The organism is Bradyrhizobium sp. WYCCWR 13022 (assembly GCF_030435535.1).
GTDB lineage: Bacteria > Pseudomonadota > Alphaproteobacteria > Rhizobiales > Xanthobacteraceae > Bradyrhizobium.
Genome location: NZ_JAUIZJ010000012.1, coordinates 1 through 115,343, shown reverse-complemented (window position 1 = coordinate 115,343; position 115,343 = coordinate 1). Strand labels below are relative to the sequence as shown.

Annotated in this window: 96 protein-coding genes and 27 pseudogenes (1 of these 123 running past the window's edge); 80 read left to right on the top strand and 43 right to left on the bottom strand. The window is 58.8% G+C overall.

Translation table 11 applies throughout. The features are described from left to right. From QY049_RS39090 to QY049_RS39080, 3 genes and pseudogenes are all read left to right on the top strand, one after another. A protein-coding gene (locus QY049_RS39090; RefSeq protein WP_237867298.1) for a transposase crosses the window boundary here: on the top strand, positions 1-85 show its 3' portion. It extends 29 nt beyond the left edge of the window; 85 of the gene's 114 nt are visible here — the last part of the coding sequence; the start codon falls outside the window, past its left edge; the stop codon is at positions 83-85. Beyond that, positions 82-342, top strand: a pseudogene (locus QY049_RS39085) (transposase); the annotation flags it as partial. The gene QY049_RS39090 and the pseudogene QY049_RS39085, both read left to right, overlap by 4 nt. A gap of 68 nt (positions 343-410) precedes the next feature. Further along, positions 411-791 (top strand): hypothetical protein, encoded by a 381-nt coding sequence (locus tag QY049_RS39080; RefSeq protein WP_367401019.1) that lies wholly within the window; start codon positions 411-413, stop codon positions 789-791. A gap of 593 nt (positions 792-1,384) precedes the next feature. On the opposite strand, the gene QY049_RS19980 is transcribed toward QY049_RS39080, so the two are convergent. Continuing rightward, a complete protein-coding gene (locus QY049_RS19980; RefSeq protein WP_232995617.1) occupies positions 1,385-1,546 on the bottom strand; it encodes a hypothetical protein in 162 nt (53 codons plus the stop codon). Positions 1,547-1,999: 453 nt separating this feature from the next. Between QY049_RS19980 and QY049_RS39075 the strand changes: the two are divergent. The 4 genes and pseudogenes from QY049_RS39075 to QY049_RS19960 form a co-directional block, all read left to right on the top strand. Then, a pseudogene (locus QY049_RS39075) lies at positions 2,000-2,191 on the top strand (transposase); the annotation flags it as partial. A 254-nt stretch (positions 2,192-2,445) separates the two neighbouring features. Next, positions 2,446-2,799 (top strand): IS66 family insertion sequence element accessory protein TnpB, encoded by a 354-nt coding sequence (tnpB, locus tag QY049_RS19970; protein WP_128929788.1) that lies wholly within the window; start codon positions 2,446-2,448, stop codon positions 2,797-2,799. Between the two features lie 39 nt (positions 2,800-2,838). Next, a pseudogene (locus QY049_RS19965) lies at positions 2,839-4,402 on the top strand (IS66 family transposase). Between the two features lie 29 nt (positions 4,403-4,431). Continuing rightward, on the top strand, positions 4,432-5,022 hold the full coding sequence (locus tag QY049_RS19960) for a YecA family protein (RefSeq protein ID WP_128955102.1): 591 nt from the start codon (positions 4,432-4,434) through the stop codon (positions 5,020-5,022). 123 nt (positions 5,023-5,145) lie between these two features. Here QY049_RS19960 and QY049_RS19955 read toward each other — a convergent pair. After that, a pseudogene (locus QY049_RS19955) lies at positions 5,146-5,522 on the bottom strand (response regulator transcription factor). Here QY049_RS19955 and QY049_RS19950 point away from each other — a divergent pair. Together QY049_RS19950 and QY049_RS19945 are read left to right on the top strand one after the other, a co-directional pair. After that, positions 5,494-5,850, top strand: a complete 357-nt coding sequence (locus tag QY049_RS19950; RefSeq protein ID WP_128955101.1) for a hypothetical protein — start codon at positions 5,494-5,496, stop codon at positions 5,848-5,850. The pseudogene QY049_RS19955 and the gene QY049_RS19950 overlap by 29 nt on opposite strands. Positions 5,851-5,987: 137 nt before the next feature. Further along, positions 5,988-7,122 (top strand): annotated as a pseudogene (locus tag QY049_RS19945) (IS3 family transposase). A 273-nt stretch (positions 7,123-7,395) separates the two neighbouring features. On the opposite strand, the pseudogene QY049_RS19940 reads toward QY049_RS19945, so the two are convergent. Both QY049_RS19940 and QY049_RS19935 read right to left on the bottom strand, forming a co-directional pair. Next, positions 7,396-8,250 (bottom strand): annotated as a pseudogene (locus tag QY049_RS19940) (nucleotidyl transferase AbiEii/AbiGii toxin family protein). 7 nt (positions 8,251-8,257) lie between these two features. Further along, positions 8,258-8,785: a type IV toxin-antitoxin system AbiEi family antitoxin domain-containing protein gene (locus QY049_RS19935; RefSeq protein WP_232995616.1), complete on the bottom strand. Its 528-nt coding sequence runs from the start codon at positions 8,783-8,785 to the stop codon at positions 8,258-8,260. 24 nt (positions 8,786-8,809) lie between these two features. Between QY049_RS19935 and QY049_RS19930 the strand changes: the two genes are divergently transcribed. Genes QY049_RS19930 through QY049_RS19920 form a run of 3 tightly spaced genes read left to right on the top strand, consistent with a single transcriptional unit; the run spans position 8,810 to position 10,696 of the window. Beyond that, a complete protein-coding gene (locus QY049_RS19930) occupies positions 8,810-9,337 on the top strand; it encodes a metallophosphoesterase (RefSeq protein ID WP_167506287.1) in 528 nt (175 codons plus the stop codon). After that, positions 9,334-9,939, top strand: coding sequence for a hypothetical protein (locus QY049_RS19925; protein WP_167506286.1), 606 nt, complete (start codon positions 9,334-9,336; stop codon positions 9,937-9,939). The genes QY049_RS19930 and QY049_RS19925 overlap by 4 nt, the downstream gene beginning before the upstream one ends. After that, positions 9,920-10,696, top strand: coding sequence for an AAA family ATPase (locus QY049_RS19920; protein WP_128929785.1), 777 nt, complete (start codon positions 9,920-9,922; stop codon positions 10,694-10,696). The genes QY049_RS19925 and QY049_RS19920 overlap by 20 nt, the downstream gene beginning before the upstream one ends. Before the next feature lie 589 nt (positions 10,697-11,285). On the opposite strand, the gene QY049_RS19915 is transcribed toward QY049_RS19920, so the two are convergent. Next, the gene (locus QY049_RS19915; RefSeq protein ID WP_128958632.1) at positions 11,286-11,756 is read right to left on the bottom strand and encodes a hypothetical protein; all 471 of its coding nucleotides are present in this window, start codon (positions 11,754-11,756) and stop codon (positions 11,286-11,288) included. Positions 11,757-11,860: 104 nt separating this feature from the next. Between QY049_RS19915 and QY049_RS19910 the strand changes: the two genes are divergently transcribed. Together QY049_RS19910 and QY049_RS19905 are read left to right on the top strand one after the other, a co-directional pair. Then, positions 11,861-12,709: a hypothetical protein gene (locus QY049_RS19910; RefSeq protein WP_128958633.1), complete on the top strand. Its 849-nt coding sequence runs from the start codon at positions 11,861-11,863 to the stop codon at positions 12,707-12,709. Then, positions 12,669-13,400: an ATP-binding protein gene (locus QY049_RS19905; RefSeq protein ID WP_128929783.1), complete on the top strand. Its 732-nt coding sequence runs from the start codon at positions 12,669-12,671 to the stop codon at positions 13,398-13,400. Before QY049_RS19910 ends, QY049_RS19905 begins: the two co-directional genes overlap by 41 nt. Positions 13,401-13,752: 352 nt before the next feature. Here QY049_RS19905 and QY049_RS19900 read toward each other — a convergent pair whose 3' ends face one another. From QY049_RS19900 to QY049_RS19885, 4 genes are all read right to left on the bottom strand, one after another. Beyond that, entirely contained in the window at positions 13,753-14,844 is a 1,092-nt protein-coding gene (locus QY049_RS19900; RefSeq protein WP_206733199.1) for a hypothetical protein, read from the bottom strand. Between the two features lie 14 nt (positions 14,845-14,858). Next, the gene (locus tag QY049_RS19895; protein ID WP_206733200.1) at positions 14,859-15,221 is read right to left on the bottom strand and encodes an ABC transporter ATP-binding protein; all 363 of its coding nucleotides are present in this window, start codon (positions 15,219-15,221) and stop codon (positions 14,859-14,861) included. Positions 15,222-15,614: 393 nt separating this feature from the next. After that, on the bottom strand, positions 15,615-15,995 hold the full coding sequence (locus tag QY049_RS19890) for a hypothetical protein (RefSeq protein ID WP_206733201.1): 381 nt from the start codon (positions 15,993-15,995) through the stop codon (positions 15,615-15,617). 8 nt (positions 15,996-16,003) lie between these two features. Next, positions 16,004-16,522, bottom strand: a complete 519-nt coding sequence (locus QY049_RS19885; protein ID WP_206733202.1) for a hypothetical protein — start codon at positions 16,520-16,522, stop codon at positions 16,004-16,006. 45 nt (positions 16,523-16,567) lie between these two features. Between QY049_RS19885 and QY049_RS19880 the strand changes: the two genes are divergently transcribed. Continuing rightward, positions 16,568-16,708, top strand: coding sequence for a hypothetical protein (locus QY049_RS19880; RefSeq protein ID WP_206733203.1), 141 nt, complete (start codon positions 16,568-16,570; stop codon positions 16,706-16,708). Positions 16,709-16,712: 4 nt separating this feature from the next. After that, a complete protein-coding gene (locus QY049_RS19875) occupies positions 16,713-17,018 on the top strand; it encodes a hypothetical protein (RefSeq protein WP_206733204.1) in 306 nt (101 codons plus the stop codon). 237 nt (positions 17,019-17,255) lie between these two features. Here the strand turns inward: QY049_RS19875 and QY049_RS19870 are convergent, their stop codons facing one another. From QY049_RS19870 to QY049_RS19860, 3 genes and pseudogenes are all read right to left on the bottom strand, one after another. Continuing rightward, positions 17,256-17,651 (bottom strand): hypothetical protein, encoded by a 396-nt coding sequence (locus tag QY049_RS19870; RefSeq protein ID WP_206733205.1) that lies wholly within the window; start codon positions 17,649-17,651, stop codon positions 17,256-17,258. A 121-nt stretch (positions 17,652-17,772) separates the two neighbouring features. After that, a pseudogene (locus tag QY049_RS19865) lies at positions 17,773-17,913 on the bottom strand (aminodeoxychorismate/anthranilate synthase component II); the annotation flags it as partial. Further along, positions 17,910-18,190 (bottom strand): annotated as a pseudogene (locus tag QY049_RS19860) (chorismate-binding protein); the annotation flags it as partial. The pseudogenes QY049_RS19860 and QY049_RS19865, both read right to left, overlap by 4 nt. Positions 18,191-18,353: 163 nt before the next feature. Between QY049_RS19860 and QY049_RS19855 the strand changes: the two are divergent. The 4 genes and pseudogenes from QY049_RS19855 to QY049_RS19835 all read left to right on the top strand — a co-directional run. Continuing rightward, on the top strand, positions 18,354-18,695 hold the full coding sequence (locus QY049_RS19855) for a hypothetical protein (RefSeq protein WP_128929782.1): 342 nt from the start codon (positions 18,354-18,356) through the stop codon (positions 18,693-18,695). Further along, a pseudogene (locus QY049_RS19850) lies at positions 18,692-19,195 on the top strand (helix-turn-helix domain-containing protein); the annotation flags it as partial. The gene QY049_RS19855 and the pseudogene QY049_RS19850, both read left to right, overlap by 4 nt. 526 nt (positions 19,196-19,721) lie before the next feature. Beyond that, positions 19,722-20,530 (top strand): annotated as a pseudogene (gene ltrA / locus QY049_RS19845) (group II intron reverse transcriptase/maturase); the annotation flags it as partial. Continuing rightward, positions 20,527-20,901 (top strand): annotated as a pseudogene (locus QY049_RS19835) (IS630 family transposase); the annotation flags it as partial. The pseudogenes ltrA (QY049_RS19845) and QY049_RS19835, both read left to right, overlap by 4 nt. Before the next feature lie 100 nt (positions 20,902-21,001). On the opposite strand, the pseudogene QY049_RS19830 reads toward QY049_RS19835, so the two are convergent. Both QY049_RS19830 and QY049_RS19825 read right to left on the bottom strand, forming a co-directional pair. Next, positions 21,002-22,068 (bottom strand): annotated as a pseudogene (locus QY049_RS19830) (hypothetical protein). 245 nt (positions 22,069-22,313) lie between these two features. Next, positions 22,314-22,904 (bottom strand): DUF6088 family protein, encoded by a 591-nt coding sequence (locus QY049_RS19825; RefSeq protein ID WP_232995615.1) that lies wholly within the window; start codon positions 22,902-22,904, stop codon positions 22,314-22,316. 246 nt (positions 22,905-23,150) lie between these two features. Between QY049_RS19825 and QY049_RS19820 the strand changes: the two genes are divergently transcribed. The 4 genes and pseudogenes from QY049_RS19820 to QY049_RS19805 form a co-directional block, all read left to right on the top strand. Next, positions 23,151-23,708 carry a hypothetical protein gene (locus QY049_RS19820; protein WP_128930177.1) on the top strand — a complete coding sequence of 186 codons (558 nt, stop codon included), beginning with the start codon at positions 23,151-23,153 and terminating at the stop codon, positions 23,706-23,708. Beyond that, on the top strand, positions 23,705-24,385 hold the full coding sequence (locus tag QY049_RS19815; RefSeq protein WP_308421722.1) for a hypothetical protein: 681 nt from the start codon (positions 23,705-23,707) through the stop codon (positions 24,383-24,385). The genes QY049_RS19820 and QY049_RS19815 overlap by 4 nt, the downstream gene beginning before the upstream one ends. Before the next feature lie 917 nt (positions 24,386-25,302). Next, a complete protein-coding gene (locus tag QY049_RS19810) occupies positions 25,303-25,632 on the top strand; it encodes a hypothetical protein (protein ID WP_128929781.1) in 330 nt (109 codons plus the stop codon). Continuing rightward, positions 25,623-26,086 (top strand): annotated as a pseudogene (locus tag QY049_RS19805) (transposase); the annotation flags it as partial. The gene QY049_RS19810 and the pseudogene QY049_RS19805, both read left to right, overlap by 10 nt. 84 nt (positions 26,087-26,170) lie before the next feature. Here QY049_RS19805 and QY049_RS19800 read toward each other — a convergent pair. Beyond that, positions 26,171-27,072, bottom strand: a pseudogene (locus tag QY049_RS19800) (IS3 family transposase); the annotation flags it as partial. A gap of 835 nt (positions 27,073-27,907) precedes the next feature. Between QY049_RS19800 and QY049_RS19795 the strand changes: the two are divergent. From QY049_RS19795 to QY049_RS19775, 5 genes are all read left to right on the top strand, one after another. Continuing rightward, positions 27,908-29,497 carry a hypothetical protein gene (locus tag QY049_RS19795; protein WP_232995614.1) on the top strand — a complete coding sequence of 530 codons (1,590 nt, stop codon included), beginning with the start codon at positions 27,908-27,910 and terminating at the stop codon, positions 29,495-29,497. Between the two features lie 9 nt (positions 29,498-29,506). Continuing rightward, positions 29,507-30,187, top strand: a complete 681-nt coding sequence (locus QY049_RS19790; protein ID WP_128929780.1) for an HAD family hydrolase — start codon at positions 29,507-29,509, stop codon at positions 30,185-30,187. A gap of 3 nt (positions 30,188-30,190) precedes the next feature. After that, a complete protein-coding gene (locus QY049_RS19785) occupies positions 30,191-31,096 on the top strand; it encodes an NAD(P)-dependent oxidoreductase (protein ID WP_128929779.1) in 906 nt (301 codons plus the stop codon). Positions 31,097-31,341: 245 nt separating this feature from the next. Further along, positions 31,342-31,575 (top strand): transposase, encoded by a 234-nt coding sequence (locus QY049_RS19780; RefSeq protein ID WP_246767936.1) that lies wholly within the window; start codon positions 31,342-31,344, stop codon positions 31,573-31,575. A 743-nt stretch (positions 31,576-32,318) separates the two neighbouring features. Further along, on the top strand, positions 32,319-32,546 hold the full coding sequence (locus QY049_RS19775) for a hypothetical protein (protein ID WP_188637434.1): 228 nt from the start codon (positions 32,319-32,321) through the stop codon (positions 32,544-32,546). Here the strand turns inward: QY049_RS19775 and QY049_RS19770 are convergent. Continuing rightward, positions 32,510-32,706: pseudogene (locus QY049_RS19770) on the bottom strand (transposase); the annotation flags it as partial. The gene QY049_RS19775 and the pseudogene QY049_RS19770 overlap by 37 nt on opposite strands. A 256-nt stretch (positions 32,707-32,962) precedes the next feature. Between QY049_RS19770 and QY049_RS19765 the strand changes: the two are divergent. Beyond that, a complete protein-coding gene (locus tag QY049_RS19765) occupies positions 32,963-33,922 on the top strand; it encodes an IS110 family transposase (protein ID WP_232995613.1) in 960 nt (319 codons plus the stop codon). Between the two features lie 244 nt (positions 33,923-34,166). On the opposite strand, the pseudogene QY049_RS39070 reads toward QY049_RS19765, so the two are convergent. Together QY049_RS39070 and QY049_RS19750 are read right to left on the bottom strand one after the other, a co-directional pair. Then, positions 34,167-34,836, bottom strand: a pseudogene (locus QY049_RS39070) (transposase). Beyond that, positions 34,791-35,093, bottom strand: a complete 303-nt coding sequence (locus tag QY049_RS19750) for a transposase (protein WP_237866556.1) — start codon at positions 35,091-35,093, stop codon at positions 34,791-34,793. The pseudogene QY049_RS39070 and the gene QY049_RS19750 overlap by 46 nt, the downstream one beginning before the upstream one ends. Between QY049_RS19750 and QY049_RS19745 the strand changes: the two genes are divergently transcribed. Together QY049_RS19745 and QY049_RS19740 are read left to right on the top strand one after the other, a co-directional pair. Further along, a complete protein-coding gene (locus tag QY049_RS19745; protein ID WP_128929778.1) occupies positions 35,092-35,427 on the top strand; it encodes a DUF4365 domain-containing protein in 336 nt (111 codons plus the stop codon). The two genes, QY049_RS19750 and QY049_RS19745, sit on opposite strands and share 2 nt — an antisense overlap. Positions 35,428-35,514: 87 nt before the next feature. Continuing rightward, positions 35,515-36,225, top strand: coding sequence for a hypothetical protein (locus QY049_RS19740; protein WP_128929777.1), 711 nt, complete (start codon positions 35,515-35,517; stop codon positions 36,223-36,225). Between the two features lie 4 nt (positions 36,226-36,229). Here QY049_RS19740 and QY049_RS39065 read toward each other — a convergent pair. Beyond that, a pseudogene (locus QY049_RS39065) lies at positions 36,230-36,331 on the bottom strand (transposase); the annotation flags it as partial. Positions 36,332-36,383: 52 nt separating this feature from the next. Between QY049_RS39065 and QY049_RS19735 the strand changes: the two are divergent. From QY049_RS19735 to QY049_RS19720, 4 genes and pseudogenes are all read left to right on the top strand, one after another. Further along, positions 36,384-36,675, top strand: a pseudogene (locus QY049_RS19735) (transposase); the annotation flags it as partial. Positions 36,676-37,299: 624 nt separating this feature from the next. After that, on the top strand, positions 37,300-37,617 hold the full coding sequence (locus QY049_RS19730) for a transposase DNA-binding-containing protein (RefSeq protein ID WP_232995611.1): 318 nt from the start codon (positions 37,300-37,302) through the stop codon (positions 37,615-37,617). Between the two features lie 150 nt (positions 37,618-37,767). Next, on the top strand, positions 37,768-38,277 hold the full coding sequence (locus QY049_RS19725; protein ID WP_232995610.1) for a hypothetical protein: 510 nt from the start codon (positions 37,768-37,770) through the stop codon (positions 38,275-38,277). Positions 38,278-38,409: 132 nt separating this feature from the next. Then, positions 38,410-38,622, top strand: coding sequence for a hypothetical protein (locus QY049_RS19720; protein WP_232995609.1), 213 nt, complete (start codon positions 38,410-38,412; stop codon positions 38,620-38,622). A 196-nt stretch (positions 38,623-38,818) separates the two neighbouring features. On the opposite strand, the gene QY049_RS19715 is transcribed toward QY049_RS19720, so the two are convergent. Together QY049_RS19715 and QY049_RS39060 are read right to left on the bottom strand one after the other, a co-directional pair. Beyond that, entirely contained in the window at positions 38,819-39,511 is a 693-nt protein-coding gene (locus QY049_RS19715; RefSeq protein WP_232995608.1) for a substrate-binding domain-containing protein, read from the bottom strand. 147 nt (positions 39,512-39,658) lie between these two features. Next, positions 39,659-39,781 (bottom strand): annotated as a pseudogene (locus tag QY049_RS39060) (LacI family DNA-binding transcriptional regulator); the annotation flags it as partial. 103 nt (positions 39,782-39,884) lie between these two features. Between QY049_RS39060 and QY049_RS19710 the strand changes: the two are divergent. After that, positions 39,885-41,120: an NAD(P)/FAD-dependent oxidoreductase gene (locus QY049_RS19710; RefSeq protein ID WP_232995607.1), complete on the top strand. Its 1,236-nt coding sequence runs from the start codon at positions 39,885-39,887 to the stop codon at positions 41,118-41,120. On the opposite strand, the gene QY049_RS19705 is transcribed toward QY049_RS19710, so the two are convergent. The 3 genes from QY049_RS19705 to QY049_RS19695 form a co-directional block, all read right to left on the bottom strand. After that, positions 41,117-41,455 (bottom strand): MocE family 2Fe-2S type ferredoxin, encoded by a 339-nt coding sequence (locus QY049_RS19705; RefSeq protein WP_128930174.1) that lies wholly within the window; start codon positions 41,453-41,455, stop codon positions 41,117-41,119. The genes QY049_RS19710 and QY049_RS19705 overlap by 4 nt on opposite strands. Before the next feature lie 443 nt (positions 41,456-41,898). Next, a complete protein-coding gene (locus QY049_RS19700; protein WP_128955100.1) occupies positions 41,899-42,750 on the bottom strand; it encodes a sugar phosphate isomerase/epimerase in 852 nt (283 codons plus the stop codon). A 7-nt stretch (positions 42,751-42,757) separates the two neighbouring features. Beyond that, a complete protein-coding gene (locus QY049_RS19695; protein WP_128929774.1) occupies positions 42,758-44,044 on the bottom strand; it encodes an NAD(P)/FAD-dependent oxidoreductase in 1,287 nt (428 codons plus the stop codon). Positions 44,045-44,291: 247 nt separating this feature from the next. Between QY049_RS19695 and QY049_RS19690 the strand changes: the two are divergent. The 16 genes and pseudogenes from QY049_RS19690 (at position 44,292) to QY049_RS19610 (ending at position 60,316) form a co-directional block, all read left to right on the top strand. After that, positions 44,292-45,469, top strand: a pseudogene (locus QY049_RS19690) (DDE-type integrase/transposase/recombinase). A 42-nt stretch (positions 45,470-45,511) separates the two neighbouring features. After that, positions 45,512-45,877 (top strand): hypothetical protein, encoded by a 366-nt coding sequence (locus QY049_RS19685; protein WP_128929773.1) that lies wholly within the window; start codon positions 45,512-45,514, stop codon positions 45,875-45,877. 176 nt (positions 45,878-46,053) lie between these two features. Next, a complete protein-coding gene (locus QY049_RS19680; protein WP_128955099.1) occupies positions 46,054-47,067 on the top strand; it encodes a sterol desaturase family protein in 1,014 nt (337 codons plus the stop codon). Between the two features lie 94 nt (positions 47,068-47,161). Next, positions 47,162-48,253 carry a substrate-binding domain-containing protein gene (locus QY049_RS19675; protein ID WP_128929771.1) on the top strand — a complete coding sequence of 364 codons (1,092 nt, stop codon included), beginning with the start codon at positions 47,162-47,164 and terminating at the stop codon, positions 48,251-48,253. Positions 48,254-48,291: 38 nt separating this feature from the next. Continuing rightward, complete coding sequence (locus QY049_RS19670) at positions 48,292-49,830, top strand: sugar ABC transporter ATP-binding protein (protein ID WP_164934141.1); 1,539 nt, start codon at positions 48,292-48,294, stop codon at positions 49,828-49,830. After that, entirely contained in the window at positions 49,827-50,861 is a 1,035-nt protein-coding gene (locus QY049_RS19665; RefSeq protein WP_128929769.1) for an ABC transporter permease, read from the top strand. Before QY049_RS19670 ends, QY049_RS19665 begins: the two co-directional genes overlap by 4 nt. Beyond that, positions 50,860-51,116 (top strand): annotated as a pseudogene (locus QY049_RS19660) (hypothetical protein); the annotation flags it as partial. The gene QY049_RS19665 and the pseudogene QY049_RS19660, both read left to right, overlap by 2 nt. Positions 51,117-51,586: 470 nt before the next feature. Next, positions 51,587-52,975 (top strand): annotated as a pseudogene (locus QY049_RS19655) (extracellular solute-binding protein). 85 nt (positions 52,976-53,060) lie between these two features. Beyond that, positions 53,061-53,996, top strand: coding sequence for a carbohydrate ABC transporter permease (locus QY049_RS19650; protein ID WP_232995606.1), 936 nt, complete (start codon positions 53,061-53,063; stop codon positions 53,994-53,996). A gap of 107 nt (positions 53,997-54,103) precedes the next feature. Beyond that, on the top strand, positions 54,104-54,868 hold the full coding sequence (locus tag QY049_RS19645) for a carbohydrate ABC transporter permease (RefSeq protein ID WP_245470880.1): 765 nt from the start codon (positions 54,104-54,106) through the stop codon (positions 54,866-54,868). Beyond that, positions 54,865-55,806 (top strand): ribokinase, encoded by a 942-nt coding sequence (locus tag QY049_RS19640; RefSeq protein ID WP_128929766.1) that lies wholly within the window; start codon positions 54,865-54,867, stop codon positions 55,804-55,806. Before QY049_RS19645 ends, QY049_RS19640 begins: the two co-directional genes overlap by 4 nt. 136 nt (positions 55,807-55,942) lie before the next feature. Then, positions 55,943-56,575: pseudogene (locus QY049_RS19635) on the top strand (SDR family NAD(P)-dependent oxidoreductase); the annotation flags it as partial. Then, positions 56,568-56,854, top strand: a pseudogene (locus QY049_RS39055) (phosphotransferase); the annotation flags it as partial. The pseudogenes QY049_RS19635 and QY049_RS39055, both read left to right, overlap by 8 nt. Positions 56,855-57,151: 297 nt before the next feature. Next, a complete protein-coding gene (locus QY049_RS19620) occupies positions 57,152-57,394 on the top strand; it encodes an HAD hydrolase-like protein (protein ID WP_232995604.1) in 243 nt (80 codons plus the stop codon). After that, positions 57,391-58,506 (top strand): ABC transporter ATP-binding protein, encoded by a 1,116-nt coding sequence (locus tag QY049_RS19615; RefSeq protein ID WP_206733207.1) that lies wholly within the window; start codon positions 57,391-57,393, stop codon positions 58,504-58,506. The genes QY049_RS19620 and QY049_RS19615 overlap by 4 nt, the downstream gene beginning before the upstream one ends. 34 nt (positions 58,507-58,540) lie before the next feature. Then, entirely contained in the window at positions 58,541-60,316 is a 1,776-nt protein-coding gene (locus QY049_RS19610) for a phosphoenolpyruvate hydrolase family protein (protein WP_188637435.1), read from the top strand. Positions 60,317-60,323: 7 nt separating this feature from the next. On the opposite strand, the gene QY049_RS19605 is transcribed toward QY049_RS19610, so the two are convergent. The 4 genes from QY049_RS19605 to QY049_RS19590 all read right to left on the bottom strand — a co-directional run bounded on the left by QY049_RS19605 (position 60,324) and on the right by QY049_RS19590 (position 64,902). Then, positions 60,324-60,875 carry a hypothetical protein gene (locus QY049_RS19605; protein WP_232995603.1) on the bottom strand — a complete coding sequence of 184 codons (552 nt, stop codon included), beginning with the start codon at positions 60,873-60,875 and terminating at the stop codon, positions 60,324-60,326. A gap of 839 nt (positions 60,876-61,714) precedes the next feature. Continuing rightward, entirely contained in the window at positions 61,715-62,620 is a 906-nt protein-coding gene (locus QY049_RS19600; RefSeq protein ID WP_128929762.1) for an NAD(P)-dependent oxidoreductase, read from the bottom strand. 12 nt (positions 62,621-62,632) lie between these two features. Then, positions 62,633-63,304 (bottom strand): HAD family hydrolase, encoded by a 672-nt coding sequence (locus QY049_RS19595; RefSeq protein ID WP_128929761.1) that lies wholly within the window; start codon positions 63,302-63,304, stop codon positions 62,633-62,635. An 8-nt stretch (positions 63,305-63,312) separates the two neighbouring features. After that, positions 63,313-64,902, bottom strand: coding sequence for a hypothetical protein (locus tag QY049_RS19590; RefSeq protein ID WP_232995602.1), 1,590 nt, complete (start codon positions 64,900-64,902; stop codon positions 63,313-63,315). A gap of 1,002 nt (positions 64,903-65,904) precedes the next feature. Here QY049_RS19590 and QY049_RS19585 point away from each other — a divergent pair. Further along, a complete protein-coding gene (locus QY049_RS19585; protein ID WP_237866559.1) occupies positions 65,905-67,110 on the top strand; it encodes a pyridoxal phosphate-dependent aminotransferase in 1,206 nt (401 codons plus the stop codon). A 1,228-nt stretch (positions 67,111-68,338) separates the two neighbouring features. On the opposite strand, the gene nodU is transcribed toward QY049_RS19585, so the two are convergent. The 4 genes from nodU to QY049_RS19565 all read right to left on the bottom strand — a co-directional run bounded on the left by nodU (position 68,339) and on the right by QY049_RS19565 (position 74,862). Beyond that, positions 68,339-70,051: a nodulation protein NodU gene (gene nodU, locus QY049_RS19580; RefSeq protein WP_128955098.1), complete on the bottom strand. Its 1,713-nt coding sequence runs from the start codon at positions 70,049-70,051 to the stop codon at positions 68,339-68,341. 946 nt (positions 70,052-70,997) lie between these two features. Beyond that, a complete protein-coding gene (locus QY049_RS19575; protein WP_128929758.1) occupies positions 70,998-71,696 on the bottom strand; it encodes a hypothetical protein in 699 nt (232 codons plus the stop codon). An 893-nt stretch (positions 71,697-72,589) separates the two neighbouring features. Continuing rightward, positions 72,590-73,372 carry an enoyl-CoA hydratase-related protein gene (locus QY049_RS19570; protein WP_232995601.1) on the bottom strand — a complete coding sequence of 261 codons (783 nt, stop codon included), beginning with the start codon at positions 73,370-73,372 and terminating at the stop codon, positions 72,590-72,592. A 227-nt stretch (positions 73,373-73,599) separates the two neighbouring features. Then, entirely contained in the window at positions 73,600-74,862 is a 1,263-nt protein-coding gene (locus QY049_RS19565) for a CaiB/BaiF CoA-transferase family protein (RefSeq protein WP_128929757.1), read from the bottom strand. 202 nt (positions 74,863-75,064) lie between these two features. Between QY049_RS19565 and QY049_RS19560 the strand changes: the two are divergent. Continuing rightward, positions 75,065-76,501 (top strand): annotated as a pseudogene (locus QY049_RS19560) (aldehyde dehydrogenase family protein). Between the two features lie 49 nt (positions 76,502-76,550). Here QY049_RS19560 and QY049_RS19555 read toward each other — a convergent pair. Next, positions 76,551-77,906 (bottom strand): PLP-dependent aminotransferase family protein, encoded by a 1,356-nt coding sequence (locus QY049_RS19555; protein WP_128929756.1) that lies wholly within the window; start codon positions 77,904-77,906, stop codon positions 76,551-76,553. Positions 77,907-77,970: 64 nt separating this feature from the next. After that, a complete protein-coding gene (araD1, locus tag QY049_RS19550) occupies positions 77,971-78,972 on the bottom strand; it encodes an AraD1 family protein (RefSeq protein WP_249798521.1) in 1,002 nt (333 codons plus the stop codon). Positions 78,973-79,836: 864 nt separating this feature from the next. Here araD1 and QY049_RS19545 point away from each other — a divergent pair. Then, positions 79,837-81,159: an MFS transporter gene (locus tag QY049_RS19545; RefSeq protein ID WP_164934143.1), complete on the top strand. Its 1,323-nt coding sequence runs from the start codon at positions 79,837-79,839 to the stop codon at positions 81,157-81,159. 228 nt (positions 81,160-81,387) lie between these two features. Here QY049_RS19545 and QY049_RS19540 read toward each other — a convergent pair whose 3' ends face one another. From QY049_RS19540 to QY049_RS19510, 7 genes are all read right to left on the bottom strand, one after another. Then, a complete protein-coding gene (locus QY049_RS19540; RefSeq protein WP_128929754.1) occupies positions 81,388-82,539 on the bottom strand; it encodes a glycoside hydrolase family 88 protein in 1,152 nt (383 codons plus the stop codon). A 454-nt stretch (positions 82,540-82,993) separates the two neighbouring features. Continuing rightward, the gene (locus tag QY049_RS19535) at positions 82,994-84,226 is read right to left on the bottom strand and encodes an NAD(P)/FAD-dependent oxidoreductase (RefSeq protein ID WP_128929753.1); all 1,233 of its coding nucleotides are present in this window, start codon (positions 84,224-84,226) and stop codon (positions 82,994-82,996) included. After that, complete coding sequence (locus tag QY049_RS19530; protein ID WP_128955097.1) at positions 84,223-85,098, bottom strand: sugar phosphate isomerase/epimerase; 876 nt, start codon at positions 85,096-85,098, stop codon at positions 84,223-84,225. Before QY049_RS19530 ends, QY049_RS19535 begins: the two co-directional genes overlap by 4 nt. Before the next feature lie 17 nt (positions 85,099-85,115). Further along, positions 85,116-85,436 carry a Rieske 2Fe-2S domain-containing protein gene (locus tag QY049_RS19525; RefSeq protein WP_128929751.1) on the bottom strand — a complete coding sequence of 107 codons (321 nt, stop codon included), beginning with the start codon at positions 85,434-85,436 and terminating at the stop codon, positions 85,116-85,118. Positions 85,437-85,565: 129 nt separating this feature from the next. Continuing rightward, complete coding sequence (locus QY049_RS19520; RefSeq protein ID WP_128929750.1) at positions 85,566-86,561, bottom strand: sterol desaturase family protein; 996 nt, start codon at positions 86,559-86,561, stop codon at positions 85,566-85,568. Positions 86,562-86,659: 98 nt separating this feature from the next. After that, positions 86,660-87,526, bottom strand: coding sequence for a 3-methyl-2-oxobutanoate hydroxymethyltransferase (locus tag QY049_RS19515; RefSeq protein ID WP_232995600.1), 867 nt, complete (start codon positions 87,524-87,526; stop codon positions 86,660-86,662). Positions 87,527-87,551: 25 nt separating this feature from the next. Continuing rightward, entirely contained in the window at positions 87,552-88,493 is a 942-nt protein-coding gene (locus QY049_RS19510; RefSeq protein WP_128929749.1) for a ribokinase, read from the bottom strand. Between the two features lie 215 nt (positions 88,494-88,708). Between QY049_RS19510 and QY049_RS19505 the strand changes: the two genes are divergently transcribed. From QY049_RS19505 to QY049_RS19390, 24 genes and pseudogenes are all read left to right on the top strand, one after another. Continuing rightward, the gene (locus tag QY049_RS19505; RefSeq protein WP_232995599.1) at positions 88,709-89,617 is read left to right on the top strand and encodes an AraC family transcriptional regulator; all 909 of its coding nucleotides are present in this window, start codon (positions 88,709-88,711) and stop codon (positions 89,615-89,617) included. A gap of 428 nt (positions 89,618-90,045) precedes the next feature. Continuing rightward, a complete protein-coding gene (locus QY049_RS19500; protein ID WP_128929748.1) occupies positions 90,046-90,423 on the top strand; it encodes a nuclear transport factor 2 family protein in 378 nt (125 codons plus the stop codon). A gap of 442 nt (positions 90,424-90,865) precedes the next feature. Further along, complete coding sequence (locus QY049_RS19495; RefSeq protein WP_128929747.1) at positions 90,866-92,380, top strand: amidase; 1,515 nt, start codon at positions 90,866-90,868, stop codon at positions 92,378-92,380. 33 nt (positions 92,381-92,413) lie between these two features. Beyond that, complete coding sequence (locus tag QY049_RS19490) at positions 92,414-93,271, top strand: branched-chain amino acid ABC transporter permease (RefSeq protein ID WP_128929746.1); 858 nt, start codon at positions 92,414-92,416, stop codon at positions 93,269-93,271. Positions 93,272-93,275: 4 nt separating this feature from the next. Beyond that, positions 93,276-94,496: a substrate-binding protein gene (locus QY049_RS19485; protein WP_128929745.1), complete on the top strand. Its 1,221-nt coding sequence runs from the start codon at positions 93,276-93,278 to the stop codon at positions 94,494-94,496. A 78-nt stretch (positions 94,497-94,574) separates the two neighbouring features. Further along, positions 94,575-95,612 carry a branched-chain amino acid ABC transporter permease gene (locus QY049_RS19480; protein ID WP_128929744.1) on the top strand — a complete coding sequence of 346 codons (1,038 nt, stop codon included), beginning with the start codon at positions 94,575-94,577 and terminating at the stop codon, positions 95,610-95,612. Then, complete coding sequence (locus QY049_RS19475) at positions 95,599-96,333, top strand: ABC transporter ATP-binding protein (RefSeq protein WP_128929743.1); 735 nt, start codon at positions 95,599-95,601, stop codon at positions 96,331-96,333. Before QY049_RS19480 ends, QY049_RS19475 begins: the two co-directional genes overlap by 14 nt. Continuing rightward, positions 96,326-97,027 carry an ABC transporter ATP-binding protein gene (locus QY049_RS19470; protein ID WP_128929742.1) on the top strand — a complete coding sequence of 234 codons (702 nt, stop codon included), beginning with the start codon at positions 96,326-96,328 and terminating at the stop codon, positions 97,025-97,027. The genes QY049_RS19475 and QY049_RS19470 overlap by 8 nt, the downstream gene beginning before the upstream one ends. A 296-nt stretch (positions 97,028-97,323) precedes the next feature. Next, entirely contained in the window at positions 97,324-97,725 is a 402-nt protein-coding gene (locus QY049_RS19465) for a transposase (RefSeq protein ID WP_128929741.1), read from the top strand. A gap of 23 nt (positions 97,726-97,748) precedes the next feature. Further along, the gene (gene tnpB / locus QY049_RS19460; RefSeq protein ID WP_206733208.1) at positions 97,749-97,940 is read left to right on the top strand and encodes an IS66 family insertion sequence element accessory protein TnpB; all 192 of its coding nucleotides are present in this window, start codon (positions 97,749-97,751) and stop codon (positions 97,938-97,940) included. Positions 97,941-98,501: 561 nt separating this feature from the next. Continuing rightward, a complete protein-coding gene (gene ltrA, locus QY049_RS19455; RefSeq protein WP_128929739.1) occupies positions 98,502-99,728 on the top strand; it encodes a group II intron reverse transcriptase/maturase in 1,227 nt (408 codons plus the stop codon). Between the two features lie 33 nt (positions 99,729-99,761). After that, positions 99,762-99,956: an IS66 family insertion sequence element accessory protein TnpB gene (gene tnpB, locus QY049_RS19450; protein ID WP_128929738.1), complete on the top strand. Its 195-nt coding sequence runs from the start codon at positions 99,762-99,764 to the stop codon at positions 99,954-99,956. A gap of 45 nt (positions 99,957-100,001) precedes the next feature. Continuing rightward, a pseudogene (locus tag QY049_RS19445) lies at positions 100,002-100,811 on the top strand (IS66 family transposase zinc-finger binding domain-containing protein); the annotation flags it as partial. Between the two features lie 202 nt (positions 100,812-101,013). Then, positions 101,014-101,148: a hypothetical protein gene (locus QY049_RS19440; RefSeq protein ID WP_256436599.1), complete on the top strand. Its 135-nt coding sequence runs from the start codon at positions 101,014-101,016 to the stop codon at positions 101,146-101,148. Between the two features lie 214 nt (positions 101,149-101,362). Then, the gene (gene ltrA / locus QY049_RS19435; RefSeq protein ID WP_128955096.1) at positions 101,363-102,616 is read left to right on the top strand and encodes a group II intron reverse transcriptase/maturase; all 1,254 of its coding nucleotides are present in this window, start codon (positions 101,363-101,365) and stop codon (positions 102,614-102,616) included. A gap of 79 nt (positions 102,617-102,695) precedes the next feature. Beyond that, positions 102,696-103,553: pseudogene (locus QY049_RS19430) on the top strand (IS66 family transposase); the annotation flags it as partial. Between the two features lie 218 nt (positions 103,554-103,771). Further along, a complete protein-coding gene (locus QY049_RS19425) occupies positions 103,772-105,025 on the top strand; it encodes a Tm-1-like ATP-binding domain-containing protein (RefSeq protein WP_232995598.1) in 1,254 nt (417 codons plus the stop codon). Continuing rightward, positions 105,018-105,842: a phosphoenolpyruvate hydrolase family protein gene (locus QY049_RS19420; RefSeq protein WP_237867295.1), complete on the top strand. Its 825-nt coding sequence runs from the start codon at positions 105,018-105,020 to the stop codon at positions 105,840-105,842. Before QY049_RS19425 ends, QY049_RS19420 begins: the two co-directional genes overlap by 8 nt. Positions 105,843-105,878: 36 nt before the next feature. Further along, positions 105,879-107,657 (top strand): FAD-dependent oxidoreductase, encoded by a 1,779-nt coding sequence (locus QY049_RS19415; RefSeq protein ID WP_128929737.1) that lies wholly within the window; start codon positions 105,879-105,881, stop codon positions 107,655-107,657. A gap of 105 nt (positions 107,658-107,762) precedes the next feature. Beyond that, complete coding sequence (gene pyk / locus QY049_RS19410; RefSeq protein ID WP_128929736.1) at positions 107,763-109,175, top strand: pyruvate kinase; 1,413 nt, start codon at positions 107,763-107,765, stop codon at positions 109,173-109,175. Positions 109,176-109,307: 132 nt separating this feature from the next. Beyond that, complete coding sequence (locus QY049_RS19405) at positions 109,308-110,315, top strand: PAS domain-containing protein (RefSeq protein ID WP_128929735.1); 1,008 nt, start codon at positions 109,308-109,310, stop codon at positions 110,313-110,315. Between the two features lie 160 nt (positions 110,316-110,475). After that, positions 110,476-110,865 carry an aldehyde dehydrogenase family protein gene (locus QY049_RS19400; RefSeq protein ID WP_128929734.1) on the top strand — a complete coding sequence of 130 codons (390 nt, stop codon included), beginning with the start codon at positions 110,476-110,478 and terminating at the stop codon, positions 110,863-110,865. Positions 110,866-111,138: 273 nt separating this feature from the next. Beyond that, positions 111,139-111,516, top strand: a complete 378-nt coding sequence (locus QY049_RS19395; protein WP_128929733.1) for a CidA/LrgA family protein — start codon at positions 111,139-111,141, stop codon at positions 111,514-111,516. Further along, positions 111,513-112,235 (top strand): LrgB family protein, encoded by a 723-nt coding sequence (locus tag QY049_RS19390; protein WP_128929732.1) that lies wholly within the window; start codon positions 111,513-111,515, stop codon positions 112,233-112,235. Before QY049_RS19395 ends, QY049_RS19390 begins: the two co-directional genes overlap by 4 nt. Before the next feature lie 706 nt (positions 112,236-112,941). Here QY049_RS19390 and istB read toward each other — a convergent pair. Both istB and istA read right to left on the bottom strand, forming a co-directional pair. Beyond that, positions 112,942-113,784 carry an IS21-like element helper ATPase IstB gene (gene istB / locus QY049_RS19385; RefSeq protein WP_128955095.1) on the bottom strand — a complete coding sequence of 281 codons (843 nt, stop codon included), beginning with the start codon at positions 113,782-113,784 and terminating at the stop codon, positions 112,942-112,944. Beyond that, positions 113,781-115,271: an IS21 family transposase gene (gene istA, locus QY049_RS19380; RefSeq protein ID WP_128929730.1), complete on the bottom strand. Its 1,491-nt coding sequence runs from the start codon at positions 115,269-115,271 to the stop codon at positions 113,781-113,783. The genes istB and istA overlap by 4 nt, the downstream gene beginning before the upstream one ends. Positions 115,272-115,343 lie beyond the last annotated feature (72 nt).

The window sequence follows — 115,343 nt, the reverse complement described above, 5'->3', positions numbered from 1 at the left end:
TCATCTCGTGCAGGCCATGGGCATGACCGGGATCTCCAAAAGCCGGGTCAGCCGGCTCTGCGGTGACATCGAAGACAAGGTGTGAAGGCTTTCCTCGCCTGCCCGATCGAAGGCGACTGGCCGTATTTGCGGACCGACGCCACCCACCTGAAGGTGCACCAGAATAGCCGCATCGTCTCGCTCGCGGTGTTCCTCGCGGCCGGTGTCAACGGCGACGGCCGGCGCGAGATCCTCGGCATGGACATGGGCCCGTCCGAAGCCGAGGCGTTCTGAACGACTTTTCTGCGCAAGCTCGCCCACCGCGGCCTACGTGGCGTAAAGCTGGTTGTGTCCGATGCCCATGAGGGCATCAAGGCCGCCGTCAGCAAGGCGCTCAACGCGACCCGGCAGCGCTGCCGCGCGTCCCCTTCATGCGCAACGTCTTCGCGCATGCGGCAAGAGCCGGCCGGCGCGTCGTGTCCGCCTTCATCGCCACCGCGTTCGCCCAACACAATGTTGAAGCGGCCAGGGCGCAGTGGCGCAAGGTCGCCGATCAGCTCCGGCCTCAAACTGTCCAAGCTCGCGACCCTCATGGACGAAGCCGAGCTCGGCGTGCGAGCCTATATGAGCTTCCCGGCTCCGCACCACGCCAAGCTCCACTCGACCGATCCGATCAAGGGCCTCAACGGCGGAATAAGCGGTGGACCGAAGTCGTCGGCATCTTCCCAATGAAGACGCCATCGGTCGCCTCGTTGGTGCGTTTTTGCTCGAGCAAAACGACCAATGGGTCCTCCAGCGCGCCCGCTACATGACACTGGAAACCATCGCGTCATTGAGCGATCATCGTCGTTCTGCCCGCTGTGGCAGGCTGATGCCTTCCGACCCGCCGGAACATCGGCGGTGACCTGCCGCCAGCTACACCACGCCACGGAACACGATCCGCCCAAAACGCCGTGATCGACGGGCTGAGCCGTCGCCTACAGAACTGCCGCGCGCTCAGATATGCTCCACCAGCGAACTCTCCTTTTCCATGGAAGCTCACGATGCGCTCTCCAGCGTGATCCCAAGAACGCAGGGTTCGAAGCCCGTGGGCGGCGGGCCTACCAATTCTGCCTGCTCTTTCGGCTCGCGAGACGCCAATAAGGATCATGGAGCCAACTCATCGACATGGTCGAGCGGATCGTCGACTCGACCGCACGGCCTGTGCGCGTTCACGGTGATGGCTCCTTCGGCAATTTCAATAATGCGCGCCTGCTAGCACGAGAACTTCGTCAGCGCGGGCGTCCCGGGTGTCGCGTATGAAGGCCCCGGTGAGAGCCGACGCGAACTAGTTGCCAAGGCTCGCATGATGCCATCCACGCAGCATTCCCGGGACTTGAGGCCGTCGCGAAAGCTCGACGTCGCGCTAGTCCTTATCCTCGTCGCGCTCCTGCGACGGATCTGAGATCAGCTTGAGGCGTATCGCCTTGATGATACCCAGGACGCGGGTCCTCGTATCAAGCTCTTGCCGGGCGTTCTTAACATGATAATTGACCGTATTCTCGGTGATCTTCAGTTCCTTCCCCATGACGATCTCCCTTCTGCCCCCAACTGGAGGCATTGTTTTTCGCGCTCGGATAGCTTCACTGACGTATCGTGGTTCATGTTTTAGGCGCTCCGTATTACGACCAGATCGCAATCTCTAACCAGCAAGCCGCATGCCAGTTGGGGGCTTGAGAAAATCAGGCGACAAATGCTTGAGAAAGGGCGGACGATCGATTTGCGTCGCCTTAGCGGTCGAAGCATCGCGACATAAGTCGGAAACTCAACGTCCCCTTTGCAGCACCGGCGACATCAGTCGATATCGATCAAGAAGAGCGCGGCCTAGAATGGGACCGTTTTGCTCTCTTCATCTGCGGCGACGGCGCGGTGTGTAACTGAACAGTAACCGGCATGTGGCCCCCACCGAGCCGCCGCTCGGTTTGCGCTCGATAAAGCCTGGCATGAGCTGATCGGTGGAGGTGGAACGATGGCAAATGCCATGCTTGATGCCAGGCAGGAAGATGACGCCTATCGTCGCGTCGAGGTGATCACCGGGGAGCGCCGACGGCGTCGGTGGACTAGCGAGGAGAAGGCCCGGATCGTGGCAGAGAGCTTTGAGGAGGGTGCGAACATCTCCGAGGTTGCGCGGCGCAATGGCGTTTCGCGCGGGCTGCTTACGGTGTGGCGCCGCCAAGTTGCGGCGGCGGTGGGGGGCAAGGCACCGAACTTCGAGCCAATCGAAATTGGTCCCGGGATCGATAGCGGGACAGCGGGCGAGCATGAACGTATTTCCGGGCTACAGACGAGGCCTTTGGAGATCGCCGCGCCGCCGGCCAAGGTTTGCGGAGTTGTCGAGATCGAGGTGAACGGGGCGCGCATCCGGGTCGAGCCGGGCGTTGAGCTGGCGACGCTGTCGACCGTGCTGGCGGCGCTTCGGGGTATCCGGTGATTGCGCTACGCTCTGACCTCAAGGTGGTGCTGGCGACACAGCCGGTCGATTTCCGCAAGTCGGTGCATACACTGTCGGCACTGGTGAGCGAAGCGCTGCGTGCGAATCCGTATTGTGGTGACGTCTTCGTGTTCCGCAGCAAACGCACGGACAGAGTGAAGCTTCTGGCGTGGGACGGCAGCGGCATGGTGCTGGTGACGAAGTGGTTGCACCAGGGGCACTTCACCTGGTCGCTGATCCGCGAAGGCGTGGTGCATCTCAGTGCGACACAGCTCGCAATGCTGCTCGACGGACTCGAGTGGACGCGCGTCTCGGCCAAGCTCGTGAAGCAGCCGGCAATTGTCGGCTGAGAGGAGAGGATTTCGCTGGAGCCTGCGGCGCGCGGAGGTATGGTCCATTTATGGCGATACGCCCCGGGACGTTTCCCGACTGATCCAGCCGCTCTAACGGAGATGGTGCTCGCGCTCGACGCCCAGAACGAGAAGCTGCGTGTTGCGGTGCAGACGCTCAAGGAGATGATCTTCGGGAAGCGCTCGGAACGCCTTGCCACGCTCGTGGCCGAACAGCTTGCGCTTGAGCTTGACGATCTTGAGACCAGTGTCACGCCGCCTGCAGCTGCCAACGACGATGCACCTGCGGTGAAGCCGTCCGATAAGCTACGTAAGAAGGCGCGCCGCAACATCGGCGCGTTGCCCAAGCATCTGCCGCGCTGTGAGCAGGTCCTGGAGCCGGAGGTGACGGCCTGCCCGTGCTGCCAGGGCCAGCCTCACAAGATCGGCGAGGACGTCAGCGAGGTGTTGAACGTGATCCCGGCGCTCCTGCGCGTGCTGCGCACGATCCGTCCCAAATACGGCTGCCGCGGCTGCACCGATGGCGCGGTCCAGCCAAAGTGCTGCCGCGCCTGATTGAGGGCGGTATGGCCTCGACGGCCCTCGTGAGCCATATGGTGGTCTCGAAGTTCGCCTGGTATTTGCCGCTGTACCGGTAAGTTCAGATCCTGGCCGGCCACGGCATCCATCTTGACCGCGCGACACTCGCCGGTTGGGTCAAACGTACCGCCTGGTGGCTCAGGAGCCTTTATGAGCTGTAGCTGCGGATCATTCAGGCTGCGCCGCGCGTGTTCTGCGACGAGACGCCGATGCCGGTGCTTGATCCAGGACGACATCGTCCCCGCATCTGCCAGTTCTGGGCGCATGCTATGGATCACCGGCCATGGGGTGGCCCCTCGCCGCCGGCGGTTACCTACGTATTCGCCGACGGCCGCGGCACCGAGGAGATCGCCGGACAGTTGACGGGCTTTTGCGGCGTTCTGCAGGTGGACGGTTATGCCGCCTACAAGGCCGTGGCCCGCCGTCATGGCGGCGCGATCCAGCTCGCCTTTTGTCTCGTCCATGCTCGACGCAAATTCGTCCAGGTGTACAAGTCCACGCAGTCGCCATTCGCGCGCGACGTGATTGAACGGCTGCAGGCGGTCTATGCGATCGAGGCAGAGATCCGCGGCAGCAGTGCGGAGCAGCGGCTGGCCGCCCGCCGCACCAGGAGCGCCCCGTTGATGGTGGCGCTCAATGCGCTACTGATTGAGATGAGCTGTTTTCCCAATCGAAGCTGACAGAGGCGATCAACTATGCGCTCAATCACTGGGACGGACTGACGCTGCTTCTCAGCGATGGCCGCGTCGAGGTCGATTCCAACACGGTCGAGCGTTCCATGCGCCCGATTGCCATGGGAAGACGCAACTCCTTGTTCAGCGGGAGCGAAGGCGGTGCCGAGAGCTGGGCCATCCTCGCGTCGCTCATGAACACCGCAAAGCTCCATGAGCTCGATCCGCAAGCCTATCTGACCGACGTGCTGGAGCGCATTGTCTCCGGTGGAACCAAGAGCCATCAACTGCGCGAACTGCTCGCCTGGCACTGGAAGGCGGCGCGCCAGCGCACCGCACAGGCCGCGGCATGAGCCCGGGTCGTCATAAAGCAGCGTCGTCAATGACGGCAGCCGCGATGCCACTCGAGGAGCTCGAGCGATGGCTGCAGGCTAGGGTCGATCAGCATCCTGACGCCACCAATCTCCCCATGCTCGACGGCTACGTCGCCGCAATCGTGGCCGGACCGGTGTCGATGAGCCCACTCGACTGGATCTGCCCGCTGCTCGCCATCGATGCCGATGCCTTCAACCACGGCGGCACCCCGGAGTTTGCAGCCATATCGGCTGTCGTCCTGCGTCACAACGACATCAGCAACACCCTCTCGACCGCACCCGACAGGTTCGCGCCGATGCACCGGCGTAAACCCAGTGGAGACGTCGATCCGCGACCATGGTGCCAAGGCTTCTACGCCGCGATGCGGCTCAAGCTATTGGCGTGGGCACCGTTGCTGGACATCGGCAACGTCAATCACGGCCTACTTCTACCTATCCTGCTGCACTGTCGCGACGATCAGGGCCGACCGCTGCTTGGACCGCCACGAAGCGGCCGCGAGACCAAGAAACTTCTGCGTAACGCCCACGCCGATATTCCCACGGCGGTCGAAGCCTTGCGGCAATACTGGATGCCGATCCGCTACGCCCGCGCTCACTGATCACTGCGGACGTGGGAGCTCATGCCGGTTACCTTCAAAATAACCGCGGCAGCGCAACCTACGGGAATCTCGCAATGCATCCCCGCTTTGGGACTGAAGGCCGTGGGGAGGGGGCCAAGGTCCTCACGCGTGTGTGTCGCCTGACCCCGGCAGTACAATGGTCAAACACTTGATCAACGCAGCCGTGGAAAACGGTTTGGCAAGAAAGCAGATCCCGCCAGCCTTGATCGCTCGTGCGCGCACCCCATCGCCGTGATGAAGATGAACGGCATACGATGACCGGGGCTTCGCATATGCATCAGCAGGTCAATTCCGCTCATCATGGACATTTGGACGTCGGTAATCACGCAGGTCGTCTCGGCCAATGCCGCAGCGCGCAGGAACTCCTCGGCGGAGGCAAAGGCAAGGACCGCGTATCCGTACGATGCCAGAAGATTGCTCGTTGCACTGCGAACGGATGGATCATTGTCGATGACCGAAATGATAGAAGGCTTTGACAAACTGATTGCTCGTGATCCGGGCTGCTCCGCCTGCGGAATGTTCACAGTAGAGGGGCTACGAGCCACATCAGAGGTTTGGGAGCAGCTTGAGTGTCGGGAGAAGGAGACGCTGCAAGACGCGGAACGTCTAACCGAGCAACTTCTGGACCGGCTGATTTCCGAAAGTTTGCCGGACGAATCCGTAACCCAGGATCATGTCAATGTACTGTATCGGCATTGGCCATTGCCGATGTACAATCTCGACCTCCATCCGATCCCGGTATCTCTCGAAGAGCTGAAGGCCGAGCAGGAGCGCCTCCTCTGGGCAGAGGTCGGCGACCCTCGATGACACTGACGATTTGAGTGATCAATCCGATATCAGCATGAGTTTGCGAGGTTTGAGCTGGTCCCGCAAATCTGAACAGCGCGATAAGTGGAGTTTCTGCCTGACGGCGGGCAAGATTGACCCGCGAATCAGGAGCGACGATGAGCAGACGAGCACGGCGGAACGACACTGCGGCTTTCACGGCGAAGGTGGCGCTTGCCGCCCTCAAGGGTGACGGCACGCTGGCACAACTGGCGGAGCAGTTCGACGTTCACCCCAATCAGATCACATCGTGGAAGGCGCAGCTCGAAGGCGGCGCTGCCGATGTGTTCGGTCCGGACGGCGGGAGTCGGATCGCCGAACCCACCATCGACGTGAAGTCGCTGCACACCAAGATCGGCGAGTTGACGCTGGAGAACGAGTTTTTAGAAGGAGCGCTCACCAAGGCGGGATTGCTGAGCGCAAAGCGATGATCGACCGTGAACACGATCTGCCGATCAGCAAGCAGGCGGAAGCCCTGAGCATCAGCCGCGGCAGCGTCGATTACCTGCCGCGTCCGGTGTCGCCCAAAGACCTCGCGCTGATGCAGCGGCTCGACCGGCTGCACCTGGAGTTTCCATTCGCCGGTTCGCGTATGTTGCGACGCCTACTGGCTGCAGAGGGGTGCAAGATCGGCCGCCGGCATTTCAAACCGCTGATGCGGCGGATGGGGATAAAGGCGCTGTACCGCCGTCCGCGCACCACCCAACCCGAGCCCGGGCACAAGATCTATCCATAGCTGCTGCGCGGTATGGAGATCACGCGTCCGAACCAGGTTTGGGCGATGGACATCACCTACATCCCGATGGCACGAGGCGTCGTTTATCTGGCCGTGGTGCTGGACTGGGCGACCCGCCGGGCGCTGTCGTGGCGGCTGTCGATCACCATGGAGGCCGCATTCTGCGTCGCGCCACTGGAAGATGCCATGGCCCGTCACGGCAAGCCGGAGATCTTCAACACCGACCAGGGCTCGCAGTTCACCGGCGCGGCGTTCACCGGAGTGCTCGCTGACAATGACATCGCCATCAGCATGGAGGCCGCGGCGCCTGGCGGGACAACGTGTTCGTCGAGCGGCTGTGGCGCAGCGTCAAATACGAGGAGGTGTATCTGCGGGCCTACGACAGCGTCAGCGAAGCTCGCGCCTCGATCGGCCGTTATTTGGACTTCTACAATTGCCGCCGTCCACATTCGAGCCTTGACGGCGGCACACCGGATCAAGCCTACTTCACCTCGCTGCCGCTTCGCACGGCAGCCTAAACCCGGCAGAGGCTCCACTTATCGACGCGCAGTTGCTGTTCAGACAACCGGGACCAGGTCAGTTACGCGGCCAAGGTCATTCGAATGGGACGCCTTCTTTGGTGTACCCAAGTTTGTCGGCGGCGACCACTAGTTCGTCTCAGGGTGGGTCGCGCATTTATATGGCTTGGTCACGCCTTGGTCGAAATGCATCTCGCCGAGGCACGAAGAGACACCCGCTATAGGGGCTATGACCGCAGCTTTTCGATCTCCGAACGCAACTGCGCATGTTTTTCAGGATTTTGCGTTTTCAATTTTGCGATATTGAGCAGCTTCCGCCGAACCGCCGGTAATTGCGCGGCCTGCGGTAAGCCGATAGGCCTCGAAGTCCGGCTCGCCGTCATGGAGCGTTAGCAGAAAGCGCATCGCCGCGTCGTCGAGCCGTGCAAGCATATCGGACAATAACCGCGACCGCGCTGCCTTGAGCTCGTTGAGGCCGACGGGCGGCACCGTCACTCCCTCGAACTCCTTGGCAAAGATGTCATCAAGTTCTGACAATGACGGACGGACGAGTTCATGCGGAGGACGCCCCGAACTTGCGACGTAGACGAGGAACGTGCGGTAGAGCGCGTCGGTCAGTTCTTCATTGTCATACAGAAACTTCACCTCGAAGAGGTCGCGCGGATGCTGTCGGTCGACAGCAGCATTGAGCTTGCCGCCGAAGAGATCCTCGAATGCCACCACTTGCATCTCCGCAAATCCGAAGGCTTCGGCGGCCGGATCGCTGACGACGCGAAGCTCGGGAGCGTGAACCTTGCCGCATGCGACAGGTGACGTCTCGACTTTGATTTCGGCGCCAGCCTGCCGGACGAGGAGCCGCGTGTCGTTATTGTCGCTGCCGGCGATGCGCTGAACGCTGACGCCGCGGAGATCACGCTGAATATCCTCGCGAATGCGATCAAGAGCGGCGTCGATCCCTGCGAGGGTTGCGTCGCGGTCGCCGATCGGCAAGTAGACGAGGTCAATATCGACCTACAGTCGTGGCATGTCGCGATAAACGAGATTGATCGCGGTGCCGCCTTTCAGAGCGAAGCTGTCCTGACTCGCGATGTAGGGCAATGTCCGGACCAGCAGCTCCACCTGGCGCATGTATCGTTCACGCGCCATCGACCGTTTCCTGTGGCACGAGCTCGGCCGGAACTGTCATGCGACAGGTCGGGTGAAGCCGCCCGCCTTGCACAAGGCTGCGGTCACCGCGGCCCAATTCTATATGGGCGGTGTCGATGTGCTTTCGCCACGGATGTACATGCTTGTCCGCATAAATGAAAAACAAGCGCTTGACTTTGATGCTGCGGCACTCCTCGAGCAGTTGGTTCAGCAGTTTTGGTCGCAGGCTCACCAAGCCCTCGAACAGCGTATCGACCTTTTGGAAGCTTTCATCCGCAGGGAGCTCATCCAGCATTTCGAGAATCGCTCTCTCAGGCGAAGACATCCTGATCGGCCATCTCCAGGGGCTGAGCGCAAGTTCGCTGTTATCGTTGTCCGACAGGCTGAATGCGGCATCCTCGACGCCGACCGGCTGAGATCCAAACGGTGCGTCGGATGTCTGAGCGGTCAGGAAGGTCCCGCGGCTGAAAGAATCCGAACGGCGACCCGAGCAGCCTTCGAGGACCTTGTCACCCAAGCGATCAACGGACAGGTTGCTTTCATGATCATCGCCGGCGATCTCTATGATGGCGACTGGCGCGATTTTCAGACCGGGCTCCTTTTCGTCCGGCAGATGGGGCGCCTGCGCGCGGCGAACATCCCGGCTTTCGTTCTTCACGGCAATCACGACGTTGAAAGTCAGATCACTAAACGGTTGCCACTCCAGGACAACGTGCAGGTGTTCAGCTATCGCAAATCCCAGACCTTCAAACTCGACGATCCTCGCGTTGCGATCCACAGTCAGAGCTTCCGTATGCAGGCGACGACGGATAACGCGGCGGCGGCTTATCCACCGCCCGTGAAGGGGTATTTCAACATCGGTGTTCTACACACCGCCCGTGGAGGACCGAAAGGCCCCCATGAGAATTACGCACCGGGTACGCTCGATGAACTGGTAAACAAGGGCTACGACTACTGGGCTCTTGCACACGTGCATCAGGGCGGCGTGCTGCACGAGCAGCCGCACGTCTCTGCGGCAACCTGCAAGGCCGCCATATCCGCGAAGCCGGCGCAAAGTCGGCGCAGTTGATCACGGTGAGGGACGGCGCGCTGCAAGGCATTGAGCCATTGCATACCGACGTCGTGCGATGGATATATCTCGACGTGCCGGTTGGCGAACGCGCACGATTTGGGGACGTCATCGATCAAATCAAGAGCATCATCGGCGAGGCCACCAGAAACGCAGAGGGCCGGTTGCTGGCCTGCCGCATCCAGCTGAGCGGCGCGACCGCTCTCCATGGCGAGTTGCTGGCCTCCGGGCTGCAATTGCTGGCGGAAGCGCGCGCCGCAGCCCTCGCGCTCGGTGAAGAGGTCGCCTGGATCGAACGCGTTATCAATGTGACCAGATCGGCATCGGCGGTCTGCATTCTGTCGGATGGGAGCGCGATCAACGATCTCCCTGTCCTGCTGGCTCATGCTGCGGACGACGCTGACTTGCAGGCGGAGATCGCGAGCGATCTGGGCGATCTCGTCCGCAGGCTTCCGCATGATGCCGCGCTGGATATCGACGATCCGCTTCTGGAGGCGGCGATCAACAAAGACTTTGGCGCGGTGATTGAGCAGGCAGGCGCATATCTGAGCGCGCGCTTGGCTGCGAGAGAGGCGGTGATCCATGCGTGTCCGTTCCCTTGACCTGATCCGGTACGGACACTTCACCGAAGCCTCGCTTCATATTCCGTCTGAAGGGCCCGATTTTCATATCGTGTATGGCGAGAACGAGGCCGGCAAGTCGACGACGATGTCGGCGATTGAAGAGCTGCTGTTCGGGATTCCGGGTCAGTCTGCAAGAAACGTTCTTCATGAGAACGCGGCGTTGCGCATCGGCGCGACGTTGGAACGTGAGGGAACGGAGCTATCGATCCGGCGGCGCAAGGGCAACAAGGACACGCTGCTCGGCCTTGACGAGCTGCCTCTTCCTGCGGGCGACGGGCTGCTTGGACCGTTGGTCGGCGGGATAGATCGCGCATTCTTCTGCCGGATGTTCTGTCTCGCCCATGAGCGCCTGCGCGATGGCGGCCGGGACATCATCCAGGCCAAGGACGATGTCGGCGCGACCTTGTTCGCCGCGGGGGCGGGCGTCTCCGGTCTTCGCGATCGACTGGCGGCGATGCAGGAAGAAGCGGACGGGCTGTGGGGCAGCCGCAGGGCGGGGCACCGGAAATATTACCAGGCGGAGGAACGTCTCAAAGAGGCCGAAGCGACGTTGCGCCAACACACGGTCACCGCGACCAAATGGCAGGAGCTGAAATCCGCCTATGAAGAGGCGCGCGACGCTGTGTCCAGATCGAGAAAGAGATCGAAGAGCAAGTCGCCGAGCTCGCCAAAATCGTGCGCGTCCGGCGCGTTTATCGCAACGTACGGCGTCTCGGCGAAATCGAATACGAGATAACGGCCCTCGGCGTCGTTGCCGATCTGCCCGCTGATGCCGCGAAGCAATTCGACAAGGCGTCGGCCGATAACGCCGCCGCGGAGGCGCGCATCACAGCCTTTCAGAAACAGATAGCAACGTTCAGCGCTGAGCGCGCCGCGATCGCGATAGACGATAACGTTCTGCTCCATGAGGCGGAGATCGAACGCCTGTCCAAGCTCAGAATCCAGCTCGCTTCGGGAAGAGCTGATTGCCAAAGCGGCGGGCGGAGCTCGCAGCGGCGGAAGACGCTCTCAAGTGGGCCGCGTCCGAACTGGCTTGGACGGGTGAGACCGCCGAGCTGGTTGATAGAATCCCGCCGCGTGCCAAAGCTTCGGCCGTGCAAGGCTTGCTGACCTCTCGCGGCGGCCGCTTTGCGGCCGTCGAGAATGCCCAGAAGACCCTTGAAGACGCGGGCGAAAAGCTGGCCAATCTCCAGGCTCGCATTGAGGCGATCGGGACCCCCCAGGATCTGTCGGGCTTGGCGGGCGTGGTCAAATCCACTTCCGCCTTGGGCGATCTTGACGCTCCTCTCCTGGCTACCCAGCGAGAGTATCGGGACGCGGATGAACTATGTCGGCAGCAAATGGCGATGATGAATCCCGCGGTCGTTGACGAGACGAGTTTGCGCGCCATGAAAATCCTGGTCGAAGCCGCAGTGAAGGCACATCGCGACGCGGTGCGCGATCTTGAAGGCCGTACTCAAAGCCAGCAAGCGGCTATCCGCGATCCGACTCGGGCTGTCGAGAACAATCGAAAGTCCTACGCGCGGTTGGTATCCGATGAAAAGATCGTGTCGGCCGAGGATTTGACGAAGCTGCGGGAACGCCGGGACGCAGGATGGCCTATCATCAGGCGTCGGCATGTCGACAATATCGCAGTGCCGGAATCGGAAGAGCGCGCCTTCGCAGATGGCGACGCGCTGCTCCACGCCTATGAAACGGCTGTCGGCCATGCCGATGCGGCGGCGGATCAGCGGTTTCAGAACGCAGAGTCGACGGCTGCGGCCATGGTGCTGGCTCGGCAGATCGCCGACCAGCAAGACGCTCTCGACTCCAACAAGCAAGAACTTGCCTCGTTAGCTGCAGAGCGGAGCGCCTTGGCCATGCCTGGGCCGGCATGTGGAACGGTGTCACGGATGGCCCGTTGCCCCCTGACGAGATGCTCGACTGGCTCGACGCGAGGGCCGATCTGCTGGATCAGATCGCCAAGCGCGACGGCGCAGCTCGCTCGGCAACGTCGCTGCAACACGAAATCGCAGAAGCCAAGCGACAGCTAGTGGGCTTGCTGCAGGATACGGCGATTGCGGCCTCGGCAGGCAGCCTGCCCCTGAACGGCATTTTGGCGACGGCGGAAGTGCGCATCCGCACGGAAGAGGCGAATGCGCAAAAGCGGACCGAGCTTGCGCTCGATGAGCGGAAGCTCAAGGCCGACGTCGAGCGCAAGCGCGGTGTGGTCGAGGGCGCCGAGAAAGAACGCGCCGCCTGGAATGCGCAGTGGAAGGACGCCTTGGCGGCGCTCAGTCTTTCGGCTGAAGGTCCCATTGAGACCATTCAGGAGCAAATCGACGCGATCGACCAGATGCGCGAGACGTCAGTTAAGATTGCGGACTTGCAGCACGAGCGAATCGGAAAGATCGAGCGCGACATCAAGGCGTTTGCAACGGAGGTCGAAAGGCTCGTTGCATCGGTGTCGGTGCAGCTGGCGGGTGAGGACGCAGACGAGGCCGCCCTCAAGCTTCATGCACGATTGAATGCGTCGAAGCAGGCGCGTGACTCACTTAACGAGAAGAGTGAAGCGGTTGAAAATCTTCAGAAGAAGCTGGACGACTGCGACAGGTCGAGAAATGACGCGCGGGTCATTATGACAGGGCTCCAACGGGCGGCCGGCGCTGGAACGATCGACGCGTTGCGCGAAGCTATTCAGCGGTCTGACCAACAACGCGCGCTCAAGGATGAACGGGCGCGGTTGCGCGACGCTCGAAGCCGATGGTGACGGTCTTGGCCTAGTGGTTCTCGCCGAGGAGTGCCACAGCAACGATCCCGACCAGGCTGCGGCGCGGGAACAGACTTTGAAGAAATCGCTCGAAGAGGTCCGGGAGCGGCAACTGACCAATATCCAGCACAGTAAAGATACCGAGCGCGTATTCGAGGCCGTCGGCGGCGACGCTGCCGCGCAATATGCGCGCGTTCGTTCGGCGTCGGTGATCCTCAGATGGGCGATCGAGCGGTTCCGGCGTGAAAAGCAGGCGCCGCTGCTCAAGCGAGCCGGGGAATTGTTCTCGATCCTGACCGCCGGTTCCTTCGAACGGCTTACGCTCGCATACGATGAGAAGGATGTTCCGCACCTAGCGGGTCTGCGCGGGGATGGAGGCGCCGTCCCAGTATCAGGACTGAGCGAAGGCGCGGCCGATCAGTTGTTGATGGCCTTACGCATCGCTGCCGTAGAAGAGTATCTTACGCATTCCGCGCCAGCGCCATTTATCGCCGATGATCTTTTCATCAATTATGACGATGCGCGGGCTGCGGCTGGTTTCAAAGTCCTGCAACAGCTGGCGGAAAAGACGCAAGTGCTCTTCTTCACTCATCATCAGCATCTGGTCGGCGTTGCCCGCACAGCTTTCGACGGGCATGTGGCGACCGCGGTTCTCGAACCCCGCGGGGTTCCGATAAAGAACGTGGCCTGACGGGTAGACGGCATCAGCGCGAGGGATCGAAGCCGGACGGCGGGTGGGCTCGTTCACGAGCCCGGCCGGTGAGCCAGCACGCGGAGCGCGCTGCCGAGGCTATTCCTCAAGCCGCCATCGGCTATGCAGGGGCCTTGCCGATGGTAATCGCATCGCCGACAAAGCACCGCAGCGGCGTTGATCTTCTTTAGGATCTCGATGGGCGAGGTTGAAATTGGATGAGATTGCGGGCGACTTCAATTTCGGGAACTGCAAAGACTGGCCGATAGCAGTGAGGCGACTATCTGCACTCTCTGTTAGAAAACGGGCGTTCGGTGTACCTGCGAACGATCCGAACGACTCCGTCGCCTGATCACGCGCAATCATACAGCACGCCAACGACTCCTCGCGCAGTGACCAAGGTCGGTATCACGCCGAAGATATCGGTCGCCTCGGTCGCGAGGACAATCGACGAACCGAGGCCGCCGATCGTCTCGAATTGGCGGAGGTGAGCCAACTTACCGGGCAGACGGGCACCGACCCGCTTGAGAATGCTCGTACCATCATCGAGCGTTACTGCGACAAGTGTGTTCTCCCATCGATCGAGATAGCCAATTGTTAGCTCGGCGCCGCCCAAAATGATCTGACCGGGAAGCGCGAGTGGAACGGCGCTGTCCTCTCTGACGCGGTAAGCGACGACGACGTGCGCAAGCTCCGGCACCATATCGACAGGCGTTGCCTCGCCACTTCCAGGCGGCGGCGGCATATCGGTGAAGATTGCGCCGACAATGCGGTGCACGCGCAGCTTGCTCTCGTCGAACGTCAGTGTCGGGCGCGAGGTCCGCGGGTCGGGCATCTGCGCAGCTAGCGAGACACCGATTGCGCCACGTGACGTCACCAGCCGTCGTGCCAGCACTCGATTGCGATACTGAGCAATCACAAGATGTTGGTCGCGGCCAGGATAAGGTTCAACCTCGACGATCGCGACCGCGCCGCCGGGGATAGCAAAGCCCAACGTGTCGCCGCGGACGTAGAAGAGCGCTTTGCCCTCGAACCATTCGCCACTAAGCCGTTCGACAGCAACATCTTGCGTCCCGCCCACGGGCAATTCGCCGACGAACGCGGCGATTTCTGGGCAGAGCGGAACGGAAAAGGTGGGGCGGATGATCGGCCGCAAGGGCGCGACGTCCGTTCTGCTCTCGGAAGGCGCGAGTGGCTCGCGCCACCGGTACAAGCGAAATTGTTCGTGGACCTTTTCGATGCTGGTCCGCAGCCGCGCGAAGTCGGCTTCGACAGCCTTTACGTCCATGTAGCTGATCGACGCCTTGTCGTGGTGCGACGTGTTGAGGACACGCCGCGGCTCCGCCCCTTCGGCGAGGGCGGTATCCTCCGCGAACCGCTTGACGACCGGATTGGCAAACAGTTCGCCTGTCCCGATCGAGACGAGCCCGCGCAGCTTGTCCATCAGAGGGATGAGCGTCAGCGGCTTCGTCGATGTGGCATACGCGGGATGAGCAACATCATCGAATAGATCACCGAGCCGCGATTCGAGGAAGACGCGCAGGCCGCATAGTTCTGTGCGTCAGAAGCGGAATCGGAGTTCATATGAAACGCGTGGCGCCCGCGATCGATCTCCTCGATCGCTGGCGAGACGATGAGAGTCGGCCGCACCGCGTTCACCGGGTGGACAGATAGATGCTCAACGCGGTCGGCGGCACGATTCTCGGCAACGAGCGAGCGGGCGAACTTGCGATCGTGGGTGGTCACTAGAAGCTGAGCGCCCGCCTCGGCGAGCCCAGCCAAACCTCGCGCGAGGCGCTCGCGATTGTCGTTGTCGAGCATTCTGCGGGTCGTCGAGCACCAGCAATGACAGACCGCCGCGGGTTGTGAGGACGTGCTCGCGGAAGGCGAGAAAGAAGCCGAGCAGCGCGCCGCGCAGCGCAGAAGCGTTGGAGACATGCTGGGCAGGTGCGGTCACGCCCTCGCGGCCGACCTTGAGCTCAAGTACGCCCCGTGCGTCCATACCAGTTCCGGTAAGGTCGGGAGCAAAGCCGGTCGCGTTGCGGTAGATCGCGCGCCGCCAGTGCTCCGACCGGTTGTGCAGCTTCGCCCGTAGCGCCTCAACCTGAGACTGGGCGAGCTCGGCGAGTGGCACAAGCAGATCAAGCGCGGATACGGCCCTGCAGCAGGCGTCCATACGCGCCTGCTTCGATGCATGTTCCACGCGGGCGGCTTCTATCCGGCGAACATATTCGATCGCGGTATTAAGCGGCGCGACGCCCTCAACGATCGCGAGCAGCGATGACAATCGGCGGCCGATCGCCCGGCTCGCGTCGGCGGCACCGTCCTGGCCGCGCCGAACGGCTGGAGGAAACTCTTCAGTGCTGCGGCGTTGGCTCCGCGCCATTCGGCGAACGCCAACGCACGCACAGTGCGGTCGACTATCCGCTGCAACGCCGTCGTTCCAGTCACCAATACGGCAGGCAGCACACGAGTGTCCGGTTCTTCGAAGGCAGGCAAAGTCGCGAGGCGCTCATCCACGAGCGCCGAAGCATCGGCGCGAAGCGCCGATAGCGCACCGCGGAACGATTCCGTCCCGAACAGTTCGTCAATCAATCCAGCTCTCAATAAGTCGATGGGTGACCCTGGCAAGTCGCCGCGGGTTTCCTTCGCGAGGGTAGGCGGAAGATCTTGGAGGAGGCGACTGCACCAGTGCGACGACATTCGGCGACGGTGCGCGCGATAACCTCGCGGTCTCGCGTGGCTTCCGCTAGGTGGTCGCTGACCGTATTACCAGTAACCGGATCGCATTCCCCGTGGAGCGGGCCGACGCAAACCGGGCACATGCCGTCATCGGCATGGCCATGCTCGTGCATCCAGGCGGAAAGCCTAGCGTACAGCTGCGCCCGCCGCGCGCGGTCGGGGCTCGCAGCAAGCGCGGCCAGCGTCGCCGCCTCGGCATCGATCTGCGCCAACAGTCTGGCGACCACCGCGATCTCGTCGGCGCTCGCCGACAGGGCCGAGAGCCGCGCGATGGAGGGCAACTCGCTGAGATGCTTCGATAGCTGTTCGATGGCTGGCCGAATGCTCGCCTCGAGGTCGTCGCGGGCCTTCTTGTCCTCGGGGTTGAATTGTTCGCCCAATACTTCGCGCGCCTTGGCCAGTGCCGTCGCCTTCAGGGCCGCGAAATGCTCATTGATCTCCTGGATTCCGCCTTTGGAATCCTCAGCATCGACCGCAGGTGCATCTCCTTCGAATGCGATGGCGGGAAATTCCGCGACGGCGCCGGCGAGGTCGTCGGCAGCCTGCTGGTAGCGTTCTACGACTGATGCGTTGGGCTTCGAGTTCCTTGGTCGTGCGCTTGGCAATCCGCTCGGACGCTTTACCGGCATGCTTGGCGAGATCGACGAGGTCAGCGAGGCCGGTCAGGCGGGCGACTGCCTCGCCGAGTTGCGACGTAGAGCCGACCGCCAGAAACGGCAGCAGCGCGGGCATGGTCGTCGCAATGCGCGAGGCAATTGGGTCGATGCCGATTGCGTCGAGATCGGGCGGTGTCTCGGTGATCTTGCCGCGCGGGGTGCGGCCCTCCTGGTGGCGGAGGGGTGGCAGCGGGTCACCGTGGGCGTCGACGAAGGTTAGCTCGACCCAACTGTCGGCTGGAATCGCCTCGCCGTCCGCAGGCAGATCGCTAGCTTTGTGTGGCATAGGCGTGATTGCCGACATCGGGTGCGTCGTTACCGTGTCGTCGTTGCGCGCGGCCTCGCAAACGAACTCGGTCGGTCCCTCCTCGGGTGGGCGCTGGGAGCGGATGAGGTGACCGGTCAAACACCAGACGATGGCGTTGGCGATGGACGTCTTGCCCGAACCATCGGCGCCCTAGGTGACAGTCTTGCCAGATTCGAAGACGAACGTGTCGGGAGGCGCGGTGGAACGACCGTAAACGTGCAGCCCAGCAAACCGGTGTGCGACGACCTTTACCAGCCGCAACACTTTGACAGTGCGAGCTTGACCATCATCAGCCGCGGTCTCCAGCGTCGGCGGCTCCGTCCCAATGACGTTGATGATTGCCTCGACGTCGCCTGCGGAAAGATTACCGGCCCACTTGCCCCGATTGCGGCGATACCAATCCAACACCGCGCGGGCATCGTCTGAGTCTATCGAAAGATGGTCGCCCGCGGCGACAGCGACGGCTCGCCCGCCGATCAAATCGGCGAGCAGTGTGTCGGTAGTAAGCAGATGAATGTCACGCGGTGCCGGTGAGTCTTCGTTCACGTTTGCCCCCTTTGCCGGCACTTACCCTGTGAACGCTTATCAGTCCAGCGAATTGAAGGTCCGGCAGCGGCGATGTTCCTTGCGGATCCAAATTCAGGACCGGCAACTTGAGTACAAGGCTGACCGCGCGCGGCTTGAGGCCAACAAGATCGCTGATGCTCGCCAAGTCGTTTCGGACGACCTCCGTTGCTTGATCAAGCTCGCGGAAATAGCGGGCAATGTTGAAGGCGAAGGAATCGTAGTTGTCAATGATGGCAATCAAAGTGCACCAGCTGCTTCAGCACGAAATGCATCAAAGATCCGCTGAGCCTTGGCGAGCGTCTCCTCGATTCGGCCTCTGGGTCCGACAGCACCGTTATTCCACCGCCGGCATGAAATACGGCCAGGTCGTCGTCGATCGTGACAGTGCGGATCGCAATGTTCGTGTCCATGTGCCCGTTGAAGCCGATCGCCCCGCAATATACCTCTCGCGCCACGCGCTCGATTTCCGCAATAATTTCCATCGAGCGCACCTTCGGTGCCCCGGTGATGGAGCCGCCGACGGCGCATCCACACGACAATACATCATTGCGCGATCGATCAGCATCACGCGGCCCTACTGCGCAGGGCGGTATCACTACCGGGGGTTGACACGCAAAGATTTGTTGCACCACTATGGCCAACCGATACTAGGATGCAGACCAATCGAGCGCGGACGCGAACTTGACGATCGAAACAGCCACAATCCCCATCGTCCGGACACCGAAAACCAACGGCATCGTCCCCCTCGATCTCGTCGAAGCGATGTCAGTGGTCGCCGCCTCTCGCGCCACCCTCGCGATCATCAAAGCCTACGAAGCGGCCGGCGTGACCGGCAATGTCATGGTTCCGCTCGTCACAGACTGTCCAGTTGATCCCGCCACACTCGGCCGGGCAATACGGCGGGTCTGGAAAGCCGCATTGGAGGATGTTGGAAACGGAGGCTCCGTACGGGTCGAACTCCGACCTAGAGCGGTTCACAGATTTATTGAATCGGAAGGGATCCCGGATCTGGGGCGAATATGATTCAAGATGCTGGCTGGGCTGGAGGCCAGCATCTGATGGTCCGACCAATTTCCAACGATTTGCGTAAGCGCGCGGTATCCGCTGTTGCCAAGGGTGAGAGCTGCCGATCTGTGGCGGAACGGTTTGGCGTTGCGGTCTCGTCAGTCGTGAAGTGGTCTCAGCGTTATCGAGCGACCGGCTCGGTAGCCCCCGGCAAGATGGGTGGTCACCGCAAGCCTGTGCTTGATCCGCACCGGGCCTTCATCGTCGAGCGGATCACCGAGACGCCGCACCTGACGCTGCATGGTCTGAAGGCAGAGCTGGCAGCCCGTGGGGTCAAGGTCTCACACAACGCAGTCTGGCTGTTCCTGCGCCGGGAGGGGCTGCGGTTCAAAAGAACACTGTTCGCCCTCGAACAGGCTCGCGCCGACGTCTCTCGTAGGCGCCTGCGTTGGCGATCTTGGCAGGCCGGGCTCGATCCGGGCCGGCTCGTCTTCATCGATGAGAGTGTGCTGCAGACAGCGGAAGGAGTTCAAATGAACTAAGACCGATGGTGAAGCTGCGAGAAAGATGGGGGCGGGCCCCCGAGATCAGCTTTCAGGGGCGGGTCTCAAACCAATCCGAGCTGCTGCGGTAAAGAGCTGTGGTGGTGAGCGTCGGATCAGAAGTTCGGAATATACCGAGCAGGTGAGTGTCCGAAAGACGAACGAAAGTGAACCCTCCTGAGACGCGTCGTTATTAATTCAAGTGTCGTCAAAACCAGGACCGTCTCGTCAACCTGGGACACGTCCGCCAGATGCCTGACGACTGGGCGGGCGGCGACCGGCGTAGAGGGGGCGTGAGTCGGACACAGGCTTTCGCGTGGAACTGCAGGAACCAGGCTCTTGATGCCAAGGGAGAAGCGCAAGCGGTGCCAACCGCGAGGCGGGAGTACCGATGCAAGAGACTGGGGCGGACCGATCCGTAGGAGCGTTGAGGGCCCTGTAATGGGGACGGAGCAAAGGGATCGGGTCAGGTAGTCGTACTCTTGGACCAACTGGAAACAGGATGACTTCGAACAGTGCGATAAACAAGCCGTTCTCGATTGAGAAGCGGCGAGTGTACGAAGCGTACAAGGCGGTCAAATCCAATCGCGGAGCGGCTGGAGTGGACGGACAGACCTTCGAGATGTTCGAGAAAGACCTTGCAGGGAATCTCTACAAGATCTGGAATCGGATGTCGTCGGGGGTGTACTTTCCACCTCCGGTGCTCGCCGTCTCCATTCCAAAGAAGACCTGCGGCGAAAGGACTTTAGGTGTGCCCACTATCAGCGATCGGATGGTGGTCAAACGGATGATTGAGCCGGAACTGGAATCCATCTTCCTGCCGGACTCTTACGGTCACAGGCCAGGAAAATCGGCTCTGGACGCCGTGGGCGTCACGCGTCAGCGGTGCTGGAAATATGATTGGGTCCTGGAGTTCGACATCAAAGGACTGTTTGACAATCTCCCGCATGATCTTCTTGCTGAAGGCGGTCCGGAGACACGTGAAATGCAAATGGGCGCTGCTCTACATCGAAAGATGGCTGACGGCATCAAGGGAAAAGGACGGGAAGCTCGTTGAGCGGATCCGCGGAACCCTCAAGGGGCGTGATCAGCCCAATACTGGCCAATCTGTTCCTGCATTATACGTTTGATCTCTGGATGGCGCGGACACATCCCGACCTTCCTTGGTGTCGGTATGCCGATGACGGACTGGTGCACTGCCGGACCGAGCAAGAAGCAGAAGCCATTAAGGCGGAGCTTCAAGCGAGGCTGGAAGTGTGCGGACTTCAGATGCATCCGACGAAGACGCAGATCGTTTACTGCAAGGACAACTCACGGCACCCTTCGTCTTCGACGGCCCGATCAATGGCGAATGCTTCCGCGCTTACGTGAAGCACCTGCTCCTGCCGACCTTGCGCGAGGGCGATATCGTCATTCTCGACAATCTCGGAAGCCACAAGTCGAACGCTGTCAGACAGATGATCAAGGCGGCTGGCGCCAGGCTCTGGTACCTGCCGCCATACTCGCCCGACCTCAACCCGATCGAGCAGGCATTTTCCAAGATCAAACACTGGATGCGGCAAGCCCAGAAGCGCACCCTCGAGGACACCTGGCGCCATATCGGTCACCTCGTCCAGGAGGTCCAGCCCCGCGAATGCGCCAACTACTTCGCAAACTCAGGTTATGCTTCAATCAAAATGTGAAACGCTCTAACGAGGACGCGGTCGATATCATCGCAGGACCTGCAACGGACATCCGTCCCGACAAGTCGAGCAAAGCCAGCTTCCCGCAGCCGTCGTCCTCTTAGAATCCATACGGCCGTTCGGCCCAGCGCAGAAGCACTCGAGCATCCCGATTGGGCAAGATGACACGCTGATCGCGGAGGCCCTTGGCGATGGTTTGACCAACCTCCGGCTCGACGCGATTGCCATGCGTAATCAGAAAAAACCAGCCGAATGGAACGCCGACTTCACGGTCGATCGCTTCCACGCGGTCCATCAAGAAATGGACGGACGCACCTCCCACGCCAAGCCTCTCGTCCGGCAGATGAAGGGGACGCGGCACAAATCCAACCTCGCGCGTGCCTTTGTGGTCGTAGTCGCAAATATCGAGGGCCCAGTGCGCGTAGACGCGTTCAGCCGAGGCGCTCGATTCGTCCCAGTCCTGGAAGAAACGGTTCTCCCGCGGTACGAACTCGAACCAGTCCGGCACCAGTTCAAGAAACGGCGTCTCGGTTGTGCCCTCCCGTGTCACTTCACGCACCGCACGACGTTCCATCTCCGGCCGCTGCGCCTCGCGCCTCTCGCGCTCGAGTCGGGCGCACCGCGTAAGGTAACTCCGAACGTAGATGACGCTGCTGCCCGCGCGCCCAAGCATCCGATAGAGCGGACCCGCGATGACCTTGTTGTCGGACATCTCTTCGTGCGTGATCCATGACGGATCGAGTAATTCGTCCTTGCCCCAAGGGCGGTACGTCGATTGACGATCGGCCCCGCACGCGATTCGACTTCCCGGCCGAGACGGATTTGCACATAGTCCGCCGCGCCCGATCCAGTCGGCGCGAAGGCGTAGACCGTCTTACCGCGCCATTCAGAAGTCTGAAGATCGCTCTGGCGCAATCGCGTCCAGAGCGCGCCGATGTCGCCGTTGTTCTTGGCAAGCTCGGCTTCCATCCACGACCGGTATTCTGCGATCCGTGTCCCGTCAGCGGCGATCACCGAGCGTCTGTCGCGCCAATACTGGTCATCGATGGCCGCCGTCGAAAATGGGAATCCAGCAAACGTCTCTGTCAGCGCGGCCGCCAGCGCCGTTTCGTTAGCTCCGATCGGAAGACGGGCGAGGACCGCCTCGATCGTGGCGGGATCGGGCAGTCGTGCGGAACATTCTCCGGAGGCTCATCCATGACTTGATCCCATCATCGGAGCCTGTTTCGCCGCGCGCTCGATCTCTTCCATTGACGCCAGGATGTGCTCGAACCGAAGCCCCGCCGCAAGATCATTGGCGTCATGTTCGCATAGTCACGCGCGAGCGCGTCGATCGGCGCACGAGGCCGGTTCGCTGTCGTTAAGAAAAGATCGAACTTCTCGCCGGATGACCTCCTTGCAAGCTGCGCTGCTCACGAGCCATCCTCCGGTATGGCGTCGTCACGCTCGAGCAAGGGCCTAAGGAAATCCTGCATCCAGATCGGCATAGCTGACAGACCTGCGCGAAGATCGTCGCGAATCACCCTTCCATGCTGCGGATTTGCAAACAGTCTGTTCAGGAGGTTCACTATTGGCTGTCGATCATACCTACTTGTCATCATGTCCTGCATCCAATAGAGCGCCTGCACGACGCGCATGCCTGGACGTCCGGCCCAATAGAGACGGCTGGGCGCTGCCGACTTGAAATGGATGACCTGCTTTCCAAGGATGATCGGCTTCAGGCGGGCGTCGATCAGGACCTCGATGCGCGATGGGACGGCCCTGGTGAAGCCGAGATCATTCGCGGTAGTCATCCCGTCAACCACGACGCGGGCTTGGTCGCGGCGCGCCACGGCCTTGATGACGGCGCGATAGTCGGGGATTCCCAGCTTGCCCGTGAAATTGCTCTTTCGCGGCCGGTCGTAGAGGCCACGATCGAAGCGGCGTAGTTCGCCAGCCACGACCAGGCGCTGCAACGCCTTGTCGACGGTCGCACGGCTTCCGAAGTCGGCGAAATTGTCCATACCTCTGTGGGTGCCGCGTCGATGCGGGCAATGAGCCGCGATCGGAGGTCCGGGGTCGGCTCCTTGAGCGTGTCCGAAATATGATGTAAATTTCGGTCGGAAGCAACTCAGCTGCGATGGAATCTTTGACTGGAACTCGCCCGTTTTGAGCGGTCAAAGGACCTAAGACCTCGGACCAGTTGACGGACACCCGTCTGCACGCATACTGTCCTCAGTCCTAGGACAGAGGACATGCGCGCGGAACCCATGAAAAGTCAGGATATTGTCGTCCTGCTGAAGCTCGTGTGCTTGCAGGATCATGAGCACGCCGGCGGGGTAGGCCCCTTTGGCCAAGATGGCGAAGACCCATACTCGGTGCGGGGACTCGAGACGTCCCTCGGAATCAGCAAAACCGAAGTCGCCGCCTCGATCAAGCGCAGCCTTGCATCGGGTATGGCAATTAAGCGCCCGATGACGAGCCGTCCCGATCCCAATCGCAGGAACCTGCGCGACTTCATCACATACGGCCTGAAGTTCGTTTTTCCGGCAAGCCCGGGTCCCATGCAGCGCGGCATGCCAACGGCATTCGCCGCCCCGGTCCTGAAGGACTTACTCTACAGCGCGGGTAGCCTGATTCATGTTTGGCCTTATGCGCGCGGCCGCGAGATGGGGCAGTCCGTCGCGCCGCTGTTCAAGACTGTGCCGAAAGCCGCCGAGAGGGATGATCGCCTCTATGCCTATCTGGCTCTCGTCGACGCAATACGGCTCGGCAATCAGCGCGAAGCGAGTCTCGCGGCCAACTTGCTCAAGGAGAGACTAGGGTGACCATCCAGGGGCATCTCAAGGAAATGCTGAAGACAGTCGCCGGCGCACTCGGCGATGAGCTGCGTGCGCGATTGGTCTTCGTCGGAGGCTGCACAACCGCTCTCTACATAACGGATCCGGTCACCCTCGAAGGAGTCAGATCGACAGATGATGTCGACCTGATCGTGGATCTCGTCGGCTTCCCGGAGTGGGCAAAGCTGGTGGATCAGTTGCGAACGCAGGGTTTTTCCGAGACACCCGAGGACAATGTCATCTGTCGGATGAAGCTTAATGAACTCAAGGTCGATTTCATGCCCGACGACGAGAAGATCCTCGGTTTCAGCAATCGTTGGTACGCAAAGGGCATCGAAACAGCTGTTGAGACGCCCCTGGATGATGCCATTACGATTCGTCGCCTCACGCCGCCCTTGTTCATCGCAACGAAGCTGGAGGCTTATCGCGGAAGAGGTAGTGGGACCTTATCGGCAGCCGCGACGCCGAGGACATTCTCCTGCTCGTCGACGGGCGGGAGGAACTGCTTGACGAAGTTGCCGCCTCCGATGCAGACATTAGCTCATACATTGCCGAGCAATTCGGAGCGCTGCTCGCAGATCGCGACTTCGATCATTTCCTCGAAGGAAATATTCGCGGCCCGGTGGGGCGTGCTGACATTGTTCGCGACCGATTCGTTGCATTGAGCCAGTTGGGCAACGGCTGATATGGCGTTTGCAATCCAATGGCACAGCCAGCAGGGAACGAGGACGACCGACAACCGGGATTGCGCCGGGATCGGCATACGCCAGACGTCGGCCCTCGCCATAGTGCTCGACGGTTCGACCTCTGGAGCAGAGAGCGGAGCCTTTGCCCACGAGATTGCGCGTCGGATGGTCGATTGGTACGTGTCGACCGACGAAAACATCACCGCGGGGGTTCTCACAGCTCAACTTCGCGCGACGCATGCTAAACTGTCGAAACAGTTTCGGAGGGATTCGGCGAGTTACCTTCTGATGCATGTCGGCGCTGCTCAAACAGCTCTCGTTCTGCACGCAGGCGATTGCCTGGTTGGCCGTCAGGCGCCGGCGGGTCCGATGTCCTGGCTAACCCAGCCGCACACGCTTGCCAACTCGGTGTCGCAGATGACGATCGGCGACCTTGCGAACGATAGCGGTCGTCATCGCCTCACGCGAAGCTTCCGCTCGCGAGAATTCGTCGAGCCAGCTTTCTGTTCAATTGCGCTGGACGACACGCCAGTGCTCGTGGCGACTGACGGGTTCTGGGCCGAGCTGGATCATCGCCAGCAGAGCGCTTTCATCCATGGTCGCGTTCCGGAGAACGCCGGAGAGAGACGACCGCAGCGTACTTCAGATCACACGACTCGGAAGAGGCGGGTTGTCCAAGGTCTCACGGAGCGAGCCTCCTCGCAGAATCTACATGGTCTGCAAGCGCAAAATTGTCGCAAATTTTGCCCCTCTCGATCGAGACAAATTTCGTGGCGTTGAGACGTGACAGATTTTGTGTGGAATTGACCTGGCATGGACGAGTTTTTGGCTAACGAGATTCTAAATTTCTTCTCTTACGGTGCCCGCGGGCAATTGAAGACCGTGGAGTGTTCTGGATGTTTGCCAAGTTGATGCTTCGCGTTCGTGGTCAGCTGATTGCGGGTTTTGCAGCGGAATGTGCGATCATAGCGCTCTCATTCGGATATGCGGTTTTCGCAGTTAGCGGAGTCTCAACCACCGTCAATGAGATGGTGGGTCTTCGTACGCCGGTTGCGATCGCCAGTGCCGAGTTGGCCGGCAATACCGTAGTCTTTGTCGCTTCCGAGAAGGCTTCGGCTAACCTAGAGTCGGTTGCCTGCGCCACTGAGCAGATGAGCTCATCAGTGACCGAAATCGGCCGCCAAGTGTTGGATGCCGCGCGCATTGCGAGCGCCGCGGTTCGATAGGTGCCGTCGGCGACATTCGGCGCTTTGCCGATCCGACCAGGCTGGTGAGCTACCTGGGGCTGAACCCGAGCGTCAGGCAGTCTGGCGAGGGCCCCTACCATGGCAGGATCACCAAGCAGGGCTGCGGCCAAGCTCGCGGAATGCTCGTCGAAGCAGCATGGGCTGTAGCCCGTTCGGCGGGACCGCTGCGTGCATTCCTTCAACGTGTCGCTGCACGACGCGGCAAGCACATCGCGGCAGTCGCGACGGCGCGGAAGCTGGCGATGATCATCTGGCATATGCTGACCAAGAGCACTGACTAAATCTGGACGAGGCCGGCCCTGCTGGCGCACAAGTTCCGGAGCATCGAACTGCGCGCTGGACTACCCACCAGCCATGCCAAGCGTGGATCGGCCTATGATACAACATCCCCGCGAAGAGGGCTGAGGAACGAGCAGGCGTGGAATGCGCCGAGAAGGAGTATACGAGATTGGCGGCCAAAGCCGCGATCCCGACACAGCAAGGCTTCTGCAACATAGGGCTTGTCTACAACATCCGTGTCGGTCGGCTTGCCGGGCTGCGAGAAGTCCAGCATGACGCCGCGCTGGTAGGCCCACAGGTCAAGATCGCGCGACACGAACTCGCTGCCTTGATCGACGCGGATCGTGGCCGGGAAGCCCGCTTCTTTGCAGGCCCTTTCCAGCACCGCCACGACGTCGGCGCCGCGGAAGGTGAACCGTGGCGCCAGCGCCGGTGAGAACCGTGAGAAGATATCGACGATTGTCAGCACGCTAAGCTTGTGTCCTGTTGCCAACTGGTCATGGACGAAGTCCATCGCCCAGGTCTCGTGGATCGCGTCGCCGGCTTGCGATCATCGCGCAGCTTGACTTTGACGCGGCGCTTGGGCCTTTTTGTTGCGCAATTGCAGGCCCAACTCGCGATAGACGCGCCGGGTCTTGTTCTGGCACGGCGCCCATCCTTCACGACGCAGCAGCACGTGAACGCGGCGATAACCGTAGCGAATGCGGGCATGACAGGTCTCCTTGATCTTCTGCTCGAGGGCAGCTTGGCCGGAGCGACGGGACTTGTAGTGGTGGGTCGACCTGTCAAACTAAAACGCCGCACAGGCCCTGCGGATCGAGACCTGCCATTCGTTGCGGACTTCGTCAACCAGCTTGCGCTTCCGGCAAGGCCTCATAGCCTTCGGCGGATCACGTCCTGCGGCATCTCCTTGTCGAGCGACAGGCCCGCGACCAGTTTCTTCAGCTTGCCGTTCTGGGCCTCGAGCTGCTTCAAGCGCGGCATCTCCGTCGGCAGCAGTCCGTCACACTTCTTCTTCCAGTTGAAGTAGGTCGCTTGGCTGATCCCGACCTTGCGGAAGATCTTCGCAGCCGGGACGCCATCGTTGCCCTGCTTCAGGATGAACGCCTTCCGGGCGTCCGAGAACTTCGAGGCCTTCATCGTCCTTCGCTCCTCCCAGCCGAGGGGATTCGGCAGCGAAAACTCTAGCCAAAGTGGTCCAGCTTGCCGGCCTCAGATCATGTCGTTGAACCGACACGCACGATGGTTTCACCGAAAGGGTTAAGTGTTGGCGCCCTGCCTTCGGTCATGAAGCGCTCGAAATTGAGCGATCTTAACGTCGCTACCGTGTTGCCCCGTTGCGAGCGCTTCTAAGCCTGCTCGTTGTCGTCGCGCTCGCGCACAACCGTTCGGCGCGGCGAAGGACGTTGATCATCGAGAGGAGATCGTCAGCGTCGGCTTCAATGCGGCTCTTCACTCGCATCCCAGTCGGAAACTGAAGATGTCGGCGACCGCGTCCAAGACCTGCTCGCCATCTGTCTGGAGCCTCTGATTCCGATCCTGCGGTGTTTGAAAAGGCGGTAGGCCTGAAGCAGGTGCTCGATTACGACTCGGTCGCCGGATCAGAAGGCCTGGTGCGGCTCGAAATCGTCATGCTCGCGCATGTGAGGGGACTGCGTCGCAGGCAAGCTCGAGCGGGTCCGTGGGACCATAGGACACCGAGAACCAACAGTCAGAGCTTGGCTCTTTTCGTACCAACGCGTCGCGCTTCAGACAACGTGTCGGGAGTCGGACGACGCGAAATCATCGCTGGCAAACCAAATGGCCAACTCTTTTCGAATTCCGTCGGCTCTGGGGGCGCGAGCCGAGTGATCTAAGGGCTGGTATGGCGCTTGCTTAAAGAGAGGCGGAACCACGTCTACGCCCCCTGGCGATTAAATACCTTCGCCTGCGATGGACCTAGGAGATCGGTTCTTTAGCACGAGGAGCTAATAGCATGTCCGGTGTTGCTGCTGCGTTTCTATGCTCTTCAAGCAAGTCACGGGCGACGGTTTATGATCGGCTCAAGCACATGGTTCCGAAACTTGCATTTCGCGGTCAGGCGGGGGTCGGCATTGCAGCTTTCATGCACAAGGAAGGTGTTCGATATGCGAGAGCGCTTCAGTCCTCATGCGACTCAGTGCGCATTGAGCACGATGAACAGGATCCGAATTTTAGGCCCCATGTTGCAATCGCCCATATCCGTAGCCGATGCCGCGGAATCAGCGATGGCGGGGACCTTCAGCCAATTCACAACAATGCGGGCACCAGCCGCAGTTTGGCAATTTCTCTAGATGGAGCCTTGGTCAATGGCCGTGAACTCAGGGGAGAATTGCTTGCCCAGGGCTATAGGTTGGGCAGCAACACAGATGCTGAGCTCTTGCTCAAGTGGATTGAAGGCTCTTGTGAAAGAGACTATTGGCGGCACGGTCTGCCCGTCAATTACGAAAACATCTTTCGCGACATTGATGACCGAATTGATGGCGCTATTAGCGCGATTCTCCTGGACGGAGAAGGAAATCTGGTTGCATACCGTAATCGATGTGGTTTGCGTCCATTGGAAACTATGCAAACAGATGACGGGTTCTTGCTGGTTGCTTCGGAAAATTGTGCCTTTGCCGATCTGGAGGGTAAGACACAGCAAATCTTACCAGGGCACATCAGGTATGTAGACGGGAAAATGGGGTACTGCGTTGATCGTTCCGTGAGCAACGGGCAATACAAAGCCAAACTCTGCGCCTACGAAGCTCTTTACTTAGGAAATCCGAACACATCGGTCGAAGGCCAATCACATTTCGAAACCCGTTACAACATCGGAGCCGCCCTTGGTGGCCTTGTTGCGCAGCGACTGCAAGGAGAACTAGGCTCCACACTCACAATCGTTTCCTCCATGCCGCATACTGGCGGGCCGTACGCTGATGGTCTGTTTGCATCTCTCGTCGAATACGGCGTGTTCGCCCAGCGTCGGGAAGTAGTCTCAACGCAATTTTTTCAGCGAACTCTAATCGGTACACCCAGCGAGCGAAAATGTCTCATTGCTCAAAAGTACCGCGTATCGGAAACGAGCCTTGCTGAAGCCGCGATAATAATTGTCGACGAGGCCCTCATTCGTGGCGATACCAGTCAGGCTGTCACGAATATGCTGCTTGCCGCTGGGGCCAAAGCCGTACATTGGGCGATCGGTTCGCCGCCCATAGTGGCTCCTAACTACTACGGCATGGGTATCGACACACTAGATGAGTTGGCATTCTGGCAGATATGGAAACAATTGCCGCCTGAACAGCGCACGCAAATCCTTCGCTTTCACAAGATGGAGCCGCAAGATCTCAAAATCATCGAAAGCAATATCGCGGCATCCATCAACGCGGCCACGATAACGTATCTGCCGTTTCCACTTCTAGTATCGTTGTTGCCCTGCAGGCAAGACGGCGTCGATTTGTCACCGTTTACATTCGAGATGCCAACCCCTGCGGGGCAGAAGCGCGCGAATAGGAACTTGCGCGAATTAGCGGCCGATCTTCCCTATTCGGAATCGATCCTTGCTTGAGGTCAAATCATGAAACCGGTTCTCGTCTTTGATTGGAATGGAACGCTGCTCGATGATACGTACGCACTGCTCCAAACGACAAATGCCATACTAGATCGCTTTGGTCATGCAACAATCGACATGAGCACCTTCCGGGAACATTGCGATGTTCCGCTATCTCTTCTTTATCGCAGTCTCGGAATGTCGCAAGACGAGGTTGCGACGGTGGATCGCGATGGCAGTGCAATCTTTCACGACACGTACGAACCTCTTGCGGGTAAAGCCGATCTGCGCGAGGGCGCGCGCAGGGTGTTGGAGTTAGCGCACCAAGAAGCAGCTTCGTCCATCATCGTGAGCAACCATATAGTCGATCCTCTGCGCTCCCAATTGAGAAGACTTGGGATCGACGACTACATCAACGATGTGCTCGCCTTTGAAAACCGCACTACCCAATATAAATCGATGAGCAAGGGAGAGCGGCTTCGTCTATACATGCAGAAAAACAACCTGAAGCCGGCGTCAACCTTCATCATCGGCGATATGCCGGTCGAAACGGATATCGCGCGCAATCTCGGACTCGTAAGCATATCCATTACCGGTGGATTTGTTTCGGAGTCGCGCTTGCGCGCGGCGCGTCCTGACTACACGATTAACAACCATCATGAGCTGTTACCAATCTTACAAAGGCACGGGTTTTTTCGGAATGCATAAATCATGATTGGCGAGGAATCATCACCCAACGTCGCTCCTAAAACGGCGAAGCAGAGAATAGGCCTTATCGGAGCTGGACGCATGGGAACCGGTATCGGTATCAGCCTATTGCGTCACCAAATCGAGCTGCATATCAAAGCGAACAAAACTCGCTTCGGTGCGGATCGCTTGACTGGTGCAGGTGCCCATGAACATCCTTCGATCGCCGAGTTGGCGCGGCATGTAAACGCCGTCGTGTTATCCTTGCCTTCCAGCCGCGAGGTTGAGGCAGTATGCCTTGGGCAAGATGGGCTGTTCGTCCATATGCCCCGAGGAGGGTTGATAATTGACTGCTCGACGTCTTATCCTGCTTCAACGGTCGCACTGGCTGAGCAGGCGCAAAAATGCGGCCTAAGCTTTATGGACGCTCCAGTAACGCGGAGCCCCGAACAAGCAGAGCTAGGCCTTCTCAACGCGATCGTTGGATCGAATGAAAAGCTTTTTCCTGTCGCTGAGGGCATTCTTGGTGCGTTTTGTGAGACCGTTCTTCATGTCGGAGATGTCGGACAAGGTCACAAGCTCAAGCTTGTTTACAACAGCATGACTATGGGGATAGCGGCGGTAGCCGCGGAGGTTTGCCAGTTTGCGTGCGGCCTTGACGTCGATCTCGTAACACTCCGCTCTCTGGTTAGTCGGGGCTCCACCAATAGCGGAATATTTCAAGCCTTCGTGTCCTTTTTGTTAGGCGAGAAACCCGATGTTCTGGCAATCTCAATCGCGAATTCCGCAAAGGATATTGAGTGCGCTGTGCGCCTGGCAGGCGAGAGCGCAGTTCCGGTGCCGGTCTTGGCTGCCGCCGCACACAAATTAAATGTCTCAGTTGTTGCGGGCAAAGGCGAACTCACACTACCTCATCTGTCTCGCCCATGAGCTCCTCGGCCTATTCATAGCAATCGAGAGCGGGCTCTAACCGCGGAGCGAGTGCAGATCGTCGTTATGGAGAGGTGTAGCTGGCGGGGCCGCGGCCCTCTATCGGTCTGCGCATTTTCATCGATGCAGTGTACGCATCCGGGCAACCCTACGATTACCCACATTTTTTGAGGTGTACTGTGCCGAAAAACTTGAGTCGCCAGAAACGCTTGTGATTCTTTGACGGGTACCTGATTCGAGAAGAGGTGCTCTATGGACTGACTTCACGCGCGCGGGATGAGAAGGCGGATCGGTTGACGTCTGACGCGGTGACCTGGTTTGACCGTGAAGCAGCGCTTTGCGAATTCCATGACACTCGGCTTGGCGAGAGAATTCGCATGCTGCTGAAGCAGATCGGCGGAGACATCGGACAGAGCATTCCGATGGTGTGCCAAGACTGGGCTAATACCAAGGCGGCCTATCGTTTCTTTCTCCAATGAACGAGTAAGCGAGGCCGACATCCTGTCACAGTGCCGGCCTTTGGCATGAGTTGCATCGTGTCGAGACATGATGCATCCGCGCCACGTCCGCGTTTCACCGTATTGGCGACCGGCGCGAGTACATCTGATTGGCAGCTTCATTCCACGAGGCGACCTAAGTGCGGCAAGGCCGCCGCTTTTGTTGACCAGGCGATTGCCGGCATCTGAGCCGCTTCGCGCGAGAAGATCGGTGCTTTCCCGGTACGACGTTTGGAATTGTGCGAACGGATTGTCGGGCGGAGGGAGCTCCAGCCACTCGTCGTCGTACTCGGGACGGTCGTGCTCGAGTCCGTAGTCGAAATCTTCGACCACGTGGTGGGAGCCGGTGTTGGTTTCCTGATGGTTCTCGACGCCCTCCGGATACTCCCAGACCCTAGGGAAAGTCTTCCCAATTCCGGATGCTTAATAACGGCTTCATGGTGGAGCTCCGGTCCCATCTGTCGCTCGTCGCTGCAAACGGCGTTCCAGTCCAGCAGGTCCGAATCGATTTCGTGTATCTCGCCAAAACGTCGATGTCTGATACGGGCGGTTCCATTGCAGTAGACGTACATCACCAGCGATTTCCCGACTCTTTCCGATGGCATCATACCATCGGAGCGCGCCCGCGGTCGAAGCGGATTGTCGATCGCCGATAACCGACGAAGGAGTGCACGACCGGCGTCGAGCAATGGACAGGAGTCGGATCCCGCGCCCAACATACGGCCATGAAGAAGGTCGTGAAAAGCGATGTCATCGGACAGCAGGGAATGTCCCTCATCGAGGGAATCGTTCTCTTGGAGTTCATGTTCTATCCGACCGGCGGCGTCGAAGCGGAGATCGACGGCTTCATCGAGTTGCGTGACGCCGAAACGGGCGAGGTCGCAACTGGTAGTGTCCAGTATCTTTCGCACATTGATCAGGCGACGACTCCGGTCTCAGAGAGTTGCTGCTGATAGAGCGGTCGCATATTCATGTAGCATTTGGTCGACCACGCGTTCCGGCAATGTGCCGCAGCCGTGCCACTGCCAAGTTGAGACAGGATTGACCGTCAGGAAAGGCGCCGATGACACGGGTTCGTCGCCGGATCTCCTTCATGATGCGCTCGAGCGGATTGTTAACCGGTATGAGGATGGCGCGGTCACTGTTTCCGCTACTGGCTTTTCGAACTGGTGGCATATGCTGCGAGTATCCGGGATAGAGGCTCCGGGAGCACGAAGGTGCGGGCGGCCGGTTCGTACGATGAGCTGCGAGCTCGTTTTGTTAGGTGGCCGCCTCTTACGACTCGCCCGGTTGCGCCGAGAGCGCGAATCCGTAGTTGTCGTGTCGCCCGCCGCTCTCGTTATCAACGTGGCGGGTAGGAAAGACGGACATGCGACGCGTAATCGGAATGGATATCCACCGCACCTTCTGGGAGGTGGCGATTTGGGAAGGAGGCGTGCTGCGGCACGCAGGCCGGGTCGACATGACCCGCGTGGCACTTGAAGGCTTCGGGAGGACGCCTAAGCCGACGGACGAGGTCGTTCTGGAAGCGACTGGCAATAGCATGGCAGCGTCGCGCGTACTGTCGCCTTTCGTCGCCCGGGAGGTGATCGCCAACCCGCTGCAGGTGAAGGCGATCGCCCATGCGCATGTGAAGACCGACAAGGTTGATGCAGGCACTCTCGCGAACCTTTACGTCGCGGGCTACTTGCCCGAAGTGTGGACGCCGGACGCGGTTACCGAGCGATTGCGCCGGCTGGTGGCGCGGCGTTACCAGATTGTACGTCGTCGAACACGCGTAAAGAATGAGGTGCATGCGATCCTTGCGTCGCATCTTGTTCCGAAGTGCCTTCACTCTGACCTGCTCAACCAGCGCGGCCGAGTGTGGCTTGCACGGCAGGTCGTGCCGGCAGATGAGCAGCCGGCACTTGAGCGGAATATCCGTGAACTCGATCGGCTCGCCGAAGACCAGGCGGAGTTGGACCGCGAGATCGCACTGAGTGTCATGGGCGACAGTCCCGTGCGAAGGCTGATGACGATCACGAGCGTCAACCTAACGGTGGCCGTCGGCATCATCGCGGCGGTCGGCGACGTCACGCGAGTCAAGAGCCCACAGAAGCTGGTGAGCTACTTCGGCCTGAATCCACGGGTACGCCAGTCGGGCCTCGGCGCTGCCCATCATGGGCGCATCAGCAAGGTTGGTCGCAGCCACGCGCGGGCGATGCTGGTCGAGGCGGAATGGGGTGCTGCAAAGAGGCCTTGTTCGTTCGCATCAGGGCGAAGCGGGGGCATCAGATCGCGGCGGTCGCGCTTGCCCGTAAGCTCACTGTCCTATGCAGGCATCTGCTGACCAAGCAGGAAGACTATCTTTGGGCGCGGCCGGCTCCGGTGGCGAGCAAGATGCGCGCCATGGATGGAGGCTCAGGCGGGGCGGCCGCAGAAGAAAGGCAATCGCCGGGGGGACCACTTACGCCTATAACGTCAAGTCTCTGCGCGACCAGGAACGTCAGGTCGCCGAACTCGCCGAGAAGAGTTACGTACGATTTGTAACGTACTGGAAAGTATGTCCGCCGAGGGCGCGGCGCGCGGACGCCTCAACCCGATAAGGCTTGAATAGGCTGCCTGGCCGCGCTTCCAGCCGACACGCCGCTCTTCGCCACGAGGTCGCCCGCGCCAACCGCGGCGCGGCTCTCTTGGGTATGAATGGCCTTGAGCATGTGGCTCACCTCGCGGACCCGGGTCGACGGCACGAGGCTGAAGACATTGCGATAAAAATGCACCATGCGGCGCTGATAGCGTACCCCCCGTAGTAATCCGTAACGCTTTCGGCAAGACCTCGGCAGGCATCGGAAACCACCAACTGCACGCCCTTGAGACCACGATCGACGAGATGCCGCAAAAACGATGACCAGCCGGACTTGCCTCCGTGGCACCTTCACAGATGCCGAGGATCCCCCGGAATCCCTCGGCATTGACGGCCGAGGCCATCAGCAGCGACACGTTGCGAACTTCACCGGCCCAGCTGCGCTTCATCACAATGCCATCGAGATAGAGATACGGATGCTCGTCCTCGATCCTGCGATTCCGCCATGCCTCGATCTTGGCATAGATCTTCTTGTTCAGGTTCGACACTGTGCTCGGGCTGACCCGGGTGCCCCACAGCGCCTCCGTGATGTCTTCGACCCGGCGAACTGAAATCCCGGCCAGATACATCTCGATCAGCGCCTCCTCAACCGAGCTCTCCCGCCTCTGGTAGCGCTCGATAGTCGCCGTCTCGAAGGTTTGCCGCCGTAGCTTCTGGCCTTCAAATTGACGTCGCCCGCCTTGGTTTGCAGCGTTCGTTCGTAGCTGCCCGCCCGCGTGTCCTGCTGGGCCTGGCTCCGCTCATAGCGTCCGACACCGCACAGCAGGTCCGCTTCGGCCTCCAGCATGGCATTCAGCGTCTCTTCTACCGTTCCGCGGACCATCTCGCCCAGGTGATCGCGAATCCGGGCTTCATCTATCTGGATCACCTGACCCATGGCATTCCCATCGTTCATCCAAAGCTCCTTCATTCTAGAAGAAGCCGTCAGTGCTGAAAGAGCGAAAGATTCTGTACGCAACCTGCTCCTGCGGGTCCAGGGCAAGGCCACTGAGCGCGAACGACTGCAGGTGGAGACCGAGGAAACGTTCGAATTCGCGTGCGCCGACGCTGACATCGAATACTGGACCAAAGGCACGGCTCCCGTCCTGCTGATCGTCGTGGCTCTGAAGACGCGGAAGGCCTACTGCAAATCGCTGAAGGAGTGGTTTGCGGATCCGGAGCGCCGTAAGTCCCGCAGGTCGTCTTCGAGAAGGCGAACCTACCAACGCTAAGGGGTGTCCCAATGGGGCGATCTGAGTACAATAGGACCTATGCTTGGTGGCAGGATTAAGCCGCCACACTAAAAGCGAGGACTACGCATGCGCCCGAATTATCTTTTCGGAATGAGGCAAGCCGCGAGGCAAGCAAAGGCACTCCAAATTCCCGAAATCGCCGCTATCGAGTTTGGCGTCGCTGGCGGTATGGGACTGCTGGAGATGGAACAAGTCGCTGAGAGTCTTCAGGCTGAAACGGGAGTTCGCTTCCGACTCTACGGCTTCGATCTGGAAACTGGCTTGCCACCCTCTGACGATTACCGAGATCTGCCATACCTCTGGCGCGCCGGTTTTTTCAAAATGGATAGGGCTAAATTGGAGCGTCAATTAAAGCGCGCCACCCTGATAATCGGCAACGTCGGCGAGACGGTTCTGGCGTTTATCGAACGCTATTCGCCACCTGTTATCGGCTTTGTGTCTTTCGACCTCGACCTCTATACAAGTACTAAGCCGGCACTAAACCTTTTCAACTCTGCTGCATCTCATTTTCTACCACGGACCTTCTGCTACTTTGACGATATCGTCGGTGATCTTGATGAAGTACACTGCGAATGGGTTGGGGAACTTCTGGCAATCCGGGAATTTAACGATGCTCACGCAGCGCGGAAAATCGCAAAGATAAACGGTCTGTCTTGGAAGTTTGGCGCACCAACGCAGTGGCATGACCAGATCTTTGTGTTGCACCTGTTCGATCACCCCGCCTACAAGCAATACATCAATGAGCGGACGGACTGGCAACTGCCCCTACCAGAATAAGTTAGCTGGTCCCGGCCTTGCGGCAGATCTCCGCCACCGCAACCCCGTCACTGCCCTGCTTCAGGATGAGCGCCTTCTGGGCGTCCGAAAACTTCGAAGCCTTCATCGTCCTTCGCTCCTCCCAGCCAGGGAACCGGTGCGAAAAACTCTAGCCAAAAATGGTCCAGTTTGCCGGCCTCAGATCAGAAGATGGACGGGCAAGGTTCACGGAAGAGCAGGTTATCGCAGTGTTGAAGGAGCATGAGGCTGGAGCGACGACAGCAGGCCTGGCTCGCAAACACGGGTCTCCGAGGCGACGATCTACAATTGGAAGGCCAAGTTCGGCGGCATGGAAGTCTCCGAAGCCAAGCGGCTGAAGCGCTCGAGGAAGAGAACGCGAAGCTGAAGAAGCTGCTGGCCGAGCAGATGCTCGATGCGGCGGCACTGCGCGAGCTTTTGTCAAAAAATGTATGGTTCACCCCGTCCGTGTAAGGGTTCGTAACAACGAAAATGACACTTCCAGTTGCATAAATGTATCCGGCCTCTCGTGAGTGGACTGCTGTTGCAGCCAGGCCATGATGAGATCTGCGCACGCCGTTCCCAATAAATGGTTCGGGCACGAAGCCCGTTTTTTGCACAGGCCTTACGGCATGTTGATCCACTGTTTCGTCATCACTGTTCCCGAGCCATGCAATCGAAGCCAGCGTCAGGTGAAAGCAGGATCTCTGCGTTCGTAGAGAGCTCAAGACCACCCAGACAATGCGTGCGGATTCCGAGATGATGGTGCGCACCGTACCGACTTGATGGCGCGCAGGGTTCCGAAATGATCGCGCCCAGCATTCCGAGCATTTTCCGCGCAGCATTCGGATTTGATCGCGCGCAGATTCGGATGGTGTGAGGCCCGATCGTTGGGCCAATTCTCCGGCTGGAAGCAGCTGGGAGGATTGGATGCCGACGAGGAGGGTTATCATGCGCCAGGTGCGCGAGATTGTGAGGCTGAGCCTTGCATCGGGAGGCGTCCGACGCGATGACCTGGTTTGATCGTGAAGCAGCGCTTTGCGAATTCCAGGACGCTGGACTTGGCGAGAGATTTACATGCTACTGAAGCAGATCGGTGGAGACATCGGCCAGAGCATTCCGATGGTTTGCCAAGACTGGGCGAATACCAAGGCGGCCTATCGTTTCTTTTCCAATGAACGAGTAAGCGAGGCCGACATTCTGTCTGGTCTCTTTAAATCGACGCGGGAACGTATCGCGGCTGCGAAAGGTCCTGTTCTTGTCCCGCATGATACGACCGAGTTCACCTATCAAAGAGAGCGCCCGGATCTGATCGGGATGATTAAGCGCATCCCCAAAAGCAACTCCCGAAGATTGGACGGAAAACCCAAACGTACACGACATGCGGAATATTGATGCATTCGAGCTTTGCGGTGACCCTCGAGGGGCTTCCACTGGGGCTCAGCGCCGTGAAGTTCTGGACCGAAAGAAGTTCAGAGGGGGCGCCGCGCTCAGGCGCGAGGTCAACCTGACACGGATCCCCATTGAAACCAAGGAGAGCATTCGGTGGCTGGAGAACCTCAAACAATCCACGGAGCTTTTCGAGAAGCCACGCAGTGCATCCATATCGGTGATCGTGAGGCCGATATTTATGACTTGTTGTGCGCCGCCCAAGAGGTTGGAACGCATTTCTTGGTAAGGACCTTTGTCAATCGCCTGGCAGGCGATGGCGATCATACCGTTGCAACGATAATGGACGAGGTCGTGGTCAAAGGCCTCCACCGGATCGAAGTCCAGGATAGCAAGGGCAATCCAGACCAGTCTGTTCTTGAAATCCGGTATCGTAAAATCGGTACTTTGCTACCGATCGGCAAGCAGTCGCGGTATCCAACTTTGACTATGACAGTGATCCACGCTGATGAAAGAGGAGCGCCAAAGAACAGAAAGAAGATTGAATGGAAACTCCTGACCGATCTTCCAGTGCAATCGGCGCAGGGCTGCGATCGAGAAACTCGAATGGTATTCCCTGCGATGGAAGATCGAGGTCTTCCACAAGATACTCAAATCCGGCTGTAGGGCAGAGGAGGACTCGCAACTGCGGACTGCTCAGCGATTGACGAATCTGATCTCGGTATTCTGCATTGTGAGCTGGCGCATTTTTTGGATGACGATGCTTAATCGTTCAGCGCCAAATGCCTCACCGGATTTGTGCTGACCAAGGCTGAAAGCCAATTGCTTGATCGGCTCGTCGAAGACAAGAATCCAGTCGACACACAACGAAAGACATTGTCGCATTATCTTATCAAGATCGCCAGGCTCGGCGGCTATCTCGCCCGCGCCAACGATCCGCCACCAGGGAATCTGATCATATGGCGCGGATTATCGCGATTCATCGATATCGCAACGGGAGCGAAACTCTGACTCAAAAAATGTGGGTAATCGCAAGCATCACCGGACGGATACCATCAAGCTTGGCCCACGGCGAGTTCGGGCGCCTTTCGGCCGAGGGCAGGCTGCTCGTCAGCCGCGCCAAACGCAGCATTGCCGCTAGCGCGCAGAACGCGCCGGTCGCGATGAAAAAGAGCGGCCCTCGCAGGACTCTGGATACTGCACAGTCTTAGATGTTGTATTTCGTGTGGACGGTAAACGATACTATCCCGGCCTCGGGCGCGTGAGCCGTTAGGCCGAAGCGGGCTAAGAGAAGAGCTACCGACCTCGATGCTTGTTCTTCCGGGTTCTGATCAATCGCCAGAGCAACGACGCCGGTCTTCATCATCTGTCTGACCTCGTCGCTAAGGTCGTGCGCGATCACGATTGGTGCTCTGGCCAACCACGGTGCCACTGTGTGGGCAAGCCCATTTTTTGATCCCGCGACGTAGATACCGCTGACAGCATCCTCGGACATTCCTTTAGGGCACTCATCGCTCTCCATTATCTCGACGTGTATCGGAGAAGAAAGTTCTGCCTTCACACCGTCTCGAAATCCACTAATCCTAGAGGCCTCCGCTCGGTATTTCAGATCGGAGCAGACCGCTAAGTAGATTCCCCGATTGACCATCCGGGACATGAAGAATGCCGCAGCTCGTCCGGCTCCGTAGTGGTCAATCCCGACGTAGGCCAACCGTGGTGTCGTCGGCAGGTCTGATCCGAGAGTAATGACAGGGGTCCCCGATGAGGTCACCGAGGCAATCGCATCTATCATTTGATCTGTCTCGGGTCCGTACACTATCACCGCGTCTGCCTTGGCCGCGCGAATCAGACCCGGGACCGCTTCCGCATGCCGCTCCTCGAATAGGACGCGTTCGATCACAAGGGATTTTGTAGTTTGCGCGATTTGGCTTTCAAACGCTCGGGCAAGCCGCAACAGAAGGGGCGTCCTTTGCGAAGGCATTATTACCTTGACTCGAAAGAGCCGACGATGGGGCGATGGAAGAGTCCGACTGATCCCCAGCTGACGAGCAGCTTCGATGACTTTCAGCGCCGTCTTCGGGGATACATTAGCTCGTTCATTGAGGACGCGATCGACCGTTGCAATTCCGACGCCAGCGAGCTTGGCTACCTCGTTCAGCCCAGGTTTCATTCGCTTCGGCTTTCGTTTTGCGGTATGTTTGTTGACGATAGCCCATCGCAGGTCAACACCGCACTTCGCACCAAGATGTCATGGATGCACAGGATTATAACTGATGACTGAGCGATGCAGAATAGTCATCGTTGGAGGGGGGCACGCCGGCGGCAGATTGGCGCAACTCTTGTCTCGCGGCCCCGATCGCGTCCACGTGACCCTCGTCGGGGCCGAGCCTATCTATCCCTACGAACGACCTCCGCTATCTAAAGGAGTTCTCCTGGGCACCAGCGGGCTCGATGACTGCGTGTTGTGGAAGCCTAACGACCCAGTTTGGGAGCGTGTAGAGACCCATCTCGGCGTCGCCGTTGAAGATGTTGATCGCGTCCGGAAAAACATCCGACTTAGCGACGGTAAAGTGATTAGATACGATCGATTGGTTCTCGCTACCGGCTCTCGAGTTCGCGGGTTTCCGGTGCAAGGAAGTCAGCTCCGCGGCGTCTTTAGCCTTCGAAGTTACGCCGATGCTCAAACCGTTTCTAAGTACTTCCTGGCATCAAACCGAGTGGCCGTCGTTGGTGGCGGATTTATCGGCCTCGAAGTCGCGGCGGCCGCCGCACAGCGCGGCATCCAGCCACGAGTGATCGAAGCTTCCGACCGACTGCTTTCTCGCTTGGTGCCGCGACTGGTAGCAGATCGCCTTGCCGAGACGCACCTCCACGCTGGTGTGCAATTGACGTACGGGGCCATGGTCGAGAGGTTCGTTTCCAATGGCCATGGTAGCCTAAAGCGCGCTGTTCTCAGCAATGGAGATGCTGTTGACTGCAGTGTCGCCGTCGTTGCCGTTGGTGTTGAACCTGAGATATCCCTTGCGATTGGCGCCGGCTTGGAGATCGACATTGGTGTAATAACTAACGAGCAGCTGCGTACCTCTGATCCCAACATATTCGCCTGTGGCGACATTGCCGCCTTCTGGCATCCACTTTACCAACGGCATATACGTTTGGAGTCGTGGCAAAACGCGGAGGATCACGCAAGAATCCTAGCCGCCGTACTGCTGGGCGAAGAAGTTACGGCGCCGTCAGTCCCATTCTTTTGGTCTGACCAGTACGACCTCTCCCTTCAAATAATGGGGTTACCTCATCTCGGTACGTCGACAAGGCGAAAACCGACAGCGTCTGGAAGCGCGATCTTGCTTCACTGCGACGCACTTGAACGACTCGTCGGCGCGACCGCCATCGGACCCACGGCGCTCATCGGGCGAGAGCTGAGAAAAATGCGTCAGCTGATTGCTTCACGCGCTATCTGCAACTCTGTCACGCTTGACGGAGCCGAGTTAGAGGTCGTTGCGGGTTAAGCCCGTCGAGGTACCAAAACGGTGACCGCTCCATCCTCGATTCTCACCTCGTACGTGCGCAGGTTTATGCATACCGGAGCGCCAAGTGCCTTTCCCGTCATATAGCTGAACCGTCCAGAGTGACGGGGGCACTCCACCGTGTGGCCCTCAACATAACCATCGGACAGGTGGGCGTGTTCATGAGTGCAAATATCGTCTGTTACGAAGATTTCGCCCTTCGGGGAGCGAAATATTGCGTATGAATGCCCGTCAAACTCCCAGCGACGAACGTCTTGAAGCCGAATATCCTCTACCTTGCACGCAAACACCCATGTACGAGCGGTGTCGTCAACCATCTTCAAATCTAGGCTCATGTTGAACTTCTCTTCCCTCTTTAGAATATGCTGAACGTCTGGCGCCATCACTTTTGCACCTGACATCGAACCCTTCGTCGATCGATCCGGCGGCAAAGTCGGGCTATCATTAGGTCGACTTCTAGTTCTCCCGCGTACCCGTCGACCTCATTGCACCTTTGGATCTTCTCAATAGACCATGTATGCATGCGCCGCTTCCGGCCGGGCCCCCCAAACCGATGTCGACCAAGATCCCAGCGCTCTCATAGCTCAAATCAACAGAAAGAGGCCATCTGGATCAGCACACGAAGCGTGTATCGACGATACAACAAATCGCGATCGCCTTGATCTGGACACCTACATCTGCAGTCTACAGTTTGCAGTCTTCAGCAGCGGAGCAGTAGTGGGCTGTAACGTTTCCTGAGTTCAAGCGCTGTCGTTGTGCTCTACGCGTTGTCTTCCAGGTGGGCTCCAGACTTGTCCCAAGCCTTCCTGACGCATTCTCGAAGCATCAGGGCTTCGCTCCAGCGATCCGTTGTATCTTCACCATCTCGACCGGTTATCGCGTACGGCCGCGGCCCCAACTCGCAAGTAAACGCCAATGCCTCTCCGTCCGCCGCGCGCCGGCGCCAACTCCGAAAGCCGTAGCCCCACCACTCTAAGAACTGGTCGAGCCACATTTGGTGCTGCGGGAAGCTAATCTCGATTTGTATTTGCTCGCGGCTTGCTACCCTACCGTGGAACGCCCAACACCTATCCAAAACTTGATGGATGTGGCTGTTATTCTCCTCGGTAATTGGCCATGAGAACTCGCGCCCAACAACGAAGTGCGAAATATCCCCCAGCAGCTTGAGATCGGGGATTCGTTCAAGTAGATCGAGTGTAAAGAACAGGTCGGTCGTCATCCGGTCGCGATGTGTCTCTATATAGACGGGAAAATCGACCTCCTCGGCAAGCCGCAGCCATCCTTCTAAAAGCGGGATGCAATCATCCAAGCGACGTGGCCGTACATCTGGTTGAATCTCAAGATGATGAAGACCGAATTCCGTTGCATTTTCGAGCACTGGCTTGAGCTCATCGATGGTCTTCGGAAAACACTGGCCTTCGGCTGTCAACCCGTTCGCCTTCAACAGGCCATGCAGCTCGCGTACGTACTCCCGGCTCCGCCAATCTGCGCTAACGCCGTCATAGCCGGCATCTTTGATCATTCGGATGTTTTCCTCAAGCCCGCGTTCTGGCTCCGTCGCGCTTCGCAATTCCATGGCCCAAAGCGACTGAAAGAACAGGATGGTGTTCATGTAGTGTCTACCTTCGAACTGCTGAGAGAGCGGCTTCATGCGTTGAGTGGGCGTTGACGGCATCTGACTGCAAGAGCTTTCTCAAATCGTAGCTTGGGTCCTGCAGGACGGAAGGCGACGGGCGAAGGCGCCTCTCAATTATCGAGGTCGCGACTCGGACGATCTTTGCTACTTGCGATAGGCTACCGAACGCCGCCGTGGCCTCTAGAACGCCAAATCTGTCTAGGAGAAACGTTACTATACCCCCATCGTCTAAACTACGATTTACCTCGACCTGCGATTTGTTCGGAATGCCAGCAACTTGGAATACTTTGTCGAATTGATCAGACCACATCCATGGAACTGCCCTATAGGAAACCTTTCGTCCCAAAATGTTCAACGCGGCAGTGCCCCCCTGGTCCAGCGCATTCTTCCATGCCTCCAATCGTATCGTGTCTTTACCCGTCGACGCCGGATATCTTGCTGCGTCTCCGGCGGCGAAGATCCGAGAGTCTGCAGTTTGGAGGTATTCATTGACGAGAATGCCGTCGTCAGTGGCAAGGCCAGCCTTCTGCGCCAATTCAACGTCGGGATCCGCGCCAACAGCAACCAGAACTGTGTCGGCTACGAATTCCTGTCCTGATCTGAGTCGCACGCCCTCGACCATGTCGCAACCAATGATCGCCTCCACGTCCGCTCCGAGGAAAACCTTGGTGCCGTTGGAACGATGCAGTTCTAAGATTCTATCGGACGTCGAGATCGGCATCACGCGAGACAGCAGAGCGGGTGCCTTTTCCAAAACTGTTGTGTCAACACCTCTTGCCCGGGCAGACGCCGCGACTTCCAATCCGATCAGTCCTCCGCCGATAACGACAAGCCTTCGTGCCGGCATCAATCTCTCTCGGAGAACGGCGGATTGATCCAACGACCGCAGCGCGATCACTCCCTTCGAGCCGACGCCAGGCAACTGCGGAAAACGCGGTTTTGCTCCTGTCGCGAGCAGGAGGTAGTCATACCGAAAACGATCTCCTCCAGCGAGTGTAACGCTCTGTGCGTCCCGGTCGATTGCTTCCGCTCTGACCCCAGAGCGGAAAAGGATTCCGTTCTGGTCAAGCCAACCTGGGGCAAGAGCCGCTACGCCGCTGAAGCTCTCCTCTTGAGTAAGGACTGACTTGGACAGAGGCGGACGCTCATAAGGGGCGGACCGTTCCTCCGTTAGGAGTACAATCTCGTCGGACCACCCATGCTCCCGTAGTGCGCGAGCTGCACTCGTCCCAGCATGTCCAGCACCAACTATGACAATTCTTCGAGCCATCACATCAAGTCCGAACTGTGCGAGCTTGGAGGTTAGTCGCCGACATCTGATTTAGGCTATTCTGAACCTGATGTTTTTCCATCATGTTTACGATTCGTAGACTCGCTCGTGTGCGGGGCGCCCCGAGTCGGCGGCCTGCCGGCGTAGGATCAACGCCATGTAGTGTGGCGTGTTCGCCGTCAGCGCCTCTGAGACCAGGACTTCACGAAGGAGGATTTCTGGTTCATCGTTGCCGTACGGAGCGAAGTTGAAGCAGAAATCCGGGCCGGACAAAGCCCCGGCAGAACAAGTGCTGAAGGACAACCGACGCCAGGCACCTCGGCAGTATTCAGCGGAAAAGAATATCCGTATCGTGTTGGAAGGATTTGCGCGACGAGGAGAATATCTCCGAGCTGTGTGGCCTCGATGTATTATGGCCGGTCCAAGGAGTTCCTTGAGGCTGGCAAACGCCGCCTTGGGGGGCGACACTGCCCGCTCAGCCACGTCCGGCGAGGTCAAGGATCTTCGTCGTGAAGCCTCCGAATTGAAGGAGGTGGTCGCCGATCGTACCCTGGAGAACCGCTTACAAAAAAGAGTTGAGCGCGGCTGGGGAGGACGAGGCATGAGGTATCCTGCGTTCGCGAAGGCCGAGATCATCGCGCTGGTCGAGCAATCACCATCTGCGTGCCAGACGCACGCTCGAGAAGCTCGGCATCCCGCGAGCCGCATTTTATCGGTGGTACGATCGCTACCGTGCGGTTGGCGTTGAGGTACTGGCTGAGTATCGCTCGAAGTCGGACATGGTCTGGAATCGGGTTCCTGACGAAGTCCGCGGTCAGATCATCGATCTGGCGCTGGAGATTCCCGAGCTGTCGCCGCGCGAGCTGGCGGTGCGCTTCACCGATGACAGAAAGTACTTAGTCTCCGAGGCGCTGGGTCTATCGGCTGCTGAAGGCGCACGACCTGATCACCAGCCCCGCCTATGAGGTGATCAAGACGGCCAACGAGTTCAAGGACAAGACCACGGCGATCAACCAGCTCTGTCAGACTGACTTCGCCTACCTCAAGATCACCGGCTGGGGCTGGTATTATCTGTTCACTGTGCTCGCTGACTTCTCGCGTTATATCGTGGCGTTGAGGATGAGCCCAACCATGTGCGCCTCCGACGTTACGGCCACGCTCGACCGGGCGCTTGTCGCCTCAGGCCTGGAGTACATCAATATAAAGCAGCGGTCACGGCTTCTCAGCGACAACGGATCAAGTTACGTCGCGGATGATCTGGCCACCTGGCTCAAGGGCAAGGACATACGGCCTGTGCGCGGTGCGCCAATCATCGCCAGACCCAGGGCACTGGCATCAGACCTTGAAGAACCGCATCTTGCTGAGCGCATCAAGCGCGAGACCATCGCAATCCGTCGCTTGCGGCATCGACTGCAGGCAGCTTAACCTCTAGCCCAAGATGATCCGGAGCCTCCCTTCTCGAAATGCATGAGCGGTCTCAAATTATCTGACGACGGACACAACGCGAACATTGCGGCGCCGTGGTCGAAGTTGGCGAAGAGTTCGGCCGCGGCGGTGAAGGTCGTGTGGTCCGTTGTGAGCAAGACGCCAAAGTTCGTCGCCGGTGGCGCAGCCCTCAGCGTACAACGGTTCGCTGCTAATAACGCGAGCGACCGGTTCGCGGCGAAGTCGTTCACCTCGAAGTGGCGCCCGGCGCAATCCGTTGTGGCCGCTCAGATGCTGCATCGCGGTTCGAAAGGCAGTGATGTCTGGTGTACCGGTGTTTCGATAGCGAGCACGCTAAGTTGCATCAGTTGCCGATCTGCAATCTATACTCTCGACCGCTATACGTAGCGTGCAGGGGAGCAAACGAGCCGTACAATGACGAGCGTTTAGCGGCCGTGGCGACAATGCAGTAAGCCGTAGCTCGACATTTTGATGGATTTCAATCAACCTAACCATCGAGCCATCCAACGCTCTGCCATATACTGAAGAAAATATAGGGGTGGATTGCGCGCCAGGAGGAAGCGATGATGGAGGAAACTAAATTCGGCCGTCGCGACGAGTTTGGTCACTACGCGCCTAAGGAGCTCATCAGTTATGGGCCGTTGTTCACGTTGCCTCCGAAACCTATGGCGGTGATAAAGTGGTTGCCAGGGTACTTTTTGCCTTGGAACCTGCTGCTTATCGTGTTCGGGATCGGTTATTGGCTCTTTCTTGCGCCGTCTCTTGAACAAATGAAGACACTCGAGATCGGCTGGGTACTTTATCTCGTTCTCCTCAACTATGCCATCGTCGTCCTTTGGTATGGCGCCTGGCACTCTTGGCTCTACGTTTTGCGACGGCAGGAGACGCGCTTTAAGTACAACCCGCGTTGGCCCACGGCCAGAGCTACTGTTTTCGTCTTCGGCAAACAGGCTTTGGACAATATTTTCTGGACGATAACGAGCGGCGTTCCGGTCTTTACAGCATATCAGGTCGCGGCGTTTTATCTTTATGCCAACGGCTACGTGCCTCTCATCACCTTGTCAGACAACCCAATATGGTTCATCGTCCTGCTGTTACTCGTCCCATTCATTCATGAGGTCCACTTTTACGCGGTTCACCGCCTGCTTCATACTCGTCTCCTCTACAAGTACGTTCATTCATTGCACCACAATAATACGAACGTGCTTCCCTGGTCGGGATTAGCGATGCACCCGGTCGAACACATCCTGTATTTTTCTGTCATCGTGTTGATCGCTGTCTTCAATTCACATCCAATACATATGCTTGCCATGGTGATGCGCGCGGGCCTCGCTCCAGCAATTGCCCATACCGGTTTCGATCGAACCGAGCTGGGGGGCGAGCGCACCGTCCCATCTGGAGTCTACGCTCATTATCTTCACCACAAGCTTTTCGAGGTGAATTACGCTGATGGGGCGGTCCCACTAGACAAGTGGTTTGGCAGCTTTCACGACGGCAGCCCTGAAGCCGATGAGCGTCTAAAGCTTCGTATGGAACGGCGTGCTGAAGCTTATGCCAAGAAGGACGCTCGAGCCTGACTGGGTGCTCAACGTACCCTAGAATCCTATTGAAGAACTCAAGCCGCACGGAGAACTCCGCGGCCAAGCACCACGTCAGCAAAGGGGAAACGTTATGATTGTGGCAAGGATTGTTCGTCGCGCATTTCTCGCAGGCGTCGCGGGGATCGCCCTTACAAGTGTAGCGTTCGCAGACGGGCCCACTCCGATTCGAGTTAAGTCGGACGCGCACGCCGAGGTACCGCAAAAGTTTAAGAATCACGCGGTTAAGATCGCGGTTGTCCGCCAGCTCAACACTGGCGACGTGTATCAGGAGTGGATTGCCGGCGTTGAGGCTGAAGCGAAGAAGCTCGGCGTCAAGCTGACGGTCTACAACGCCGACGGCGACAATGCGAAGCAGGCGCTGATGCTGCAGCAGGCCGTAGCCACTCAGCCGGATGCCATCGTCATTGGTTGGGGATTTGGTGATAGTCTGCGCGACGGCATCAAGGCGGCCGCTGACGCCAATATTCCTGTCGTGACCTACTACGTTTCGGTCGAGCCGTCGGACAAGGTCATCACCGTTGATCAGGGCGACAAGCTGATGATGACCGGCATCCTTGGTGCTCTGAAGGCCCATATCGGCGGCGACGGTGCAAAGGCTGACGTCATCTATGTCTATGTGCCAGGCTATCAGGCGCTCGATCTGCGCAACGAAGTCTGGAAGGAATTCTTGAGGGCCAACCCTGGCGTCAATACGGTAGCGACGATCGGCGTCGTCAACGCCAACACTGCCGCCCAGACGGCCGATCAGGCCAAGGCAGCGCTGACTGCCCATCCAAACGTCAAGGCGATTGTCGCGCCGTATGATGAGTTCACCAAAGGCGCATCGCTAGCGATCAGCGAACTCGGTCTGGCGGACAAGGTTAAGACCTATGGCATGGACATCTCAACTGCCGACATCGCGGTAATGACGAAGCCACACAGTCCTTGGGTGGTCACGGCTACCACCAACCAGTCCAATGTCGGCTCGGTCGTACTGCGGGTGGCCGCGGCCAGGATTGCCGGCGACCTCATCGGCAACACGCTGAGCGTGCCGCCGCTGGTTATCACTCAGGAAGAGCTGCGCACGAACAAAGTCGAGAACATCGAACAGCTTGGTGCGGTCTTTCCGGATCTGAAGACGCCGGACGTGGCGAAGGCCCCTTGGATGGATAAGATGAAATGAATCGGTCCACGCAGGAAAGCCTCGCTGGAGGTTGCCCTATGTCCGAGCGAACGAGAGCCCTCGTCGAGTTCCGCAACATCACCAAGCGCTTCGGTGCCACGCAAGCGCTAAAGGGTGTGAGCTTCTCGATTATGCCGGGCGAGACGCTGGGTCTGCTCGGTGCCAACGGCGCCGGCAAGTCCACGCTCATCAAAGTGCTCTCCGGCAATTTCCTGCGCACGTCCGGCGAAATCCTGATCGAGGGCGAGCGGACCGAAATCCGCTCGCCGACCGAAGCGCGTGACTGCGGCATCGCGACCGTTCACCAGAACATCGACGATGCCGTGGTGTTCGGCATGACAGTGGCAGAAAATTTGCTGCTCGACGATCTCTCGACCGCCGACTCGCCCTTCTTTCTCAACCGCCGCAGCGTCATGGACCGCGCGCAGCAGGTGCAGCAGAAGTTGGGCCTCAAGCTACCGCTGGAAGCTCCGGTGGAGGAACTGTCAGCGAGCGGTCGGCAGGAGGTGGCGATCGCGCGCGCCCTAGTGAAGAACCCTAAGCTGTTGATCCTCGACGAGCCGACTTCGACGCTGTCGGCGCGTGAAGCGGAAAAATTGTTCGAGGCGGTGGCGGACCTCAAGCGGCGCGGTATCGCGGTGCTTTACGTCTCGCACCGCATGAGCGAGAGCCAGCAACTATGCAACCGCGCAGTCGTTTTGCGCAATGGTCAGATCGTTTCCGAGCACCAGTCACCGCTCGATACGAATGCGATAGCGACATCAATTCTCGGCGATCTGATCTTGTCGGCGAAACATGTCATCCGCCGCTCGGACCAGGTGCCGGTGTTTGTCGGACGCGGCTTGCGTGTGCGGCCCGATGCGGTGCCCGTCGACCTGACGTTCCGCAAGGGCGAGGTGATCGGTATCACCGGGCTCGTTGGCGCCGGGAAGACCGAGCTTCTGGAACAGATTTACGGTGCTATGCCGCTGGTTTCGGGCAAGATGCTGCTCAACGATCGGCCCTTCAAGCCGCGCGACGCAGCCGATGCGCTGACGAGGGGCGTGGCGATGGTGCCGGAGGAGCGCGCGAAGCAATCGATCTTCCCTGGCGAGGGCCTGGCGAAGCATTGCTCGATCGGCGCAATGGGATTCTTCAGCCGCTATGGCTTCATCGACCTACATAAAGAAGTGGCATTCACCCAGGATATCATCCGTGACTACAACGTCAAGTGTCCCGGCTGGGATGCCCCCATCGAGGCGCTGTCGGGAGGCAATCAGCAGAAGCTGTTAGTCGGCCGCTGGCTCAAGCACGGCTGGTCACTTCTAATTCTTGACGAACCGTTCCGGGGAATCGACATCGGAGCGCGCGGCATCATCTCGGACGCGCTGCGGGCTTTCTCGGAGTACAACTCGGTCGTAGTCTCGTCGTCGGACCCTGAGGAAGTGGTGGAGGTCGCCGACCGCGTACTCATTATGGTCGAAGGAGCGATCGCGGGCGAAGTTATGGCGGATGCGCTCAGCTCCGAAGAGCTTTCTGAAATCATGAGCCGGACCGGTGCAGCTCGGCAAGGCGTAAGTGGGGGCACCCTTCAATGACAATCCAAAACTCGCTCGCGCAGCCGGCCGAGCCTGGATCCACCCGCGGCAGCGCGGAAAAGCTGAAAGTCTTCATCTACCGCTACGGGCTTTTGGCCGTTCTGGTGCTGATGATTCTGTTCTTCTCCTGGCAGCAGCCGTTCTTCCGCACGTTCGCCAATGCAATGTTTATCCTGCAAGCGGCCTCGGTGGTCGCGGTGATCGGGCTTGGCGCCACGGTTTCGATGACGGTCGGCGGATTCGACCTGTCCGTAGGAGCGTCGATGTCGCTTGCGGTGATGGCAGCAACCGCGGCGATGGTGATCGGCGACCTCGGTGGCGCCCCAGCGATTCTGATCGCCGTGGCGGCGGGCGTCGCGGTCGGCCTATTCAACACTTTTCTCATTGTCTACGCCCGCATCCCCGATCTGGTGGCAACGCTCTCCGGCTTGTTCCTCATCAACGGGTTGACCTTGCTCGGCGTCTCGGGCCAGTCGATCGCGGAGGGTATGTCGTTCAACGGCAATGTCGCTCCGGGCAAGTTCTCGCCGCTATTCGGCTGGCTAGGTGGTGGGCGGCTGTTCGGTATCCCAGCGTCAGTCGTGGTCGCAGGTCTGATATTCATCGTCGTCATTGTGCTGCTCAATTACACGCGGTGGGGGCGGGCCTTCTACGCCGTTGGGGGCAATCCGATCGCAGCCGCGGCGGCCGGCATCCGCGTGGCGCGTTATCGCATGGCGGCATACCTGATCTCCGGCGCGTTGGCAGCAATCGCCGGAGTCATGTTAGCGGCCCGCTCCAACCGGGGCGACGTCAATGTGGGCGACGCGTACTTGCTGCAGGCCGTGTCCGCCGCGCTCGTGGGATATGCCGTGCTTGGCGCCAACAAAGCGAATGCCGTCGGTACGCTGGTTGGCGCGGTCTTCGTCGCCACACTAATCAACGGACTGACAATGTTCAATTTCCCGTACTACGCGCAAAGCTTCGTTCAGGGAGTGCTGCTCGTGGTCGCGTTGCTGATGAGTTACACGCTTGGCCCACGCCGCCGTTGAACTTAGTTCTTGGTCGGCGATCTTGTGCGCGGTTGACGAACAAGGAGCTGTTACGCAAGAGATCTCCTCCAATATCCAGGAGGCACACACGGGGCCCGCCGAGTGGCTTCGAGCATAGCCGACGTGAAGCGCCGCGCAACGGAGACCGGCTCGGCTTCGAGTTAACTGCTCACCTACGCGCAGATGCTGTCCAACGACAGCGCGCGGCTGAAGACAGAGGTCCGGAGATTCCTGATGACGGTTCTTGCAGCTTAAAGCCGTCTCGGCGCATTCGGAGGAACGGTACGGAAGACGGAAAACCGTGTGAAGTACTGCAGTGGAGGATTGAAACCTTTGCCCTATCGCGCACTCGAGAACGGTCATTGTGAACCTCGCTAACCGGCGCGTGCACAAGAGATTTCGGAGCCGCCACATCCCAGGACAATCGACTGTCGTTTGACTGCCGAAGCTACGAGGCGTCAGCGTCATAAGTTTGCTAATTGATCCTTGAGGATGACTGCTGCCAGTCCAGCAAATTGGTAGACAACGTGGCTTGAGTACGCCTGACGCGATCCGCGGATCACTTTCTGAACTACCGATTGTTCGACGTTACCCAATCTTACCCAAAGAGAGTTCGGAAAACCGCTTACGACGGAACAGCGGGCGCTAGCCTTGCCGACACTGCGGCCTCTCGAAGAGGAGGGGGCACGAGGTTTACGGGCCAAAGAGCTCACCGGAGGGGAATCATGCCAAGGAAGTACGCTGCTTGTCCGGACCGTTCAGCAAATTTTGCTAGGAAAGCTACCCTTATCTGCTCCACGCTTTTGGCCGGAACGGCCATGGCGCTTACCCACGCCAAGGCAGACGACATCAATTGGCGCCAGTTCGAAGGCGAGTCGATCGTCTGGGCCTCCGATATTCATCCATATGCCGATGCGGTTGCAGCCCAGCTGCCGGAATTCGAGAAGCTTACCGGCATCAAGGTGACGCCGGAGCTTTATCCGGACGATGCGTATTGGAATAAGTTGACGATCCAGCTCAGCACCAAATCACCAAGCTGGGACGTTGTCGGTACGGGCATTCAACCGGCTTGGGATCTTGCGCCCGGTCAATTGCTTGAGCCCCTCGACCGCTATCTGAACGATCCGAAACTTACGGCGGCCGGCTACGATTACAAGGATTTCTTCCCAGCACTACGAGATGCGCTGACTTGGAAGGTCAAGGAAGGCCAGATCGAGCCGGGAAGCGGGCAGGTGTGGGCCATTCCGCATGGCTTCGAGAATATCCAACTGTTCTAACGGAAGGACATCCTCGACAAGTATGGCATCAAGGTCCCTACGACCCCGCCGGAGATGTCCGCGGCATGCGAAAAGCTGAAGGCTGCCGATCCGACGATTACGCCCCTTGGCGTCCGCGGTGTGCGGTTCTGGAGCAGCATCCACACGGCCGCAATCTCGATCGCCAGGTCCTACGGGGTGCACGATTTCACCGTCAAGGACGGTAAGCTCGACACCGGCCTCGACTCACCCGAGTCGATCGCTTTCCACAAGGACTATGTGGACATGATCAAGAAGTGCGCGGCGCCCTCCTTTGCTAACGACAATTGGTACCAGGTGGTCGAAGGCATCAATTCCGGCCGCACAGCCATGGCGATCGATTCCAACATGTTTGGCTTTTGGAACGACGTTGCCGGCAAGCCAGCCTCAGGCAAAATAGCATTTGCGCCGCCCTTGCGTGCTCCGAATGCCAAAAACTTCGAATCCAACATCTGGATCTGGTCTTTGGCGATGAATGCGGCATCGCAAAAGAAGGGAGCTGCGTGGCTCTTCATCCAATGGGCGACTTCGAAGCAAGTGAAGCTCAACGGTGCCGTGGCCGGCAAGCTCGTCAACTCTCCGCGCACCTCGACCTGGACTGACAAGGCATGGCTCGAATACGCGGCAAAGCCTGAATTCAACAACTTTGTCGACACGTTCAAGAGCGTGCAGGACCGGGCAAAGCTGGCCTTTACAGCTCGCGTCGGCTTTGCCGAAGCAATGAATGCCTGGGCCGTTGCCATGCAGAAAATGGTCAACGGAGCTGACGTGAAGGCGACATTGACAGACCTCGCGGCCGAAATCCGATCGACCATGTGAAGTGCCGAGGGGGCGGCGGCGACCCGCTGCCCCTTCTTGCAATTAGAGATGTAGTCATATGGAACTTCGAGGATACGACGCAATCGTGACGCTGCAGTCTTCGGCCAGCCAACTTGCCTCCTCACAGGATCGGCGGATCAAGAGCGCTGAGGAGCCGCGTCTTGACTGGTGGAGCATTGCAGCAATTGCGCCAGCCATCGTCATACTTGTAGGATTTCTGCTTCTGTTCTTCTACGGCGTCTATCAGTCGTTGACTGACCTCAGGTTCGGTCGCCCCTTGGTCCACTTCATCGGCCTCAACAATTACGCGGCGCTGATTAAGACAGAGGATTTCTGGAATAGCATTCGCGCGACGCTGGTCTACTCTGGATCCGCCGTCCTTGCCGAGGCAGCCTTCGGTCTCGCGCTTGCCAAGCTGTTCGCGACCGAAGTCTTCCTGGCCCGCGTGATGCGGCCGGTCATTCTCCTGCCCCTCGTCCTACCCCCGATGAGCGTAGCGCTCATGTGGACGACCATGATGGACCCACAAAACGGGATCATGAATTATCTGTTGTCGCTTGTCGGGATCGGCCGATTTGCCTGGATCTCAGATCCCGTGACCGCAATGTTCTCCCTGGTCCTGATCGACGTATGGACCTACACGCCCTTCTTCGCACTCATCATCTTCGCCGGCCTTCAGGGCATCAATGAAGAGGTGAGAGAAGCCGCGCGCGTTAACGGTGCGAAGGGCTTGGCGACCTTTCTGCACATCGAGCAGCCTCTGATTGCTCCCTACATTCTGATCGCGGCGGTGTTTCGGCTGATCGAGTCTCTCAACCAGTTCGACATCATCTTCGGGACAACCCAAGGCGGGCCCGGCAACAGCACTTCGGTTCTTTCGGTACGTGCCTACATCACCGCGTTCCAGAATCTCGCTTTTGGGCGTGGCGCCGCACTGATGGTGGTCAATTGGCTGATCGTGCTAGTCGGGACGTTCGCCATGGTCAAGCTCTGGCGCTTTGTTCGCCAGCGCGTCAGCTGAAGAGGCCGCGCATGCGCGTCAATCGTTCGACTCCCGCCAATCTGATCCTCAACCTGCTCGTGGGCGTTTGCGCATTTATCCTAGCTTTTCCGCTTATCTGGATATTGATGATGTCGCTGAAGCAGCAGGCCGAAGTCATGACCTGGCCACCGACCTTTCTGTTCTCGCCGACCCTGGAGAATTTTCGCGTGCTGTTTGATGTCGCCCAGGCGGGGGCGACCAGCTATGGCACCATCAAAGTCGATTTCTTGACGCCGATCACCAACAGCGTCGTCATAGCGCTGGGCTCGGTCATCGTGTCTCTGCTCGTGGGCGTGCCGGCCGGCTACGTGCTGGCGCGGCGCGACATACCTCTCAAAGAGGACATTGCGTTCTTCATTCTTGGATTCCGCTTTGCCCCGGTTCTCCTGGTCGTCATCCCGCTCTTCAGCGTATTCCAGACCATCGGGCTATATGACACCTATCTCGGCATGATCTGGGTCTACCAGGTGGTCACACTGCCGATGATCGTCTGGCTGAGCCGCTCCTACATCGAGGACATCCCCAAGGACATCGAGGAGGCGGCTGCCATGGACGGCGCCAAACCCGTTCGCGTCGTGCTGCACATCGTGCTGCCACTGTTGAAGCCAGGACTGATCGGAGCCTCATTGCTCATCTTCCTGCTCGCCTGGCACAATTTTGCCCTCGGTCTAATGCTGAGCTCGACCAAGGCGCCGGTGACGGTCGCTCTGCTCAAGCTTCTCAATCCGGGCGTGCAGTTCTATCCCGTCATGGCGGCCGGGCTCGTCGTGACGATGATCATTCCCGTCATCCTGATCGTCATTGGCCAGCGTCACCTCGAACGCGGCCTCACCTTCGGTGCCGTAAAATGAACACCCGGCCATTGATGTTCTTCGGAACGACGAATCTCGATCTCTGCTTCAACGTCGAGCGACTGCCGACTCCAGGTGAAAGCCTGATGGGCGGCTTGACCCGTTACCCCGGAGGCAAGGGCGCCAATCAGGCCGTTGCTGCCGCCCGGCTTGGCCTCAAGCCACATTTCTACACGCGTCTCGGCGATGACGATGCCGGCCACTGGCTGTTGCAGTCCCTGATGCAGGCCGGCGTTCGCGCAGATGCCATTCAGATCTCTGCGGGCGAGGTCTCCGGTTCAGCCCTGGTCATGGTCGGCGACGACGGCTCGAACATGATCGTCATAGACCCTGGCACGAATTTGAACGTGACACCCGAGATGATCGAGCGCGCGGCCGAGTTCATCGCGCGCGATGCAATCGTTGTTGCGGAAATGGGGATGCCGATCTCGGCCCTTAATCGGCTCTTCGAGATGAAGGCGGACAAGGGTTTTGAACTCATCTTCAAGCCGGCGCCGGTCAGGCCCGGGCTTTCACCGGCCGCGTGGGCAAGCGTTGACTTCGTCACGCCGAACCAGACGGAAGCCTTTGAGCTCACAGGGATCGAAGTCCTCGACTTCCACACAGCCGCGGGCGCGGCCTTAAAGCTTCTCGATCTCGGTCCAGCTGCCGCCCTAATCACCTTGGGCGCGCAGGGCGCTTACTATGCCGACAAGAAGCAATCTTTTTCTCTGCGCGCCTTCCCGGTGAAGGTCGTGGATACCACGGCCGCAGGGGATGCTTTCAATGGCGCCTTCGCCGCTTCATTGGCTGAGAGCCTGCCCTTGAGGGAAGCCGTACGAAGGGCGCTCGCGGTGGCAGCCCTGTGCGTGACGCGCCGCGGTGCTCAAAGCTCGATGCCGAGCCGCGAGGCGGTTGGCGAATTTCTGCAATCACAAACGATCCTGGAGTTGGAATGACTGAACAGTTCTCAGTTTCGGATAGAACGGTGCTCGTAACCGGAGCCGGTGGAGGCATCGGGTCGGCCATTGTTTCAATGCATTCCGGGCGGGAGGGGCGAATGTCCTTGCCACCGATGCTAATCTCGCAAACCTCAGGGAGACCTTGGCTGGCCTGCCCCATGGCAACGGCGTACTGCCAATGGCGATGGATGTCGCGCGGGAGGACGATGTCGCAAGGGTGCTAGATGAGATTGCCAGACGTTTCGGCCGGCTCGATGTGCTGGTGAATAACGCCGGCATCAAGTCTGCCGAGCCGCTCCTGAACGGCAATTCGGAAAAGATCGAGCGCACGATCCAGATCAACTCAGTCGCTGTCCTGCGCTCCTCCAAACTGGTGGTCGACCGGTTCATGAAGGCGAAAGGTGGCCGTATCGTCAACGTCGGCTCCTCGCTGTCCTCGCAAGGTGCAGTCTTCAACTATCAGGCTGGCGGCGCCGACTACTGCTTGTCCAAGGCGATCGTCCACGATCTCACCAAGCTGCTCGCCTACGAATGCGCGCCGCTCAAGATCAATGTCAACGCAATCGCCCCTGGCATTATCGACACGCCCATGCACGGGCGTCCCCGGGAGGAGACCGAAGCCCGCCATAGTGGCCGGATCCCGCTGGGACGCGTGGGTCTACCGGAGAATATCGCGGGTCTTGCTGTCTTTCTCGCAAGCCCCGCGGCCTCATATATGACCGGGCAGATTCTTCACGTGAACGGCGGGATGCTGATGAATGGCTAATACCGCCCCGGCCCATAACTGGCCGCAAGTCAAAGGTATCATTTCGGATCTCGATGGCGTGGTTTATCGCGGCAACGCGGCGATACCAGATGCTATCCAGACATTTGGAGCTTGGCAGACGGCAGGATTGCCGTTCTGCTTCGTGACTAACAATTCCACCCATACCCCCGAAGATGTCTCCGCAAACTTGCGAGTTTCGGGCTTGTCGTCACGCCGAAAGACGTTGTCACGAGCGCCATCACTGCCGCCGAGCTCATTCGCGCGACATACAAGGATGCAACGCGCGTATTCGTCGTGGGCGCGCCATCGCTGGTGAAGGCCATCACCGAAGCGGGGCTCGATGTGACCGATCGCGAACCCGATGCCGTGGTCATGGGCCTCGATCGCTAGATAACGCATGAGAAGCTGCGGATTGCGGTCGAAGCGATCCTGAACGGTGCCGCATTCGTCGGCACCAACCCCGATCTCCTCCTGCCGACCGCAGGCGGTTTCGAACCTGGAGCAGGAGCAACGATCACAGCTGTAGCTGCTGCCACAGGCGTGAAGCCCTTGATTGTCGGGAAACCTGAGCCGCACATGATCGAGACGGCACTTTCCCGTCTCGGGACGGCGCGCAACGCCACATTGATGATTGGCGACCAGATCCAGACGGATATCCAGGCCGGAAAGCGAGCGAAGCTACCGACGGTGCTGGTCACGACCGGCGTGCCGCCCCGCGAAGACCCATCCCTGGTGCCACCTGATTTTATCGTCTCCAGCCTGGCAGAGATTGAGGTCCCGGCGGCGCTGGTCGAACGGATTCGACAGAGGAGTTCGTGATGGCCGATGTTCGTTTGGAAGGCGTCAACAAGGCCTATGGGACAATCCAGATCCTGCGGAACATTGATCTCACCATCGATCACGGCGAGTTCGTCGTGTTCGTCGGACCTTCGGGATCGGGCAAGTCGACGCTGTTGCGAATGATTGGAGGACTAGAACGAATCAGCGGCGGCCGGCTTCTGATTGACAACGAGCTCGTCAATGATGTCGATGCGGCGGATCGAAACCTCGGGATGGTGTTTCAGAGCTACGCGCTCTATCCGCACATGACTGTGCGCGAGAACCTTGCCTTTCCTCTGCGAATGGCAAAGGTTGCGAAGACCGGGATCGAGACCAGGGTCGCCGAGACTGCGTCGCTGCTACAGATCGATCATCTTCTGGACCGAAAACCCCGACAACTCTCGGGCGGCCAGCGTCAGCGCGTTGCGATTGGCCGCGCAATTGTTCGCGAACCCAAGGTGTTCCTATTCGACGAACCCCTGTCGAACCTTGATACCGAATTGCGGGTGCAGATGCGGGTTCAGATTGCCAAGCTCCACAAGCAGCTTGGGAATACCATGATCTACGTGACACACGACCAGGTGGAAGCCATGACAATGGCCGACAAGATCGTCGTACTCAAGGACGGCAACATCGAGCAGGTGGGAAGCCCGCATGATCTCTATCACAATCCGGCATCCCGGTTTGTGGCCGGATTCATCGGCTCACCCAAGATGAATTTCCTGGGCGGCCACATCGAGGCGGCGCACGAGGCGGGCATGGACGTCAGGCTCGACGCCGGGGCGACAGTCTCCGTCCCCGTGCAGCCGGATCAATTGCTCGTCGGCAAGCCGATCACACTCGGAATTCGCCCCGATGACTTCTCTCCATCTGCGGCGGAGAGGAAAGAGATCGCGATCGAACTCGACGTCGATTTCGTCGAGCATCTTGGCAGCGTCACCTACATCTACGGAAACGCTGGCAAGGAATCGGTGGTCGCAAAGGCGCCAAAGCCGGAGTCACAGAAGAGGTCTGGCAAGGTTCGTCTTGCGGCGTCGCCGGCGGACTGCCACCTGTTCGTGACGAACGGAAAGGCGCTGCGCCGGTTGCACGCGCCCGCAAATTGGAGCTAGTTTTCGCAACCGCCGTGCAGGAGGCGGGCAAGTCATGCACACGCGGACAGACCAGGCAAAGGGCGGCGGCATCAGGCGGTTCTTCCGCAACTCCCGCTCCTTTATGCTTGGGGCTGGAATAGGATCGGGCATGACCGCGCGAGCGGCCGAACGGGCGGGCGCGGATTTCGTTCTCGCCCTTAACGCCGGCCGATTTCGCGCGATGGGGGGCTCTTCGCCAGCCTCAATTCTTCCAATCCGCAATACAAACGAATTCGTGGCGGGCTTCGGCCGGACCGAGATCCTGCCCTCAACGAAATTGCCGGTATTTTTTGGCGCTTGTACCTTCGATCCGCAGCTGGATATCGACCGCTTTCTCGACCGCATCATGCGATGGGGTTTTTCAGGCGTCACCAATTTCCCGTCCGTCATCCACATTGATGACTACAGGAGATCACTGCTTGAAAGTTGCGGGCTCGGCTACGAGCGGGAAATCGAACTCCTGGTCAAAGCCGCAAAACGCGGCCTAATGACCATCGCTTATACTCGCACCCAGTCCGAAGCAAGGCGCATGGTTGAAGCTGGAGCTGAAGCCATCTGTATCAACTTCAATCTCAACCGCGCTGTCGAAAGCGGATGCGACTTGTCGATCAGCCTGTCGGAGCTTGCCGCGCGAACGAGCGCTGTTGCGCGTGTCGCTCAATCCGTCGACGTGAACGCAATTTGCCTGCTTGGTGGCGGGCCAATCACGAAGCCTGACGAACTCCTGGACATCTGCCGAGAAACGGGTGTGCAGGGTTTCATTGGCGGTTCGTCGCTCGACCGCATCCCGCTCGAAATGTCAGTTCTCGAGGTAACCTCGGGCTTTAAGACCATCCACTTATTGCGAGAGAAGGTCGATCTCCTCGAGCGCCAGCTCCAGTTGAGCGGATTCCGGCATGGCGTCATCGCGCAGTCCTCGATCATGAAGCACGTGCTTGAGACTGCAAGGCGCTTGGCAAGTAATCCCAATTCTGTGCTGGTGTGGGGCGAGGCGGGATCGGGAAAGCGAAGGATAGCGAACCTCGTCCATGCCTTTAGCGATCGGAGACACACGAAGGCCGCGCTGTTTCATTGCCGCCGAGGGCCGGCAATCGACACGGTCGGTGCGCTGTTCGGTGCCGAGAGCGCTGAGAATAGGAGGCGCCAACTGTCGCTCCTCGAAGCCGCAAGTGATTCCGCGCTCCTGCTGACGCATGTCGATCAGCTGTCGCGAGATGGGCAAGAGCGTCTCGCGGACTATCTCGAGACGGGTACTTTCACGCCGCTGAACGGCGTATCCGTTGTAAGGTCAAACGCCCGGATCATCGCAACCGCGACAGTGACCCGCGGAGCAAGCTTGGAAAGTGTTCTATGTCCCCGCCTTCTTGCCTTCTTTGCCGGGCTTGACATAGAACAACCCGCTTTGCCAAACCGTCTGGAGGACCTTCCACAGCTCATTCAGCATTTTGCCGTCGAAGCCAAGGGGGATTCGAATGCACAAACGCTGGCAATAGAGAAGTCCGCGTTCTTGGCGTTAGCGGGCCACCATTGGCCCGGAAATTTGAGAGAATTGCGCCAGATCGTCAATCAACTGGTGATGGTGAAAGACGCGCATATAACTGCTGACGTCCTCAAGCCGCTTCTGAACTCGACGTCGCCCGCTCGGCCCAAAGGAGCATTCTCCGAGCGCGAGTGGTTCATCGAAGGCCTAAAACGAAACAGGCTCCACCGTGGCAAGACCGCACAATCTCTTGGGCTTTCAAGGAAGACGCTTTACAACAAGATAAAGAAACTGCGGATCCTAGAATAGCCTACCCTCATTTCTTGCGTCGGGTTTGCTGCGACGTAGTCGCATGCAAAAACGAGAACCTTGGCATCGACGATGCCTGTTGGCCAAGGCTGATCAACCCCATTTCGTCGCAAATCCTACGCGCAAGAGCCTCTTCGGGCAAATACACAATACCTTCGAGATGCGCTCCAAGTCTCGTCTCTGCCATCGTGATCTCAGAATCCTTGGCAGCAACAAACAGGATTTTGAATCCCAGGCTGGCGAACCATTCCATACGTCGAAGTTCGAGCTCCAGTCCGGAGTTAATTGGCATGCCATCCGTAGCCTGCTCAATGATAGATGCAGGTGGGAAATTTGTGACGCCGGAGATTCTCGCCTCTTTCAGCAAGTCGGCAAAATCCTCCCAACAGGCAAAGGGATCGATCATGACCATCGCCGCGTAGGCGCGAATGGACGCTTGCTTGTCGAGGCTGCGCAAATCTCGCAAAAGACAGTCATTCCAGTCGACGACAGGTAAAGTCGCCATTACGAGCATCGAGTCTGCTGGAAAGCTCCGCAGGGACGGCGCGTAGATTTCCAAGGGCGCGCCTCTAGATGCGGCCGTTAAGCGCGTGGCAAGCTTGCAGCTGACTATACCCATTCTTACCCACCCGGAAGTATCGCCGATGTTATACAATGCTTCAGCCCGGTCTAGACCTCCTATTGTTGAGAATGCTCCGGGAGGAAATTCGTGTCTCATTATTTGGCGGACGGCCAAGCGTCGGTCCCGGATGGAGCCTCGCCTGTAAATGTTTCAATCCGTGCGTGTGAAAGCCGGCGTCACCCTTGTCGGTGGTTGGTTGAAGCTGAAGCAAAAATCACCCGCTGGATCCTTTCGCGGCCACTAAGGGGAAATCTCGCGGCCGCCAGTGATGGGAAAGAGGTGTTCCGCTTCACCGCAACCTTCAATGGTCTGGATCACGCGCAAGCGCCAAAGCCCGTGCCGACCCTCGCTCTCCGAATGCGAGAGTGGCGGCGCAAGTCTCCAGCCTGGTCCAGCGTCTCGTCCGGAATCTCTCCGAACTGGGGGGCACCAGGAAAATCTAATTCAATCGGTAATTTGGTCGCGGTGGTCTCCGGCGTCCTATGTCGATGCGTTGGGCGACCAACTATCCGATTTGTCGCCTGCTAACGATAGCCTTCGGCTCCGCTGGCAGACCGGTTCGTCTGCCTTCCTCCCTCAACTTAAGCCGCTGTTGGAGAAATCTGACAGCGGCTTTTTCTTAAAGGACACTAGGCATCTCATTCATTGAAGCGCGAGTGTCGCTAACGAGCGCGCCAATCCTCAAGGGCGGGACCCTTCCACGCTCTCGGCATTGAAGGAACACGCCCGTACCTCCAAAGGCAGTGAGATAGTAAAATTCGATTAGACCGAAGACTTTATGAGTGAGACAAATGAGGTAGAGTCAGTTCGCCTTTGCCCGAGGCAACCGAGGCGTTTAACTTGTTCGCAGCCGCAGCTAGGATCGGCACCGAAACTACGTTCTCGCCCGCTAGGCGCACAGCGCAATTAATATCCTTTGCGGAATTGGCAATTGAGACGGCCAGAACATCGGGTTTTTCGCCCAACAAAAAGGCAGCGAAGGCTTGGAATATTCCGCTGTTAGTGGAACCGCGGCTGACCAGAGAGCGGAGTGTTACAAGATCAATGTCAAGAGCCTTTGCGAATTGGCAGACCTCTGCTGCGACGGCCGCTATGCCCATAGTCATGCTGTTGTAAACAAGCTTGAGCTTATGACCCTGTCCGACTTCTCCGACATGAAGAACGGTCTCACAAAATGCAGCAAGAATGCCTTCCGCCACAGGAAAGAGCGTCTCGTTCGATCCAACGATCGCATTGAGAAGGCCGAACTCAGCTTGTTCGGGGCTACGTGTTACTGGGGCATCTACAAAACCTAGGCCATGTTCTTGAGCCTGCTCCGCCAGTGTAACTGTCGAAGCAGGATAAGATGTCGTGCAGTCAATTATCAAACCGCCACGGGACATATGGACAAAAAGCCCATCCTGCCCAAGGCACACTGCCTCAACCTCGCGGCTTGACGGTAGGGACAACACCACAGCGCTTACATGTTGCGCCAACTCAGCGATCGAAGGATGTTCACGGGCACCGGCTGAAGCAAATCGATTCGCACCGAAACGATTCTTGTTGGCTTTGATATGCAGTTCAATTTGATGACGCATCAGGCTAATACCCATTCCAGTTCCCATTCGCCCGACGCCGACAAGACCTATTCTCTGTTTCGCAGTGCTAGGACCTGCGTTTGGTGATGATGCCTCGCTGAACATGGTTCATGCACTCTAGAAAAAGCCGTGCCTTTGTAAGATAGGCAACAGCTCATGATGGTTGTTAATCGAATAGTCAGGATTTGCCGCCCGCAAGCGCGAGTCCGAAACAAAACCTCCGGTGATCGATATGCTTATGAGTGCGAGATTGCGTGCGATGTCCATTTCGATCGGCATATCGCCGATGATAAACGTCGACGCCGGGTCGAGGCTGTACTTCTGCATGTAGAGGCGAAGCCGCTCTCCTTTGCTCATCGATTTGTATTGAGTGGCGCGGCTTTCAAAGGCGAGAGCTTCGTTGATGTAGTCATGGATTCCAAGTCTTCTCAATTGGGACCGAAGGGGGGCAACGATATGGTTGCTCACGATGACGGACAAAGCTGCTTCTCGGTGCGCTAGCTCCAGCACTCTACGCGCGCCCTCGCGCAGATCGGCGCGATCCGCAAGTGGTTCATAGGTGTTGTGAAAGACAGCGCTGCCATCGCGATCCACGGCCGCAACCTCGTCCTGCGACATTCCGAGATTGCGATAAAGAAGAGATAGCGGGAGGTCGCAATGTTCCCGAAACGTCTCCATATTGATCGGCGCGTAACCAAAGCGGTTCAGAATAGCATTAGTCGTTTGAAGCAGTGCGTGCGCATCATCGAGCAACGTTCCATTCCAATCAAAGACGAGAACGGGTTTCATTAATGACCTCAAGCGTGAACTGATTGCATGCGGGGAAGATCAGCCACCAATTCGCGCAGATTCCTGTCCGCCCGCTCCTGTCCCGCCCGAGTTGGCATCTCGAATGTAAAGGGTGACAGATCGAAGCTCTCCGGTCTCAGGGGCAGCAACGATTCTAGCAGTGGGAAGGGCAGATACGTTATCGAGGCTGCGTTGATGGATGTCGCGATGTTGCTTTCGATGAGTCTCAAAACGTGGGGTTCCATCTTGTGAAAGCGAAGGCTTTGCGTTCGCTGCTCGGACGGCAGTCGTTTCCAAATCTGCCAGAATGCGAGCTCATCGAGTGTGTTGATACCCATGCCGTAGTAGTTCGGAGCCACTATAGGCGGCGAACCGATCGCCCAATGCACGGCTTTGGCTCCGGCGGTAAGGAGCATGCTCGTGACAGCTCGACTGGTATCGCCGCGAATGAGTGCTTCGTCGACAATTACTACGCTGGTTTTAGTCAGGTCAGTTTCCAGTACTCGGTACTTTTGAGAAATGCGGGACTTTCGCTCGTCGGTCGTGCCGATGAGCGTTCGCTGAAGAAACGTCGTGGCGACCACTTCACGACGCTCGGCGAGCAGCCCGTATTCCGCGAGAGATGCGTACAGGCCATCGGCGAACGGACCACCTGTACGCGGCTTGGAGGAAACGAGTGTGCAGGTAGGATCTGCTTCAGCTTGCAGTCGCTGCGCAACAATCCCACCCAAGGCAGCACCGATATTGTACCGGGTTTCGAAATGTGAATGGCCTTCGACCGACGTATTCGGACTTCCTAAATAGAGAGCTTCGTACGCGCAGAGCCTGGCTTTATGTCGCCCGTTGTGCACGGCACGACTAACGCTGCCCCCCGTCGTTCCGTCCACATACGTTATGTGGCCCGGCGAGATCTGCCGCGTCTTACCCTCGAGAGCGGCAAAGGCACAATTTTCAGAGGCGAAGAGCAAGAACCCGTCATCTGTTTGCATGGTCTCCAACGGTCGCAAGCCGCTTCGATTGCGGTAAGCAATGAGATTTCCGTCTCCGTCCAGGAAAAGCGCGCTAATAGCGCCGTCAATACGATCGTCAATCTCTCGAAAAACGGTTTCGTAATTGGCCGCTAGACCGTGGCGCCAGTAGTGTCGTTCACAACAGCGTTCAATACACTTGAGCAAGAGCTCAGCATCTGTGTTGACGGTTGATCGTTGCTCCTGGGCAAGAAAGGCTCCCCTGAGTTCACGAGCATTGACCAAGGCCTCATCCAGAGAAATGGCCAGATGGCGGCTGGTGCCTGCATTGTTATGAATTGACTGAAGGTCGACGCCATCACTGAGTTCGCGGCATCGGCTACGGACTTGAGCGATTGCAACATGAGGCCGAAAACGCCGATCTTGTTCGTTGGGATCAATGCGCACTGAAGCGCTCGATGACTGAAACGCTCTCCCATATCGAATACCTTGTTTGTGCATGAAAGCCGCAACGCCGACCGCCGCCTGGCCACGAAGCGCAAGTTTCGGGATCATGTGCTCGAGTCGATCATAAACATCCGCCTGCGAATTGCTTGAAGGACAAAAAAACGCAGCAGCAACGCCGGACATGCCTTTACCCCTCTTGTCGAAGAACCGATGTCCCGGCTCGCATCATTGGCGAATGCACCACGGCGTGACGACGTGGCTCTGCTCTCTTTAAGCAAGCGCCGTACCACTCCTCAGACGAGCTGGCTCGCGCTGATGCAACAACGAAGGTCGAGATACGCAAACAGTTTGGCGACCCGCGATGAGCTCCGTGTCCGAATCCCGACATTCTGTCTAAGGTGCGACGAGCTCGTCCGAAAAGTGTCAGGCGCCGACCGTTGGTCTGAGACTCTCACGCTCGCGCGTGGGTACGAGGCAGTGTCCTCACATTAGCGAGCATGACCAATGCGAGTCGCGCCAAGCCGGCCGCGGGGCTTTGCTGGCATCCAGCAGAAGGAAGTATTGCCCGGATGAACTACCAACAATAGTGATTGATCAAGAGATGGTTTCTTGGCAATGAACGGTGGGTAACTGCTGCGGATCACGCGCTGATCGCAAGGCAGATGGGAGGAGGTCGGCAATTAAGATCAACCACAATCGACTATCGTCAACGGGCTAGTCGAGGCGGCAAGGCGGGTCGCAGAACGATCACATGGAGGTTGTGGCGTGTTGAGGCTGAACGCTGCCATGCGCTCGTTGATGAAGACAGGAGCTTCGGCAAGTTGGCAGATGGCACGACTCGTGGCGCGCTCACCAGCCCGCATTGCATGGTGGCGTCCTGCCGAGCGACATCGGGGTCCAAAAGTCGATCTGTTTGTTCCCAGCATTATCGCCGTGCCAATACTACTGAAGGTCGGCTGCGGTTGGCTCTGGTCCGCGTCTTGTGCGTGTTCGGCTTCAATTCCGGAGTAGTCGCAACCACGTGTTGTGCATATTGAGAAAGGGCTTGGTGGTTTCGGTGAACTCTCGGCGGTTGGGAAGAGCTTGTTCAACCCGAAGAGCGATATCTCCGAAACAGATCAAGGAACGTCCGGTCACGCGGCTGGGATCACTTCACAAGCGCGACAACTTTGCAGGAGAGCGCCTATGCCGTCGCGCCCGATGTCCTTCCTTTCTAGATCCCGAAAAGCCGGCCACGACTTAGCCACGGTAGCTGTGATTGGGCGCCGGTTCATTGATCTGGCAACCGACGAAATCGTCGTCGAGCCGTCCTCATCAGTGTGCGAAGGAGCGATGGCTGCGGTCAACGCCGAAGCGAACCGCTATGTCGATCTCATTGGGCTTACGTCCCTTCGCAGGGCCGTCGCCGAAAAGCTCTCGGTCGAAACGCGCGTTGGTTGGAGTGCGGAAGAGATCGTAATCACTACGGGCGCGCAGCAAGCGCTGCTCTATGCGGCCGTGACTGTCCTAGCGCCGGGCGACGAGGTTATCATTATTCGCCCCTGGCGGCCGATATTGCTGTCCCAGGTCGTTCTCGCTGGTGCAGCACCAGTGTTCGTTGATGCTCGCTGCCCGAGATATATTCCCGATATCAGTGCAATCCGAGTTGCTGTCACACCGCAGACGAAAGCTATAATAATCAATTCGCCAAATAACCCGACCGGCGCAGTCTACAATCGAACGATACTACAAGATATCGGCGAACTCGCTATCGAACGCCAGATATGGATCATTTCCGATGAGTGCTACTCGGGACTGGTATTCACTGGTTTTCGTCACCACGAGTCGATCGTCATGGCGCACCCCCGGGTACGTTCGCGGACGATCATAGTCAAGTCGTTTTCAAGGGAGTTGATGATAACCGGCTGGCGCTTGGGCTATTTCGCCGCGCCCGCGCAGCTCGTTTCCGCGGTAAGAAAGCTTCAGAGCCATGCAATCGCAACTCCGAATGTAATCGCGCAGCAGGCGATCCTGCACCACCTTCAAGCCAGCGATGGCAGCTTTGAGGAGCAGATCTATCAGCGTCTTGTCGACGCTCGCAACATAGGTCTTCACATCCTTTCTGATCTACGCGATGTAACTCCATCCCGCGCCGATGGTTCGTTCTGTTTTTATCTCAATCTGAGTCGGCTTTTGTCTGCTTTGCGGACTGAAGGCTCAGTGCGATCTGCCGATGACATCGCACGAGTGCTCCTCGAAGAAGCTAATGTAGGATGTGTTCCAGGCGACGCTTTCGGCGACGCGAACGGCCTACGTCTCTCCTTCGGTGCTCCACCGGAGCTATTGGAGATGGGGCTCAAACGCATCGTCGAGGCGCTCAACGGTCTAAGGCGCGGGCAGCCAGGGACCTAACCGCATCAGAAATGAAGGAATTTGAGCTGAGTGTCCGTCGTTCACCTCATCCATTGCCGCTAAGCGGCGGATAGGGCTTTCGATATCTTGTTAACGGCGAGATTGCTCTATTTCAAAATTAAGCCCTAGCGATGCCGCCACTTCTGGCGATCAATCTCCTGATCTGGTCCGTGATAAGGGCATCGCTGTGAGTCTCACTCAAGAGTCGAGCTCAAAACGTCTAACGTGGGCCAGTCATAAACTGCAAAATCGAACTCGATCCGAACCATAAGAGTCCTTACTAGCGGCGGCGGCTTGTTCCAACGGGGAGCGCAGAGGAAGCTCTGGTGCGGCATAAGCCACGCTCGTTCAACATGGATGGCAATGTAGGGTTAAGCGGTCCTCTGGTTTGCTGCGGCCACAGACAGGTGCAGCAGGACAATCGGCGACGACAGGATCTTCGAGTGCGGACGGCAAGTGAGCTTGTTCGCTTACGATCCGTACATGGTCGGTCGCTGGCGGGGGTTAATCGTGAATCAGGTCTGCCGTCAATTTGAACTGTCACTGCCAGCGCGGCCCAGACGTGCTTTCGTTCATCGGCAGGAGGGATGCTGACCAAGGGACGTTGTCGGTCACCGAGGCGCCGCGTTCGTTCTCGATCCGATCGATGGTACTACCGAAGCACCGAAGCGCGCGAACCCGCCACCTCAACACCATCGCCGAGCGCGCTATGCGAACTTCATTCGTATCAGGTGTCATCCTCTGAGGTCGGGGATCCAGGATGCCCACTCGCACCCTGCTAAGCTCATAGGCCGTTGGTCCTGCGACTGCTGCACCCGAAAAGCAGCCGTACTCTTTTCGGACTCGGATATGCGTCAAGCCATTCCGAACACATCCGCTTACTACAGCGCGTGGATTGTGCTGATCCCGGCCAAAACAGTTGGCGTTTCCCTTGGCAAGCGAGGCCACGTGCGTATTGCGTTGCACTGTCAGATTGCGGCCATGCCGCAACTCTAAGTGATCACGTTGGTGTACTCGTGCCGCCTTACAAAAACTAATCGCTCGCGCCAACTGCGACACAAGTCAAATCCTGGCGGCTGGATGAGGGCGACGCTCAGGGAGGCTGCATTCGTCGCCGGAGCCGCTCTACCGAGTATTACTCAAATTGCGTTGTGCGCCCTCTAGAACAGGCTATTATAGCGCGACAATCTGGTTGGGAAGCACTGTCACTGATTGTCGCGCCGCACGGTTATCGAGCTTTGGTCCACAGTATGCCGTCGCCCCATACGTGCTCGACGCGTCCCCACTCGCAGGCTGCTGCGACATGCGGGAAGAACCCACGTCCATGGTGGTTTGCACTCGTATTGCAAAGCAGCGGAATGCCTGTGAGCTTTTCGTATTCGACGAGAAGCTCGGCGACTTTGTGCTGAGAGGTCCTGCAAATCGTCTGCAATCGCGCCGATCCATCGAGATGTACAACAGCGGGGATTTTGTCCCGCCATTCTGGTCGTGTCTGGTGATCGAAAAGCATGTAAGGGTCCGGTGTTCCGGGACTAAATATATCCGGCGCACGATCCTCTAGGCATATCGGAGCCACTGGCCGGAAGTGTTCGCGAAGTTTGATGTCGTTGAGATAATCCTTCATTCGCGGCGAGGTCGCGGGGGCGAGAATGCTTCTGCTACCCAACGCCCGAGGCCCAAGCTCGGCGCGGCCGGTAAGAAAAATCACGGGCTTGTTGCCGGCAAGAATGGTCGCAAGTTCATGCAGACTACACGGCGCGGCCTTCCATTCGGGGGGTACATCTCGACGTTGCAAGGCTGGACCACTATATACCGACCATTCCAACGGCGAGAAGCCTTTTTCCACCACCATTGCGCAGCAAGCGGCACCGATTGCCGAGCCACTGTCATTCGGAAACGGGGGCACCCAGACGGCATCGAACAGGCCTGTCGCACGTAGTGCGCTGTTCCATTTGATATTGAGACCGCAGCCACCTGCTACGCACAGATTGCGCGCCCCAAGATATGAATGCCGCTGCAAAGCAAGCGCCATTTTGCGGACGAGGAGACGCTCGAGGAAGCAATGAAACGATGCCAGCACATCTTCGGGGGCCCTGGCCTTTAGGTGGCGCGCGCTGGCGTCGAAGAAGTCATGCACAGCCGCAAGCGCGGACTCCATGCTCTCAATGTCTGTACGGAAACTGGCAAGTTTCGTGTCGGCCGCAAAGCGCTCCTGGTAGAGTTCCTCAAAGACCGTGACAATGTTTTCAATGACAGACCCGAGCGCGATATACGCCATCAGCTTGCCGGCTACACCCAGGTTAAGCTTGCCGGCACCGCCCGGGTCCACCTTGCCGGGGCCACCCAGGTCCCAGTTAGCGCGGTTCGCCTGCTTATACGGTCCAAAATGAAGTCCCGCGGCGGCATAGACATGCCCAATCACCGGGAACAGGCATTCGATGAACTGAGCGCCTCGATGTTCTACGTGATAAAGACGTGGAAAGGTGCCGCCGTCCCACACGAGGCAGAAGGCGGGCTGTCCAGCTTTGGCAAAGGGGCTGGTGCAGTATGCGGAGGCTACATGGCCTGTGACGTGCGGATAGCTTCTATAAGGGAAATCGCTGCCATCGAGCCTAAGACCAGAGCCATCGCACGAGGTGAGAAGGCCGTCGGCATGGCGTTCAACATAGGGCGCCCCTTTGAGAGTGATCGGTGTCGTCCCGCTGAGAACCTGGAACTGCGACTCCGCCACCCCCGCCCAGCCATCGATGACGAACTGATCAACTTCTTGCGGATCCAGACCGTGTTCGGTCAAAGCGACGACGATTGCATCGAGGTTGTCGATTGTTTGATACCGCGGATTGTTGCTCCGTTTCTCCTGCTCGATACAAAAGATAAGCCGTCCGTCCTCAACAAGAGCAATCCCGCCGTCATGTGTCAGCTTGATACCGCAGATGCGCATAGTGCCTCCTTGTCTGATGCCGGCAATTCGATTGACAAAGACCGAATCGAACTTAGAAAGATGCGAATAGGAAATCGTCGTGGATCGATTCTGGCACCGCTCGCGCTCGACGTCGGTCTAAGGTTGCATTCCACATACCCACGACCGTCTCGGCACTAGCAGCGTGACCCCAGCGCGGCGATCCGATTACTAGATGCCGCACGTAGCGCAGTGCACGATCTAGACCAATGCAAATCGCAGGAATCCCTCGCGGTTTCTCGGCCGACTCTCGCGTTCGCAAACTGCTTGGCGGGTTCCTGACATCAGACGAGTGTGTTTTCGGACAGAAGCATGCGCTACGCCAATTGGGAGGTGCTATCCGACCTACCGCCGCGAACTGGACTCGGCGGTCGGTTTGGCTTCTCCGGTCAACAGCGGAAGTACCGCAACACGCAGATCATTGATGCATCGATCATCGAGAGCTACCGCGTGCAGGCCAAGCGGACGAAGGAATTTGGCCGACTCGGCGCGATGTTGACGTCGACGGGCGGCTCGAGGTGCGCAGCCTCTCCAAATTTATTGTCGTCGTCGGCGCACCTGTCGAGGCCTTGCGTGACGTGTCGCTCATGGCCAGCGAATTCGTTGTACAGCCTGGCCTTGAAGTCCGTAAAGAGCCAGGGCCTCAATCTAACGTTGTTGTCGAGAAAGCTTGGCGATCGTCGATCAAGTAGCTAGACGGCCCGCAGCTTGTAACTCCAACACAAAGACTTCGAGCCGCCGTATCGCGCGGCAGCGAGGCACGGGAATTGCCAAGCCGCTCCAGCCAGCAAATCACCTCTATCGCCATTTTTCCACCATTGTGAACCCATTCATATTTCTGAGATCAACATTTTAGTGGTCTCACGTGCGCGAGCGAAGACCGCCGACTAGATAGGCATGTTGGTCGCGGGAAAGTTCGGTTGACTCTTTAGTACTTTTCAAATCCCACCATTTTCATGGTCCAGCGGCTGACACCCCCCTTGTCGTCGCGATGAATGAACATCTTCCTGATTGTAGTCTCGAGGTTTCTACGCTCGATCGCGGGCAGGAACGGAATGTCGAGCCGACGTGTCTGAGCGAATTTCTCAACTACGGTCTCAGTTGAATTGCAGGAAGGCAATCGTGCGGCAATCCCGTGCGTGGTATGTAGATCCTCGATAAAGTAGAAACCGCCAGGCTCGACGATGGGAAACAGCTTCGCTAGAGCAAGCTGCTGGTGATAAGCTGCGTGCGAAGCGTCATCAATGATGATCCTTACGGGCGGGAGCGAGTTCGCTAGGCGTTCCAGGGCTACCGTATCGCCCATGTCAAGGCGCTCGAAACGGAACCGGTCCATCTTAAAGGCGCTGAAATCGGCAACGTCGCATCCGATGATCTCGGCTTTGGGAAAGAACTCCAGCCACATCTTAATAGACGGAATGTCGTCAACCTTGCGACCGACCACTACATCGGGATCGAGAGAGCCGTTTCCGTGTTGTAATCCAATCTCGACCATCGTGAAAGGTTGCTGGCGGAATTCTTCGAACAGAAAAGAGTAGAAGCTGGTGTAGCCGTGGGCGTCGCCTACCTCATTCCCCTTGTCGGTTCCGAGGGCATTAGCTCGCTTGGTCAAATTCGGTGCGCTCATTGCAGCATTTCCTATTCTCGGATGGAGCATTACACGGCGGGTCAGCTTCTGAGTTCAAGAAGCATACCAAAACCGTCAGTCTGAGTTTCCTTCTTATTCTCATCTGGCACGTGTCTCAGGTAGAACGGGTGTGTCGTGACTCCGACAGTGCGCCGCATGCTCCTTCTCGGTTCTTTAACGCGTCCCCCACGTGCAAATGCGGCGGCTGATGGTGACTCCGCCCACCGCCCCGACAGCGGCAGTGTGGTAGCCTCTCCCGGCATCTGCACCCCTCGCTACGGCTCCAACAGCGCGATGGGATCTCGGGGGATCACGAGTCACGTACTGGCGTTTGCGCTGAGTGACCGACGGGCGCTGGAAGGTCACAAGTTATTCCAAGAAACCGGTAGCCGCTTTGAGATGTATTACTGCAACCGCACAGATCCGCGCGAACGAGTAAGGTCGACGGTCGCAAATGCCGCATCGTCTTAGTCGCCTTACGACTGAGCTTCGACTGGCTCGCCTCAATCGACTAGATCCAACTGGGCACCCTCTTGTCTGAAGCATATACGGCGCGGCGGTCTGTATTTCTCCTTCCTAGCAGTCCCGATATTCTCAGCCGGGACAATCGTACCCAGAATATCTAAGTACCGATGCAATTCGACCATTGCGACCAGAAGCAAACCGGCGGCCAGCTTTAGCTCAGAGCGACGCGGTTGCGCCGCCGATTGAACTCGTGGCTCTCGCCGGGAGCGAAGATGACAGGGTGATCGAGACGATCAACGATGATCCGGCTAGGCCATCGTAGCTTCCAATGCCTCAGCACCACAAGCAGCCCGACGGCTCTCGTGCGGCGCTCGCAAATCTGCTCGCTTTGTATTGTGTTCCTAAGAGCAGAATTCTGCAAAGGGGTTCTATTTCCCCTGGTAATTTGGGGGCCGCTTCTCGAAGAAAGCGTCCATCCCTTCCTGCTGATCAGAAGTGGTGAAAGCAACCCGGATCGCTTGCCGTTCAAATTCCACACCGGCATCGAGGTTCGTTTGATAGGCGGCCAGAACGGCAGCCTTCGCAAGCTCCGTCGATCGAGGCGGCTTCTGTGCGATTATTTCCGCAATCTCGAGCGCGCGTGCCCGCGCCTGGCCCGTTTCTGTAACCTCGGAGACCATTCCTGCCTGCATTGCGGCACGGGCCGAAATTGATTGGCCAGTGAGGATCATCAGCATGGCAAGCGATTTGCCCGCCACGCGTGTCAACCGCTGGGTTCCGCCGTCACCCGGCAAAACGCCGATGTTGATTTCAGGTTGACCGAAGAGCGCGCCTTCGCCTGCGATAATGATATCGGCCAGCATTGCAAGTTCGTGACCGCCCCCAAGACAAACGCCCTCTACGGCAGCTATGATCGGCTTGAGACAGTTGGTGAGGTCGCGCCAATCATTGCGTCGGGCGAGATTGTTAATGGCCTCGAAGCCGCGTTGTTGCATCTCCTTGATATCCGCGCCCGCGCAAAAGAACGTGTCGGTGCCGCAAAGCACGATGCAGCGGACGTCCTCATCCAAAATTGCGTCTCGGCAGGCCGATGCAAGTGCCGCGATAAGCTCATTGCTCAGGGCATTTCGCTTCGCCGGCCTGTTCATGCTCAGCAGGCGGACGTGCGGGAGAGGGGAAGTGGATAGCACGAGTTCGGATTTTTGGATCACGAGAGAATTCTTCCTGGAGAATGGGAGAAGAACCAGAACTTCTTCTCGACTTGGATCGGGATGCACCTTGCGTAAGCTGGCTTGCAGCGAGCTTCGGAGAGATCATTGCGTTGCACACAATTCGCTGCCATTCATCCGGGCAAGCTGCCGAGGACCCGAGGTTGATATGGTTGCTATCGTGCGAGCAAGGCCAGGAAAAACAGACACCACATTGTGGTTTGGGCGGGCTATCCGAAAGCCTTTCTGCTTCGAGCCTCCTGAATCGCCTGCTCCGAGAAGCCAAAGGAAGTCAGGACCTCCTCGGTAGCGGCACCGATCGGCGCGGGGTGAATCCGGACGGCTGGAGGTGTGCGTGAGAGCCGGACTGGCAGTCCGGCGAGCGAAACGACTCCTCGCCCGGGTACCTCAACCTGCCACATGATGCCGTTTTGGCTTGCCTGAGGGTGGCTGATCGCTTCTGGAATTTCATTCACAGGTGAGCAGAGCAGATCCACGGAAGCCAGACGATCGAGTACCTCCGAAGTGTTCAAGGTCATCAAAGCCGGCGCACAATATTCCTGAATGGCGGTCAGATTTTCGATCTGCTTTTCGCGTGTAGCGAGTTCAGGCCGCGTGCTTATGTCCGGTAGATCGAGCGCCTGGCAAAGCAGGCCAAGCGGGTTGTCGCGAAAGAGCATTACAACGGCTACCCAACCGTCCGCGGTCCTGACGAGCATCGCCTGACGCGTCCAGTCGGTTTTCACACCATAGATGCTCTCGCTGGCGATTTCGCACAGCTGCATAGCGAGCGAAACATCGAACAGCGACGTCGACACCAGTTGTCCCCGGCCCGAGGTCTGGCGTTCGATGACGGCGGCAAGAATGCCCTGGACGAGCGACATCGCCGCGCCATAGTCGACAATAGGAGAGTTCGTCAGCTGCGGAGGCTGGTGCTCCTGCAGTCCTCCCCGTGCCAACCCGCTAAATGCCTGCGCCAGCATGTCCTGGCCCGGACGATCTGCAAGCGGACCTGTTTCCCCGAAACCAAACCCCGCAGCATAGATGAGACGGGGATTGCGTGTGCTAAGATCCTTATAGCCGAGGCCCAGCCGCTCCATCACGCCGGGGCGGAAGTTGTGCATCAACACGTCAGCGCGGTCGACCAGGGTCAGCAAGATCTCAAAGGCGGCCGGGTTCTTCAAATCCAAGGCGAGTGTCCGCTTGTTTCTGCCCATCGCAGCGTAATACGCGCTCATCCCGCCGACGCGGGTGGCCTCAAAATCAAGCCCGCGCGTGATGTCACCTTGGGGACGTTCGATCTTGATGACGTCCGCGCCAAAATCCCCCAACACCTGTCCTGCAAGCGGCACCTGCATCACCATGCCGACTTCCAGAACGATCAAGCCGTCAAGGGCGCCACGCGCTACGGAGGCAGTTGCTTTATCGCTCACGACAGGCCTTTCCCTCAGATTGGAACGCTCGATACTATGCCGCGCGATCGTCGCCGTCAAGATTACTATATCCCATTATAAAATTGATATATTGCAATGCGCTGCGAAACCGGCTTTGAATGCGATTGCCGAATCGAGGCGCCGAACAGGCGTTTGGGCCAGCACCTGCCGGAAAGGGGATCACTCCCTGCCGCCGAAAAGCAGGTGCCGACGCAGTTGGACGTCCTGAGACGTTCTGCAAGGCTTGGTGACGGGGGGCCTGATGACGAAGAACTACATCGCCGGTGAATGGATTGCGGCAGCCAAGGCAGTCGCGAACATCAACCCGTCTGATACTCGCGACATCGTAGGCGAGTACGCCCAAGCCTCTGTAGAAGAGGCGAAGCGTGCGATCGATGCGGCCCATGGCGCCTTTCCGGCTTGGGCGCGTTCGACGATCCAGAGCCGCCACGACGTTCTGAAAGCCGTGGGTGACGAGATATTGGCCCGCAAGGACGAACTCGGACGCCTGCTCTCACGTGAGGAAGGAAAGACCTTGCCGGAGGGGATCGGCGAGGTCGCTCGCGCCGGCCAGATCTTCCATTTCTTCGCGGGTGAGTGCCTGAGGCTGAGCGGCGAGAAGCTGCTCTCCGTGCGAGCCGGCATAGACGTTGAGATGTCCCGCGAGCCGCTCGGCGATCACGCCATGGAATTTTCCTATGGCCATTCCGGCCTGGAAGATCGCCCCGGCACTGGCCTATGGCAACTCCGTCGTGTTCAAGCCTGCAGAACTGGTCCCCGCCTCGGCAAACGCCCTTTGCGACATCATTGCGCGCGCCGGCGTTCCCCCCGGCGTCTTCAACCTCGTCATGGGGAGCGGCTCGGTCGTGGGCGAAACAATGCTCGCCAGTACGAAGGTGGCCGCGATCTCCTTCACCGGCTCGTTGTCGACCGGCCGGCGCATTGCCCAAACCTGCATTTCTGCCGATCCCATGAAGAAGATGCAGTTGGAGATGGGGGGCAAGAATCCAATGGTGGTGCTCGACGACGCCGACCTAAAGGTGGCCGTCGAATGCGCGATCAACAGCGCCTTCTTTTCGACCGGCCAGCGCTGCACGGCCTCATCTCGCCTCATCGTGACAGATGGCATTTACGACGCCTTCCTGGCAGCTATCACGGAAAGGATGGATGCGCTGGTCGTGGATGACGCCTGCAAGCCAGGAACGCAGATTGGGCCGGTGGTTGATCAGAAGCAGCTGGAGCAAGACTTGATGTACATCCGCCTCGGCCAGGACGAGGGGGCCAAGCTCGTCGCTGGGGGCGAGCTATTGAAACGCGATGCGCCCGGTTTCTACTTGTCGCCCGCGCTGTTTGCAGAAGTCGACAATCGGATGCGGGTCGCGCGCGAAGAAATTTTCGGCCCGTGGCAGCACTGATCCGGGCGCGAAATTATGACGAGGCCCTTGAGATCGCCAACGACACCCCATTCGGACTATCTTCCGGAATCTGCACCACAAGTCTGAACTATGCCAGCCATTTCAAGCGCAACGCGGAGGCTGGCATGGTGATGGTCAACCTGCCGACGGCGGGCGTCGACTATCACGTGCCCTTCGGCGGCCGCAAAGGTTCGTCCTATGGATCACGTGAGCAAGGGCGCTACGCTGCAGAGTTCTATGCGACTGTGAAGACAGCCTATGCGTTTGATGGAGGTCCACCATGAGCGTGATGGCGGCCGCCTGAAAGCGCCCGAGTTGAACAGTTCTGCACGTTCAGATGATTGACATGCTGGCTTCGTTGCCGACTTCGAGCGAAGCTGCGACCTGGCGGAGCGCCCATTCGAGATCTTCGATGTTTTCGGGAACGCCGATCGATATCCTCAGCCCCGAGATCAAGGAGGGATCAACCACGAGCGCCGAGGGCGGCGTTGTGATGACGCCCCGTTGCAATGAACGGGCTGCCACCTGTTGAGCAATGTCGCTTGGCAGGTCCATCCAGATGTGAAAGCTGGCCGGATGATCTGCACGTATATGCGGCCGGAGGATTTGGGAGGCAAGCTTCACGCGCTTCTTCGCCTCCTGGACCAGAGACTGCTTCACGCGCGCGGCTGTTCCCGTGCGGATCCATTCGGATACGATGAAGGTTGAAATCGGCGAGGCCATCCAGCAGGTCGCGCGCATAGATTGATGAATCTGCGAAAGATAAGGCTCGGGCGCGACGAGCATTCCGATGCGCAGACCCGGCGCCAGGCACTTCGACAGCGTATTGACATAGAAGGTCCGCTCCGGCGCCAATGAGGCGAGCGGCTCGCTGGTCTCGTCCAGGAAGCCGTATGCGTCATCTTCGATGATCAGGATGTCCCGCTTACGCGCGATCCGCACGATCTCTCGCCGGCGTGCCGCGCTCATGATTCTCGCGGTTGGGCTCTGGATGGTGGGAATAGCAAAAAGCACCCGCGCTGCCCCGCTTGCCGCCGCTTTGTCGAAAGCGCCCGGCAGCAATCCTTCGCCATCCATCGGCAGCCCGATAAGGTCGAGCTTTGCGAAATGAGCATAGGACTTCATGCCGTGATAAGTGCCGGCCTCGACGAAGACTTTGTCACCAGGCTGGCAGATCGAGCTGAAGGTCAGCGCTATCCCGTGCTGTGCTCCATTCGTAATAACGAGGTTGTCCGGATTGGCTTCGAAGCCCGATTGACGAAATAGGCCGGCGAGCTGGGCCCGGTGTTCGGCAACACCAGAGTGGGAGAGGTATCCCACGTAGTCGGAGATGTCAGCCGTTGGAAACGTAGATGGGCTCTCAGCTAGCACCTTGGGCAGTAACGCCGGCCCTGGGATGTTGAGGCTGAGATCGACAACCTTGCCACCGGACGCAGGGGTCGGCCTCTGTGACGCGACAAACGTCCCGCGGCCGACGTGCCCCAGAAGCAGGCCGCGCCGTTGACCTTCTGCATAGGCCTTGATGACCGTTCCGACGCTGAGGCCGATCTCCTCTGCCAAATCACGCTGGGTAGGCAGCCTTGTTCCTGCCGCAAGAGTTCCTGCCGCGATGTCGTGTTCGATGGCCTCGACGAGCCGGACGAACAGGGGAGCGGTGCCAGCCCGCAGGTGAGGGTGCCATTTCTGCATTTTGATTGCTTATCTCAGAATACCGCGCTTTCGCTATCCCAATTTTTGGTCCACCAGATCAAGCTCATAGCGGCCGCACCCTCACGATCTCTGTTTGCTTTTCCTCGATGAGCGAGTTGCGCAATGGCCGCCCGAAAGCCGGAGATTCGATCTCGAAAGCGTCACCGCCGCGCAGCTTGACGCCGGCCGAAAAGCTTAAGGCGCTCGCGCCGAAGAAATAGACGTGGACGTCGCCGGGCCGACGAAACGCGCGGTATTTGAAGTGATGGTGCTCAAGATTCTCAATGGAATGAGACATGTTGTTCTCGCCCGAGATAAAGCTTCCGGACCAGATCGCTTCGCCAGCTCGCAAGACGCGGACCGTTCCGGATACCTCGTCCGGAAGATCGCCCACGAGGAGTTCGGGACCATAGGAGCACTGGCGCAGCTTTGAATGAGCAAGGTAGAGGTAGTTTCGCTGCTCCATCACATGATCGGAGTATTCGTTGCCGAGGCAGAAGCCGACACGCAGTACGTCGCCTCCCTCGCCAATGACGTAAAGCCCTACAATTTCGGCCTCCTCGCCCCCGTCTTCAGCATAGGACGGCAACGTGAGGGGTTGCTCAGGTGCGACTGCCCAGGAGCCATCACCCTTATAGGCCCACTCTGGCTGGACCCCGATGGATCCCGGCGGAGGCTTTCCACCGTCCAGGCCAAGCTTGAACATCCGCATTGAATCGGAAAGTTCGCCTGCGGCCAATTTCGCGTGCATGGCGTCGCGCGACTCGGCGCTACCGAGGTGCGTAAGTCCAGTCACCGCGATCATGCAACGCGAAGGATCAGCGTGGTCGAGAGGCGGCAACAGCCGCTTCTCGCGGATGATCGCATCGTAATCGACCTTCTCTCCGAAGCCGCACCTTTGGACGCATTCGGCAAGCGATAGCCGGGAGCGGGCTGCCTCCAAGGCTAATTCGCGTACACTTGTCCGATTGTTCACGAGCACAGGGACCCCGTCGCCCGCCTGGAGCGCAGCGACATGACGAGAACCGTTCAGAGATACAAATTGGATGAGGCGCACGAGATCCATTCCAGGTGAGAGCCAGCCGCGCTGATTGCGGCAAAGCCAGACTGACATTCAAATTGAGATAGGTCAATGTGCTTGGCTAATCGGGGGTGCCAATATTTCATGAGCGATTTCAGTCGTATAGATGTATCAATCCTTCAGCTAGAATGATGGCTACCAGATTGATATATCCTAATTGTATTTGAGATAGTCTATTGCTTGACATTGGCCCGTCATTGTGATGGTCTCGCTCGATATTGGGCTAGTGCACAGAGATGCCGGCCGTCATGGGAGACGAAGCGGTGGAGGCGATTTACTGGTTTCATGGGAGGAGCGGCTGGGCTGGCGATATTGCAGTCCATGCCAAGCTTCTCGCCAGCCCGCGCCCTTTACAACCATCCCTCTCGCGCTCGCGCGAGCCCCTTTGTCTTTCCGCGCAAGTCCTTGTGATCCAAGCGGCGGCCCCGAGACGATCTCATCATTCACCTTTTCCAGGTCAGTTCGGCTTACGTAAGCAGATACTCGATCAGCTCGCATCGTTTGCGCGGAAAAGTAGGAAACGTTCGCCTCGCCAAGCCGAGCGGACGTCTCAGCGCGGAGGAGTTTGTCCGCCTGCCTTGAATCGAAAAACTTAAGCGTCCCGCAGAAGGGCGCATTGCTACAGGAGGGACCATGGAGTTGGGACATAAGCCCGCCCGCGGGCTGTTACACAGACGATTGGAATGAAGGAAGCCCGATCAGCTGCCTTCGATCGCGCCAGCGTCCATTTACGGGCGTGCCGCCAGAAATCTCAGCGCCTTGAGCAGGCCAACAAGCGACAGGCCGGCGCGCATTCGCGCTTGCCGCGCAAGGCTTAAGCAGTCTTACCCAATGAGCGGAAGCAGACCCATGCAAACAATGGCCCAACCTTCTATCGATTTCATTCAGCCCGAGAAGCAAGTTGCAACGAGATCAATGACTATTGGTCTGGGCGGAGGCGTCGCGCTGGAGTGGTATGACTGGCAAGTCTACGGCTTCATGGCGGCTTTTCTATCTCCCCACTTCTTCCCTTCAAATGACCCGGTCGTTTCGCTGCTGGGAGCATTTGCCGTATTTGGAGCCGGATTCATTGCGCGGCCTCTGGGAGCGGCTTTGCTTGGTCCTATCGCAGATCGCATCAGCCATAAACGCGTCATGATGATCGCTGTTACGGTCATGGCGCTATCTTCGTTCCTGATTGCGATCTTGCCGGCTCATAAGGACATCGGGACCCTTGCCACTGCAGCGCTGGTCATTCTTCGACTGATGCAAGGGCTTGCCACTGGCGCAGAGGCGGGCGTCGCCAATGCAATCGCCATCGAGTTGGCACCACCAGGTGAGGAGGGGCGGTATCTCGGCTTGATCAACGGTACATTCATCATGTTGGGTTCGATCGGAGCAAGCCTCGTCGCTTTTCTGGTGAGCGCGGCCGTCGCCCCCGAGGTCATGCGCGAGTGGGCTTGGCGAGTGCCGTTTGCGGTCGGAGGCCTGCTTGGCGTCCTCATCTTCTTCCTGCGCCAAGCAATCCCGGAAACATTGATCGCCCGCGCTATGCATCATGACGAGATGTCGCGCGTTCAGAAAACCACCGGCGGCGTTTGGAAGGCGCTCTGGAATGTGCGACTGTCGCTTCTGGCCGTGATTTTGGTGATCGGCTCGGTGCAGCTCGCCAACTACACGTACAACGTGGGCCTGCCCAACATCGCCAATGGTGTTTTCAAGGAAAACAGCACGTGGGTGTACGGCATCCTGACCCTCATGGGATTTTGCTGGATGGTCTTTTCACCTGCCATCGGTGCGTTTGCAGACAAGATAAAGCCCTCGCGCGCGTTCATCTTGATGCGCCTTCTGCTCATCCCAGCATTCTTCCTGACGCTGCTCTATTCACACCAAAGCCTTCTGACCTACGCCATGGTGATGCTGGTTGGCGGGGCCATGGTGGGCTGCAATATGGCTCTCTACAACTTCATAGCCACAACCTTGATGCCGCGCACAGTGAGAACGACAGGCGTCGCCCTTGGTTACGCAATCGGTGTGACAATTTTCGGCGGTACCACGCCCTACCTGCTGGTATGGTTGCAACGCGAGGACATGGCATGGATGTTCCCAATCTACGGGTCGCTCGTCGCTTTGCTCAGCGTGGTCGTATATCAGATCGCTAAAAAGCGCGGCTGCATCTATGTAGGCGAGTGATAACAGTCTTGTTAGGGCACTCCAGAGAGGTCCGGCCGATCGGCGGCTCCCCTCTGGAAAGGCAATGGTCTCAGTGGAACAGCGGCTGAACAAGAAACCCTTGATCTCTCCAGCCGTCAAATGCGCCCCTAGGTCCGTTCCAAGCCGCTTTAAGGATTTCGGCCGGGGTAACGCGAGAGTGACACAGAGAGCGCTCGCCGCTGGCCTTCGCCAGCAGCGAGTGCCATTTTAGATTTCTTCAGGCCGCAACCTGCCGGTTAGCAAATGAAGCGCCTCGAACAAGTAGTAGCTACCAAAGATCAATTCGGCATTACTGACGTAGTCCTCGGCTCTCGAATCCCCGCGCTTGTTGAAGCATCCTTCCACCAGCATGCCGGCTGGACGGCTATCGTTCTTATGAACCGGAGTGAGATATCGTTCGACCAGCGCCAAAGCGGTGCGTTCTCCGGCGCTACGGTATTGCCGCCGCTTACTGTCAGTCGGCGCAATCGAGCTCAATTTTAGAAGAGCCGATGCCATAAAAGCGGTCGCCGCAGTGTCCCGCTCGACGTTGGGCGCTTTAGGAGCGTCAAAATCCCAGTACGACACGCAATCATCTGGCACATGGGCGAGCCACCAGTCGGCCCCGTTCATGGCGGCTTGACGCCATCGCTCCTCTCCGCCGCCGGAAAAGTAGCTGATCGTCGAGCACACCACGCCCCACGCCTGTGCTCTTGCCCAAACGCTGTTCTCGCTGAAGCCCTTGTGTGTGTAGCGTCGGAGAACCTTGCCGGTCTCGGGATCGAGGGAGGAGGACTGGATGAAGGATCCGTCCTCACGCTGATGGACGGTCAGAACTTTATCCGTATGATTGGCAGCCACTTCGCGCATCGCGCGGTCGTCTAGAGTTCGAGCGGCCCAAAACAGCAGCAATGAGACGACCAAACTGTCGACGCTGCTTGCAGTGGCTCCCACGTCAGCGCCCTCCTCGGCATTCGCGCCAAGGGGCACAAGACCAAGGTGATGGTTGTAGCGTTGCTTCAGATCTCGTGCCGCCGCAAGGCCGAGCGTCCGCGCGCGGTGACTTCCGGTGAGCAGCGAACCCAGTCCGGCCCCGTAATAGAAGGTCGCAGCCTTGAACGCGGTATCGGCCGAGACGCGCGGTTCAAGACGCTCGCAACCTCGTTCTGCAAGATCTCTGAAGCGCTCGCCGCCGTTACTCCGCGAGGCAAGCCAAAGCATCCCCAGCCAATAGCCGCCGGTCCAGTCTCCGTTTGAAGTTGTCGTCCAGGTGCCGCTCTCCGGATCTGCCCAATGTGGATAGGCGTCGCCAACTTGTTGAGCTGTATTCTCGATCCGCCGCATCATACGTGCGATCGCTTCTTCCCAGTCTATGCTCATCAAAGCTCCTCGTGAAAATGCAGGATGGTTCCACCTGAAAGCGGGTTCTCACCATTGCTTCACTTGAGAGCTTCTCATGATTATTGCATTATATCAATCTGAAATTGGGATAGTGTATTTGCTCAACGAGGTAGGTCTTGCTACATTCAATCGGGCTCCCAGCGTGATGCCGCCAGGTCCCGAAAAGCAGCGCATGATGTTCAGCGCGGTATCAAAGTAGTCTGCGTTTGCTTGCAGGGATATTGGCGCACAGTGGAGCGCTGGCGCGCCGGCCCGAAGTTGATCTATCGATCGAGCCTTCTCAACGGTCGTCCTGGCTCGACAAACGCCGCATCCAGCCTCTGACGAGGGATTGCCGCTACGCCCAATGGGCGAGCATTCGGTAGCCCGCGTGGCGCATGTCCTTTTGCCAGGTGACTTGCTTGCCGGGTGACCTGCGCCGCGGCAGTAGTCACTAAAGAAGCTGCTTCAAGTTCAGCGCCGGATTAGCGAGCGCCTCTGCCTCGACCTTCAGTTCCCGCCTAATGATCGTCTCTGCAACTCGGATTTCCTTCGCAACGGCGCCGAGGCTTCCAAACCCACAAGCAGCCACGAGGCGCCCGCCGTCGACAAGGGAGAATAGAAGTTGGCCCCTCGGGCCTAGGCTTCTGACGACCGGGATTTCTCCGCCGCAGCAGAGGCCGACCATTTGCAAAGTCTCATCGTATTGGTCCGACCAGAACCAGGGGAGATCGTCATACGGACGATCCTCGCCCACCATATTCGCCGCCGCAATCACCCCTTGCCGCTGCGCGTTGCGCCAAGCTTCCAGCCTGATCCGCTTTCCGTAAAGGCGATGTGGAAAGGAACAGCAGTCCCCCGCTGCGAATACGCGCGGATCCGATGTGGCCAGCATTTCGTCAAGCGCGATGCCGTTGTCGACAGCGAGCCCCGCCGCTTGCGCCAGTTCGACGTTGGGGGTTGCACCGACCCCCACGATCACGAGATCGGCAAGATGTCTTTGGCCCCCGGCCAGTACCACGCAGGAGCGTCCTTCACAAAGCTCGATACGTTCAACGACTGCCGTTGTCTCGATCCGTACCCCAGAACGCTCGTGCTTGGCCCTGATCAGTTCAGCTATGCCAACTGGCACTGCCCGGGAAAGTATGCGCGATCCTGCTTCGAAGACGATGACCGAAGCGCCTCGCAAGATCGAGCTCGCAGCAACCTCGAGCCCGATAAAGCCGCCGCCGATCACAGCCATCTCGCAGCCTTGGCCGATTAACTCGCGAAGGCGTGTGGCATCCTCATACGACCTAAGCGTTGCGACCCTTGATCCCTCAGCAATTGGCACGTTCAGGTCACGCGGACGAGCGCCAGTGGCCAAGAGGAGGCGATGATAGCCTATCTTGGCCCCATTCGAGAGAATCACCATGCTGGCCGTGCGATCAATCGAGACCACCTCACAGCCGTGGCGATAATCGATCTTCAATTCGGAAAGCCGCTCTGACGTCACAATCGTCTTCGGCCCAGGCCTCGTCTCATCGACCAGAACTGCTTTGGAGAGAGGAGGGCGCTCATACGGGAGACTGCTTTCGTTGCCGATCAACACCACGCTCTCTTCCCAGCCGCGCTCGCGCAGCGCCAGGGCGGCTGCCGTGCCAGCTTCGCCGGCGCCAACAATGGCAATCGTCGAATGAGTACTCAAATGGCCACCCCTCTTGCAGGCAGAGCCTGCTCCTCACTGGCCACGCTATCGAAGAGGTCACGGACTAGGGACCTAAGAAGAAGAGCTTCCTCCCAACGATCCGTCGTGTCCTTGCCTTGCCGATCGGTGATCGCATAGGGCTGCGGGCCAAGTTCGCAGGTAAAACTAAGGCAGGCACCCGTGCCTGCGCGCTTTCGCCAGCTTCGGAACCCGTATTTCCACCACCCCAGGAACAGATCCAGCCATATCCTGTGCTGAGGAAACGTGATCTCAACCTGAATTTGCTCGCGAGATGCAACCCGTCCATGAAACGCCCAAGCGCGATCGAGCACCTGCCGCACCAGCGCTTCATCCTCGTCCGAGATGGGATACCAGAACTCCCGACCCAGCAGGATGTGCGACAAATCGGCAAGGATCCGCATCCCGGGCACCTCGTCCATCAGATCGAGAGTAAAGAGGAGATCCGTGGTCATCCTGTTGCGATGCGTTTCGAAGTAGATCGGCATGCCTGCCTCTTCCGCCACCCTGATCCAGCCATCCAGCAGCGGGATACAATCGCTGACCCTGCGCGGACGGATGTCTGGCTGGACGTTGAGATGCAGAACGTTGATCTGCTTGGCGAGGTCGATGGCAGACTTCAAGTGATCGATCGTCTGCGGGAAGCACATGCCCTCGACTGCAAGCCCGGAACCGTTCAAAGCGCGTGCGATCAGGTTGACGCGTCCTGGATCATTGCAGGACGTAGAGATCCCGTCGAACCCCGCTTGCTGTATCATCGCCAGGTTTTCATCGAGAGAACGTTCGAAACCGTCAGGCTGCCGCCGCTCCATGGCCCAGAGGGACTGCAAGACAAGTAAACGCTGTGAGGTCATCCGCAGCTCTCACCCGCTCAGACCTTGACCATAACAATGCCATTCTCGATTTTTACCTCGTAACTCTGCAAGTCGACGCATGCGGGCAGCGCACGCGACTCGCCCGTTCGATAGTCGAAGGTGCCGAAGTGTTTCGGGCATTCGATAATTCCGCCATCGACAATGCCATCCGCAAGATGGACCTTCTCGTGTGAGCAGTGGCCGTCCATCGCGAAGTAATCGCCCTCGGGCGAGCGAACAATCACAAACGTGCGGCCGCCGTGATCGAGGCGGCGAACCTCTTCAGGCCTCAAAGCGTCCGCAGCGCAGGCCGCCACCCATTCAGCTTGTTTAGTCATATCTAGTCCTCAATCTTCAACTGGCGGCGATCAATCGGCTGTGGCTCAGTCGCGCAGCGTGCGCCAGTACCGTTGCGGCGCAAGGGCTGCCTCAACGTGACAGGCCTTCGGAGCCTCCCCGCTTCGGCGCTAACCGCCGCGCACCCACTTCTTGGCCTTTATGCGCTTATACATTCTCTCGTCGGCCTCTGGAGAGCCGTCGTGAGCCGTGCCGAACCACTCGTCGAGCGGGATGCGGCGTTCACCGTAGTTCACCTCGAAATACTTGTGGTGCAGGTAATGGTAGAAGTTGTCGGTGCTGATCGCCTTCGCATCATCCACGACCACGCGGTCGAAACCGGTATGTGACTTTGCGGGGGACAGTCCCGCGTGCATCAGCTGAAACATTGCGTGCAGCGGATGGGACGGAAGAACGAAATGAATCAATACCCCTGAGAAGTAAGCGATGTGTTCCAGTGTCGACGCCGAGAGGCCGGACCACGGCCCCGGATTGACGTTCTTGTGGTGGACCTTGTGGATGAGATGGTACAGCGGCCCAATATGGATGAGGCGGTGAATGAGGTAAAAGTGCAGTTCGCGCCACGCCGGCATCACCAGCACGAGTGCAGCACAATATAGCGGATGCGCTGCGAAATCGACGTAAGGCAAGCGGTCGTTCGCGTACATCCACCAGGTGAGCGCCTCATATGCACTCCATACAGGCACGGCGCTGCACATGGTCCAGAATATGTTCTCGGCCGTCTGACTTCCGAACATGAAGGTCGGGTTGTGCGCATCCGGCCACTTTGCATTGTATTTAAACGCCGTCTGCTGACGCCGCTCGATATAAAGAATGAAATGGAAGGTGCCGTAGAGGAGGAGAGTCAAAGCGGTGTTACGAAGCAGAATGAGCAGTATCCAGTCGGCGTGGAGTTCTCGCATCGTATCGAGCGATGGAGTGAGATAAGTCCACGATACAAGAGAGATCAGGAAATAGACCGTATTCCAGGGCAGGAGATAGCCCGGTAACCAGCGCAGTATTTTCAGCGGTTGCACCGGCCAGACAAAAATCGGCGCACGTTCGGGCTTCTTCTTTGGTACCCAATTGCCCCGCTTATCGCGCGTGCCGTACAATGCTTCGTCCATATTGCACTCCATTGCCGCTTCAAGGCAGACAGCTCGTGTGTTAGATCCTTCGCCGGCTGATTGAGATCAGCTCTCGTCGCCGTCGCAAGAGCTTTAGATCAATCGCCAAAGCCCGAGTCTTTTAGTCTCGACACGAAGGCCGCATATTCATCGTCGGCGATGTCCGATATTTCCTGCGGGCCTGGAAAGCCATTTGCGGTGACGTCAGCACGGAATGCGCTGAGAGCTTTCACGCGCTCCTGTTTGATGCGCTCCTGCAGGGCCTGAAGATCTCCATAGACCCGAGCGTGCCGGGGCCGCCGGCCTTCGCCACCGCATATGTCCTCGGTGAATAGAAAGATCACGTCAGCATCCGGTCCGGAGCCGAGCGAGACGGTCACCAGTCCGATCCGCCGGCGAATTTCCGACATGACCCGGGCTGGGATGACCTCGCATTCCACCGCAAAAGCGCCGGCTTCTTCTAGACGTCGGAAGCGCTGGAAGAGTGCCAAGGCTTCCTCCGCATATTTGCCGAAGGCGCGAAGCCTTCCGAGCCAGGTCGATTTTCTGGGAACGAGGCCCAAGTGACCGACAACCGGAATATCCTCGGCCGCGAGCATTGAGACGGTCGCCATGCCGCGTGCGGTGATCACCGCATCGGCCCCGTCGCTTAGCGCCTTCAAGGCGGTACGAAGGATGTCGTCCTGTGTTACAGCATCGGCAAAGCCCAACGCGGCGGTGACGAAGAGGTGCTTTGAGCCCCTCCGTACGGCTTCCACGTTGCGGGCGCGGGTCACCAGCATTTCAATGCCGGCCTGCTCCGCGGCCGCTGCCTCCTCGGCGGTCTCGGCAGTGACCTGAGTGTAGCGCTTGCCCGACTTTCGGGAAGCGCGCAGGTCGGCCACCGTCACCGTGCGCTCGGCCTCGCGCGCCGCCCAATCGTAAATCCGCGGCATATCGTTCCAGTTCTCACTGTTCGCGCCCAAGGCGCATTGATTTCTTGTTGCTCTCTCATTCTGCAGCCGAGGCGCGCATTGTGCGATACATCTCGTCTGCTGCGGCGCGCCTCGCCATGCCGGGAATGACCCCTAGCTTTGTGCAGACCAGGGCACCGCAGCACACCCCGAAGCGCGCGGCCTCGATCACATCCCGCCCTTCCGCCAGAGCCACGGCGAAGCCGGAATTGAACGCGTCGCCAGCACCCGTCGTGTCCACTACGTCGACCACTGCAGCCGGAATGGTGGTATCGACCTTGTCGGTGACGATCAGTACACCACGGTCGCCAAGCGTCACGATCACGTTGGCGGCCCCGCGCTTGCGCAACAGATCGACCAGCTCGCGCGAGGGCCGCGGATCATCCGGGCGCAGACCGAGCAGGATGCGAAGTTCGCTTTCATTCGGCGTCAGGAAATCGACCAACGGGAAGATTTCATCCGGCAGCGGTGCGGCCGGCGCCGGATTGAGAATGGTTTTCTTACCGTATTTGCGACCGAGCTCCATCGCCCGCATAGCCACCTCGACCGGCGGCTCCAGGACCGCCATGACGAGGTCGCTCTCGCGAATGCGGCTCTCGGCGCGATCGACAAAAGCCGGATCCATGGCGTTTGTGGCGCCATAATCCATGATAATGAAGTTCTCGCCTCGCTCATTGAGGATGATGAAGCCAACCGCCGTCGGCTTCTCGGTGATCTGCTTGACATGCGCCGTATCGACGCCCTCGGCCTTGTACAGATCAATGCCAATATCTGCGAATTGGTCTTTGCCGATGATCGCAACCAGCGACGAGTCCGCCCCGAGCCGCGCAGTGGCAACAGCCTGATTCGAACCTTTTCCGCCCGGGCCCATATCGAAACTGCTGCCTAACATCGTGACCCCGAAGACCGGGATGTTCGGAGCGCGAATGGTCAGTCCTACGGCGAAGCTGCCGACGACGGTAATTCTCGGTTTACTCATCAATTCCTCCCCTGAAAGTGCCTGAGATCAAGGCGTGGCGTGGAATGCCTCCACCACGTCGCCACAAGGGCCCTGCGCGCGGTGGCGCAGTTTCGTGGGCCGTGAGCATCGGCACCGGTCCTCCCTGAGCTCCCTCAGCGATCTCTATGGATACAAAACGTGCATCCGGGAGCCTGATCACGAGCTCATTTGTTAGTCATTGACATCGAGCCTAGATGCAGAAAGCCCCAGCGGGAATGGACAAAGCACGCTTCAATTTATATAAAACGCGCATGGCCGGCTTGCCGCAGCGCACACTTTTTCCTGAGAGCCATCAGTACGTCCTCCCTGATGCTGCCTGGACCCGATGCGCCTTTACGGTACTTAGGGCGGGCAAGGCCATCACCGCACGTGATCATCACATCGCTCGAGACAATTATCCGGGCCAGGACATTCTATACTGCTCCGCTGGGCGCGGCTTTGTAGTCAGCGAAGGCAGGACATCGACTGTTGAGCGCGGTCAGTTGATCTGGATTGCCAACGAAACGTCGCATGCGCACTGGCCGGATGAAAATGATCCCTGGACTGTTCTGTGGGTGCGGATCGACGGGCCCGACTGTGCGGCCATTCGGCGAAAGGTGTTCGGCACCGGAGCAACGCTAGCAACGATATCAGTGCCGAACGAGATCGAACGGTGGTTCGCAAGACTATTTGATGTCTTGCGCGCCAGGGATGATAACGTCGATTTGGCACTTAACTGCCTCGTGGCGGAACTGCTTCACCTCATCGCAGCACCTTCCTCGAAGCACGGTGAATCCCGTCTCCCGGCCCCATTGCGAGCCATCATTTTAAAGATGCGGCAGTCCCCGGAGCGATCCTGGCACGCCGATGAACTCGCCTCGGTCACTGGCCTCAGCGCCGCACAGACGCGGCGGCTATTTCAAGGGCATCTGCAGATCAGCCCAAGGCGCTTGTTGATTCGAGAGCGGATCATGATGGCGCAAAAGCTGCTCTTGGAAAGTGACGCTGGGCTCGGCGCAATCGCCGAACGCTGCGGTTTTTGTGACGTCTATCACTTCAGCCGTGAATTTAAGCGCAGCACTGGCACCAGTCCCAGCACCTGGCGGCGAGCTGAGGGAAGATAAGCCGGTGTATCAGGGCTGCGTCGTATACGCGGCGATCAAGGGCTCGAAGCAGCGACTTCACGTCGCTGCCCCTGATCCTCTGCGAACACTTCTGAACTCGGTCCGTACTTGTTGAGTTCGCGCCAATTCTTTTGCGGCCCCATCACCAATTTGGTGTGGACCCGGACGGGGTGGCGAAGGTACTGCTGGCTCGCAATGAGAACATAATGACCGACAAGCTGCATAGAGGAGGCGAGCTTGCAAAAAACGTTGCGCTCCGCTGACAAGCAGCGACCTCAACAAGATCGTGGATGAGCGCGCAGTCGGAAGCATGAACGAACGGATCAAAAATGCAGTGCATATGCAAGAGGTTTCCTTATATCAGATGGTAAGGCCAACCCACTCTTATCGCTTCCGGTCGCCATTTCTCCGCTGAAGAGGCGTTCATCGTGAACAACGACAAAGTTGTGCTGGATGTGCGTGCCTTCTTGGAAGCTTGGGCGCGAGCGTTCAACTCTGGCAAGCCGGAGTATCTTGTTGCGTTATACGCAGATGATGCCTTGCTTCACGGTACGTCTAGTTCCACGCTCTACATCGGTGTCGCAGAAATACGCACCTACTTCCATGGCACCGCAAGGGTAAAATTTGACGTATGTCATTGCGTCAGCTTGGCGGCTGACATTGTTATGGCCGTCGGAAATTATGTCTTTTCTGAAACGCGGCATGATCTGCAAGTGGCGACACCCGCCCGATTTACGTTTGTGCTGCGCCGTCATGATGCCTCCTGGAAGATTTTACACCATCATTCATCTACCACCCCCCTTTAGGTGGATTAAGGTGGTGGCGAATGCGCGTACGATCGTGAGCTTGGCGCGCGGCAGTTCGCGCCAGTTAGGGGAAGCGCGTGATCGCCGAAATTGGCTGGTTGTTACTTTGAAATGCTTAGGCCTCTGATGTAATCCGCTGCATTGTCAGATCCGTGCCATATTTCAACTCTAAGGTGACGAGACCGGTTCACTTGTCGCCTTACCAGCCCGTCAAAAAGACCTAAGGGCTCAAAGACAAGCCGGCGAGGCAGGACAGATCGGCGAAACGCCTGCACTGGCAGACGCATTCAGCGTCGTTTTACCCAATATTACCCAACTTGCGTTGCGCACCTTCTGGGGCCGAGCGCCCTGCTGCGCTTTACCTACGGCTAATCTGATAAGCGGCCACGACAGAAGAACGCCGCGTGTCCCAATGACGGGATCAACCTTTCAGGAGAGCCGCGTGTCAGTTTCCCTTCCGACTCCCACCCAGCTTCTCGAAGTTGCCAAGCAGTGTGGTCTTTCGTTGACCGACGAAGATGTCGCCTCGTTCCGCGGTTTGATGCGGGGCTCGCTGGACGCATACAATCTCGTTGCCGCGATGCCCGACGAGTTGCCCGTGGTCAAATATCCGCGGACGCCCGGCTATCGGCCATCGCCAGACGAAAACACTCGCAATGCTTGGTACCGCAAAACCAACATCAAAGGCGCCGGCAGCGGAAAACTGAAAGGCAAGACCGTTGCCTTGAAGGACAACATTATGTTGGCCGGAGTGCCTATGATGAATGGCTCGGCCACCCTCGAAGGCTACGTACCCGATTTTGACGCCACCATCGTTACACGCATGCTTGATGCTGGCGCCGAAATTGTGGGCAAGGTTCACTGCGAAGCCTTCTGTCTCTCTGGCGGCAGCCACACCAACGCGACTGGCCCGGTCCACAATCCACACAAGATGGGCTATTCGGCCGGCGGTTCTTCCTCCGGAAGCGGGGTTGTGGTCGCACTACGCGAGGTCGACATTGCGATCGGCGGCGATCAGGGCGGTTCGATCCGAATGCCATCCTCATTCTGCGGCACGTACGGTATGAAGCCGACTTGGGGTCTCGTTCCCTATACAGGAATAATGCCGATTGAGATCTTTATCGACCACACCGGGCCGATTACGGCAACGGTGGCCGACAACGCCCTGCTACTCGAGGTGATCGCCGGCGACGACGGCTACGATTCGCGCATCAAGGCTCCGAAGGTGGATGAATACACCAAGGCCTTGGGTGCGGGCATCAAAGGGATGAAGATTGGTATCCTCAAGGAGGGCTTCGAGCAGCCGTCCGCAGAAGCTGCCGTGAACGAAAGCGTGCGTGAGGCCGCAAAGCGCTTCAAAGATCTCGGCGCGACCGTAGAGATCGTCTCGATTCCGATGCACCTTCTAGGCGCGGCGATCTGGACCCCCATCGGAACTGAGGGGGCTGTCCAGACCATGATGTTCGGTGACGGCTATGGTCTCAGCCGAGGCGATCTTTATCCAACCTCCCTGATGGATTTCCATCGCGGGTGGCGGCAGAAGGCGGACTCATTGTCCGAGACTAACAAGCTGTTTATGTTGTGGGGGACCTATATCAACAACACCTTCGGGTCCAGGTTTTACGGCAAGGCGCTCAACATCTCCCGCCGCCTCGCTACGGCATATGACAAAGCTCTCGAGAGCTATGATCTCCTCCTCATGCCGACGACGCCGATGAAGGCAACCCCGCTGCCGCCATCCAATGCCAGTCGCGAGGACTACTTCACGCGCGCGATTGAGATGTTCACCAACACCGCGCCATTCGACATTACGCATCATCCAGCTATGTCGCTGCCCTGCGGAATGGTCGACGGCCTGCCAGTGGGCCTAATGCTGGTCGGTCGCCACTTCGAGGAATCCACCATCTACCGCGCCGCCCATGCCTTCGAACAGATAGGCGACTGGAAGAAGATGTGAGGCCGAGACGATAGTGCGACTGGATCGCGGCATATGACTAGTGCATTCATGGCGGCATTCGAGATCCTGAGCTTCGGTGCGATTATCGTGTTGATCGTGCTTGGGCTAGGAATCATCGCGAGCATGATGGGCATCTTCAACTTTGCCCAGGGTGAGTTCGTCCTGCTCGGCGCTTATATTACTTATCTCGCCTATAGTCATGGTCTCCCGGTTTGGCTCGGTATGGCGGCGGCACCGATCTTAGTCGGATTGCTGGGTTTCGTACTCGAAGCGCTCATCATCCGCCGCTTCTATGCCGCACCGATCGTTGCAATGCTCGGCACCTATGCGCTCGGTCTTATCATCCGGGAGTCTGTGCGGGGCCTAATTGGCGGGTTTTATCTGACGGTTCCGGAGCCTATCGGTGGATCCATAGATATCGCCACGATACACATCTCAGCTTGGCGCTTTACGATTCTCGTGATCACGGCTTTGGTGATGGGGGGCTGCTTTCTGCTCCTGTCCCGCACAAGCTTCGGCTTGCGCGTTCGGGCGACCCTGGAAAATCCGGCGCTAGCGCGCGCCTCCGGGGTTTCGACGAATTTCATCTATGGCACCACCTTTGCCTTCGGCGCAGCTTTGGCCGGGCTCGCCGGGGCGCTTATCGTGCCGGTGTTCGATCTGTTTGCAGATCTCGGAATTCGCTTTCTGATCCAGGGATTTGTCGCCGTCATGCTTGGCGGTGTCGGCTCCTTTATGGGCCCAGTGGCAGGAGCCGGTATCATCGGCGCTCTCAGCGCGGCGCTGCCCTGGGTTATCCCTCCGGTCCTCGCCGATGTGCTCGTCTTCTTGCTTGCCATTGTTTTCATCAAGTGTCGGCCGCAAGGCCTCATCGCGCAAGGGGGAGTGTAGTCATATGGCTGTTGATCGACTCAATTTCACACGCCGTCGTTTCCTTTCGAACTTTGCCTTCACGGCCGGTGCAATCGCCACAGGAGCGAGTAGCTGGGTGATCCGTCCCGACTGGGCCAATGCGGCCGAAGGTCCCATCAAGGTCGGCATCGCGATCGATCTGACCGGCCCGATCGGCTTTGCCGGAAAGGCGGATGCCAACGTCGCCAAAATGGTCATCAAGGAGATCAACAATTCAGGTGGTCTTTTGGGCCGGCCGATCGAGCTGTACATCGAAGACACCGCCTCCAATGAATCGGTCGCTGTAGGCAACGTGCGCAAGCTGATCCAGCGGGACAAGGTGGACATGGTCCTAGGCGGCCTCGCGAGCTCAATGCGCAATGCGATCAAGGATGTGATCGTTTCTCGGGGCAAGACGCTCTATATCTATCCGCAATTTTATGAAGGGGGGGAATGCACGCCATACCTGTTCTGCAGCGGCGCCACACCGGCGCAGCAATGCGACACATTTATCCCGTGGCTGATCAAGAACGGCGGCAAGAGATTTGCCCTTCCAGGTTCCAACTACATTTGGCCGCGTAACCTGAATGCATATGCTCGCAAGTTAATCGAAGCCAATGGCGGCGAGGTCGTGTTCGAGGAGTATTATCCTTTAGACCAAGTGGATTTCTCCGCCACTGTCCACGCGATCATGTCCAACAAGGCCGACACCGTCTTTAACACCGTTATTCCACCCGGCGTCGGTCCTTTGTTCAAACAGCTCTATGAAGCGGGCTATCTGAAGAACGGCGGACGGCTTGCTGCCGTCAACGAGGACGAGAATTATCTCAGCCTCCATCCGGTCAATGAGATGGAAGGGCTTGCGAGTTGTCTCGATTATTACAAAGCCGTCGCCAAAGATGACCCGGTCTCCGCCAGAATTCAGGCTGCCTATGATAAGGACTATCCAGGCGATTCTCTATTTGCCGCGAGCAGTGCCGCTCCCAGTACATATCGCGGGCTGAAACTTTGGGAAGCTGCCGTCAAAGAGGCCGGAAAGGTCGATCGCGAGTCGGTTGCTGCGACGCTCGATCACGCAAAGATCGCGGAGGGTCCGGGCGGCCCCGCCGAGATGGTGCCGGGCAAGCGGCACTGTAAGATGAACATGTACACGGCCGTGTGCAAGAGCGGGGTTTTTCAAGTCGTGCAACGCAGCAATGGGCTTGTCGATCCCGGGCAATGTTGACGAATCACTGTGAAAGCGACAAGCGCGGTAGAGAGGCCATCGGTGCCCACGCTAGAAGTGAATTGTGCGACGGCTGACATGGCTGAAATCGCCTTTGCAGGACAGGTCAGTCGTGCACGACGTGTCCTGCTCATCATCGAAGGACTAGTGCTGATTGGAGCACTAGTCCTTCCGGTGATGCTTCACGACTATCTTACGGTGTTTGCCACTCGCGTTGTGATCCTGGCGCTCTTCGCTCTCTCGTTCGATCTGGTCTGGGGCTATGCCGGAATCATGAGCTTTGGGCAGGCCCTCTTCTTCGGCTCCGCAGGCTACGGCGTTGCGCTGCTTGCGCGCGACCTCGATATCACCTCAATCCTTTTGGTACTGCCGGCGGGCACGCTGATTGGCCTCGTATTCGCGCTGCTACTTGGTGGGTTCCTCCTACTCGGACGGCATCCGGCCAGCATGATCTTCGTTTCGCTCGGTACGCTCACCGGTGCCTATGCGGCGGATCGCCTCGCGCGTGGCTGGTACTATCTCGGCGGCCAGAACGGCATTCCCTCGATTCCGCCGATGACGCTCGGCTCCTACGAATTATCGGAAGGGTCGAACTTTTACTATCTGGCACTAGGGCTTCTTGTCATCGTCTACGTTGCATGCCGTTTCCTGGTGCGCTCGCAGTTCGGTCTTGCACTCGCAGGCCTCCGCGAGAACGAGCAACGCATTGCCTTTTTCGGCTACCGGACACAGCATCTAAAAGCCATAGTGTTCGCGATCGGTGGCGCCATCGCAGGCCTGAGCGGCAGCCTCTATGCCTTCCACGAGGGTTTTGTGTGGCCCAATATGATTGGCGTTGTCGTCTCCACGCAAGTCGTGCTCTACGTTCTGTTCGGCGGTTCCGGCACGCTGATCGGTGCGGTGATCGGTACGGCGATTGTCGAAGGTCTCTCCTTCTGGCTGTCGGACAATTACCGCGATATCTGGCCGATCATCCTGGGCGTGCTCCTGCTCCTGGTAATCCTTTTTCGGCCGCTTGGGCTTATCAGCCTGGTGTTGACGGAGCGCGAGCGGGTAGGCAGTTTCGCCGCCAAAGCGCAAGACAAGAAGAGGGCGCAGCATCATGCCGCTTCTTGAAGCTGCAGGCATTCGAAAGATCTTCGGCAAGCTCACGGCAGTCGACGGTGCGGCGCTCACCGTCCGCGAGAACGAGTTCCACGGGTTGATCGGGCCGAACGGCTCGGGGAAAAGCACGCTGATGAAGTGCATCGCGGGGGCGGAGGTACCGACGCAAGGCAAAGTCCGATTCATCAACACTGATATTACCACATTCACCCCCACCGAGCGCGCGCGCGCTGGCATGAGCCTGAAGTTCCAAATCACATCGGTTCTGCCATCCCTCACCCTCTACGACAACATCCTCCTTGCCCTGCAGGGGCACTGCTCTCTTTTTGATCTTGTGTTCTCGCGCAGCCGCAGACAGCTGCACGACCAGGTCATGATGATGCTCACCCAGTTTCGTCTTGCCGATCGTGCGTTCGATGCAGCAGCAGCGCTATCCCATGGCCAGCAGCAATGGCTGGAGATTGCGATGGCGCTCGCGGGAAAACCCCGGCTCCTGCTGCTGGACGAGCCTACCGGAGGCATGAGCCTGGAGGAGCGTCGCGTCACTGGCGAACTGTTGCGACCAATAAAGGAGCACTGCTCCCTCGTTATCGTCGAGCACGATCTCGATTTCATCCGCGACATTTGCGACCGCCTCACCGTCCTCGACCAGGGCCGTGTGCTGGCGACAGGAAGCGTCGCTGAGATCCAGGCTGACAAAAGTGTCCAGGAGATCTATTTGCGCCGTGCTTGAACAACGCTTTCTCGACATAAGACATCTCGACGCCGGTTATGGTCGCAGCCAGGTGCTGTTTGACCTGAGCCTCGACATTCCGTGGCGTGGTGGTACCGCCGTGCTTGGGCGCAACGGTGCAGGCAAGACCACGCTTATGAAAGCTATCGTTGGCGAGCTACCAAGCTGGAGAGGCGAGGTAGTCTTCGATGGCCACGATTTCAATCGGCTCCAGACCGAGCAACGCGTGCGCGCCGGCATCGGCTATGTGCCGCAAGAGCACTCAGTGTTCTCACGCCTTTCAGTGCGGGATAATCTTGCAATGGGCTCCCTCTTCAACACCGACGCTTCGGCGATCGATCGGGTCCTGGCGATCTTTCCCAAGCTCGGCCACCGCCTGGACCAGGCGGCTGGTACGCTTTCTGGTGGCGAGCGTAAGATGTTAGCGATCGGGCGCGCCCTCCTGGGGAACCCAAAGCTGCTGCTGCTGGATGAGCCGACCGAGGGCGTCTGGATCGGCGTCATCGAAGAGATTACCGAACGTCTCATTGAACTCGCCAAGGAAATCGCGGTCATCATCGTCGAACAGCACCTCGATCTCGCGTTGCGCGTGGCGAGCAAGGCCTATGTCCTTGATCGCGGCCGTATCGCACTACAAGGCGCTGCAGCCGATATCCGCACGAATCCGGAACTTCTGCGCTACCTCGCGCCTTAAGTGGCGCGTTCCAGATTGCTTTGACGGCCGACGCTAATCGTAGACCGGTTCGGCTGACTTCTCCCTAGATTTGAGCGGCTGTTTGGAAAACTCCAGCAGCGGAGTTTGCTGACTTGACCTCAGCAACTTGACGCGCCCGCTACGGGCTCACAGGCGCGCTGGGCCCCATTCTGCGTTCGAAGCGAGCCGACATTCTCGTCCACTTGAAAGTACGCCTCCGACGAGGACCGTCTTGCGTGACGGGTGGTAATTCGCGAAGCGTGTGACCTTAAGTCTAGCTTTAAGGTCATCAGGCGATGCGGGTCGAAGTTTTGGGCGGGCTTGAGCGGCGGCGGCGTTGGTCGCAGGACGACAAGGCACGGATTGTCGAGGAGACGCTAGTACCGGGCGCGAAGGTAACTGAAGTCGCGCGGCGCAACGGAGTAGCGGCCAGCCTGGTGTTTACCTGGCGTCGACAAGCACGGACATCGGAACAAGTTGCACCATCTTTTACGCCGGTGCAGATCGCCGCCGTAGCGGCCTCGGCTGAAGAAACTGCGAAGCTTTTGCCTACGGTTGATGGCCGAGTTCGCTCGGCGGCAGCCGCACGTACTGGATTGATAGAGATCGATCTCGGCAACCGACGGTGCATCCGGGTGGATGCGCACGTCGATCCGGAGGCGCTGGCGCGGGTCCTCGATGTGCTTGGACGCCGATGATTGCTGTACCAGGGAATGTGCGAGTGTGGCTGGCGACAGGCTACACGGATATGCGCAGAGGCTTCCTGTCGCTGGCCCTCCAAGTTCAGGAGGTGCTGCGCAAAGAACCGCTCAGCGGTCATTTGTTCGTCTTCCGCGGTCGCCGCAGCGATCTTGTGAAGGTGATCTGGCACGGTGTGCTGCAGAGCATGAAGGAGGTGAATAACCGAATTTGATGCGTACAGCTTTATGAGAGATGGAGGACGGCCCTCCTGCATCGGCGTTCCAGGCGCAGGTGCAAAACCACGACACTGTGGCTTCGTTTAAAAGGCGCGGTCATCAGCAAGTGTTGCAAAAGTCCCGGGTTTACGGGGCAGGTAAGTATCCAGAAGGCGAGCGAAAGCAAATCTTCCGATGACGCGTCGAAAATTACTAAGGCGTCGCCAAAATCAGGGGCGCGTGCCATCCCTGAGATCAATCCGTGAGACGCCTGGATTACTGCGCGGATGGCGACCGGCGTTTAGGGGACGCGATCTGGATACAGGCTCTTGTAGAGAACTGCAGGAACCAGTCGTTGTGATGCCAAGGGAGAAGTTCAAGCGGCACACACCGCGAGACGAGAGTACCGAAGCACAACACTGGGGCGGATCGGCTCGTAGTAGTGATGAAGGTGCTGTAATGGAACTGGAGCGAAGGGGCCGAAACAAGTGGGTTGCGCCCATATGCAACTGTGATGAGCAGGAGGACATGTGAGTGTAACCGGACGTAAGCAGTACGATATCGACAAGCAGACAGTGATGAAGGCCTACAAACTGGTCAAAGCCAATGCGGGCGCGGCCGGCGTGGATAAGGTATCGCTCGAAGCTTTTGAGAAGGACTTCAAGGGCAACCTTTACAAGGTCTGGAATCGAATGTCTTCTGGCAGCTACTTTCCACCTGCCGTTCGGGCTGTCCCCATTCCCAAGAAGAACGGCGGACAACGCATTCTAGGCGTGCCGACAGTAGCAGATCGCGTGGCGCAGACGGTCGTCAAGCTTCAGATTGAACAAGTACTCGAGAAAATCTTCCTTCCCGATTCCTACGGCTACCGGCCCGGAAAAGCCGCGCTGGACGCCGTCGGCATCACCCGGCAACGGTGCTGGAAGATGGACTGGGTGCTGGAGTTCGACATCAAAGGCCTGTTCGACAATATCAGCCACCAGTTGCTTATGAAAGCCGTCAGGAAGCATGTGCAAGACGAATGGGCTCTGCTCTACATCGAACGCTGGCTAACAGCGCCGATGCAAGGCAAAGACGGAGCGATCACCGCTCGCGACCGGGGTACACCCCAAGGCGGCGTGATCAGTCCCGTCCTTGCCAATTTGTTCTTGCATTATGCGTTCGATATATGGATGGCGCGAAACTTCCCGCAGTCACCGTGGTGTCGATACGCGGACGACGGGCTCGTACATTGCCGAACCAAGGCTGAAGCGGAAGCCATCAAGGCGGCGCTGCAGGCGAGGTTCAGGGAATGCGAACTCGAAATGCATCCCGACAAGACCAAGATCGTCTACTGCAAAGATAGCAATCGCCCGGGTAGCCATGCCAGTCAGTCATTTGACTTTCTGGGATTTACCTTTCGACCGCGCAGGGCAAGAAACCATCAGAAGAAAGAAAACTTCTGTACGTTCTCGCCAGCGGTCAGCAGGGCGGCAATGAAGTCTATGCGGATGACGATCCGGCAGCTCCGGCTCAGGCTTCGCTCGCAGACGGAAATCGACGCAATCGCCTTGGAACTGAACCCCGTCCTTCGTGGATGGATGCAGTACTACGGCAGATATGGGCGGTCAGAAATGCATAACCTGTATCGATACGTCGACGAATCTCTAAACCGCTGGGCGCGACGCAAATACAAAGGGCTGAAGAATGGAAAAGTCAGGGCCTCCACCAGGCTCAGGCTGATCCGCTGCCGTAGGCCGAAGCTGTTCGCTCATTGGACGATGTTAGGTTCTGCTTCGTTACTTGTTGAGAGCCGTATGACGTGAGAGCGTCACGTACGGTTCGGAGAGCGGCTCCGGGTGCAACTCCCGGGGCCGACTCACCATGGCCAGGGAGCATGCCTGTTCACTAAGAGACTTGAGAGAGGAAGGTTCGTCTGGCCATCGGTTGCGGGCGAAGCGGTGACGATCTCATCGGCTCAGATGAGCTACCTGTTGTCCGGAATCGATTGGCGCAACCCTCAAGAAACTCATCGTCCGACGCGTGTCGGATAGCCGTTTTTGGTTTGAATCTGCGGCTTGATCTGATTCAATGGCTTCATGACATCGAAGCCGGACGATCTTCCGTCGGATCTCGCGAGCGCCTACCTTGCGCTGCTGGCCGAGCGCGAGGCGTTGCAGGCTGAACGCGATGTGGCAGTCGCGGATGCCGCCAACGCGCGGGCGGAGCTGTCGGACAGCGAGGTGCTGATCGCTCATCTTGAGCTACGGATCGAGAAGCTCAAACGCGAACTGCACGGGCTGCGCTCCGAGCGCACGGCGCGGCTACTCGAGCAGTTGGAATTGGAGCTCGAAGAACTCGCCACCACGGCGACCGAGAATGAGCTGGCTGCGCAGGCTGCCGCCGCAAAAACCCAGAGCGTAAGCGCCTTCACGCGTAAGCGGCCGGTGCGCAAGCCGTGGCCGGACGACATCGAACGTGAGCGCGTCGTTATCGAGGCTCCAACGACCTGCGCCTGCTGCGGTGGATCGCGCCTTGCGAAGCTAGGCGAGGATGTGACCAAGACGCTGGAGGAGATTCCGCGTCGCTTTAAGGTCATCGAGACGGTACGCGAGAAGTTCACCTGCCGTGATTGCGAGAAGATAAGCCAGCCGCCGGCACCGTTCCATGCCACGCCGCGCGGCTTCATCGGTCCGCAATTGCTGGCGACAATGCTGTTCGACAAGTTCGGCATGCATATCCCGCTCAATCGCCAGAGCGTGCGCTTCAAGGCTGAGCGGATCGACCTGCCGCTGTCGACGCTGGCCGACCAGGTCGGCCACGGAACCTTCGCCGTCATGCCGTTGTTCCAGCTGATTGAGCGCCATGTCCTCGCCGCCGAGCGGCTGCACGGCGATGACAGTGTTCTGCAGAAGCACACAGAAAGGATGATCAAAATGATCTGAAAATCTGTGCGCGCAAGCTGTGGCAGCGATGAGGGTAGGCCCCTCGGGATCGACTTTCAGGAGTAGGTCTCAAATCACTTCAAGCGGCTTCGCTTAAGAGGCGCGGTCGTGAGCGTTGAAGCTAACGGTCGGGGGAGACCCGAACGGATACGCGTCCGAGAGACGAATGAAAATGAACCCGCCGATGAACCGTCGTAACGTGGAAATCGTCGTCAAAACCAGAGGTGTGTCGTCCCTCTGGGATGAGCCCGCCGGGAGCCTGATGACCGGGCGGGCGGCGACCGGCGTTGAGGGGGCGTGAATCGGATGCAGGCGCTGCCGCGGAACTGCAGGAACCAGTCGCTCCGATGGAAAGGGAGAAGCACAAGCGGAGAAGACCGCGAGGCGAGATTACCGACGCGGAGCACTGGGACGGACCGATCCGTATTAGCGACGAAGGCTCGTAATGGGGCCGGAGCGAAGGGATCGGATCAGGTGGGCTGGCCATCGTCGCAACTGGCAACAGGAGGACGTCGATGAACCAGCCGAGCAAGCCGTTCAACATCGACAAGAGAGAGGTGTACGAAGCATATCTGCAGGTGCGATCCAATGGTGGCGCAGCCGGTGTCGACGGAGTGACGATTGAGCAGTTCGAGTCCGACTTGAAGGGAAATCTCTACAAGATTTGGAATCGAATGAGTTCAGGCGCTTACTTCCCGCCGCCTGTTCGGGCTGTCTCCATTCCAAAGAAGAGTGGAGGCCAGAGGATCCTCGGGGTGCCCACCGTGGCGGACCGCGTGGCACAGACAGTTGTTAAACAACTGATTGAGCCGGCTCTTGACGCAATCTTTCTGGCGGATTCCTATGGCTACAGACCCGGAAAATCGGCTCTCGATGCCGTAGGCGTCACGCGACAGCGGTGCTGGAAGTATGATTGGTTTCTAGAGTTCGACATCAAAGGATTGTTCGACAATATCGACCACGAGTTGTTGCTACGGGCCGTCCGGAAACATGTGACGTGCGCATGGGCGCTGCTCTACATCGAACGATGGCTGACAGCGCCGATGGTGCAAGAGGATGGAACGATAATCGAGCGAAGCCGCGGCACCCCACAAGGGGGCGTGGTGAGCCCGATCCTCGCCAACCTCTTCATGCACTATGCATTTGATCTCTGGATGGCGCGGACGTTCCCCGATCTCAGGTGGTGTCGGTATGCGGATGACGGGTTGGTACATTATCGGAATGAGATGGAGGCGCAAAGCGTTCGCGAAGCGCTCCAGGCTCGGCTGGCGGAGTGCCATCTGGAATTGCATCCTACGAAGACGAGGATCGTCTACTGCAAGGATGATCGACGCCGAGGTAAAAGCGAGACGGTCATGTTTGACTTTCTCGGTTATTGCTTCCGGCCACGATCGGTCCTGGGGCCGCATTCGCAGAAGATGTTCTGTGGGTTCACCCCGGCGGTCAGCAAACCAGCGCTGAACGCCATGCGGGCGAAGGTCCGAGGCTTGAAACTTCGCAGGCGAGCCGAGGTGACGCTGGACGATATTGCTCGCGAGCTAAACCCGATGGTTAGGGGGTGGATCGCTTATTATGGGCAATACACCCGCTCAGCGCTTTATCCGCTGGCGCGCTACATCAACCAGACGTTAGGTATTTGGTTGAAGCGAAAGTACAAGCGCTTCCATCACCGTTTAGGACGCGCGCGTCTCTTCCTGGAGAAGATCGCGCGTGAGAACCGCAGGCTCTTTGTGCATTGGCAACTCGGCGATGGCGGCAAGATTGCCTGATGGGAGCCGGGTGAGGCGAGAGTCTCACGCCCGGTTCTGCGAGAGGCTGGAGGTGAAATCCCTCCGGCCTACTCACCCCACCATCCGGATCCTGGCGAAGGGCAAATGCACGACCGGCCGGATCTGGACGTATGTGCGGGATGACCGGCCGTTCGCCGGGCCTGCGCCGCCGGCGGCGGTCTATTATGCCTCGGGCAACCGACGGGGCGAACATCCTCAGAGGCATCTGGCCGCCTTCGCCGGCATTCTGCAGGCGGATTGCTATGGCGGCTTCGAGCCGTTGTTCGATCCAAAAAGGAAAGCAATGCCGATCACGCCGGCATTTTGCCTGGCCCATGCGCGGCGGGGATTCTTCGAGCTGGCTGACATCGAGAAAGCCGCCCGGGAAGGCAAGGGCAAACCGGTCTCCCCGATCGCGCTGGAGGCGGTCAGGCGTCTTGACGCCCTGTTCGAGATCGAGCGCGCCATCAACGGCCGTGGTGCCGACGAGCGGCGTGCTGTGCGCCAGGAGCGGAGCAAGCCGCTGCTCGACGACATGCACGCCTGGCTGCTCCGCGAGCGAGAAAGCCTCTCCCGCTCCGCCGAGGTCCTGAAGCCCATGAACTACATGCTCAAGCGCTGGGACGACTTCGTCCGCTTCCTCGACGATGGCAGGATCTGCTTGACCAACAATTGCGCTGAGCGTGCATTGAGAGGCATTGCCTTGGGAAGGCGCAACTGGACCTTCGCTGGCAGCCAACGTGGCGCCGACCGTGCCGCTATCATGCTGACGATGATCACGACCTGTCGCCTCAACGACGTCGATCCCAAGGCTTGGCTCGCCGACGTCCTCGCCCGGATCGCCGATCTTCCCACCTCGCGTCTGCGCGAACTGCTGCCCTGGGAATGGAAGCTCCTGCACCAAGCCGGCAAGTCCGCCGATCAGCAAGCCGCCTGACCTTCACGCAACGCCATCGTAGAACTCGCCGTGCTCGCGCGCATGCGTCAATCAGGCGGCCTTCGTCGTATGCGTACACTTGAAAAGCCCGCGCGCACGTAGCTCGAACTTCGGGAGGAGGCTACCCAATCTTACCCACTTAGACGCTTTGCGGTCTTATACGCCGATCCCGCTCGGTCTAGACCTCGCGTTGGTCAGAATGATCTAGGAGAAAAATCGTGTCTCACCATTGCACGGACGGCCAGGGGGCGGTCCGGGATGGTAGCCTGTCCGAGCTTTCGAACGCAGTCGCGATTGTGGCTACGCTCGATACCAAGGGCCGCGAAGTCTCCTACTTGGCCGATATCATCTGTAAGTGTGGCCGCAAGACCGTCCTGATTGACGTCGGCACCTCGAAGATTGCGCCCCGGACGAATCAAGCAGGCGGTCATAGCGTTCGCGTCGCCTCGCCCGCCGAGCTCTTGAAAGAAATCGCCGCAACAACACGCGGGAAAGTTCGCGATCTGCTGGCATCAGGGGCCATCGGCGCGATCGTCGGGGTCGCCGGTGGGAAGGGGAGTGCGGTGTTCGGCGAAGTCGTATCTGATTTGCCTTATGGCTTTCCCAAGCTGCTCGTGAGCAGCGCAAGGCCAGCACTTCTCGCCGAATTGGCGGTCCACAACGACATCATGCTCTATCCGACATTGGTCGATCTCTTCGGGATCAATGCGTTTACCGAGCGGGTCTTGCAGAATGCAGGACAGGCCATCGCCGCCATGCGCTATGCGCCCGCCAAAGCTGCGCGAAAGACGAAGATCGTTGCGATCACGGCCTTCGGAGTGACGACGCCGGCGGCAACTCAGTGCGTTGGGCGCCTCGGCAAGGCCGGGGTCGACGCGATCGTCTTTCCTGCAAACGGGGCGGGCGGCCGCAAGATGGAGCAGCTGATCGCGGCCGGCGAATTCGATGCTGTGATTGATCTGACCACAACCGAACTCGCCGACGAAATCGTGGGTGGCACCGCGAGCGCCGGGCCGGATCGGCTCAAGGGAGCGGCAGAGCAATCAATACCGCATGTTATCGCGCCTGGCGCGGTGGACATGGTCAATTTTGGTGCGCCATCCAGCGTTCCTGATCAATTTCGCGGCCGGCTATTCTACTCCCATACACCGTACACGACGCTGATGCGCACAACCCTCGCCGAGAATACGAGCATCGGCCGGCTTACGGCCCAGCGGCTGTCGTTGGCAGAAGGGCCTGTCATGGTCCTTTGGCCGGCAAAAGGCGTCTCCGACTATGACCGCGACGGCGGCATCTTTCGAGATCCTGATGCGGACCGCGCGTGGCTCGATGCGCTTAAGGACAATCTGCCGCCCAAGGTTACGGTCCGCGAATTGAACTGTCACATCAACGATCCCGAATTTGCGGAGGCGGCTGCGAGATGGATCCTCAAGCAATTGGGCAAGAAGGCTGATGGCGATGCGAATGTTTGAGCGAACCGAAATCCTGGCCAAGATCGCAAACCAGGTGGCGGAGCGAAAAGCCATTCTTGCCGCGGGCAGCAGCTGTGGTCTGGTTGCGAAATGTGCAGTGCTCGGGGGCGCGGACATGCTGGTCGTCTACAGCACCGGGCTGTCGCGCCTAATGGGACTTCCGACCAGCCGGATCGGCGATTCCAATGCGCGCACGCTCGAACTTGCCTCGGAAGTCCGCAACGTCGTTTCTTCGGTGCCCGTGATCGGCGGCATTGAGGCATGGGATCCCCTCCGGCTCGATCTTGATGCCCTGCTCGACAAATTCTGGTCGGCCGGTTTCTCCGGCGTAATCAACTATCCGACCATCTCCACGATGGGCGACAAATGGCGCTATCGCCGCGGGCGCGTCGGACTAGGCTTCGAACGCGAAGTCGAGATGATCGCGGCTGCGCGCAAGAAGGACATCTTCTCGCTTGCCTATGTCGCGAGCCCTGACGACGCCAAAGCGATGGCGGGCGCAGGTGCGGACTGCATCGTCCCTCACGTAGGAGCCACCCGAGGCGGGCTCGTCGGCCATGAGGAAGGACAGCCCATCCAAGAGGCGATCAGGCGCATCAACGACATCAGCGACGCCGCAAGGAGCGTGCGCTCCGATGTGATCCTGCTTTGCCATGGCGGTGCAATCGCGGAGCCGGAGGATACGATCGTGGTGTACCGATCAACGCAATGCGTGGGTTTCGTTGGCGCCTCGTCCATCGAAAGAATCCCGATCGAACGGGCAGTGAAGGCGGCGGCTGAGGAGTTCAAAGCCGTCCCGCTTCCGCGGCATCACTGACGTCAGCTCCAAGAGAACACTCGCAGCGAGGCTCGAATGAATAACCCGATGGGCCAATCAGGCAAGGGAAAGACCGTCGCACTCGCCCGAGAGGGGAGGCCGGAGCACAATTGGGCAACCGACGTTCTCGTGGTCGGTAGTGGTGCGGCCGGGCTTTCGGCTGCGCTCTATGCAGCAAAGGCAGGACTGCGCGTCACTGTCTGCGAAAAGTCGGCGCGGCTTGGCGGCACGACAGCTCTCTCCAATGGAATGATCTGGGTTCCTTGCTCGAACCAAGCGCGCTCGGCGAAGATCGACGACTCGCTTGCGAAGTCGAAGACCTACCTGCAACATGAACTTGGCACATATTACCGGTCAGGCTTTGTTGATGCCTATCTCGAGGACGGCCCGGCTGCGCTCGCCGCCCTTGAGAACGGGACTGAAGTCAAGTTCACGCTGGCCTCGGCCCCCGACTACCATTCAAGCCAGGTCGGCGGAGTCGATAAGGGCCGGGCACTGAGCCCCGCGCCTTATGACGGACGGCTTCTTGGCAGCGACTTCGATCTGATAGGCAATCCCATCCGCGTTGTGCTCGGCGGAATGATGATCTCATCGAGCGAGGTGAGAAGCTTCCTCAATCCGTTTCAATCCTTTGCCTCGCTCAGGCACGTCTTGCGCCGCGTCAGCCGCTACGCGCGTGACCGGCTTGGCCACAGGCGCGGCACCGAGCTCAGCGGAGGCAACGCCCTGATCGCGCGCTTGCTTGTGAGCCTGCGCAAGTACGGCGTCGAGATATGGCCGGAATCCCCGCTCGTAGAGTTGATCAAGGAAGAAGGCCGCGTCACCGGCGCGGTCGTTAAGTCGGCCGATTCCGAGATTCGCGTGCGCGCTTCCCATGGGGTGATCCTCGCAACGGGCGGGTTTGCGCGTAACGCGCAATTGAGAGCCGAGCTCAGTGGCCCCCACCAGCACGACGACACGCTCGCCCATCCCGATGCGACAGGCGACGGCATCTCTCTTGCGACAAGGCTCGGAGCGGCAATCGACAACAATGTTGCCTCTGCCGGCTTCTGGACGCCCGTATCGATTCTGAAGAGCGGCAGTTCCTCGCAAGTCGTTCCCTACGGCTGGCTCGACCGCGGCCGTCCCGGCGTCATTGCCGTGGGGCCAGATGGAAAGCGTTTTGTCAACGAATCCAATTCCTATCACGACATCTGCTTGGCGATGTTCAACGGTGGGTATCCGGCAGACAAGCGGTTCTATTTCATCTGCGACCACGACTTCGTACGGCTGAGAGGGATGGGGCATTTGCTGCCATGGCCATGGACCTTGAGCATCGGGAAATATGCGCGCCTTGGCTACATCAAGGTCGCCCGGACGATTCCAGAGCTTGCGAAGCAGCTGGGATTGGAGTCCGCCGCGCTTCAAAAGACTGTCGAAGAACACAACGCGCATGCGTCTGAGGGGCGCGATCCGCTGTTCAATCGCGGTGAATCGGCTTTCAATCGCACGCTCGGCGATTCGGCCGTGGGCAAGAAGAACCCAAACCTTGGGCCAATCAAAACCGGCCCGTTCGTCGCACTCCCAATCGTTCCGGCAACGCTCGGCACTGCAACCGGATTGGCAACCGACACTTGCGGGCAGGTATTGGACGGTCAGGAAAGGCCAATTCCAGGACTCTATGCTTGCGGCAATGACATGACCTCCCCGATGCGTGGGATCTATCCCGGAGCAGGCATCACCATTGGGCCAGCCATTGTGTTCGCGTACCGGGCCGTCAACAGTATCGTTTCCTCGACGCAGCAAGAGAAAGCTGCTGCCGCTTCGGGAGCGTGATGTCGACTTGGGAATGGCGCGGGCGAGGCGCGTGATAAACCCGGTATTGGCAACAGCTATGAGCGCCGATCCCTAACGTAGCCCATTGCACAGGATTCAATTTTGATGCGTCGTTCGCGCCACGCCAAGATCGTCGCAACCCTCGGTCCGGCCACAACCGAGGCTAACAAAATCCGTGATCTCTATCTTGCAGGCACAGATACCTTTCGCCTGAACTTCAGCCATGGCAGCCAAGACGACCACGCGCGCGCGTTTTCGGCGATCCGCGCGCTCGAGCAAGAGTTCGGCCGTCCCATCGGAGTGCTACAGGATCTGCAAGGCCCGAAAATCCGGATCGGCTTGCTTGAAGAGGGCAAGCTATGCCTGCATGCTGGAGAGAGCGTCCGCTTTGTCCTCGACGGAGCAAGAGGTGGAAAGCAGGCAATCCCTCTGCCGCATCCGGAAATATTTGCAGCTGCGCATCCAGGCCAAAAGCTGCTCATCGACGACGGCCGTGTGCGCCTGAGCGTCGAAAGACCGGGCGATCGCGAAATGGTCGCGCGCGTCATTGTCGGCGGCCCGATCCGCGATCATAAGGGCGTAAACCTGCCGGGGGCGTCGCTCGATATCTCGCCCCTCACCAAGAAAGATCGCGCCGATCTCGCCTTCGGCCTGGAGCTCGGTGTCGACTGGGTTGCGCTGTCATTTGTTCAGAAGCCTTCAGACCTGATCGAGGCGCGGGCCCTCATTGGTGAAGCAGCGGGCCTCGTCGCCAAAATCGAGACGCCCATGGCGCTTGATCGCATCGACGATATCATTCAGTTGTCAGACGCTCTCATGGTCGGGCGCGGTGATCTCGGGGTCGAAATCCCCCCAGAAGACGTGCCTGGCCGGCAAAAAGAACTCGTCCGCGCCTGCCGGCTGGCCGCAAAGCCCGTGATCGTCGCAACCCAAATGCTCGACTCTATGGTGGCGGCGCCGACGCCAACGCGCGCGGAAGCCTCAGATGTTGCGACCGCCATCTATGATGGCGCCGATGCCGTGATGCTGTCAGCCGAATCGGCAAGCGGCGCCTATCCCATCGAGGCCGTCGCCATGATGGATCGCATCATCAGGAGTACAGAGCAGCATCGTCTCTACCGGTCCCTGATTGAGGCCTCACGAGTTGACGAGGAGAATACGCCTCCGCATGCGGTCGCTGCCGCGGGTGCAGATCTTGCAGCCACCATCGAGGCCAAAGCCATCGTCGGCTTCACAGCCAGCGGGACGACCGCGGCCCGCATCTCGCGCAAGCGGCCGCCGGTTCCGATCCTTGCTCTGACGCAGGATGAAAACGTGGCGCGGCGCATGTGCCTGTTGTGGGGCGTACACAGTGTGGTGGCCAGCGATCCCTCTGGCTATGAGGAAATAACCCAGATCGCCGCCGTGGCGGCCCAGCGGGAAGGTTATGCGCGGTCGGGCGACCTGGCGGTGGTGGTTTTTGGCCTGCCATTCGGACATAGAGGCGCGACAAACAATCTCCGCGTGGCTGCCTGCTAAGAAGGACAAGGTCATTTGCCGTGAACCGTCGGGCGAGGCGTCTTGGTTGCGGTCGGGAGGAGGGCGAGGCGTCAAAGATGATCGCGCGCGAGATGCACCGAACTCGGCCCCAGGTCCGGCCAGGAGCTCACATTGCCTGACTTCGAGAGCGGCCTCAGCCTTGCAAATGTCCTTCCATTCTTGGAAGAGAAGCTCTCTGTCGGACTGTGGCGCAGCGACGGCAACGGCCAGATGCAATGGTCCCGTGGCCTTTATGAGCTATTTGGGCTGGATCCGCGTCGAACTACGCCAGCATACGCGGAAATCGAGAAAAGGATTCATCCCGATGACCGCAGCAGCATGCGCTGTTTCGGCGCACGGGAGCTCAATCGATCGTTGCTCGAGGGTGAATTTCGTGTCATCCGTCCGAACGGAACTTTGCGCTGGATCCACGGCCGGGCCGAACCGCTGCTCGATGAGGCCGGCAAACCAGAGTGCATTCTTGGGCTCGCGCGCGATATCACTGAACAGCGCAATCTCTTGGACGCGCTCAAAGTAGAAGCGGAGCGCTACAGGGCATTGGCTGAGATCTGTCGGGGTTTCCCATGGACAAGCAGTAGCGATGGTCGCCTCACTGCAGTTTCCAATGCGCTAGAGACTGCCGAAGATCATGGATCACGTTTCAAGGACTGGATCGGTCTCATCCATGAGGATGACCGCGAGGCAGCTCTAAGAGAGTGGGCGGTCTCGGTCGAGACAGCGCAGCCTTATAACGTCGAATGTCGCTTGCGCCGGCCGGACGGCATCTATCGCTGGCACCAGGGCGCGGCGGTGCCCCTCAAGAACAGCGAGGGTGGCGTTCGAGAATGGCTCGGCACGTGGAGCGACGCACACCATGATATACTCGCGCGGGAGCGAAGAGGGGCCTCAAAGGTCACGGGGAGGCAACTGCGTGCAGCGCGTGGAATGTTAAACTGGTCGGTAAAGGAGCTAGCGGAGCGAGCGGGCGTGTCTTCCGCGGTCATTCGGCGGCTGGAGGAGTACAATGACACTCCCCAGATGTCTGATGAGCTGATGGAAACGTTGCGGAAGACGTTTTCTGAAGCGGGAATCGAATTTACGTTCCCTGTGGTTGGCAAGCCCGGTGTCCGGCCGCGATAGCCGGTGCAGACCCAACGGCCTCTGATGACTACTCCCCAGCTCTCTTTCTCGTCTAGCTACCCCGAAACTTCGGCGAACGCTTCTCAGAGAACGCGTTCATTCCTTCCTGGTGGTCGCAGCCATGGTGAAGGCATAGCGGATTGCCTGCTGCTCGAATTCAATGCCCTATCAAGAAAGGTCTGAAATGTGGCGAGAAGGGCCGACTTGGCGAACTACGATAGAAGCTTGGCGCATCAAGGTCGGAAATGTGTTCGAGAAGGATACGCGAATGGGGGACAACTCGCCAATTCGCGGCTGGCCGATGCGATGGAGAGCTTCGTTGCCGGCGCTGTCAGTCCAGCGCGGCGCATTCTTGCAGACCGATGGCAAGCGCATTGGCAACGAAGGGTTCTTCGTCGAGTCAACGGTCCTGACGGGGACCTCGCCCGAGGCGTGTATCATGAATGAAGAGTCGTTTGGCCGCTCGCGCCAGATCATTGCATTCAAGAGCTACGACGAGGTCGCCGAGGAGGCCAATCGACGGCTTGTGCCTTCGGGGCCGACCGCTTGAAAGCGGTATGGTGTCCATCAAATACCTAGCTTGGCGCTTTCAGAAGTCCCGTTCGGAAACATCAGGGATTCCAGCTACGGTTCGTAAGGCGGGGTGGAAGCAATCGAGGGATATCTCAGTACTAAGTTCGTGATCCGGGCGAGCACCTGATGTGGTCAGAAGCCGTCTCGGACTTGAGCAAATCGAAGAAGGGGCGGTCGGTTCTCGACCACGCGGCCATGGACAATTTTTCGGTAGCTCCTCCTGATATGAATGTGCCGCTCAGGGTGTTTCATGCTTGCAAGTCTCAGTCTTATCTTGCTCTGCCAACTCGCCGGCGAAGTCATCACCCGGGGCCTCGGCCTACCGCTGCCAGGTCCCGTGCTCGGGCTCCTGCTCTTGCTGATTCTGCTGCTTGCCCGTGACAGATTTTCAAGCATCGCTCGAGGCCCACTACGAAATAGCGGCGTGGAAACAGCAAGCAAGGGGCTGCTCAAGCATCTGTCGCTCCTGTTCGTCCCAGCCGGCATTGGCGTCGTGGAAAAGCTCGATCTCCTCGCGACGCACGGGCTCGCTATAATATTGATCCTTGCTGTCTCGGTCATGGTGACTTTGCTTGCGACGGTTCTGACGTTCCGCCTTATCAGTCGGCTGTTCAGCGAGGCACCGTGAAGGACAATCCGTTCTCCCTCTGGGTCTATCTCTCGCAATCCCCGTTGCTTTGGTTGACGGTCACCTTGCTGGTCTATGCAATCGCGGATGCCGTGTCGCTTGCGCTTCGCCGTCATGCCCTTGCCAATCCCGTGCTGCACGCGGTCTGGATCATCGGCGCGTTTCTATTCGCAACTGGCACGCCGTATGCGATCTATTTCGGCGGAGCGCAGTTCGTGCATTTCCTGCTCGGCCCGGCAACCGTCGCGCTCGCGGTCCCGCTATACGAAAATCGCAAGATTGTCCTTGCCTCGATCGTGCCGATGCTGGCAGCGCTCGTTGCGGGCTCGGTCACGGCCGTCTTCTCGATTGTGCTGCTTGCGGAGGCTGCCGGCCTGCCTCGCGAGGTGATCCTGTCCCTTGCCCCGAAGTCGGTAACGGCCGCGGTCGCAATGGGCATCAGCGAAACGCTGCAGGCGGATCCGTCTCTGACGGCAGTCGCGGTCATCCTCACCGGGATCATGGGAGCGACCGTTGTCACGCGATTGATGAACCGTACCGGCATCACCGATTTTCGGGCTCGTGGCTTTGCGGCAGGAATCGCCGCGCACGGGATCGGCACCGCGCGAGCATTTCAGGTGGACGAGGTGGCTGGCGTGTTTTCTGGAATTGCTATGAGCCTAAACGCACTAATCACATCTTTCCTCGTACCGCTAGCGCTCACAGTGCTAATGAGATGAGCGTCGGGTTTTTGTATCGGCTCCGCACTAGCTCGCTATCGATCTTGATGGTTGATAGCGTCACTGGCCCGATCTTCACTGGGCCGGGGCAGTCCACCCTACGCACTCACAGAATAGGTTCCTTGAACCCAATCGCGTAGGAATGGACGCCCCGGCGCTGTGAGCGCAAGTGCGGCTGCCTCCTGAACCGGATATTTGCCACACAAGCCTGCAATTTGAATTTACTACTCGTGGGCAACGATTGGTACCATGCAGCGCCCGACGCCACGGAAGCTGTCGTTGGCTATCGCCCCCGCCCATACGGCCATAGTGCTGGACGCATTTACTCGCCGTCAGGGACGGTTTGCAGGGATTCCGACGGCGACAGTTCCAACTGAAGCTGTCCGATCTTGTCGACAAGTCCTCACGAGATGGCTGAAGGCCTGGAGGTGTCGCGCCATTGCCCGTTTGCCGCCCGGAGTGCACGCACTTCATCGGACTCGCACGAGCCGGAGAGTGACAACTACATCGTCCTCAACAAGGGATTTGATCTTCCATGGCAGAATTGGAAAGTATAAGACCGGCGGGGATATCGCAGGTATGCAGGTATGGCGCGACAATCAGGATGAGAGCGGCGCGTCAATCAAGATGAGACGAGGCGGCCGAGTCAGAAGATAATTGACGCTGGCTGCGGGCTTGGCAAGGCTTGATTGACGCTGCGCGACAATCAAGCGGCATTGCCAGCGTCAGTCACCGCCTTCTCGAGTTCATTTGGAGTGGCGTGAACCGGCGGCCGGCCTGGACCGCGCCTGCGATCGAGAGCAACTTTTCGACGGTAGCTCTCGACGTTCATCTCGAGGATCGTGGCGTGGTGCACCAGGCGATCGATCGCCGCCAGTGTCATCGCCTGATCGGGGAAGATACGCCCCCATTCGCCAAATGGCTGATTGGCCGTGATCAGCAGCGAGCGTCGCTCGTAGCGGGAGGCGATCAGCTCGAACAATACGCTGGTTTCCGCCTGGTCCTTGCTCACATATGTGATGTCGTCGAGGATCAGGAGGTCGTAGCGGTCAAGCTTGGCGATTGCGGACTCCAGCGCCAGCTCGCGCCGGGCCACCTGCAGCCGCTGCACCAGATCAGTGGTACGTGCAAAGAGAACGCGCCAACCGTCCTCGACGAGAGCCAGGCCGATCGCTGCGCCGAGATGGGTCTTGCCGCCGCCGGGTGGACCGAACAGCAGCAGATTGGCGCCGGTCTTCAACCAGACGTCACCGGCGGCGAGCGCCATCGCCTGTGCCTTTGACAGCATAGGCACGCTCTCGAACTCGAACGTGGCGAGCGTCTTGCCGGCGGGCAAACGCGCTTCCACCATGTGTCGTTCGATGCGGCGGCGGGTGCGATCGGCTGCCTCGTGCTCGGCAAGGGCCGCAAGGAAGCGGGCGGCGGGCCAGCCTTCCTTGTCCGACTGCGCGGCGAGCTTCGGCCAGATCGCCTTGACGCCGGGCAGGCGCAACTCATTGAGCAGCAGCTCGACGCGGGCGGCATCGATGGAGGTAGCTCCGCTGGTCATGCTGCTCCTCCCAGGTTCGAGTGGGCCGACACGACGCTGACGGAGGCCAGCTCATCGTAGACGTCGAGCGACGCCAGCTTGACGGCGACACTCGGGATCGAGGCCGCCTCGGGTCGGAAGCGATCGCGCAATGCCGCAAGATCGGGTAACCGTCCGGCATCGAGAGCGGTCGCGATCGCCTCGGCGAGCTCGGCTTCGCAGGCTCGCTCATGGGCCAGAGCCAGAAGCTCGACCGTCACCTTGCAGGCGCGCCGGTCGTCGCCATGCTCCCGCAAGGTCTCGAAGAGGCGCTTGTAAGCCGCGCGCGGGAAGAGCTGATCGCGATAGACGAGATTGACGAGCGCCATCGGCTTGCGCCGCAGGGCATGGATGACGTGCCGATAATCAACGACATGCCCGCCGTGGTTCTCCGACACAGGCCGCCCGCGCCGCAGCGTCCCGACCGGCGTGACGCCGAGGAAGCATTCGAGCCGGTCGTCGAAGATGCGCACACGCAGGCGATGGCCAATCAGTCTTGAAGGCACAGTGTAGAACACGCGCCGCAGGATGAAGCCGCCTGACGACGTCACCGGGATCACCTTCTCCTCGAAGTCGGTCGTGCGGCCTTTCGGCAGTGGCGCCAGTGCTTCCTTTTCGAGCGCGATCCGCTTAGCGAGGTTGGCGTTGCGCCGGCCGACAATCTCGTCGACAAAAGCCCGGTAGGCATCGAGACTGATGAAGTCGCGCGTGCCCCGCAGCAACAGCGCATCCTCCAGCGCTCGTTTGAGATGACCGTGCGCGCTCTCGATCGAGCCGTTCTCGTGTGCAATGCCCGCATTGTTGCGCGTTGGCGCCATGCCGTAGTGGCCCATCAGCGCGGCGTAGCGCTGTGTCAGATCCTCCCGCGCGTCGGCCGCCAGATTGCGGAATGCTGCCGACAGGCTGTCGCTGCGATGCTCCCGCGGAACGCCGCCGAGCGCCCACAGGGCGTTCTGCAAGCCCTCGGCCAGGGCGACGAAGCTTTCGCCGCCGAGCACGACATGGGCATGCTCAAAGCCGGAGAACGCCAGCCGGAAGTGGTAGAGCCGGTGATCGAGCGTCTCACCAGCAATGGCAATGCCGAGCGGGCTTGTATCGGTAAAGTCGGACAGACCCAGACGACCGGGCTCGTGCTCCTGGCGGAAGATCACGTCCTGTTCAGGGCCATTGAGCGCCCGCCAGGCATTGATGCGCCGCTCCAGCGTGCGTCGGATGTTGGGGTTGAGGTCGGGATGCCGACGGCGCAGCTCGTCCAGCACGCCGATCACGCGGATGCCGGGCGCAGCCTTCAGGATCGGAACGATCTCGGCGTCCCAATAGGGCACGAGCGGATCGGACCGTCGCCGGCCTCTCGGCACCTTCTTCTGCGATGGCAGGCGCAAATCGTCCTCGATCCGATACGCGCTCGCTTTCGAGAACCCCGCCTTGGCCGCCGCGGCCTCGGGAGACAATGTCAGTCGGTAGGTCATGTACAGCCTTCTGTGGTTGCCGCCCGCAATGCAAGAAGTTTCTGACCCTTTGGCGTGTGATCGAGTGCGGTC

What these genes read in the sequence shown, in the direction of transcription:
- QY049_RS39080 (WP_367401019.1), top strand. Translation starts at nt 411, where the DNA reads ATGCGCAACGTCTTCGCGCATGCGGCAAGAGCCGGCCGGCGCGTCGTG.
- QY049_RS19980 (WP_232995617.1), bottom strand. Translation starts at nt 1,546, where the DNA reads ATGGGGAAGGAACTGAAGATCACCGAGAATACGGTCAATTATCATGTT.
- QY049_RS19960 (WP_128955102.1), top strand. Translation starts at nt 4,432, where the DNA reads ATGACGGCAGCCGCGATGCCACTCGAGGAGCTCGAGCGATGGCTGCAG.
- QY049_RS19950 (WP_128955101.1), top strand. Translation starts at nt 5,494, where the DNA reads ATGACCGAAATGATAGAAGGCTTTGACAAACTGATTGCTCGTGATCCG.
- QY049_RS19930 (WP_167506287.1), top strand. Translation starts at nt 8,810, where the DNA reads ATGATCATCGCCGGCGATCTCTATGATGGCGACTGGCGCGATTTTCAG.
- QY049_RS19920 (WP_128929785.1), top strand. Translation starts at nt 9,920, where the DNA reads ATGCGTGTCCGTTCCCTTGACCTGATCCGGTACGGACACTTCACCGAA.
- QY049_RS19905 (WP_128929783.1), top strand. Translation starts at nt 12,669, where the DNA reads ATGAACGGGCGCGGTTGCGCGACGCTCGAAGCCGATGGTGACGGTCTT.
- QY049_RS19900 (WP_206733199.1), bottom strand. Translation starts at nt 14,844, where the DNA reads ATGGACAAGCTGCGCGGGCTCGTCTCGATCGGGACAGGCGAACTGTTT.
- QY049_RS19895 (WP_206733200.1), bottom strand. Translation starts at nt 15,221, where the DNA reads ATGCTCGACAACGACAATCGCGAGCGCCTCGCGCGAGGTTTGGCTGGG.
- QY049_RS19880 (WP_206733203.1), top strand. Translation starts at nt 16,568, where the DNA reads ATGCTCATTGATCTCCTGGATTCCGCCTTTGGAATCCTCAGCATCGAC.
- QY049_RS19825 (WP_232995615.1), bottom strand. Translation starts at nt 22,904, where the DNA reads ATGGACAATTTCGCCGACTTCGGAAGCCGTGCGACCGTCGACAAGGCG.
- QY049_RS19820 (WP_128930177.1), top strand. Translation starts at nt 23,151, where the DNA reads ATGAAAAGTCAGGATATTGTCGTCCTGCTGAAGCTCGTGTGCTTGCAG.
- QY049_RS19810 (WP_128929781.1), top strand. Translation starts at nt 25,303, where the DNA reads ATGTTTGCCAAGTTGATGCTTCGCGTTCGTGGTCAGCTGATTGCGGGT.
- QY049_RS19795 (WP_232995614.1), top strand. Translation starts at nt 27,908, where the DNA reads ATGTCCGGTGTTGCTGCTGCGTTTCTATGCTCTTCAAGCAAGTCACGG.
- QY049_RS19790 (WP_128929780.1), top strand. Translation starts at nt 29,507, where the DNA reads ATGAAACCGGTTCTCGTCTTTGATTGGAATGGAACGCTGCTCGATGAT.
- QY049_RS19785 (WP_128929779.1), top strand. Translation starts at nt 30,191, where the DNA reads ATGATTGGCGAGGAATCATCACCCAACGTCGCTCCTAAAACGGCGAAG.
- QY049_RS19775 (WP_188637434.1), top strand. Translation starts at nt 32,319, where the DNA reads ATGAAGAAGGTCGTGAAAAGCGATGTCATCGGACAGCAGGGAATGTCC.
- QY049_RS19765 (WP_232995613.1), top strand. Translation starts at nt 32,963, where the DNA reads ATGCGACGCGTAATCGGAATGGATATCCACCGCACCTTCTGGGAGGTG.
- QY049_RS19745 (WP_128929778.1), top strand. Translation starts at nt 35,092, where the DNA reads ATGGCATTCCCATCGTTCATCCAAAGCTCCTTCATTCTAGAAGAAGCC.
- QY049_RS19750 (WP_237866556.1), bottom strand. Translation starts at nt 35,093, where the DNA reads ATGGGTCAGGTGATCCAGATAGATGAAGCCCGGATTCGCGATCACCTG.
- QY049_RS19740 (WP_128929777.1), top strand. Translation starts at nt 35,515, where the DNA reads ATGCGCCCGAATTATCTTTTCGGAATGAGGCAAGCCGCGAGGCAAGCA.
- QY049_RS19730 (WP_232995611.1), top strand. Translation starts at nt 37,300, where the DNA reads ATGCTACTGAAGCAGATCGGTGGAGACATCGGCCAGAGCATTCCGATG.
- QY049_RS19710 (WP_232995607.1), top strand. Translation starts at nt 39,885, where the DNA reads ATGACTGAGCGATGCAGAATAGTCATCGTTGGAGGGGGGCACGCCGGC.
- QY049_RS19705 (WP_128930174.1), bottom strand. Translation starts at nt 41,455, where the DNA reads ATGGTTGACGACACCGCTCGTACATGGGTGTTTGCGTGCAAGGTAGAG.
- QY049_RS19700 (WP_128955100.1), bottom strand. Translation starts at nt 42,750, where the DNA reads ATGAACACCATCCTGTTCTTTCAGTCGCTTTGGGCCATGGAATTGCGA.
- QY049_RS19695 (WP_128929774.1), bottom strand. Translation starts at nt 44,044, where the DNA reads ATGGCTCGAAGAATTGTCATAGTTGGTGCTGGACATGCTGGGACGAGT.
- QY049_RS19685 (WP_128929773.1), top strand. Translation starts at nt 45,512, where the DNA reads ATGAGCGGTCTCAAATTATCTGACGACGGACACAACGCGAACATTGCG.
- QY049_RS19680 (WP_128955099.1), top strand. Translation starts at nt 46,054, where the DNA reads ATGATGGAGGAAACTAAATTCGGCCGTCGCGACGAGTTTGGTCACTAC.
- QY049_RS19675 (WP_128929771.1), top strand. Translation starts at nt 47,162, where the DNA reads ATGATTGTGGCAAGGATTGTTCGTCGCGCATTTCTCGCAGGCGTCGCG.
- QY049_RS19670 (WP_164934141.1), top strand. Translation starts at nt 48,292, where the DNA reads ATGTCCGAGCGAACGAGAGCCCTCGTCGAGTTCCGCAACATCACCAAG.
- QY049_RS19665 (WP_128929769.1), top strand. Translation starts at nt 49,827, where the DNA reads ATGACAATCCAAAACTCGCTCGCGCAGCCGGCCGAGCCTGGATCCACC.
- QY049_RS19645 (WP_245470880.1), top strand. Translation starts at nt 54,104, where the DNA reads ATGATGTCGCTGAAGCAGCAGGCCGAAGTCATGACCTGGCCACCGACC.
- QY049_RS19640 (WP_128929766.1), top strand. Translation starts at nt 54,865, where the DNA reads ATGAACACCCGGCCATTGATGTTCTTCGGAACGACGAATCTCGATCTC.
- QY049_RS19620 (WP_232995604.1), top strand. Translation starts at nt 57,152, where the DNA reads ATGATCGAGACGGCACTTTCCCGTCTCGGGACGGCGCGCAACGCCACA.
- QY049_RS19610 (WP_188637435.1), top strand. Translation starts at nt 58,541, where the DNA reads ATGCACACGCGGACAGACCAGGCAAAGGGCGGCGGCATCAGGCGGTTC.
- QY049_RS19600 (WP_128929762.1), bottom strand. Translation starts at nt 62,620, where the DNA reads ATGTTCAGCGAGGCATCATCACCAAACGCAGGTCCTAGCACTGCGAAA.
- QY049_RS19595 (WP_128929761.1), bottom strand. Translation starts at nt 63,304, where the DNA reads ATGAAACCCGTTCTCGTCTTTGATTGGAATGGAACGTTGCTCGATGAT.
- QY049_RS19590 (WP_232995602.1), bottom strand. Translation starts at nt 64,902, where the DNA reads ATGTCCGGCGTTGCTGCTGCGTTTTTTTGTCCTTCAAGCAATTCGCAG.
- QY049_RS19585 (WP_237866559.1), top strand. Translation starts at nt 65,905, where the DNA reads ATGCCGTCGCGCCCGATGTCCTTCCTTTCTAGATCCCGAAAAGCCGGC.
- nodU (WP_128955098.1), bottom strand. Translation starts at nt 70,051, where the DNA reads ATGCGCATCTGCGGTATCAAGCTGACACATGACGGCGGGATTGCTCTT.
- QY049_RS19575 (WP_128929758.1), bottom strand. Translation starts at nt 71,696, where the DNA reads ATGAGCGCACCGAATTTGACCAAGCGAGCTAATGCCCTCGGAACCGAC.
- QY049_RS19555 (WP_128929756.1), bottom strand. Translation starts at nt 77,906, where the DNA reads ATGCAGAAATGGCACCCTCACCTGCGGGCTGGCACCGCTCCCCTGTTC.
- araD1 (WP_249798521.1), bottom strand. Translation starts at nt 78,972, where the DNA reads ATGGATCTCGTGCGCCTCATCCAATTTGTATCTCTGAACGGTTCTCGT.
- QY049_RS19545 (WP_164934143.1), top strand. Translation starts at nt 79,837, where the DNA reads ATGCAAACAATGGCCCAACCTTCTATCGATTTCATTCAGCCCGAGAAG.
- QY049_RS19540 (WP_128929754.1), bottom strand. Translation starts at nt 82,539, where the DNA reads ATGAGCATAGACTGGGAAGAAGCGATCGCACGTATGATGCGGCGGATC.
- QY049_RS19530 (WP_128955097.1), bottom strand. Translation starts at nt 85,098, where the DNA reads ATGACCTCACAGCGTTTACTTGTCTTGCAGTCCCTCTGGGCCATGGAG.
- QY049_RS19525 (WP_128929751.1), bottom strand. Translation starts at nt 85,436, where the DNA reads ATGACTAAACAAGCTGAATGGGTGGCGGCCTGCGCTGCGGACGCTTTG.
- QY049_RS19520 (WP_128929750.1), bottom strand. Translation starts at nt 86,561, where the DNA reads ATGGACGAAGCATTGTACGGCACGCGCGATAAGCGGGGCAATTGGGTA.
- QY049_RS19510 (WP_128929749.1), bottom strand. Translation starts at nt 88,493, where the DNA reads ATGAGTAAACCGAGAATTACCGTCGTCGGCAGCTTCGCCGTAGGACTG.
- QY049_RS19505 (WP_232995599.1), top strand. Translation starts at nt 88,709, where the DNA reads ATGCAGAAAGCCCCAGCGGGAATGGACAAAGCACGCTTCAATTTATAT.
- QY049_RS19490 (WP_128929746.1), top strand. Translation starts at nt 92,414, where the DNA reads ATGACTAGTGCATTCATGGCGGCATTCGAGATCCTGAGCTTCGGTGCG.
- QY049_RS19485 (WP_128929745.1), top strand. Translation starts at nt 93,276, where the DNA reads ATGGCTGTTGATCGACTCAATTTCACACGCCGTCGTTTCCTTTCGAAC.
- QY049_RS19480 (WP_128929744.1), top strand. Translation starts at nt 94,575, where the DNA reads ATGGCTGAAATCGCCTTTGCAGGACAGGTCAGTCGTGCACGACGTGTC.
- QY049_RS19475 (WP_128929743.1), top strand. Translation starts at nt 95,599, where the DNA reads ATGCCGCTTCTTGAAGCTGCAGGCATTCGAAAGATCTTCGGCAAGCTC.
- QY049_RS19465 (WP_128929741.1), top strand. Translation starts at nt 97,324, where the DNA reads ATGCGGGTCGAAGTTTTGGGCGGGCTTGAGCGGCGGCGGCGTTGGTCG.
- ltrA (WP_128929739.1), top strand. Translation starts at nt 98,502, where the DNA reads ATGAAGGCCTACAAACTGGTCAAAGCCAATGCGGGCGCGGCCGGCGTG.
- QY049_RS19440 (WP_256436599.1), top strand. Translation starts at nt 101,014, where the DNA reads ATGAAAATGAACCCGCCGATGAACCGTCGTAACGTGGAAATCGTCGTC.
- ltrA (WP_128955096.1), top strand. Translation starts at nt 101,363, where the DNA reads ATGAACCAGCCGAGCAAGCCGTTCAACATCGACAAGAGAGAGGTGTAC.
- QY049_RS19420 (WP_237867295.1), top strand. Translation starts at nt 105,018, where the DNA reads ATGTTTGAGCGAACCGAAATCCTGGCCAAGATCGCAAACCAGGTGGCG.
- QY049_RS19415 (WP_128929737.1), top strand. Translation starts at nt 105,879, where the DNA reads ATGAATAACCCGATGGGCCAATCAGGCAAGGGAAAGACCGTCGCACTC.
- pyk (WP_128929736.1), top strand. Translation starts at nt 107,763, where the DNA reads ATGCGTCGTTCGCGCCACGCCAAGATCGTCGCAACCCTCGGTCCGGCC.
- QY049_RS19400 (WP_128929734.1), top strand. Translation starts at nt 110,476, where the DNA reads ATGCCCTATCAAGAAAGGTCTGAAATGTGGCGAGAAGGGCCGACTTGG.
- QY049_RS19395 (WP_128929733.1), top strand. Translation starts at nt 111,139, where the DNA reads ATGCTTGCAAGTCTCAGTCTTATCTTGCTCTGCCAACTCGCCGGCGAA.
- istB (WP_128955095.1), bottom strand. Translation starts at nt 113,784, where the DNA reads ATGACCAGCGGAGCTACCTCCATCGATGCCGCCCGCGTCGAGCTGCTG.
- istA (WP_128929730.1), bottom strand. Translation starts at nt 115,271, where the DNA reads ATGACCTACCGACTGACATTGTCTCCCGAGGCCGCGGCGGCCAAGGCG.